Annotated in this window: 101 protein-coding genes and 4 pseudogenes (1 of these 105 running past the window's edge); 34 read left to right on the forward strand and 71 right to left on the reverse strand. The window is 63.8% G+C overall.

The features are described 5' to 3' along the window. The 5 genes from IEW81_RS01665 to dusB all read right to left on the reverse strand — a co-directional run. Positions 1-669, reverse strand: partial view of an ABC transporter permease gene (locus tag IEW81_RS01665; protein ID WP_097060806.1) — the 5' portion only. The gene continues 426 nt to the left of window position 1, outside the view; 669 of the gene's 1,095 nt are visible here — the first part of the coding sequence; it begins with the start codon at positions 667-669; the stop codon falls past the left edge of the window. Between the two features lie 102 nt (positions 670-771). Continuing rightward, positions 772-2,391: an ABC transporter substrate-binding protein gene (locus tag IEW81_RS01670; protein WP_097060805.1), complete on the reverse strand. Its 1,620-nt coding sequence runs from the start codon at positions 2,389-2,391 to the stop codon at positions 772-774. A 194-nt stretch (positions 2,392-2,585) separates the two neighbouring features. Continuing rightward, positions 2,586-4,475 (reverse strand): DNA primase, encoded by a 1,890-nt coding sequence (gene dnaG, locus IEW81_RS01675; RefSeq protein ID WP_097060804.1) that lies wholly within the window; start codon positions 4,473-4,475, stop codon positions 2,586-2,588. 45 nt (positions 4,476-4,520) lie between these two features. Beyond that, positions 4,521-5,759: a deoxyguanosinetriphosphate triphosphohydrolase gene (locus IEW81_RS01680; RefSeq protein WP_097060803.1), complete on the reverse strand. Its 1,239-nt coding sequence runs from the start codon at positions 5,757-5,759 to the stop codon at positions 4,521-4,523. Next, positions 5,752-6,930 carry a tRNA dihydrouridine synthase DusB gene (gene dusB / locus IEW81_RS01685; protein WP_097060802.1) on the reverse strand — a complete coding sequence of 393 codons (1,179 nt, stop codon included), beginning with the start codon at positions 6,928-6,930 and terminating at the stop codon, positions 5,752-5,754. The genes IEW81_RS01680 and dusB overlap by 8 nt, the downstream gene beginning before the upstream one ends. A gap of 63 nt (positions 6,931-6,993) precedes the next feature. Here dusB and IEW81_RS01690 point away from each other — a divergent pair. The 3 genes and pseudogenes from IEW81_RS01690 to IEW81_RS01700 form a co-directional block, all read left to right on the forward strand. After that, positions 6,994-7,428 (forward strand): annotated as a pseudogene (locus IEW81_RS01690) (aminoacyl-tRNA deacylase); the annotation flags it as partial. A 110-nt stretch (positions 7,429-7,538) separates the two neighbouring features. Then, complete coding sequence (locus tag IEW81_RS01695) at positions 7,539-7,976, forward strand: hypothetical protein (RefSeq protein ID WP_097060801.1); 438 nt, start codon at positions 7,539-7,541, stop codon at positions 7,974-7,976. Positions 7,977-8,410: 434 nt separating this feature from the next. Next, positions 8,411-9,256 carry a glycosyl hydrolase gene (locus tag IEW81_RS01700; protein WP_097060800.1) on the forward strand — a complete coding sequence of 282 codons (846 nt, stop codon included), beginning with the start codon at positions 8,411-8,413 and terminating at the stop codon, positions 9,254-9,256. On the opposite strand, the gene IEW81_RS01705 is transcribed toward IEW81_RS01700, so the two are convergent. From IEW81_RS01705 to recO, 13 genes are all read right to left on the reverse strand, one after another. Then, positions 9,253-9,402, reverse strand: coding sequence for a hypothetical protein (locus tag IEW81_RS01705; protein ID WP_179691840.1), 150 nt, complete (start codon positions 9,400-9,402; stop codon positions 9,253-9,255). The two genes, IEW81_RS01700 and IEW81_RS01705, sit on opposite strands and share 4 nt — an antisense overlap. Further along, positions 9,402-10,061, reverse strand: a complete 660-nt coding sequence (locus IEW81_RS01710) for a DsbA family oxidoreductase (protein ID WP_097060799.1) — start codon at positions 10,059-10,061, stop codon at positions 9,402-9,404. Before IEW81_RS01710 ends, IEW81_RS01705 begins: the two co-directional genes overlap by 1 nt. A gap of 60 nt (positions 10,062-10,121) precedes the next feature. Beyond that, positions 10,122-11,069, reverse strand: a complete 948-nt coding sequence (locus IEW81_RS01715) for a putative endonuclease domain-containing protein (protein WP_143544666.1) — start codon at positions 11,067-11,069, stop codon at positions 10,122-10,124. Positions 11,070-11,295: 226 nt separating this feature from the next. Further along, complete coding sequence (locus IEW81_RS01720) at positions 11,296-12,681, reverse strand: glycine--tRNA ligase (RefSeq protein ID WP_097060797.1); 1,386 nt, start codon at positions 12,679-12,681, stop codon at positions 11,296-11,298. 102 nt (positions 12,682-12,783) lie between these two features. Continuing rightward, the gene (locus tag IEW81_RS01725; RefSeq protein ID WP_097060796.1) at positions 12,784-13,827 is read right to left on the reverse strand and encodes an aminotransferase class V-fold PLP-dependent enzyme; all 1,044 of its coding nucleotides are present in this window, start codon (positions 13,825-13,827) and stop codon (positions 12,784-12,786) included. 63 nt (positions 13,828-13,890) lie between these two features. Then, positions 13,891-14,949, reverse strand: a complete 1,059-nt coding sequence (locus IEW81_RS01730; RefSeq protein WP_097060795.1) for a Gfo/Idh/MocA family protein — start codon at positions 14,947-14,949, stop codon at positions 13,891-13,893. A gap of 9 nt (positions 14,950-14,958) precedes the next feature. Further along, a complete protein-coding gene (locus IEW81_RS01735; protein WP_097060794.1) occupies positions 14,959-16,107 on the reverse strand; it encodes a cysteine desulfurase family protein in 1,149 nt (382 codons plus the stop codon). After that, complete coding sequence (nadC, locus tag IEW81_RS01740; RefSeq protein ID WP_097060793.1) at positions 16,104-16,952, reverse strand: carboxylating nicotinate-nucleotide diphosphorylase; 849 nt, start codon at positions 16,950-16,952, stop codon at positions 16,104-16,106. Before nadC ends, IEW81_RS01735 begins: the two co-directional genes overlap by 4 nt. Further along, on the reverse strand, positions 16,949-18,487 hold the full coding sequence (nadB, locus tag IEW81_RS01745; protein WP_097060792.1) for an L-aspartate oxidase: 1,539 nt from the start codon (positions 18,485-18,487) through the stop codon (positions 16,949-16,951). Before nadB ends, nadC begins: the two co-directional genes overlap by 4 nt. Further along, entirely contained in the window at positions 18,487-19,767 is a 1,281-nt protein-coding gene (gene nadA / locus IEW81_RS01750; protein ID WP_373285377.1) for a quinolinate synthase NadA, read from the reverse strand. The genes nadB and nadA overlap by 1 nt, the downstream gene beginning before the upstream one ends. Continuing rightward, the gene (locus IEW81_RS01755; RefSeq protein WP_097060790.1) at positions 19,751-20,464 is read right to left on the reverse strand and encodes an NUDIX hydrolase; all 714 of its coding nucleotides are present in this window, start codon (positions 20,462-20,464) and stop codon (positions 19,751-19,753) included. The genes nadA and IEW81_RS01755 overlap by 17 nt, the downstream gene beginning before the upstream one ends. 257 nt (positions 20,465-20,721) lie before the next feature. Next, the gene (locus IEW81_RS01760) at positions 20,722-21,525 is read right to left on the reverse strand and encodes an isoprenyl transferase (RefSeq protein ID WP_097060789.1); all 804 of its coding nucleotides are present in this window, start codon (positions 21,523-21,525) and stop codon (positions 20,722-20,724) included. Then, complete coding sequence (gene recO, locus IEW81_RS01765) at positions 21,522-22,283, reverse strand: DNA repair protein RecO (RefSeq protein WP_097060788.1); 762 nt, start codon at positions 22,281-22,283, stop codon at positions 21,522-21,524. The genes IEW81_RS01760 and recO overlap by 4 nt, the downstream gene beginning before the upstream one ends. Before the next feature lie 132 nt (positions 22,284-22,415). Between recO and IEW81_RS01770 the strand changes: the two genes are divergently transcribed. Next, positions 22,416-23,072 (forward strand): trimeric intracellular cation channel family protein, encoded by a 657-nt coding sequence (locus tag IEW81_RS01770; RefSeq protein ID WP_097060787.1) that lies wholly within the window; start codon positions 22,416-22,418, stop codon positions 23,070-23,072. 139 nt (positions 23,073-23,211) lie between these two features. Here IEW81_RS01770 and leuA read toward each other — a convergent pair whose 3' ends face one another. From leuA to IEW81_RS01785, 3 genes are all read right to left on the reverse strand, one after another. Next, positions 23,212-24,972, reverse strand: a complete 1,761-nt coding sequence (leuA, locus tag IEW81_RS01775; protein ID WP_097060786.1) for a 2-isopropylmalate synthase — start codon at positions 24,970-24,972, stop codon at positions 23,212-23,214. 143 nt (positions 24,973-25,115) lie between these two features. Then, on the reverse strand, positions 25,116-27,569 hold the full coding sequence (locus tag IEW81_RS01780) for a bifunctional lysylphosphatidylglycerol flippase/synthetase MprF (protein WP_143544665.1): 2,454 nt from the start codon (positions 27,567-27,569) through the stop codon (positions 25,116-25,118). Next, complete coding sequence (locus IEW81_RS01785; RefSeq protein ID WP_097060784.1) at positions 27,566-28,909, reverse strand: alpha/beta hydrolase; 1,344 nt, start codon at positions 28,907-28,909, stop codon at positions 27,566-27,568. The genes IEW81_RS01780 and IEW81_RS01785 overlap by 4 nt, the downstream gene beginning before the upstream one ends. A 545-nt stretch (positions 28,910-29,454) precedes the next feature. On the opposite strand from IEW81_RS01785, the gene IEW81_RS01790 reads away from it, so the two are divergent. Next, positions 29,455-30,057: a hypothetical protein gene (locus IEW81_RS01790; protein ID WP_097060783.1), complete on the forward strand. Its 603-nt coding sequence runs from the start codon at positions 29,455-29,457 to the stop codon at positions 30,055-30,057. A gap of 6 nt (positions 30,058-30,063) precedes the next feature. Here IEW81_RS01790 and era read toward each other — a convergent pair whose 3' ends face one another. The 8 genes from era to hrcA all read right to left on the reverse strand — a co-directional run bounded on the left by era (position 30,064) and on the right by hrcA (position 37,041). Continuing rightward, a complete protein-coding gene (gene era, locus IEW81_RS01795) occupies positions 30,064-30,969 on the reverse strand; it encodes a GTPase Era (protein WP_097060782.1) in 906 nt (301 codons plus the stop codon). 2 nt (positions 30,970-30,971) lie between these two features. Next, positions 30,972-32,270 carry a hemolysin family protein gene (locus IEW81_RS01800; protein WP_229671191.1) on the reverse strand — a complete coding sequence of 433 codons (1,299 nt, stop codon included), beginning with the start codon at positions 32,268-32,270 and terminating at the stop codon, positions 30,972-30,974. A 4-nt stretch (positions 32,271-32,274) separates the two neighbouring features. Then, positions 32,275-32,736, reverse strand: a complete 462-nt coding sequence (gene ybeY, locus IEW81_RS01805; protein ID WP_097060780.1) for an rRNA maturation RNase YbeY — start codon at positions 32,734-32,736, stop codon at positions 32,275-32,277. Further along, entirely contained in the window at positions 32,733-33,695 is a 963-nt protein-coding gene (locus IEW81_RS01810) for a PhoH family protein (protein WP_229671270.1), read from the reverse strand. The genes ybeY and IEW81_RS01810 overlap by 4 nt, the downstream gene beginning before the upstream one ends. Before the next feature lie 79 nt (positions 33,696-33,774). Further along, positions 33,775-34,125, reverse strand: a complete 351-nt coding sequence (locus tag IEW81_RS01815; protein ID WP_097060778.1) for a histidine triad nucleotide-binding protein — start codon at positions 34,123-34,125, stop codon at positions 33,775-33,777. A 35-nt stretch (positions 34,126-34,160) separates the two neighbouring features. Then, positions 34,161-34,889, reverse strand: a complete 729-nt coding sequence (locus IEW81_RS01820; RefSeq protein ID WP_097060777.1) for a 16S rRNA (uracil(1498)-N(3))-methyltransferase — start codon at positions 34,887-34,889, stop codon at positions 34,161-34,163. Positions 34,890-34,891: 2 nt separating this feature from the next. Next, entirely contained in the window at positions 34,892-36,001 is a 1,110-nt protein-coding gene (gene dnaJ / locus IEW81_RS01825; RefSeq protein WP_097060776.1) for a molecular chaperone DnaJ, read from the reverse strand. Between the two features lie 17 nt (positions 36,002-36,018). After that, entirely contained in the window at positions 36,019-37,041 is a 1,023-nt protein-coding gene (hrcA, locus tag IEW81_RS01830; RefSeq protein ID WP_097060775.1) for a heat-inducible transcriptional repressor HrcA, read from the reverse strand. A gap of 211 nt (positions 37,042-37,252) precedes the next feature. Here hrcA and IEW81_RS01835 point away from each other — a divergent pair, with 211 nt between their 5' ends. Further along, the gene (locus IEW81_RS01835; protein ID WP_097060774.1) at positions 37,253-37,639 is read left to right on the forward strand and encodes a DUF4870 domain-containing protein; all 387 of its coding nucleotides are present in this window, start codon (positions 37,253-37,255) and stop codon (positions 37,637-37,639) included. A gap of 91 nt (positions 37,640-37,730) precedes the next feature. Continuing rightward, on the forward strand, positions 37,731-38,102 hold the full coding sequence (locus IEW81_RS01840; RefSeq protein ID WP_097060773.1) for a DUF4870 domain-containing protein: 372 nt from the start codon (positions 37,731-37,733) through the stop codon (positions 38,100-38,102). A gap of 117 nt (positions 38,103-38,219) precedes the next feature. On the opposite strand, the gene hemW is transcribed toward IEW81_RS01840, so the two are convergent. The 4 genes from hemW to lepA form a co-directional block, all read right to left on the reverse strand. After that, positions 38,220-39,446 (reverse strand): radical SAM family heme chaperone HemW, encoded by a 1,227-nt coding sequence (gene hemW / locus IEW81_RS01845; RefSeq protein ID WP_097060772.1) that lies wholly within the window; start codon positions 39,444-39,446, stop codon positions 38,220-38,222. 89 nt (positions 39,447-39,535) lie between these two features. Then, entirely contained in the window at positions 39,536-40,063 is a 528-nt protein-coding gene (locus IEW81_RS01850; RefSeq protein ID WP_097060771.1) for a DUF1990 domain-containing protein, read from the reverse strand. Next, positions 40,060-40,941, reverse strand: coding sequence for an acyl-CoA dehydrogenase family protein (locus IEW81_RS01855; RefSeq protein WP_097060770.1), 882 nt, complete (start codon positions 40,939-40,941; stop codon positions 40,060-40,062). The genes IEW81_RS01850 and IEW81_RS01855 overlap by 4 nt, the downstream gene beginning before the upstream one ends. Before the next feature lie 76 nt (positions 40,942-41,017). Beyond that, a complete protein-coding gene (gene lepA, locus IEW81_RS01860; protein ID WP_097060769.1) occupies positions 41,018-42,871 on the reverse strand; it encodes a translation elongation factor 4 in 1,854 nt (617 codons plus the stop codon). A 258-nt stretch (positions 42,872-43,129) separates the two neighbouring features. Between lepA and IEW81_RS01865 the strand changes: the two genes are divergently transcribed. Next, positions 43,130-44,185, forward strand: a complete 1,056-nt coding sequence (locus tag IEW81_RS01865) for an LPXTG cell wall anchor domain-containing protein (RefSeq protein ID WP_097060768.1) — start codon at positions 43,130-43,132, stop codon at positions 44,183-44,185. A 296-nt stretch (positions 44,186-44,481) separates the two neighbouring features. On the opposite strand, the gene IEW81_RS01870 is transcribed toward IEW81_RS01865, so the two are convergent. Then, positions 44,482-44,781 carry a hypothetical protein gene (locus IEW81_RS01870; RefSeq protein ID WP_097060767.1) on the reverse strand — a complete coding sequence of 100 codons (300 nt, stop codon included), beginning with the start codon at positions 44,779-44,781 and terminating at the stop codon, positions 44,482-44,484. Between the two features lie 40 nt (positions 44,782-44,821). Further along, entirely contained in the window at positions 44,822-45,973 is a 1,152-nt protein-coding gene (locus tag IEW81_RS01875) for a pyridoxal phosphate-dependent aminotransferase (protein WP_097060949.1), read from the reverse strand. Positions 45,974-46,294: 321 nt separating this feature from the next. On the opposite strand from IEW81_RS01875, the gene rpsT reads away from it, so the two are divergent. After that, positions 46,295-46,555, forward strand: a complete 261-nt coding sequence (rpsT, locus tag IEW81_RS01880) for a 30S ribosomal protein S20 (protein WP_097060766.1) — start codon at positions 46,295-46,297, stop codon at positions 46,553-46,555. 321 nt (positions 46,556-46,876) lie between these two features. On the opposite strand, the gene holA is transcribed toward rpsT, so the two are convergent. The 4 genes from holA to IEW81_RS01900 are packed head-to-tail and all read right to left on the reverse strand — an operon-like array spanning position 46,877 to position 51,090. Beyond that, on the reverse strand, positions 46,877-47,875 hold the full coding sequence (gene holA, locus IEW81_RS01885; RefSeq protein WP_097060765.1) for a DNA polymerase III subunit delta: 999 nt from the start codon (positions 47,873-47,875) through the stop codon (positions 46,877-46,879). Positions 47,876-47,915: 40 nt separating this feature from the next. Beyond that, the gene (locus IEW81_RS01890; RefSeq protein ID WP_097060764.1) at positions 47,916-50,171 is read right to left on the reverse strand and encodes a ComEC/Rec2 family competence protein; all 2,256 of its coding nucleotides are present in this window, start codon (positions 50,169-50,171) and stop codon (positions 47,916-47,918) included. Continuing rightward, positions 50,168-50,845, reverse strand: coding sequence for a helix-hairpin-helix domain-containing protein (locus IEW81_RS01895; protein ID WP_179691839.1), 678 nt, complete (start codon positions 50,843-50,845; stop codon positions 50,168-50,170). Before IEW81_RS01895 ends, IEW81_RS01890 begins: the two co-directional genes overlap by 4 nt. Before the next feature lie 56 nt (positions 50,846-50,901). Next, a complete protein-coding gene (locus tag IEW81_RS01900; protein ID WP_097060763.1) occupies positions 50,902-51,090 on the reverse strand; it encodes a hypothetical protein in 189 nt (62 codons plus the stop codon). A 57-nt stretch (positions 51,091-51,147) separates the two neighbouring features. Here IEW81_RS01900 and IEW81_RS01905 point away from each other — a divergent pair. Together IEW81_RS01905 and IEW81_RS01910 are read left to right on the forward strand one after the other, a co-directional pair. Next, positions 51,148-52,405 (forward strand): annotated as a pseudogene (locus tag IEW81_RS01905) (IS256 family transposase). Positions 52,406-52,929: 524 nt separating this feature from the next. Then, complete coding sequence (locus IEW81_RS01910) at positions 52,930-53,631, forward strand: hypothetical protein (protein WP_143544664.1); 702 nt, start codon at positions 52,930-52,932, stop codon at positions 53,629-53,631. Positions 53,632-53,823: 192 nt separating this feature from the next. Here the strand turns inward: IEW81_RS01910 and IEW81_RS01915 are convergent. From IEW81_RS01915 to IEW81_RS01930, 4 genes and pseudogenes are all read right to left on the reverse strand, one after another. Continuing rightward, positions 53,824-55,013 (reverse strand): annotated as a pseudogene (locus IEW81_RS01915) (IS3 family transposase). Between the two features lie 239 nt (positions 55,014-55,252). Beyond that, positions 55,253-55,774, reverse strand: coding sequence for a hypothetical protein (locus tag IEW81_RS01920; protein WP_097060761.1), 522 nt, complete (start codon positions 55,772-55,774; stop codon positions 55,253-55,255). Between the two features lie 56 nt (positions 55,775-55,830). Continuing rightward, positions 55,831-58,422 carry a leucine--tRNA ligase gene (gene leuS / locus IEW81_RS01925; RefSeq protein ID WP_097060760.1) on the reverse strand — a complete coding sequence of 864 codons (2,592 nt, stop codon included), beginning with the start codon at positions 58,420-58,422 and terminating at the stop codon, positions 55,831-55,833. Positions 58,423-58,537: 115 nt separating this feature from the next. After that, entirely contained in the window at positions 58,538-59,851 is a 1,314-nt protein-coding gene (locus IEW81_RS01930; protein WP_097060759.1) for an anthranilate synthase component I family protein, read from the reverse strand. Positions 59,852-59,862: 11 nt separating this feature from the next. Between IEW81_RS01930 and IEW81_RS01935 the strand changes: the two genes are divergently transcribed. Together IEW81_RS01935 and IEW81_RS01940 are read left to right on the forward strand one after the other, a co-directional pair. Next, positions 59,863-60,615, forward strand: a complete 753-nt coding sequence (locus IEW81_RS01935; protein ID WP_097060758.1) for an aminotransferase class IV — start codon at positions 59,863-59,865, stop codon at positions 60,613-60,615. A gap of 3 nt (positions 60,616-60,618) precedes the next feature. Continuing rightward, a complete protein-coding gene (locus tag IEW81_RS01940) occupies positions 60,619-61,350 on the forward strand; it encodes a DedA family protein (protein WP_097060757.1) in 732 nt (243 codons plus the stop codon). 67 nt (positions 61,351-61,417) lie between these two features. Here the strand turns inward: IEW81_RS01940 and IEW81_RS01945 are convergent, their stop codons facing one another. From IEW81_RS01945 to IEW81_RS01965, 5 genes are all read right to left on the reverse strand, one after another. Beyond that, a complete protein-coding gene (locus tag IEW81_RS01945) occupies positions 61,418-62,332 on the reverse strand; it encodes an ABC transporter substrate-binding protein (RefSeq protein ID WP_097060756.1) in 915 nt (304 codons plus the stop codon). A 3-nt stretch (positions 62,333-62,335) separates the two neighbouring features. Then, on the reverse strand, positions 62,336-63,082 hold the full coding sequence (locus IEW81_RS01950) for an ABC transporter permease (RefSeq protein ID WP_097060755.1): 747 nt from the start codon (positions 63,080-63,082) through the stop codon (positions 62,336-62,338). After that, on the reverse strand, positions 63,079-63,771 hold the full coding sequence (locus IEW81_RS01955) for an ABC transporter permease (RefSeq protein ID WP_097060754.1): 693 nt from the start codon (positions 63,769-63,771) through the stop codon (positions 63,079-63,081). The genes IEW81_RS01950 and IEW81_RS01955 overlap by 4 nt, the downstream gene beginning before the upstream one ends. Next, on the reverse strand, positions 63,768-64,592 hold the full coding sequence (locus IEW81_RS01960) for an ABC transporter ATP-binding protein (RefSeq protein WP_097060948.1): 825 nt from the start codon (positions 64,590-64,592) through the stop codon (positions 63,768-63,770). The genes IEW81_RS01955 and IEW81_RS01960 overlap by 4 nt, the downstream gene beginning before the upstream one ends. Before the next feature lie 129 nt (positions 64,593-64,721). Next, positions 64,722-65,381 (reverse strand): TetR/AcrR family transcriptional regulator, encoded by a 660-nt coding sequence (locus IEW81_RS01965; protein ID WP_218840010.1) that lies wholly within the window; start codon positions 65,379-65,381, stop codon positions 64,722-64,724. A gap of 124 nt (positions 65,382-65,505) precedes the next feature. Here IEW81_RS01965 and IEW81_RS01970 point away from each other — a divergent pair, with 124 nt between their 5' ends. Both IEW81_RS01970 and IEW81_RS01975 read left to right on the forward strand, forming a co-directional pair. Then, a complete protein-coding gene (locus IEW81_RS01970; protein WP_097060752.1) occupies positions 65,506-66,237 on the forward strand; it encodes an SOS response-associated peptidase in 732 nt (243 codons plus the stop codon). Positions 66,238-66,273: 36 nt separating this feature from the next. Beyond that, positions 66,274-67,338 carry an App1 family protein phosphatidate phosphatase gene (locus tag IEW81_RS01975; RefSeq protein WP_097060751.1) on the forward strand — a complete coding sequence of 355 codons (1,065 nt, stop codon included), beginning with the start codon at positions 66,274-66,276 and terminating at the stop codon, positions 67,336-67,338. Here IEW81_RS01975 and IEW81_RS01980 read toward each other — a convergent pair. Further along, the gene (locus IEW81_RS01980; protein WP_097060750.1) at positions 67,335-68,084 is read right to left on the reverse strand and encodes a dienelactone hydrolase family protein; all 750 of its coding nucleotides are present in this window, start codon (positions 68,082-68,084) and stop codon (positions 67,335-67,337) included. The two genes, IEW81_RS01975 and IEW81_RS01980, sit on opposite strands and share 4 nt — an antisense overlap. Positions 68,085-68,177: 93 nt before the next feature. Here IEW81_RS01980 and IEW81_RS01985 point away from each other — a divergent pair, with 93 nt between their 5' ends. From IEW81_RS01985 to IEW81_RS01995, 3 genes are all read left to right on the forward strand, one after another. Next, entirely contained in the window at positions 68,178-70,022 is a 1,845-nt protein-coding gene (locus IEW81_RS01985) for a glycoside hydrolase family 15 protein (RefSeq protein WP_097060749.1), read from the forward strand. Between the two features lie 101 nt (positions 70,023-70,123). Next, on the forward strand, positions 70,124-70,351 hold the full coding sequence (locus tag IEW81_RS01990; protein ID WP_097060748.1) for a hypothetical protein: 228 nt from the start codon (positions 70,124-70,126) through the stop codon (positions 70,349-70,351). 63 nt (positions 70,352-70,414) lie between these two features. Continuing rightward, a complete protein-coding gene (locus IEW81_RS01995; RefSeq protein ID WP_097060747.1) occupies positions 70,415-71,371 on the forward strand; it encodes an alpha/beta fold hydrolase in 957 nt (318 codons plus the stop codon). Between the two features lie 17 nt (positions 71,372-71,388). Here IEW81_RS01995 and IEW81_RS02000 read toward each other — a convergent pair whose 3' ends face one another. Together IEW81_RS02000 and IEW81_RS02005 are read right to left on the reverse strand one after the other, a co-directional pair. Next, the gene (locus IEW81_RS02000; RefSeq protein ID WP_097060746.1) at positions 71,389-72,582 is read right to left on the reverse strand and encodes a glycoside hydrolase family 3 N-terminal domain-containing protein; all 1,194 of its coding nucleotides are present in this window, start codon (positions 72,580-72,582) and stop codon (positions 71,389-71,391) included. A 5-nt stretch (positions 72,583-72,587) separates the two neighbouring features. Then, positions 72,588-73,085 (reverse strand): hypothetical protein, encoded by a 498-nt coding sequence (locus IEW81_RS02005; RefSeq protein ID WP_097060745.1) that lies wholly within the window; start codon positions 73,083-73,085, stop codon positions 72,588-72,590. A gap of 60 nt (positions 73,086-73,145) precedes the next feature. Here IEW81_RS02005 and IEW81_RS02010 point away from each other — a divergent pair, with 60 nt between their 5' ends. Further along, the gene (locus IEW81_RS02010) at positions 73,146-73,976 is read left to right on the forward strand and encodes a UbiA family prenyltransferase (protein WP_097060947.1); all 831 of its coding nucleotides are present in this window, start codon (positions 73,146-73,148) and stop codon (positions 73,974-73,976) included. On the opposite strand, the gene IEW81_RS02015 is transcribed toward IEW81_RS02010, so the two are convergent. Continuing rightward, positions 73,973-75,343: an MFS transporter gene (locus tag IEW81_RS02015; protein ID WP_097060744.1), complete on the reverse strand. Its 1,371-nt coding sequence runs from the start codon at positions 75,341-75,343 to the stop codon at positions 73,973-73,975. The two genes, IEW81_RS02010 and IEW81_RS02015, sit on opposite strands and share 4 nt — an antisense overlap. A 149-nt stretch (positions 75,344-75,492) precedes the next feature. On the opposite strand from IEW81_RS02015, the gene IEW81_RS02020 reads away from it, so the two are divergent. Continuing rightward, entirely contained in the window at positions 75,493-76,725 is a 1,233-nt protein-coding gene (locus tag IEW81_RS02020) for an FAD-binding protein (protein ID WP_097060743.1), read from the forward strand. Positions 76,726-76,752: 27 nt separating this feature from the next. Here the strand turns inward: IEW81_RS02020 and IEW81_RS02025 are convergent, their stop codons facing one another. The 3 genes from IEW81_RS02025 to IEW81_RS02035 form a co-directional block, all read right to left on the reverse strand. Beyond that, positions 76,753-79,296 (reverse strand): DEAD/DEAH box helicase, encoded by a 2,544-nt coding sequence (locus tag IEW81_RS02025; RefSeq protein ID WP_097060742.1) that lies wholly within the window; start codon positions 79,294-79,296, stop codon positions 76,753-76,755. 230 nt (positions 79,297-79,526) lie between these two features. After that, positions 79,527-80,459, reverse strand: a complete 933-nt coding sequence (locus tag IEW81_RS02030) for a nucleoside hydrolase (RefSeq protein WP_097060741.1) — start codon at positions 80,457-80,459, stop codon at positions 79,527-79,529. 9 nt (positions 80,460-80,468) lie between these two features. Continuing rightward, a complete protein-coding gene (locus IEW81_RS02035) occupies positions 80,469-81,224 on the reverse strand; it encodes a ParA family protein (RefSeq protein ID WP_097060740.1) in 756 nt (251 codons plus the stop codon). A 58-nt stretch (positions 81,225-81,282) separates the two neighbouring features. Here IEW81_RS02035 and IEW81_RS02040 point away from each other — a divergent pair, with 58 nt between their 5' ends. Both IEW81_RS02040 and IEW81_RS02045 read left to right on the forward strand, forming a co-directional pair. Beyond that, complete coding sequence (locus IEW81_RS02040; protein WP_097060739.1) at positions 81,283-82,749, forward strand: SDR family NAD(P)-dependent oxidoreductase; 1,467 nt, start codon at positions 81,283-81,285, stop codon at positions 82,747-82,749. Continuing rightward, on the forward strand, positions 82,743-82,943 hold the full coding sequence (locus tag IEW81_RS02045) for a putative acetyltransferase (protein WP_097060738.1): 201 nt from the start codon (positions 82,743-82,745) through the stop codon (positions 82,941-82,943). The genes IEW81_RS02040 and IEW81_RS02045 overlap by 7 nt, the downstream gene beginning before the upstream one ends. A gap of 55 nt (positions 82,944-82,998) precedes the next feature. Here the strand turns inward: IEW81_RS02045 and IEW81_RS02050 are convergent, their stop codons facing one another. Next, positions 82,999-83,775, reverse strand: coding sequence for a DUF1353 domain-containing protein (locus tag IEW81_RS02050; RefSeq protein WP_179691838.1), 777 nt, complete (start codon positions 83,773-83,775; stop codon positions 82,999-83,001). Between the two features lie 132 nt (positions 83,776-83,907). On the opposite strand from IEW81_RS02050, the gene IEW81_RS02055 reads away from it, so the two are divergent. After that, positions 83,908-84,477: a TetR/AcrR family transcriptional regulator gene (locus tag IEW81_RS02055; protein ID WP_097060736.1), complete on the forward strand. Its 570-nt coding sequence runs from the start codon at positions 83,908-83,910 to the stop codon at positions 84,475-84,477. 41 nt (positions 84,478-84,518) lie between these two features. Here the strand turns inward: IEW81_RS02055 and IEW81_RS02060 are convergent, their stop codons facing one another. From IEW81_RS02060 to IEW81_RS02070, 3 genes are read right to left on the reverse strand one after another with little or no spacing between them, the layout of a single operon-like run. After that, entirely contained in the window at positions 84,519-86,207 is a 1,689-nt protein-coding gene (locus IEW81_RS02060) for an FAD-binding oxidoreductase (protein ID WP_097060735.1), read from the reverse strand. Then, positions 86,204-86,887 carry a lysophospholipid acyltransferase family protein gene (locus IEW81_RS02065; protein WP_229671192.1) on the reverse strand — a complete coding sequence of 228 codons (684 nt, stop codon included), beginning with the start codon at positions 86,885-86,887 and terminating at the stop codon, positions 86,204-86,206. Before IEW81_RS02065 ends, IEW81_RS02060 begins: the two co-directional genes overlap by 4 nt. Positions 86,888-86,895: 8 nt before the next feature. Then, the gene (locus IEW81_RS02070) at positions 86,896-87,717 is read right to left on the reverse strand and encodes an SDR family NAD(P)-dependent oxidoreductase (protein ID WP_097060733.1); all 822 of its coding nucleotides are present in this window, start codon (positions 87,715-87,717) and stop codon (positions 86,896-86,898) included. 128 nt (positions 87,718-87,845) lie between these two features. Between IEW81_RS02070 and IEW81_RS02075 the strand changes: the two genes are divergently transcribed. The 4 genes from IEW81_RS02075 to IEW81_RS02090 all read left to right on the forward strand — a co-directional run bounded on the left by IEW81_RS02075 (position 87,846) and on the right by IEW81_RS02090 (position 92,545). Further along, positions 87,846-88,619, forward strand: coding sequence for a hypothetical protein (locus IEW81_RS02075; protein ID WP_229671193.1), 774 nt, complete (start codon positions 87,846-87,848; stop codon positions 88,617-88,619). Positions 88,620-88,720: 101 nt separating this feature from the next. Beyond that, entirely contained in the window at positions 88,721-91,048 is a 2,328-nt protein-coding gene (locus IEW81_RS02080) for an SDR family oxidoreductase (protein ID WP_097060731.1), read from the forward strand. A gap of 18 nt (positions 91,049-91,066) precedes the next feature. Continuing rightward, complete coding sequence (locus IEW81_RS02085) at positions 91,067-91,867, forward strand: ferritin-like domain-containing protein (RefSeq protein ID WP_097060730.1); 801 nt, start codon at positions 91,067-91,069, stop codon at positions 91,865-91,867. Between the two features lie 114 nt (positions 91,868-91,981). Further along, positions 91,982-92,545 carry a sigma-70 family RNA polymerase sigma factor gene (locus tag IEW81_RS02090; protein ID WP_097060729.1) on the forward strand — a complete coding sequence of 188 codons (564 nt, stop codon included), beginning with the start codon at positions 91,982-91,984 and terminating at the stop codon, positions 92,543-92,545. An 11-nt stretch (positions 92,546-92,556) separates the two neighbouring features. Here the strand turns inward: IEW81_RS02090 and IEW81_RS02095 are convergent, their stop codons facing one another. Next, positions 92,557-93,960 (reverse strand): DUF2130 domain-containing protein, encoded by a 1,404-nt coding sequence (locus IEW81_RS02095; RefSeq protein WP_097060728.1) that lies wholly within the window; start codon positions 93,958-93,960, stop codon positions 92,557-92,559. 1,154 nt (positions 93,961-95,114) lie between these two features. On the opposite strand from IEW81_RS02095, the gene IEW81_RS02100 reads away from it, so the two are divergent. Then, the gene (locus IEW81_RS02100; protein WP_097060725.1) at positions 95,115-95,363 is read left to right on the forward strand and encodes a recombinase family protein; all 249 of its coding nucleotides are present in this window, start codon (positions 95,115-95,117) and stop codon (positions 95,361-95,363) included. A gap of 21 nt (positions 95,364-95,384) precedes the next feature. Here IEW81_RS02100 and IEW81_RS14735 read toward each other — a convergent pair whose 3' ends face one another. Continuing rightward, complete coding sequence (locus IEW81_RS14735) at positions 95,385-95,681, reverse strand: DUF6518 family protein (protein WP_373285378.1); 297 nt, start codon at positions 95,679-95,681, stop codon at positions 95,385-95,387. Between the two features lie 422 nt (positions 95,682-96,103). Between IEW81_RS14735 and IEW81_RS02105 the strand changes: the two genes are divergently transcribed. Beyond that, entirely contained in the window at positions 96,104-96,292 is a 189-nt protein-coding gene (locus IEW81_RS02105) for a hypothetical protein (RefSeq protein WP_188732657.1), read from the forward strand. A gap of 516 nt (positions 96,293-96,808) precedes the next feature. Here IEW81_RS02105 and IEW81_RS02110 read toward each other — a convergent pair. From IEW81_RS02110 to IEW81_RS02125, 4 genes and pseudogenes are all read right to left on the reverse strand, one after another. Continuing rightward, positions 96,809-97,909, reverse strand: coding sequence for an NAD(P)-dependent alcohol dehydrogenase (locus tag IEW81_RS02110; RefSeq protein WP_097060722.1), 1,101 nt, complete (start codon positions 97,907-97,909; stop codon positions 96,809-96,811). Between the two features lie 152 nt (positions 97,910-98,061). Then, positions 98,062-99,332 (reverse strand): annotated as a pseudogene (locus IEW81_RS02115) (IS256 family transposase). Between the two features lie 251 nt (positions 99,333-99,583). Continuing rightward, the gene (locus IEW81_RS02120; RefSeq protein WP_097060721.1) at positions 99,584-100,402 is read right to left on the reverse strand and encodes an SDR family oxidoreductase; all 819 of its coding nucleotides are present in this window, start codon (positions 100,400-100,402) and stop codon (positions 99,584-99,586) included. A gap of 98 nt (positions 100,403-100,500) precedes the next feature. Beyond that, entirely contained in the window at positions 100,501-101,166 is a 666-nt protein-coding gene (locus IEW81_RS02125; protein WP_097060720.1) for an SDR family NAD(P)-dependent oxidoreductase, read from the reverse strand. A 721-nt stretch (positions 101,167-101,887) separates the two neighbouring features. Here IEW81_RS02125 and IEW81_RS02130 point away from each other — a divergent pair. Further along, positions 101,888-102,277, forward strand: a complete 390-nt coding sequence (locus IEW81_RS02130; RefSeq protein ID WP_097060719.1) for a hypothetical protein — start codon at positions 101,888-101,890, stop codon at positions 102,275-102,277. 615 nt (positions 102,278-102,892) lie between these two features. Here IEW81_RS02130 and IEW81_RS14810 read toward each other — a convergent pair. Beyond that, positions 102,893-103,441: a helicase associated domain-containing protein gene (locus tag IEW81_RS14810; protein WP_097060718.1), complete on the reverse strand. Its 549-nt coding sequence runs from the start codon at positions 103,439-103,441 to the stop codon at positions 102,893-102,895. 175 nt (positions 103,442-103,616) lie between these two features. On the opposite strand from IEW81_RS14810, the gene IEW81_RS14740 reads away from it, so the two are divergent. Beyond that, a complete protein-coding gene (locus IEW81_RS14740; protein ID WP_097060717.1) occupies positions 103,617-103,931 on the forward strand; it encodes a helix-turn-helix domain-containing protein in 315 nt (104 codons plus the stop codon). Beyond that, on the forward strand, positions 103,931-105,184 hold the full coding sequence (locus IEW81_RS02140; RefSeq protein ID WP_097060716.1) for a type II toxin-antitoxin system HipA family toxin: 1,254 nt from the start codon (positions 103,931-103,933) through the stop codon (positions 105,182-105,184). Before IEW81_RS14740 ends, IEW81_RS02140 begins: the two co-directional genes overlap by 1 nt. Before the next feature lie 193 nt (positions 105,185-105,377). Here IEW81_RS02140 and IEW81_RS02145 read toward each other — a convergent pair whose 3' ends face one another. Next, entirely contained in the window at positions 105,378-105,683 is a 306-nt protein-coding gene (locus IEW81_RS02145) for a ribosomal protein bL12 (RefSeq protein ID WP_097060715.1), read from the reverse strand. Continuing rightward, entirely contained in the window at positions 105,680-109,054 is a 3,375-nt protein-coding gene (locus IEW81_RS02150) for a DEAD/DEAH box helicase family protein (protein WP_097060714.1), read from the reverse strand. The genes IEW81_RS02145 and IEW81_RS02150 overlap by 4 nt, the downstream gene beginning before the upstream one ends. A 170-nt stretch (positions 109,055-109,224) precedes the next feature. Here IEW81_RS02150 and IEW81_RS02155 point away from each other — a divergent pair, with 170 nt between their 5' ends. Both IEW81_RS02155 and IEW81_RS02160 read left to right on the forward strand, forming a co-directional pair. After that, positions 109,225-110,076 carry a hypothetical protein gene (locus tag IEW81_RS02155; protein ID WP_097060713.1) on the forward strand — a complete coding sequence of 284 codons (852 nt, stop codon included), beginning with the start codon at positions 109,225-109,227 and terminating at the stop codon, positions 110,074-110,076. A 137-nt stretch (positions 110,077-110,213) separates the two neighbouring features. Further along, positions 110,214-111,533, forward strand: coding sequence for a hypothetical protein (locus IEW81_RS02160; protein ID WP_229671195.1), 1,320 nt, complete (start codon positions 110,214-110,216; stop codon positions 111,531-111,533). Positions 111,534-111,548: 15 nt separating this feature from the next. Here IEW81_RS02160 and IEW81_RS02165 read toward each other — a convergent pair whose 3' ends face one another. Genes IEW81_RS02165 through IEW81_RS02175 form a run of 3 tightly spaced genes read right to left on the reverse strand, consistent with a single transcriptional unit; the run spans position 111,549 to position 115,143 of the window. Continuing rightward, on the reverse strand, positions 111,549-112,478 hold the full coding sequence (locus IEW81_RS02165; RefSeq protein ID WP_097060711.1) for a restriction endonuclease: 930 nt from the start codon (positions 112,476-112,478) through the stop codon (positions 111,549-111,551). After that, positions 112,475-113,650, reverse strand: coding sequence for a restriction endonuclease subunit S (locus tag IEW81_RS02170; RefSeq protein ID WP_097060710.1), 1,176 nt, complete (start codon positions 113,648-113,650; stop codon positions 112,475-112,477). Before IEW81_RS02170 ends, IEW81_RS02165 begins: the two co-directional genes overlap by 4 nt. After that, positions 113,647-115,143 carry a type I restriction-modification system subunit M gene (locus IEW81_RS02175; protein WP_308421869.1) on the reverse strand — a complete coding sequence of 499 codons (1,497 nt, stop codon included), beginning with the start codon at positions 115,141-115,143 and terminating at the stop codon, positions 113,647-113,649. The genes IEW81_RS02170 and IEW81_RS02175 overlap by 4 nt, the downstream gene beginning before the upstream one ends. Positions 115,144-115,343: the final 200 nt, after the last annotated feature.

The raw sequence follows: 115,343 nt of genomic DNA on the forward strand, positions 1-115,343 counted from the left end.
GGCCGCGCTTCCGAGCTGGATCGCATCGATCAGGTAAATCCCCGTGCGATTGTCGAGCCTGCCCATCTGCAGCTCCGTACGTGTGCTGGCGCGACCGGCGACCGGGAGAACATTCAGCCAGACGGAGAACACGAGCTTCAGCAGCAGCCCGGCAAAAAACACGGGGGTCGCGTAGAACAGGATGGCGACGATGCGCAGCACGGCATCCGGCCAGCGATCACGCAGGTACGCGGCGACCATACCGAGCGGGATTCCCACGATGAAGGCCACGAGAAGCGCGTAGAACGCGAGCTCGAGAGTAGCTCCCCCGTAGGTGAGGAGGAGTTCGGACACCGGGCGTCCGTCGCTGATCGCCGTGCCGAAATTGCCCGTCGCGACCTGGCCGATGTATTCGAAGTACTGAACGATCAGCGGCCGGTTGTAGCCGGCAGCGTCGATGCGCTCAGCGAGCTGCTGTGCGTTCAGCCGCCCGCCCAGCGCAGCGGTGATCGGATCGCCGATGGTGCGCATGAGCAGGAAGACCATGGTGACGAGGATGAAGATCGTCGGGAAGATCAGCAGGAAGCGGACGATGATGAACCGCAGCAAAGGGCTGCCTGCGCCCAACGATCGTCGTGGGGCCTGCGGTGGTCCCACCGGTGCCAGTGGGGCCAGGACGGTCGTGGTCATATCTGCCAATCATGCTGGGAACGAAAGAGGGCGACCCGCTCGACGCGGGTCGCCCCCTTCATTGCGCTAGAGAAACTCTAGCCGTCGCGCACTTGCGGTTCGTCAGCCCTTGACGAGGCTGCCGTAGCGGAACTTGAATGAACCGTCCAGCACCGCGCCCGTGACAGCGGAGCCGGTCACAGCGATCTGCGAACCCTGAAGCAGCGGCAGCGTCGACAGGTCGGCGGCGACCTTGGCCTGGATCTCCTCGATCAGCGCCTGGCGGCTGGCAACATCCGTCTCGACCGCCTGATCCTTAATCAACTGGTCGACCTCAGGGTTGTCGTAGTGGTTCCCGAGGAAGTTCTCCGCGGCGAAGAACGGCGTCAGGTAGTTGTCAGCGTCGGAGTAGTCAGGGAACCATCCGAGCTGGTACGCCGGGTACAGGTCCTCGGTGCGGTCCTTCGAGTACGTAACCCACTCGGTCGACTGCAGGTTGACCGCGAACAGGCCGGTCGCTTCGAGCTGGCTCTTCACCAATGCGTACTCGTCACCCGACGATTCACCGTAGTGATCCGGGTTGTACTGCAGGTTCAACGCCACAGGAGTGGCGACTCCGGCGTCGGCGAGCACCTTGGCAGCGGCGTCGGCATCCGGGCCGCCATCCTTCCCGTACAGGTCTTTCAGCACCTCGGTCGCACCGGTCAGACCGGCGGGAACGTAAGAGTACAGCGGCAGGTAAGTGCCCTTGTAGACCTGTTCTGCGAGCTCCTCACGGTCAACGAGACCGGCAGCAGCCTGACGGACCGCGAGTGCCTTGGCCGCGTCGGCCTCAGGAGTCGTCGCACCGAACGGCTGGGTGTCGAAGTTGAAGACGATGTAACGAGTCTCGCCACCAGGACCGACGACGACATTGACGCTGTCGTTGCCTTCGAGGTCGGCAACGTCGGTTGCCGAGAGGCTGCGGTAGGCGACATCGATGTTGCCCTCCTGCACGTCGAGCTTCAGGTTCGAAGCATCCGTGTAGTACTTGAGGTCGATGTTGGTCGTCGCAGCTGCGCCGAGCACTCCCTGGTAGTCGGAGTTGGCTTCGAACGAGATCAGGTTGTTGAAGTCGTAGCTCGAGATAACGTACTGGCCGGCGAAAGCATTTCCGGCAACGATGTCGGCGTCAGGGGTAACGGAGTCAGCCGAGAACACTTCTTCATCGACGATCGGTGCGGCCGGGCTCGACAGGATCTGCGCGAACGTCTGGTCGTTTCCGTTGTTCAGCGTGAAAACGACGGTCGTGTCATCCGGTGCGTCGATGCTGGCGATATTGCCGAGCAGCACTGACGGGCCGTTTTCGTCGGCGATCGCCTGCTGGCGGTCGAAAGAGAACTTCACGTCGGACGAGGTGAGGTCGTGTCCGTTAGCGAACTTCAGGCCCTCCTTGAGGACGACCGTGTACTCGGTGTCGGTCGTGTACTCGGCAGAAACAGCGATGTCAGGCTCGACATCTGACGTGCCCTGCGGGGAGTTCAGGAGGAACGGGTACACCTGGGTCATGATCGCGAACGACCCGTTGTCGTACGAGCCTGCCGGGTCGATAAACGTGACCTTGTCGGTGGTTCCGACGATGAGTGATTCGCTCGAACCGCTGCCCGAATCCCCGCCTGCGGCGCAACCGGCGAGGACCAGTGCGAACACGGCCGAGCCTGCGACCGCTGCGAGAGCGCGCTTGTTATTGGATGCGGATGTCATATCCGTCTACCTCTTCCTGGTGTGAATGCCTGACTCGGCACTGCATGGCAAAAAACGCCTCGAGACGCGAGAGGCCCCGGCGTTGCTGTACCCCAGTAGTAACACAGTCGCCCAACGGCACGGTCTCGATGACGATGAAAATGAAGGATCTTTACGCAATAGAAATGCAGGCGCATTCGCCCCGCAACACCGCGCTACTCGTTGCGCAGGATGCGTCGTTCCGTCTCGATGCGAACCAATTCGCGCTGAACCTCGGCGTAGCGTGCGGGATCTGCCGCGGCATCCAGTCGCTGCATCGAGCCCATGACCGACCGTTTCTCGCGCAGGAGATCCCTGTCGATAAAGTCGGACACGATGCTCGTGCAATAGCCGGGCAGCTTGTCTTCACGCGCCGGAATCGGAGCGACAGCGAGCTGGTTGACGAGCGTCGCATACCGTTGCGGCACCTCTGCTGCGACTCGTGCGATCCAGTCGGCGCTGTCAGCGTGGGCGATGCCTACGGCCACGGCATCCCTGACGATCTCCAGCGACGCATCAGTGAAACCGATGGCGGCGGCCTTGGACATCAGGGACTGGCCGACCAGTTCAGGATGCTGGAGGATCGCCATCAGCACGTCGCGCTCGGTGCGGGTCGTGGTGTCGGTCGCCAGCCGCGTGATGGAGGGCTCATCGATCGCTGGAGCCGATGCCGCCTGCTGGCCATCATCCCTCGACGACGTGGATCGGGAATCGGGCTGGGTGTGGTTGCCCGGTGCCGAACGAGCCGACGAAACGGCCCGCTGCACTTCGGCAGGGTCGAGTCCGAGCCATCCCGCTAGGTTCCTCACGTAACCCACGCTCATCGACTGGTCACGGATCCCGGCGACGACCGGTGCCGCAGCCCTGAGGGCAGACACCCGGCCCTCCACTGTTTCGAGATCGAAGCCGCCCAACACCCTTCGGACCATGAACTCGAACATCGGCTTACGCGTCTTGATCAGGCGCCGCACAGCGTCATCGCCCTTATTGAGTCGGAGGTCGCAGGGGTCGAGCCCCTCCGGTGCGACGGCGACGAACGTCTGGGCCGCGAATCGCTGCTCCTCAGCGAACGCCCGACTGGCCGCCTTCTGGCCGGCCTCGTCAGGATCGAAGGTGAAGATCACCTCGCCTGTGCCCGTCGTGTCCGGGTTGTCTGTGTCACCGATGATCCTGCGCACGATCTTGATGTGGTCGACCCCGAACGAGGTGCCGCAGGTCGCGACGGCGGTCGTGACCCCAGCGAGGTGACAGGCCATGACGTCGGTGTAGCCCTCGACGACGACCACCTGTTTTCCGCGGGCGATGTCGCGCTTGGCCAAATCCAGGCCGTAGAGCACCTGGCTCTTGTGATAAACCGGCGTCTCCGGAGTGTTCAGGTACTTGGGTCCGTTGTCGTCGTCCAGCAGTCTTCGCGCGCCGAAACCGAGGGTAGCGCCCGTCACATCCCGGATCGGCCACACCAGCCGACCACGGAACCTGTCGTAGACGTCCCCGCGTTCCCCTCGACCCAGCAGGCCAGCAGTGACCAGCTCGTCTTCGCTGAACCCTTTGGACGTGAGGTGTTTACCGAGGGCCTGGCCACGCGGAGCGAATCCGATTCCGAATCGCTCGGCGGCCGACGCATCGAACCCGCGCTCCCCCAGGAAGGTGCGCCCGGGCTGGGCTTCTGGCGTCGTCAGCTGCTCGACATAAAAGTTGGCGGCTGCCTGGTTGGCGGCGAGGATGCGCGCGCGGTTGCCGTGATCCGTCGCGGCCCCACCGTCCTCGTAACGCAGCTCGTACCCGATGCGCCCCGCCATCCGTTCGACGGCCTCCGAGAAGCTGACATGGTCCATCTTCTGCAGGAAGGTGAAGACATCGCCGCCCTCACCGCAACCGAAGCAGTGGTAGAAGCCGACAATCGGCCGCACGTGGAAGCTGGGGCTGCGTTCCTCATGGAACGGACAGAGCCCCTTCATCGATCCGACGCCGGCGTTCTTGAGTGTGACGTAATCACCGACGATGTCACCGAGGTTGGTGCGCGACCTCACCTCGTCGATATCGGTTCGTCGGATCAGTCCAGCCACGATCCAATTCTACGGTCGCCCGGCAGTGGCGTGCTGCGGGAGTGCTCAGCCCACGAGCCGCGTGTGCCAGGCCATCGCGGACTGGTCGGTGAGAGACGCGACCTGGTCGACCACGGCACGCTTGCGCCCGGCATCGGTGTCGGCATCCGTGAAGTCGGCTGCGAAGCCGGCATCCAGGTTCCTGGGCGCCGTCCACAACAGCACATCGGCCAGTTCCGACAGCATGTCGCGTTGTTGGGCATAGATCGGCCGGCGCGCATTCGTCGACATCACGAATGCCGCGACGATACCCTTCAGCACGGCTATCTCCGCCTGGATCTCGCGGGGAACCACGAGGTCGGCCCCGAAGCGCGCAAGATTCCCCGAGTGCGACTCCCTGGTCGCCTGCACGGCAGCGCCAGCAAAGCGGCCGATCAGTTGGCTCGTCAGGTTCTTGAGCCGGCCGTGGGCCTGCCTGCTCCCGTCCCAGCGGTCGATCCACACGTCGAGGTTGTCGAGCCTGTCGAACGCTGCGATGAGCTCGTCGTGATCGACCTCTCCCCCGATCCAGGCGAACATCGAGTTGACGAGTTCGTCGTGATCGACGCGGGCGCCCAGGGCCGTGACATCCACGTACCCGTTGACGATCGCGTCTTCGAAGTCATGCACCGAATAGCCGATGTCGTCGGAAAGATCCATGACCTGGGCCTCTATGCACCGCTGTCGATCGGGAGCACCCTCCCGCAGCCACTCGAACGCGGTGGTGTCGTCGTCGTAGAAACCGTACTTGCTGCGACCGCTCGGGTCCGCCACGCCCTGCGCGCTCGGCCACGGGTACTTGCAGCTCGCGTCGAGAGAGGCTCGCGTGAGGTTGAGCCCATAGGTCGCGCCATCGGCCCCGAACACCTTTGGTTCGATTCGCGTCAGCAATCGCAGGGTCTGCGCATTACCCTCGAAGCCGCCGATGTCTGCCGCCCACTCGTTGAGGGCACGTTCGCCGTTGTGACCGAAGGGTGGATGCCCCAGATCGTGCGCGAGGCAGGCCGTGTCGACGACATCCGGGTCGAGCCCGAGGCTGGCTGCAAGCTCCCTGCCGACCTGCGCCACCTCCAATGAATGGGTCAACCTGTTGCGGGCGAAATCGAGAGCCGTCGTCGGGCTGAGCACCTGAGTCTTCGCGGCAAGCCTGCGGAGCGCGCTCGAATGCAACACCCGTGCCCTGTCCCTCGCGAAGTCGCTGCGGCGACTTCCATGTTCTTCGGGCAGCCAGCGCTCGGCGTCGAACGCCGTGTACCCGTCAACCACCGCTGGTGTTCAATTCGGCTTCGGTGAGTTGCACGCGATGAGTCTCCTGCAGCTCCCTGCTGTCGAGCCAGCCCTGTGGCAGGCTCGGGCTCTTGGGGGTGCCAGCGCGGCCTCGCTGGCCCTCGGCATCCGCGCCCGGGTATGGCTGCTCGCCGTCAAGCTGGGCGAGCAGTTCGTCGAGCTGCGCGAGGTCTTTGACCGTCGCCATGGCCGCCCGCAGTTCGCCGCCGACCGCGTAGCCCTTGAAGTACCAGGCGACGTGCTTGCGGATGTCGCGGCACGCGCGATCCTCTTCCTCAAAGAATTCGGTGAGCAGTTCGGCATGGCGCTTGAATGCCCGGGCGACGTCGCCGAGGCTCGGCTCCGCTTTGAGCTCCTCACCGCGGAAGGCCGCAGCCAGGTCCCCGAACAGCCAGGGGCGTCCGAGGCATCCGCGACCGACGACGACACCGTCGCACCCCGTCTCGTCGACCATGCGCAGGGCATCCTTGGCGCTCCAGATGTCGCCGTTGCCGAGGATGGGAGTGCCGGTGATGGTGTTCTTGAGCTTCTCGATCGCGGACCAGTCCGCCGTGCCCGAATAGAACTCGGCGGCGGTGCGAGCGTGGAGCGCGATGCTCGCGACGCCGGCCCCCTCTGCGGCCTTCGCGGCCTCAAGGTAGGTGAGGTGATCAGAGTCGATGCCCTTGCGCATCTTGACAGTCAGGGGCACGGCACCGGCAGCCTTCACTGCGCCCTCCACGATGTCGCGGAAGAGGTCACGCTTCCACGGCAGCGCTGCACCGCCGCCTTTGCGCGTGACCTTCGGCACGGGGCATCCGAAGTTCAAGTCGATGTGGTCTGCTCGATCTTCGGCGACCAGCATCGTGACAGCCTCAGCGACAATTTTGGGATCGACGCCGTAAAGCTGGATGCTCCGGGTCGTCTCAGACTCGTGGTGCCTGATCAGCCGCATGCTTTCGGGCGTGCGCTCGACCAACGCCCGGCTGGTGATCATCTCACTGACGTACAGCCCTGCGCCGTATTCGCGGCACAACCTCCGAAACGCCGTGTTCGTGATGCCGGCCATCGGCGCGAGCACCACGGGCACGTCGAGCTCGATCGGCCCGATCTTCAGCGCCGGTTTCGACGCTGGCGCCGCGGCGGTGCGCGGGTCGGCAACAATGGTCATGTGGCAATTCTCCCAGAGATTTCAGAAGAGGGCGCCAGCACAGGTGCCGGCACCCAGCGGGTGATGCAGGATGCCGCCAGCCGGGGCATCCCGATCGAGCTCGTGTCGCGCCCCGGGGCCCGTTCGCTCACTGAAGCCGCGCAGCTTCTCGGTGTCACTCCCGGCGAGCTCGTGAAGTCTCTCGTGGTGAAGCGCCATGACGGCAGCTTCCTGTTCGCGCTGGTGGGCGGTGACCGCCAGATCTCGTGGGCCAAACTCCGCGCCGTCGTGGGAGTCAACAGGTTGACTCTTCCCACCGCCGAGCTCGCGCTGGAGGTGACGGGCTTCGAGCGCGGTGCGATCACGCCCCTCGGCAGCACGACAGCCTGGCCGGTGTTCGTGGATGAGCGGATCACCGGTCGGCGGATCGCCATGGGTGCCGGCGCCCGCGGTTTGAGCGCGTGGGTCGCCGCCGACGACCTGGTCGCGGGCCTCGACGCAACGGTGGCCGACATCTCGGTGGAAGCCATGGACTCCCCGGAAGCCGGGGTCTCCGCGGAAGGCACGATCTCCCACGAAGCCAGAGACCTCCCAGAAGGTACGATCTCCCACGAAGCCAGAGGCGACTGATGGCACTGGACGATCATCCGAATGTCTTCAGATTCGAAGGCCACACCTGGGCGAGCCTTGCGCCACGGGAATTGGCGCTCTCGCAGCTACGCGCCCAGCGGGACTGGGACATGACGAATGCGAAGCTGCAGCGCTGGTGGGTTGCCATCACGATCGGCGCGATCGCAGGAGTCGCCGCCACCCTGGCCTTCGGCACCGCGGCCGCGCTCGCTCCGGCGCTATACCTGCTGCTGCTGCCCATCGGGTTCGGGATCGGCGCCGTGCTCGGCGCGCTCGTCAACAAGAGGTTCAACCCGACCGGGCAGCATGCATCCCTTCCAGGGCGACCGACGACGGTGCCTCTCATCAGGGTTCCCCCGCGGGTCGCGAGGGCCGCGACTGCGGAGGCGACGGCTGCCCAGATCATCGAATGGTCGAACAGGGGCTTCGTCGAATAGGCCGAAATTGCGCAACTCGTCAGCCATTTTTATTCGATCAACTGTCGATGATCCTGCATTAGCCGTTACACAATCCCCGATCGTAAAGTGCGGTGGATAGCGCTACCTCCTCCCGTTCGGCCGCTTTGCCCGCGCACGCGGCCTCCCGCCCTTCCCGCTTTTCTCCCCTTTCCGGGCGCCGCGACATCACCAGTCGCTAACCCCGCGCCTACCCATGCCGCCGCTGTGACATTCCCGTCGCACTTGTCGCCCCCAAGCCTCACCAGTACGCCGATCGCGACGATGCGACGACGCGTGATGCAGGCACCGGGACGACCGTCTACGGCGACTTGAAAGCATGCGAAACGACCGACCTCACGTAGTCAGCGCCCACGGTCGAGCCGGTGGGATCCCTCGACCTGCGAGGACTCTCACGAAAGACAAGGTCCGGTAGGATGGACCCTGCCAGTTGCACGACCGGCACGGAGCGCTGCTTCGTGTACGACCCGGAAGCCAAGGGCATCGTCGGACTGGCCGCATCGTTCGGGTCAGACCAGTTCAACGACCACCTTTTCCACTACGGGTACTTCCTGTATGCCGCGGGCGTGCTCGCCGCGGATGATCCCGCCCTCGCCGACCAGTGGGCGCCCGTTATGAACCTCCTGGCGGCAGACATCGCAACGCAGGGAGACAGCACGTACTTCCCTGAACGGCGGACCTCCGATGCTGATGTCGGCCACTCGTGGGCCAGCGGCACCTCCCCGTTCACCGACGGCAACAACCAGGAGTCCAGCTCGGAAGCAGTCAATGCGTGGAACGGACTCGCCCTATGGGCATCGGCTAGCACGCAGCCGGAACTCGCCACGGAAGCCCAGTGGATGCTCGCGGCCGAGGCCAAACCTGCATTTGCCTACTGGACTAACTTCGACACGACGGAGTCCGTCTACGACGGCTTCGACCACGACGTCGCCTCCATCAACTGGGGAGGAAAGCGCGACTACGCCACCTGGTTCAGCCCGGAACCGAGCGCCATGCTGGGGATCCTCGTGCTGCCGATGAGCCCGGTCGCCAGCTACCTCGGCGTCGACCCTGAACGCGTGCGAACCAATATCGCAGAGGCCGCGCCCAACGGATCAGACGTGCTGTTCGGTGACTATCTGCTGATGTATTCAGCGCTGGGTGGGAAGGAGGATGCCACGGCTGCTCTCAAAGAGACCACGAACCTCAACGAGGATCGCATCGATGACGGCAACAGCCGAAGTTATCTGCTCGCGTGGATCATGAGCAGGCTCGAAAACTAGACCGCGTTCTCGTCGAGCCTGCGGTTCACGATGGCCTGAACATGATGCTCGGGAATTGCACAGAAGTCGCCAGCACAGGCTGCTGCATCCGGATCGCCCAGCTGCTGCAGACTGACGATGGGCTGGGGGTTTGTCGTAGCATCCACTATTCGCTCTTCTCGGTTGACCGCTCTGCCTGAACCTGTGTGAGGGCGTTAGCGAAGGTCGTCGCATCCTGCGCGCCGGATACCCCGTACCTGCCGTCGATCACGAAGAACGGCACACCCTGGATGCCATACTCCTGGGCGAGAGCGACGTCGGCTTTGACATCGGCAAGGAACCGATGGCTCTCGAGCGCCTCGGTGACCTCGGCGCCGTCGAATCCGAGTTCCTCGGCGATGGCCACGAGGTCGGGAATTCGGCCGACATGCTCTCCACGCACGAAGTACGCGTCGAGCAGCCGCTCCTTCATCTCGATCTGGCGACCCTTGCTCTTCGCGAAGTGGATGAGCTCATGGCTGATCACCGTGTTCGTCTGGTGAACGTGGTCGTAGTCGTACTCGAGGCCAACGCTTCTGGCAATGTCGGTCACGTTCGCGAGCATCTGGGTGACCTGCTCGGCCGGAATACCTTTGCGCTGGCTGAGGAAGTCGGTGGGCGTTCCATCGAAGTCGACCGGGGTATCGGGCGCAAGCTCGAAAGAGTGGTATTCCACCTCGACGTCACCGCCGAACTGGGCTGCTCCGGCCTCAAACTTACGCTTACCGATGTAGCACCAGGGGCACTGCACGTCTGACCAGATGTCTACCTTGATGGGATTGCTCACCCCGACGACAACACCGTCTCGGCGCAGGTATTCCCGCGCCCCTTCCCTTCCTTCGGAAATTCAGGAACTGCCGCGAAAGCGACCGTACCTGCCGCGCTGTTGCGGGGCGCCTGACGCCCTGATCGCTGGAGTTCCTGAATTTCCGAAAGACGGGGGTGCGTGTGACGCCACCGCGAGTTCAACCGCGTGCAAAAAGTGACCCCAGTTGGTGAAGACCATATTGGCGCTCACCGCCATCGCGTGAAAGCCGGCGATCGTGATATCTATCGCCTTGAGGTGGTCTTTCTCGAAAGTCGCGGCGTGAAATTCCCTGCCGTCGATCTCGAGCCCGACAGTCCCGTCTATCACCATGTCGATCCGCTGGGAGCCCAAAGGAACCTGGATGGTGACCGTGTAGCCCGCAAGACGGAGCCGAGTACGTGTCAGGCTCTCGGGAAGGCTCTCGCATGCCCCGTCCACCCAGCCACGCACCCACGACTTGCTTTTCGGAAGACCAAGAAAGACCCGCTCTAGGTCGATTTCGTCCAGCAATCCGGAGTGCACGGCCCAATCGAGCGCGGCGACGGCAGTCTCGAGCTCTTCGTCCAGCACCACGCGGATGAGAGCGTCAACGGCAGATACGCTCCACGCCGCTCCCCGCTCGCTCAGCTCTGGGGCGTCCCAGTGCACGTGAACTCCGCGCGCAGCGGCAAGCGGGCGCCTCCGGTTCCACTGGTTGCGCAACCTTGCCGAATTGCGCGGGACCGACACCTGCAAGCGGGGGTTTGCGAGAACCCAGCCGCCCCAGTCCTGTATCGCGGAGATTCCCGTCAGCCTGCCGCCCACTCTCGCTGCGCGCACGCGAGGCTCTGCCTCGTCGACTGTCGTGTACCAGCCCTGACGAGCGCGCACCGCGGTTCCATCACGGACCGCCCGCGTGAGGTCGAGGTCGCGCGCGCCTCTCGATACGAGTTGCTGCTTTTGGGCAAGGCCGCCGAGGAGATGGATCAGTTGTGCGATGTCAACCATCGCCACAGCATCACGGTGGCATTCGCGACTGCGGAGATGCCAGACAAAGCCGTGGAAATCTTCCAGATCCCCCCGCAGTGGAGGAGCCGCGACTTTCGGAAATTCAGGAATAAGCACCGTTGCGCCCGCAGCAGCCCGCAGCAGACGGCGGATCACCAGCGCGGCCGCCGCCGACTTCCTGAATTTCCGAAAGGCGGATGGGGAGTGGAGTTCGGGGCGAGGGCTTTTAGGCCCCGATGAGCTGCGCAGCGAGGTAGGCGCGCAGGCCCTCGAGCGGGATGCGTTCCTGGGCCATGGTGTCGCGCTCGCGCACGGTCACAGCGTTGTCATCGAGCGAGTCGAAGTCGACCGTGACGCAGAACGGCGTTCCGATCTCGTCCTGTCGGCGATAACGGCGACCGATGGCCCCAGCATCGTCGAAGTCAACGTTCCACAGCTTGCGAAGGTCAGCGGCAACGTTACGGGCCAGCGGCGAGAGCTGCTCATTGCGCGACAGCGGGAGGACGGCGACTTTCACTGGGGCAAGCCTTCGGTCGAGGCGCAGCACCGTGCGCTTGTCGATACCGCCCTTGGCGTTGGGGGCCTCGTCTTCGGCGTAGGCGTCGATGAGGAACGCCATGAGCGCCCGGGTGAGGCCGAACGCAGGCTCGATGACATAGGGAATCCAGCGCTCATCTTTCGCCTGGTCGAAGTAGGAGAGGTCAGCGCCGGAGCCTTCCGAGTGGGTGCGCAGGTCGTAGTCTGTGCGGTTGGCGACGCCCATGAGTTCGCCCCACTCGCTGCCCGCGAAACGGAACCGGTATTCGATGTCGACGGTGCGCTTCGAGTAGTGCGACAGCTTCTCCTGCGGGTGCTCGAATAACCGCAGGTTCTCCGGGTTGATCCCCAGGTCGGTGTACCAGCGCATGGATTCATCGATCCAGTACTGGTGCCACTCTTCGTCCGTACCCGGCTCGACAAAGAACTCCATCTCCATCTGCTCGAATTCGCGGGTTCGGAAGATGAAGTTTCCGGGGGTGATCTCGTTGCGGAACGACTTTCCGACCTGCCCGATGCCGAACGGCGGCTTCATCCGCGAAGCACCCATCACGTTGGCGAAGTTCGTGAATATTCCCTGCGCGGTCTCGGGACGCAGGTAGTGCATCCCTTCCTCGTTGTCGACGGGGCCGAGGTAGGTTTTGAGCATTCCCGAGAAGTTCTGCGGTTCGGTCCATGATCCGGGCTGGCCGGTGTCAGGGTCGCGAATATCGGCAAAACCGTTGGCCGGCGGATGACCGTGCTTCTCCTCATACGCTTCGAGGAGGTGGTCGGCGCGGTATCGCTTGTGCGTGTGCAGCGACTCGACCAGCGGGTCGGAGAACACCTCGACGTGGCCAGAGACCTCCCACACCCGACGAGGAAGGATCACGGCAGAGTCGATTCCGACAACATCGTCGCGACCCTGCACGACGGTCTGCCACCACTGCTTTTTGATGTTCTCTTTGAGGGCCGTGCCCAGGGGTCCGTAGTCCCAGGCGGACCGCGAGCCACCGTAGATCTCTCCGGACTGGAAGACGAATCCTCGTCGCTTAGCGAGGTTGATAACGGCGTCGATCTTGCTGGGCGTTGCCACGGTGTAACTCTCCTTCGGCCTGCCCGCACAGGCGCGGCATGCTATCAGTCAGCCGAGCTGGATGCCCGGTTGGCGAAGCGTCCAGCCTACCGGTGCGGCCAGCTACCGCAGCGCGTGGAGCACAGCATCGACGTCGCCCTCGGTATTCCAGAGATGGAAGGATGCCCTAAGCCGGCCCGCCCGCCCCGATGCCCTGATTCCTGCGCCGAGCAGTTTCTGCAGGTCTGCACCCGAGGCATCCGGCCAGCTGACTATCGCCTGGTGCTGCTGCGGAATTCCGAGGCCGTCACACAGCGCGTCGCCAAGCCCGCTCGCGCGCGCCCAGACCTCGTTTATATCGAGCCCGTCGAAGAGCGCGATCGACTGTTCAGCGCCGATCCATGCCTGCCAGGCCGGCGACACGTCGAATCGCCTCGCGGTCGACGCCAGTGACATCGATGGACCGTAGCAGCTCTTCCAGACATCGTCGCCGGCATACCAGCCGGCGTGAAGCGGCGTCAGCAGCGCGTCGAACCTGGTGGACAGGGTCAGGAATGCGACCCCCCGCGGCGCGCATAACCACTTGTACGTGTGGCATACCGTGGCGTCGAAGAGCGACGCATCCACCGGCAGCACACCGGCTCCCTGCGTGGTGTCGCACATCGTGTAGGTGCCATGCCGTGCGGCCGCGGCGTTGATCGACGCGATGTCGGCAACGACTCCCCTGGATGACTGCACGAGGGAGAACACGACCAGCCAGGTTTCATCCGTTATGGCATCGGCCAGGGCTTCGAGCGCTACAGGGCGCACTGTGATGTCTGGCCGTTGGAGGAAGGGGAACACGATCGACGAGAAATCGCCGTCGACGCACAGCACCTCGGCACCGGGGGGTACCGCGGCCGCGATGAGCGACGTCAGCACCGAGGTCTGGGAACCCTGCGCGACGCGATCCGGATGCACGCCCACAAGGGACGCGTACGATGCCCGAGTGCGTTCGATCACCGCGTCGTAACCCTGCGGATCCCGGTCGGCGAGACTCCACGCCTCGAGATCAGCTGTCAGGGCATCGACCGCCTGGCGGGGAGGCAGTCCTATGGATGCCACGGCCAGGTAGCCGCGCGGGTCACCGAAGCTCTCGATCGCCGACTGGAGGGATGCTGAGGTCATGCCCCAGCATCCCGCGTGCGGCCAGCGGCGGGCAAGTGCCGCCCTCGCGACTCTGGACTGGCGCTAGACCGACGCCGCTGCGGAGAGGGCATGAGCCCGCTCGATGATGCGTACGACCTCGAGGGCCTCCTTCGGGTCGACGGGTGACGGCGCACCCTCGAGGATGCTGGCGGCAACTCCCGCGTAGAAGTCTGGATAGGCGCCGCGCTCGGTAGGGGTGGGCTCCAGGTCGTCGGCCACGCCGATGAGGCCCCACTCCGCTTCCGGAGTGACACCGTAGCCGTCGGACCCCGGCCAGCGCTGCTCTTTGAGGAACGGCTCCTGGTTGTCGAGGCCGTTCACCGAGTACGACGATTCAGAGCCGAGCACCCTGAAGCGCGGGCCGGTTTGACCGGCGGCGCGACTCATCGTCAGGTGCGAGCGCACGCCACTGTCGTGCAGCAGCGAGATGAACGCGTCGTCGTCGCTCACTCCCCCGTCACGCACGACCGTGAGCTCGGCAGCATCGACGGTCGCCGGGCCGAACAGTTGCAGTGCCTGGTCGATCAGGTGGCTGCCCAGGTCATAGGTGATGCCGGCACCCTGCTCGGGGGTGGTGGAATCCTGCCAGCGGTCGCGCAACGCGCCTCCCCAGCGCTCGAACGTCGACTCGAAGCGATGGATGTCACCGAGCGCACCCTCGACGAGCAGTCGCCTGATCGTCAGGAAGTCTCCATCCCACCGGCGGTTCTGGAACACGGCGAGCAGCTTCCCGGCATCCTCGGCGGCGGCGATGAGCTGCTTCGCGTCGGTGACCGTGGGCACGAAGGGCTTGTCGATGACGACGTTCGCGCCCGCTTCGAATGCGGCAAGAGCCTGCTCGAGATGTACATGTGCCGGTGAGGCGAGAATCACCAGGTCGAGGTCGGCAGCGCGCGCCAGCAGCTCGTCGGGGCTCCCGACGATCTCGGCGCCGGGGTGCTGGGCTGTGGCCTGTGCCGCCCGGTCAGGGCTGCCGGTCGAGATCAGGTCGAGCCGGAACGCCGGGTTCGTCGCGATGAACGGAGCGTGGAACACCCGGCCCGACAGGCCGAAGCCGATGATGCCGGTGCGGATGGGGTTGGGATTGTGCGTGGTAGGCATTCAGCAAGCCTAGCCAAAGAGGGATGAGGCGAGCGTACCGACGGTCGCAGACGCCCCAGCCAGGTGCCTCGCGGCCTCCCGCAGCTGTTCGGCGGTGATGGTCGAATCCATGCTGAATCTCACGGCCGTCTGCGCGACCTCCCGGTCGATTCCCATGGCCAGCAGCACATGCGAGGGCTCGTCGCTGCCGACGGCACATGCCGAGCCCGCCGAGCAGACCACACCGCGCCGGCCGAGTTCGAGCAGGATCGACTCGCCGCTCGTGCCCGGGAAGCAGAAGGAAGCGTTGGATGCCAGACGCCCCTGCCGCGGACCGGTGAGCTGCGACCCCGCCACCGTGTCGAGCACCTCGGTGATGAAGTCGTCGCGCAGGGCGGTGACCCGATCCGCATCGGCTACGCGAGTGCTCTCGCTGAGTCGGATTGCCGCTGCGAGCCCGACGATCCCGGCAACATTCTCGGTGCCGGACCGGCGATCGCGCTCCTGGCCACCACCGTGCAGGAGTGGCTCCAGGGCGACCCTGCGGCGCAGATACAGTGCGCCGATTCCCTTGGGTGCACCGAGTTTATGACCGGAGATGCTGATGGCGTCCGCGCCGAGACTGCGCAGGTCGATCCATGCAGCGCCCTGCACGGCGTCGGTGTGCATGACCGCTCCAACGCTGTGAGTGAGCGAAGCGATCTCGCGGACGGGTTGGACAGCGCCCACCTCGTTGTTTGCGAGCATGATGCTGACGAGGGTGGTGTCGGGCCTGAGCAGTGCGGCCACCTCATCCGCGTCGACAATTCCTAACCCGTCGACTCCGACCACAGTGGTCTCGAACCGATGGAACCGTTCAAGATACGCGCACGACTCCCGCACCGCCTCGTGCTCCACCGCCGAGATGATGAGATGCCTGCCCCGGGGGTTGGCGAGCGCCATGCCCTTGATCGCGAGATTATCGGATTCGGTTCCGCCTGACGTGAAGACGATCTCGGACGGCCTTCCGCCGAACAGGTCGGCGACGGTGGCCCTGGCATCCTTCACCGCAACCGCGGCCGACTCGCCCAGTTCGTGATGACTGGACGGGTTGCCGAAATCACCGCTGAAGTAGGGCCACATCGCCTCGAGCACTTCTCGACGCACCGCGGTCGTGGCCGAAGCATCGAGGTAGATCACGTGATGGCCATGTCAAGCCCGAGGTCGAGGGCCCGAACGCTGTGGGTCAGTGCACCCACGGAGATCACGTCGACGCCGCACCTCGCGATCTCGCCAACGGTGTCGAGATCGACCCCTCCGCTGGCCTCCACGAGCGCTCGACCAGCCACGATGGCGACACCCTCGCGTAGCTGGGCCGGGCTGAAGTTGTCGAGCATGATGGTGTCGACCCCGGCTGCCACGACGGGCTCGATCTGTTCGATACGGTCGACCTCGACCTCGAGGTGGGTCGTGTGCCCCAACCGCTGCCTGGCTGCGCGGATGGCATCCCCGATCGGGATGCCCGCCTGCTGCAGGATCGCGAGGTGGTTGTCTTTGGCGAGCGCGGCATCTGAGAGCGAGTAGCGGTGGTTGTGACCACCACCGTCACGTACGGCCTTCCGTTCGAGCATCCTGAGCCCCGGAGTCGTTTTGCGGGTGTCGACGATGCGCGCCGGAGTGCCAGCCACGGCCTGCACGTAGCGGGTCGTCAGCGTCGCGATCCCGGTCATGCGCTGGCAGAGGTTGAGCGCAATCCGCTCGGCCCGCAACACTCCGCGAGCGGTGCCGTCGACACGTGCGAGCACGTCACCAATTTCGAACGAGACACCATCATCGGCGAGCAACTCGATGACGGCACCGGCGTCGACCAGCTCGAACACTCTCGCAAACACCTCGATGCCGCTCAGCACACCCGGCTCCCGCGCCACGAGGCTCGCCTGTGCGCGTGCGGATTCCGGCAGGAATGCCTCGGAGGTGATGTCGCCCCAGGGCGCATCTTCCTCCAGCGCGCGGCGGATGATGTCGTCGACCACATCTGGATTCACTGGATAGCCTCTGCTTTCACTCGTGCACTCATGGAGCCAACACAGTCGAAGGAGCTGGCATATTGACCTGAAGCATCCGGGAAGTCTCTGCGCCAATGTGCTCCGCGGGACTCTTCACGGCGCAGGGCAGCCCGCACGACGAACCACGCGAGATCCAGCAGGTTACGGGTCTCCAGATCATGGATCGACTCGCCCGGCACGGTCCACCGCGTGAGCTGGCTCGCCGCTGCCTCGAGGCCTTCCGCGGATCGCTCGATGCCCACGAGATCCCACATGAGTCGCTGCAACTCCGCGCGTTCGACGGGCTGCGTGCCAGTGGTGGGGTCGATCACCGTCACGTCCCGCCGATCGGGCGCGGGCCACGGCTCACCCAGCACCTCGGTGGCACGCCAAGCGAACACGAGAGATTCGAGCAGCGAATTAGATGCGAGCCTGTTCGCGCCATGAACACCCGTGCACGCGACCTCGCCGACCGCGAACAGCCCTTCCAGCGACGTACGCCCGTAGGCGTCCGTGCGAATTCCCCCCATCCAGTAGTGCGCCGCGGGCGTCACGGGGATCGGAGTTGTCGCCCAGTCGAAACCGTTAGCCGTGCACGACCGGTCAATACCGGGGAAGCGCTGCTCAAGGAACTCGCGGCCGAGGGATGTGGCATCCAGCAGCACGGGGCGACCGCCCTGTGCCGCCATCGCCGACGCGATTCCCCGGGCCACGACGTCACGCGGGGCAAGCTCGCCGTCGGGGTGCACGTCGAACATGAAGCGGCGTCCGGCCTCATCCAGCAATGCTGCACCCTCGCCACGCACAGCCTCAGAGACCAGCGGGGTGCCAGCAACGGCGAGCGCCGTCGGATGGAACTGGTAAAACTCGAGATCGGCGAGCTCGACGCCAGCACGGAGCGCCGCAGCCGTGCCATCACCGGTCGCGACCAGCGGATTCGTCGTGTGAGTGTAAAGCTGCCCGGCACCACCACTGGCGAGAATCACGATGTCTGCAGCGATCACGCGACGGTCACCGTCGGGATCGACGACCTCGATGCCGCTGACCCGGCGCTCGGGACCGCTGTCGTCGATCACGAGGTCCCGCATGAAGGTGTTTTCGTGCACTTCGAGGGCGAGGTGTCGCACCGCAGCAACCAGCGCTGTCTCGATCACCAGCCCCGTGGCATCCCCACCGGCATGGATGACGCGTCGCGCGGAATGCGCCGCCTCATGCCCGCGCTCGAGTTCCCCATTGATGCGGTCGAACTCCACGCCCAGCGCGATCAGGTCGCGAACCCGACCCGGACCCTCCGCGCACAGGATGTCCACCGTTGTGGCATCGCACAGTCCGTCGCCTGCCCGCACGGTATCTGCGGCATGCGCCTCGGGGCTGTCATCGGGGAAAAGCGCCGCCGCGATGCCACCCTGGGCGTATTTCGTGTTGCTCTCGCCGAGATCCGCTTTGGTCACCAGCACCACGTCATGCTCGGCGCTCGCACGATAGGCGGCGATCAGTCCGGCAATTCCGGTGCCGACGATGACGATCCTGGCCATCAGGCCACGACCGGGGTGGCGGCAGGCCGTACAGCGAGCATGCGCTCAAGGGCCACACGGGCGCCGGTGGCGACATCTGCCGGCACTGAGATCTGGTTGATGACCTCGCCTCGCACGAGCCCCTCGAGCACCCAGGCGAGGTAGCCGGGATGGATGCGGTACATCGTCGAGCACGGGCAGATCACGGGATCGAGGCAGAAGATCCGGTGTTGCGGATACTCCGCCGCCAGCCGGTTGACCATGTTGATCTCGGTGCCGATGGCGAAAGTCGTCGGTTCGGTTGCCGCGGCGACAGCTTTCCGGATGTAGTCGGTCGATCCCGCCTCATCTGCTGCATCGACGACGGCCATCGGACATTCCGGATGCACGATCACCCTGACCCCGACGTGCGCCGCTCGCGCCGCCTCGATCTGCGCGACCGTGAAACGCTTGTGCACGCTGCAGAATCCGTGCCAGAGGATGACCTTCGCGTCGAGGACATCGCTCCCGGCATTACCGCCGAGTGGCTTATGCGGGTTCCACATCGGCATGAGTTCGACGGGGATTCCCATCGCCTTCGCGGTGTTGCGCCCCAGGTGCTGGTCGGGGAAGAACAGCACGCGCTGCCCGCGTTCGAACGCCCACTCCAGCACGGTTGCCGCATTCGAACTCGTGCAGACGATTCCGCCATTGCGGCCGCAAAAATCTTTCAGCGCCGCCGACGAATTCATATAGGTGACGGGGATGATCGGAACCCTGCCTGCGGCATCCGGCGCTGTGCCGTAGACCTCGGCCAACTGCTCCCAGCAATCCTCCACCGAATCGATGTCGGCCATATCGGCCATCGAACAGCCCGCTGCAAGGTTCGGGAGGATGACGGCCTGGCCCGGCTTCGCGAGGATATCCGCCGTTTCAGCCATGAAGTGCACACCGCAGAAGATGATCGCCTCGGCGTCGGGCACAGTCTGGGCGGCGTTGGCGAGTTGGAAGGAATCCCCCAGGAAGTCGGCGTGCTGCACGACCTCGTCACGCTGGTAGAAGTGTCCGAGCACAACCGCGCGGCTTCCGAGAAGCTGTTTGGCCGCACGGATGCGTTCGTTCAGTTGATCATTCGATGCGTGCTGGTATTCCAGCGGTAACTGGCCCTGGCGAGGTGACCCTGTCGGGATCACGTCGCCCATCGACGAACCGGGTCCGTAGCCGGGCGTTCCGAGGTCCAGGGTCCACGGACCCTCGGCAAGTTCGGGGGCACAGCTCTCCCCCGGGGCGCTCCGGATGATGGCGTCAACTGATGGCACGATTACTCCCTGTCTTCTCTCGGCTGATGGGGCCGTTGTCGACCACCTCGATGGTCTGGTTGTAGCGATAGAGCTTCGGCGGGCGATGACGCCCGCCAGAGACCACCGCTCCCGTCGGAACAAGCGTCGATGCGACCTGGCGTCGGAAATTCGCGGGATCCAGCGGACGACGCAGCACGGCCTCGTGCACCTCACGCAGGTCGGTGAGGGTGAAAGTCTCGCCGAGGAATGCCTGGGCTATACGGCTGTACTCGAGCTTGGTTCGCAGTCGCCACAGCGCGTAGTCGATGATCACGTTGTGATCGAAGGCGAGCTCGGGCAGGTCATCGGCCGGGAACCACCGCACGTTCTCGCCCTCAGTCGCCCGCTCGGCCTGGTCTGCGCGCACGAGCGCCCAGTAGACGATGGAGACGACGCGACCGGAGGGCGAGCGGTCCACATTACCGAAGGCATACAGCTGTTCGAGGTACGTCGGCTCGAGGGCTGTGGTCTCGAGCAGGTTGCGGGATGCGGCATCCGCCAGCCCCTCCTCGGCGCGCACCCACCCACCGGGCAGTGCCCAGCGTCCGCCGAACGGCTCGGTGATGCGGCGCACGAGCGGGATCCAGAGCGCGCCGAGCCCTGACTCGGCGTCGGAGCGCAGCGCGAAAATGACCGTAGACACGGCCAGCGGAATCCCGTCTCGCGGTGAGGCTGCCATCGTGTATCCCCTCAGTAAAGGTCTTTATGACCTGAAGAGAGTGTAACACTTCGGGTCAGCCTGACCAAAAGACTGAGGGCGGCTTCACAGCCACGCCCGCACTTCCCACCGCCCCGCCCCCCTTTCGGAAATTCAGGAACTGCGCAGCCGCGCGGCGACGCGCGCCGCCAGGCTCCGGCTTTCGGATTCGGCGAGACCGCGACACTTCCTGAATTTCCAACGTCAGGGGGTCGCGGACAGGTCGAGCGGCTCCCGCCTCAGGCAGTCGGGGTGTCGATCGCGCCACCGAATCGGCGGTTGCGATTCGCGTACGTCATGATTCCCTGCCAGAGATCTTCACGCGTGAAATCAGGCCAGAGCGTGTCGAGAAACACCATCTCGGCGTATGCGCTCTGCCACAGCATGAAGTTGCTCGTGCGCTGCTCCCCCGAGCTGCGCAGGAACAGGTCGACATCGGGCAGGTCGGGCACGTACAGATGCTTCTGGATGGTTTTCTCCGAGATCCCGGACGGCTTAAGCCGCCCCGCCGCAACCTCATCCGCAAGCGCCCGAACGGCGTCCGTGATCTCGTTGCGCCCGCCGTAGTTGATGCACATCGTGAGCGTCAGGGTCGAGTTCTGCGCCGTGAGTCGTTCGGCGAACTGCAGTTCATTGATGACCGAGCCCCACAGCCGCGGGCGGCGCCCGGCCCAGCGGATTCGCACCCCCCACTCGTTGAGCTGGTCGCGCCGGCGGTGCAGCACGTCACGGTTGTAGCCCATCAGGAATCGAACCTCGTCGGGCGAGCGCTTCCAGTTCTCGGTGGAGAACGCATAAACACTCAGGTGCTTGACCCCGACCTGAATCGCTCCGGCCACCACCTCCAGCAGGCTTGCCTCGCCAGCCTTGTGGCCCTCGATGCGTGTGAGGCCTCGAGCGTTGGCCCAGCGACCGTTGCCATCCATGACGATCGCGATATGTTCGGGCACAGCTTTGCGTGGGAACGCCGGCGGTTGGATACCCGTCCAGTCGATGGGGCGAAACTCGACCGCATCCTTGTGGGTCTTCCCGACGGGACTCATGCCGTGCGGCCGATCCGGGCGGGCCCGGCGTCGGTGGAACGATCGACGTGCTGCAGCGAACGCAGCGATCGCTCGAGATGGAACTGCGCATACGCCGCGACAACACCGCTCGCCTGGTTGCGTGCGCGATCGTCCGCCGCCTCGGCGGCCTCCCACCGGCCCTCGATAAGTGCACCGAGAAGGTCCAGGGTGTCGAGGTCGAGCCGCGGAGCGCCGGGAGGGGCGACCTCGTCTGCGACGACCCCACCCAGCTGTGCGACGAAGACCGTGTGAGGTCCGGGCGCGCCGGTGACGGCGCAGTCTTCGAAACTGGGCGCCCATCCCGCGATCGACAGCGACCGCAACAGGTACGAGTCGAGGGTAAGGCTCGGGTGGTGCTCCCGCCGTGCGAGCGAACGCAGGGCCCCCACCAGCAGGAGGTATTGCTGCAGGCTGCCATCATCATCCGTGATCTTGTCGGCCGTCTCGATCATGGCGCTTGCCGCGGTGTAGCTCGCATAGTCGTCAGCTATCTCCGCGCCGTACGACCCGAGGGACTCTGCCTGCTGGATGATGTCGAGGCTCCGACCGACGTAACACTGCACGTCGGCGACCATCATCGGCTCCAGTCGTGCGCCGAACTTCGACGCCGTGCGACGAACTCCCTTGGCTACGGCGCGGATCTTGCCGTGCTGCCGAGAGAGCATCGTCACGATGCGATCGGCTTCACCCAGTTTGTGGGTGCGCAGCACAACGGCTTCGTCACGGTAGGTCGGCACACCACGATTATCCTCTCCTCCACCGTCAGTTTCTGGATGCCCGGCCGACAGGCTCGACGGATCCGCTCGACAGCAACGGCGAACCGGTGGTGCCGCAGCAGGCGGTCACGCTCGCCATGGTACGAATAGAGCGTGACTCCCACGTTCGTGATCCCCCTGTGGGCCGACCTGCTCGCCATCGGCATCGGAGCGGCGCAGGGTGCGCTGTTCGCTGCCCAGTTCCGGGACCGCAGGCTCGACCTGCTCGGCGTCGCCATCATCGGCGTCGCAACCGGCTTCGGCGGAGGAATCCTGCGCGATGTGCTGCTGGCACAGGTGCCTGCAGCCCTGACCAGCAACTGGTACCTGATCGTGGCGACCGGCGCCGCCCTCATGGGCATGCTGCTCGAGCGTCTCATCTCCCGGCTGGGTCCGCTCGTCACCGTGCTCGACGCGCTCACCATCGGGCTCTTCGGCGCGATCGGTACGACGAAGGCACTGGCGATCGGTCTTCCGGAGGTACCGGCGATCTTCGTCGGCGTGCTGTCGGCCGTGGGCGGCTCGATCCTGCGCGACCTGCTCCTGAACCGGCCGATCGCGCTGATGCACGTCGGTTCGCTCTACGCCCTGGCTGCCGTGGCGGGCACCGGCACACTCACGCTGCTGCTGCGGCTCGACGTCGACGTGTTTCTCGCCGCATCGTCGTGCGTCGCCCTGACCTTCGGCGTCCGAATTCTCGCGGTGCTGTTCAACTGGACGCTGCCGGAACAGCGCGCCATCGAAAAGATGCCGCGCATCCGCCGTCGTTGACCCCCCGACCGCGATCCCTTTCGGAAATTCAGGAACTCAGCGCGATCTCGTCCCGGGGAACCGCGTAGTACGCCGTCCGATGTCGGACTTCCTGAATTTCCGAAAGGTGGGCACGCACGCGCGCCAACCTCGCTCGGATCTAGGCGCTCACGAGGTCGCGGTCGCCTGCGTCCATGCGCACAGCGCGATTGACCGCAGAGACGACGGCCTTGAGGGATGCCGTCGAGATGTCGGCATCGATGCCCACGCCCCAGAGGCGCTTGCCGTTGACGTTCAGCTCGACATAAGCGGCCGCGAGAGCGTCACCTCCGGCAGACAGCGCGTGCTCCACGTAGTCGTAGAGCTTCACGTCGACGCCGTGCTCAGCCATGATGCCGAGGAAAGCCGCGATCGGACCGTTGCCCGTACCGGCAGCGGGAGCGGAGGTGTCTCCGACGCGCAACGTGACATCGAGCCTTGTCGAGCCCGCGAGGTCGCTCGCGGTCGCGGTGGAGTGCAGTTCGAAGCGCCCCCACTTGTTGTCCGCGTGGTGCGCTGGCAGGTACTCGTCGTGGAAGATCTCCCAGATCTGATCGCTGGTAACCTCGCCACCCTCTGCGTCCGTCTTCGCCTGAACGACACCGCTGAACTCGATCTGGAGCTTGCGCGGGAGGTCGAGCGCGTGGTCCGCCTTCAGCAGGTAGGCCACCCCTCCCTTGCCGCTCTGCGAGTTAACGCGCACGACGGCCTCGTAGCCGCGGCCGAGGTCTTTCGGGTCGATCGGCAGGTACGGCACCGCCCAGAGCAGCTCATCGACGGAGACGCCCTGCGCCGCAGCATCCGCCTGCATCGCTTCAAAGCCCTTCTTGATGGCGTCCTGGTGCGATCCGCTGAAAGCGGTGTAGACGAGGTCACCCGCCCAGGGGCTTCGCTCGTGCACCGGTAACTGGTTGCAGTACTCGGCTGTTCGCTTGACCTCGTCGAGGTCGCTGAAGTCGATCTGCGGGTCGATGCCCTGCGTGAACAGGTTGATTCCGAGCGCGACGAGGTCGACGTTTCCCGTGCGCTCACCATTGCCGAACAGGCAGCCTTCGATGCGGTCAGCGCCAGCCAGGTAGCCGAGCTCAGCGGCGGCGACTGCCGTACCCCGGTCGTTGTGCGGGTGCAGGGAGATAATCACATTCGCGCGGTGGTTCAGGTGCCGCGACATCCACTCGATGGAGTCGGCGTAGACATTCGGCGACGCCATCTCGACCGTCGCCGGCAGATTGATGATGACCTTGCGATCCGGGGTCGGCTCCAGCACCTCGAGCACCTCGTTGCAGACCTCGAGCGCGAAATCCAGCTCGGTTCCGGTGAAGCTCTCGGGAGAGTACTCGTAGAAGATCTCGGTGCCGTCAGCGATGGATTCCGCGGCCCTGCAGAGTCGCGCACCGTTCAGGGCAAGGTCGATGATGCCCTGCTTATCCGTGCGGAACACCACGTCGCGCTGCAGCACGCTCGTGGAGTTGTACAGGTGCACGATCGCCTGCTTCGCACCGATGAGCGATTCGTAGGTGCGGTTGATTAGCTCGCCACGGGCCTGCGTGAGAACCTGGATGCGCACGTCGTCCGGGATGAGGTTCTCGTCGATCAGGGTGCGCACGAAATCGAAATCAGTCTGGCTCGCGGAGGGGAAACCGACCTCGATATCTTTGTAACCCATCCTCACAAGCAGGTCGAACATGATGCGTTTGCGCTCCGGGCTCATCGGATCTATGAGTGCCTGGTTGCCGTCGCGCAGATCAACGGCGCACCAGCGGGGCGCGACCGTCGTCGTCTTCGACGGCCAGCTTCGGTCGGGCAGGTCGATGCCCAGGGTGTCGCGGTACGGCCGGTACTTGTGGATCGGCATTGCGGACGGAGTTTGTGTGTTCTTCATGGTCCCTTAGCTCTTTCGTCTGATTGAGGAGTCAGCCCACGGCGCTTTGTGACAGCGCGGTCTCCGCGACGAGTGAGGCCTGAAGCTAGGACTCGTCGCGGCAGCTAAGAAGGAGCAGACCGAACACAACAAGAGAATACCACTCAACGAAGGCCGCGGACGAGTGCCGTCGACTCCCGGAGCGTGAGTTCAGGCAGATAGCAACGTGCGATTGCCACCGCCATCGCCGGGAGCGACATGGCGTCAGGGTAGGCAAGGTACAGCGGGACCAGCCGCGGCTGAAACTTCTGCTTGAAATTGAGGAGCGACCGAAAGCCGTAAACGGGTTCGAGTGACGTGCCGAGCATCCCGAGGACACGGTCGAGCGGCGACGACTTCTCGTCGGTGGGTGCCACCGCGAGCGGTGCACCCGAGAGACTGAGGAAGTCGAGACCGTCGAGCTGTGCTCGGACGGCAGCTTCGGCAATCACAAACTCCATGACTCCATTCATGCCGTCGGCGCGCCTGCGCATGAAGTCGAGAGTCCTGCCTGTAATTACGCCATCGGTCCAGGTTGGCAGCCAGCTCGTCACCGCCTGCACAGTGCCAGCCCCGTCGGCCGCGATCCCGAGCAACACGTCCGGATCGCGCAATTCCTCGAGGCCGCCGAGCGTGAAGCCAAGCTCTGGTAATTTCTTCTCCACTACCCACAGTTCCGAAATCTCGGCGACCTGGTTTGCGGTGTGCGTCGACAGTTCACGCCAGGTGCTCCAGCTCACCTTCACTCCCTCACGCGCTGCGCGGTTGACAGACGAGCGCACGTCCTGCCATTTCTTTCCCGTCATCTTCCACGTGGCTGGATCGATGACCGTCTCCTCCGCGACAACCGTGGTTGACCAGCCAAGTTCGGTGAGCAGGCGCGCCCATCGCTCGTGGACTCCGTAGAACGCGGGAGTCCACGCGTTCGAGTCACAGAAGGTGATGAAGGCCCCGATCGCCTCTCTGGGATCCAGCGGCTCGCCTACCGGCGCGCTCGTGGTCACCGCGCAACCGTTTACGACGCGATAGGCGATGGCCATGCTGCGCTCCGAGTTGAACCAGTAGCTGTTGCCAGCCCACGTGCCCGGGAACGACATCGATCCGCCTGCGGAGCGTTCGAGTGCGAGAAACTCGGCCCTCTCACTTGCCGAGGAGCCAGCGGACCTGCTTTCGCGCAGCAACACGACGACAGCCACCAGCAATGCCGTCCAGAGCAGGGGACCCACGCCGTGGTAGAGCAGGCGAGAGGCGAGACCTGTCGGTACAAAGTCCCGCAATTCGGCGTCCAGAAATGACACGGGGATGAAGCGTTCGGGCAAATCTGCGAGGAGATCACCGAATCCGACGGTCGGGTTGAATTGACCGGCGAGCAGCGATCCGCCAAGCAAATAGCCACCGGACGCCACTGCGACCGCGATAACAACGATGCTCAGGAATCGGCGCGCAGCCTTCGCCCGCGGCTGACGCGGGAAGTGCCGACGCTGGGACAGAACGATCAGGGCGAAGAGCACCGGCAACACTGCATTGGCCGCGATCCACACTCCGAACTCTGGTGACTGCCCCGCCCGTAGCGCAGCATGAGAGGCTGAACCGATCACAGGCACAATGCCGAAATAGAAGCCGGCGAGGACCCCATTGGCCGCGGCAATCGCTGACACGACATAGATCGCGGCCCGGCGACCATGCAGAAGTCCGTACGCACCTATCAGCATTATCGCGAGGGGCAGCAACGCCAGCACCACGACCGAGGCGCCCTGGCCAGAGTGGGATTCCCACTGTTCGTAGCAGGCGCGTGCGGGGCCGGAGACTGCGCACGGCTCCCCCCCGCTGCGCGACGGCGGCATGACTGCGGTGGTGAAAGCGCCGAGTGGCGACAGAAATCCGAACCGAGCGTGCGAAACGAGTGTGATGACAGGGCCCAACGCGAACACGACTGCGGCGGCCGCCAACAACACCCTGGTCTCGTGATGCGAGCTCGTCCAGCGCTCCACACGCAGACGCCGCCTGGTCAGGAGGGAACCGAGCAGCAGCCCGACCAGCGCGGCGAGCAACCGATACAGATCCGACGGCTGCCCCGAATAGAGCAGGAACACGACAGTAGACCCCACGACCATGAAACGGAGTCGACGACGCCAGAGCACCGAGGCGAATGCGCTCGCGACGGCCACAGTACCCACGATGGGGCTCAGTGGGTCGAGCGTGACCACACCGCGCACCGCATCCGCCCAGTACTCCCCAGCGAACACGCCGAGCGACTCGATGCCAAGTCCCAGGGTGGATGCAGCAACTCCCGTCACCGCGAAAGCGAGAACCGTGCGGGCTGTGCCCATCAAACGCTCGGCCGCTCCGACCCCGACGGCGGCAGCCCCGAGGACGATCAGGAGTTGAGCCAGGTTGTCGACAAAAAAATCGGTCGTGATGAACGACCACCACTCATGGCGACCGAGAGCCGCGAGATCCGCACCGACGAGTCGCCTCACTGCGGAAGACGGCCCATTCACCGGACCGGTCACGACTGCAACCGTGAGCAGCACAGCGAGGAGCGCAGCGGTGAAGGGGGTACGCCGTAGTCTTCTCACGATGCGGGCCTCGATAACCCCATCTGGGCGTAGATAGCGGGCATTCCGTGCTCAAACGCATATCGAACCGTGGACCAGTCATGCGCGGTTCCGGGCGAGGTCAGCACTGTACTCTGCATCCCCGCCAGCTGTGCTGCGGCCGCGATAGTCGCGATCCGGGGCATGTACCTCGAATCGAGGGAGCCGGCCGCAAAGATCGCCACCGTGTCGCGGTACGGGGACTCGCGGGAAAGGATCGCGAGTGGCTTAGCCCGGTCGTAGGCCGCGGAATTACCGCCGAACCCGCGGGCGATCGTCTGCTCGGGGCTGCCCGCCTTCGGTTCGAGTTCACCGGAAATATCCATGATCGAGCCGAAGATCTCCGGATGCCCAGCTCCGAGTTGGATCGCGCACGTACCGCCCTGTGAGAACCCGCCGACACCCCACCCGGTGGCGGCCGACTGCACGTCGAGGTTCGCCCGGATCCACGTCGGAACATCGTTTGTCAGGTAGGTGGCGGAGTTGCCAGCGGCGGAGTCGACGCACATCGGGTTGATAGTTGGCGCGCTGAGTTGGTCAGGTACGACCACGATCGGCGCGAGCCCATCGTGCTCGGCCGCAATGGCATCCATGATCTTGTCGAGGTGGCCCGCCAGGAAGACGTCCTCCGGGCTGCCCGGCTGCCCCGACATCATCACGAGCACGGGCAGTGCCGGCGGGTGCGGGACGAGCGCGGCCGGCGGCAGATAGACGAGGGCATCGCGGGCAGCGAAGTGCGACACGCTTGCCGGAATGGTCACGGCGCCGACGATGCCGCGCGCGGCAATGCCCGCCGGCGCCGCCCAGGTCTTCCATAACTCGTGCTCGCTGGCGGAATCCGTGCCTGCCCCTGCACGCTGAAGCGCGAGGTCAACTGCCGGCAGTGGCGCGAACGAGCTGGTACCCAGCATGCTCCCGACGGTCGTGTACTGGCCGAAGTCTGCATTGACGCCGAGCCCGCCGAGAAGCGCGAACAACACAATGGATGCAACCGCTCCGGCCCGTCGCCGAATCCGCACCGCGCGCAGATTGGCTATCGCGAGCGCCATCCCCGCACAGGCGATCGCAACCCACGCCCGTGAAGTGGGACTCAGTTGCACGTCGAAAGCGTTCATAAGGTCGCCGACAACCCAGCAGGCGAGCAGGCCCAGGCCGGCCCCTGCCAGGAGAGCGATGAGGACGGTGACCGCCCAGCGGCTTCGCGGCCTTCCGCGTGGCGCCCTGCGGATAATCAGTCCAGCGGCGGCGAGCACCGCTAGCACGACGACAACGATGGGAATCGGCCCGCCAATTACTCGGATGTCCGAGAGGAACGCATCCACTTATTCTCCTCAGGCCGGCGCGGACACCAGTATCCACTCGGGATGCGAGCTGATCGTTCATTCACATTCCATGTACCGTCAACACACGGCCAACACACGGCTCCCGCGCAGAGTGGGCCCATAGTCGGCGCCGCTTCCCTGAGACTGGCGAGGCCAGCCGTCACAATGCTGGCGATTCGCCAGACGAACCATTCGATGTGCCCCTATTTCGACGCCAGACGTGCAAAGATTCCTCCTCGGCCCTCGAGCTCCCCGGCGGTTTCCTGGACCCGGACAACGGCGCCTCGCACTGGTTCGCGATCACGCATGAAGGCGCAGCCCTCGACCAGATCCACGACGCCGCCTACTGCGTCACGCCTACTGGGTCACGCCTACTGGGTCACGCCCGTTGTCGATCAACGACGCTTCGACACGCGGTTTCCCCCCACGCGCCCCCCGCGCCCCGGATGGACAGGTGACAATCTTCGATGGAGGCGATCCCGACGCTCGAAGTCCCCCAAACGTTGGGTAGTACATGGGGAGTCGCACTGAGGATACTGGGACGCATGAAGCCACGCAGCACCATCCTGTTACCGGTCGTCCTCGCGGCGACTCTCGCGCTCACCGCCTGCGCCGGTGGAGCGACACCGGGAGACCAACCCCCGTCTCCGGTCGACGTTGTCGGCCAGGGCACCGTCATCCAGGTCGGCGAGGCCGCCCCCGAGTTCTGCCTCGGCGCCATAGCCGCGTCGTACCCGCCTCAGTGCTCGGGCCCGGAACTCATCGGGTGGGAATGGACTGCGAACGAAGGCTCCGAGACCGCGAACGATGTGACCTGGGGCGCGTACGCGGTCTTCGGCAATTGGGACGGTACCGCTCTCACCGTAGACAGCGCCGTCATGCTCGCCCTTTACGACACCATGCCCGCCGTCGACCTGCTTGTCGACGAGGCGAACGCGGGATCGTCGAGCGAACAACAGCTTGCAGACATCCAGGCCGAGATCTTCGACACTGCTCCGGTCGAGGTGCTCTCGAGCTTCGCGAAGAACGGATACCTGTTCGTGCAGGTCGTCCATGATGATGGCTCTGTCCAGGCATGGGCCGATCAGACCTATGGTGCAGGTGTCGTCGCGGTGCGCTCGGCCCTGCAGGCTCTGACCGAGGGTTAGTGACGTCTAGAACCCGAGCCGACCCAGCTGCTTCGCGTCTCGCTGCCACTCCTTGGCGACCTTGACGCGCATCGACAGGAACACCTGGCGCCCCAGGAGCTTTTCAATCTGCACGCGAGCCCTGGCACCGACCTCCTGCAGCCGCTGCCCCTGGTGCCCGATGATGATGCCCTTTTGGCTGTCGCGCTCCACGAACAGGTTTGCGTAGATCTCGAGCAGGTCTTTCGACTCGCTCTCGATCATGTCGTCGATCGTGACCGCTATCGAGTGCGGCAGCTCGTCGGTGACGCCCTCGAGCGCGGCCTCGCGGATGAGTTCGCTGATGCGCGACTCCGTCGTCTCGTCGGTGACTGCGCCCTCCGGATACAGCGCCTGCGACGCGGGCATGAGCCTGACCAGTTCCGTCGCAAGAATGTCGAGCTGCGTCTTGTCGAATGACGAGATCGGGATGATCGCATCCCAGTCGCGCAGTTCGCTGACGGCCTGCAGCTGCTGGGCCACACCCGGCCGCGACGACGCATCGATCTTGGTGACGATGGCCACCTTTTTCGCCCTCGGGAACGAATCGAGCTGCTCGTTGATGTAGCGGTCGCCAGGACCGATCTTCTCGTTGGCAGGCAGGCACAGCCCGATCACGTCGACCTCGCCGAGTGTCTCCTGCACGATGCTGTTCAGCCGCTCGCCCAGCAGCGTACGTGGCCTGTGCATCCCGGGGGTATCGACGATGATCAGTTGCCCATCGCTGCGATGAACGATGCCCCGGATGGCACGGCGGGTGGTCTGCGGCTTCGACGAGGTGATCGCCACCTTCTCCCCCACCAGGGCGTTGGTCAGCGTGGACTTCCCCACGTTGGGTCGCCCCACGAAGGAGACGAACCCCGCACGGAATGCTGCGTCATCGGTCTTGGCCACGGTTAGTCCGCCTTTTCGTTGGTAAACGCCTCGAGGGCGTCGATGAGGGCCTGGTCGCGCTCGACGAGCACGGTGCTGAGTCGCTTGCGGCGACCTTCCGTGCGGTCGGCGGTGAGCACAAGACCGGAGAATTCCGCACTGGAGCCCGCAGTAGGCAGCTTTCCAAGCGCTTTTGTGATGAGTCCACCGACCGAGTCGACCTCGTCGTCTTCGAGTTCCAGACCGAACAGATCGCCGAGTTCGTCGATGGCGAGCCTCGCGCTGACGCGGTACCGCCCGTTGCCAAGGTCTTCCACCTCGGCAACGTCGTTGTCGTATTCGTCTGAGATGTCGCCGACGAGTTCTTCGATGAGATCTTCGAGCGTGACGAGTCCCGCTATCCCGCCGTACTCGTCGACCACCATCGCCAGGTGATTCGATTCGAGTTGCATCTGGCGCAGCAGGCTGTCGGCCTTCTGTGATTCCGGAACGAACAGGGCCGGTCGCGCCAACTCCGCAGCCGTGAGAGTCTCCGCATCCAGCGTCTGCTCGTACACCACGCGCGAGACGTCGCGCAGATAGATGATGCCGAGCACCTCGTCGATGTTGCCGCCGAGCACGGGCATCCGCGATACGCCTTTGCTCAGGAACAGCCCCATGGCCGCGCCCATCGTCTCGTCGTCATCGATCGTGATCATGTCGGTTCTCGGCAGCATCACCTCGCGCACGACGGTGTCGTTGAATTCGAAGATCGAGTGGATGAGCTCACGGTCATCCTCCTCGAGCACCTCGAGCTCTGTCGCCTCATCCACCATGCTGAGCAGTTGCTCTTCGCTCGAGAAGGTGGCACTCGGAGGCCGACCGGGAGTGACCCTGTTGCCGAGGGCGACGAGGGCGGCAGCGATGGGGCCGAGCACGACACGGACGGCATGCACGATGGGGGCGGCGAACCGCATGATCGGCCTGGCATTGGCCCGACCGACGCTGCGGGGGCTTGAGCCGACCAGCACGAAGGATGCCCCGGTCATGATCAGGGCCGACACCAGCAGGCTGATCCACCATTGCGAGATCGAGTAGGCGAAGGCGAGGGTGACCAACACCGCAGCGGTTGTCTCCGAGACGATCCTCATGAAGTTGAGGGCGTTGATATGGGCGCCGGGATCGCGGGCGATTGCCAGGAGGGATGACCGCGAGCGACTCTGCAACGCCAGATCCGAGAGATCCGTCCGGCTCAGCACACTGAGCGCTGCGTCCGCCGCCGCGAGCAGCCCACCAAAAACGACCAGCACGACCGCGGCGCTGATGAAGATGCCGATCAGCACGGGACTACTTTTGCTGTTCGGCGAGGGCGAATCCGACAAGGATGTCGCGCTGCAGCCCGAACATCTCCTTTTCCTCGTCGGGTTCTGCATGATCGAACCCAAGCAAGTGCAGGATACCGTGGGTCGTCAGCAGCAGCATCTCCTCGATCGGGCTGTGCCCGGCCGTTTCGGCCTGCGCGATCGCGACCTGGGGGCACACCACGATGTCGCCGAGGAGGCCGGCCGGGGTCAGTGCCTCATCACTACCTGGTCGCAACTCGTCCATGGGGAAGCTCAGTACATCGGTGGGGCCAGGCTCGTCCATCCACTGCACATGGAGCTGTTCCATGGCAGCTTCATCGACGAAGAGAATCGCGAGCTCGGCATCCGGATGCACGCGCATCTGATCCAGGGCGAACACCGACAGTCGCTGGATCGCCGGCTCATCGACCTCGACGCCCGATTCGTTGTTGATCTCGATGCTCACGGGGTGGTCTTCCTCATGCGCCTGTCGTCCCGCTCGAACTTCTCCAGCTGCTTCCGTGCGTCATATTCGGTGTAGGCGTCGACGATCTGGCCGACGAGGCTGTGCCGCACCACGTCGGCGCTCGTCAGTCGCGCAAAGTGGATCTCGTCGATCTCGTCGAGGATCGAGGTGACCAGTTGGAGTCCGGATGCCCCGGCCGGTAGGTCGACTTGCGTGACGTCGCCCGTGATCACCATCTTCGAACCGAAACCGAGCCTGGTGAGGAACATCTTCATCTGCTCGGGAGTGGTGTTCTGCGCCTCATCGAGCACCACGAACGCATTGTTGAGCGTCCGGCCGCGCATGTACGCGAGCGGCGCCACTTCGACGGTTCCCGCGGCGAGCAGCTTGGGCACGAGCTCAGGATCCATCATCTCGTTGAGCGCGTCGTAGAGAGGCCGAAGGTAGGGATCGATCTTGTCGGTGAGCGAACCGGGCAGGAATCCGAGTCTCTCGCCGGCCTCGATGGCCGGGCGGCTCAGAACGATGCGCTCGACTTCTTTGCGCTGCAGGGCCTGAACGGCTTTCGCCATCGCGAGGTACGTCTTGCCTGTGCCTGCAGGGCCGATGCCGAAGACGATTGTGTTGGTGTCGATCGCATCGACATATTCTTTCTGCCCGAGGGTCTTCGGCCGGATGCTCCTGCCGCGCGACGTAAGGATCGACTGGCTGAGCAGCTCGGCCGGGCTCCCTGACTTCGACTCGATGATGCGAGCGGAGGAGGTCACCTCGACGGGTCCGAGATCGACTCCCTCCCTGACCATGTGCACCAGTTCGTCGACGAGGACGCGGGCCGAATGCACCTGGTCGGCGTCACCACTGAGCGTGATCCTGTTGCCCCTGACGGCAACCTCGACAAGCGGATACTGCTTCTCGATAGTGAGCAGCAGTCGATCCTGCGGACCGAGCAGTCGCACCATGGCGACACCGTCTACCTCCAGGTCGACCCGGTTCTCGAGCTGACTGTCGTCGTCGCGGCCGCGTGCTGTGGATGTGTCGCTAGAGCCCAAGGGAGCCTTCCGTGAGGGTTCCGCCCAACACGTGTGCGTGCACGTGGAAGACAGTTTGTCCGGCATTCTCACCGGTATTGAAGATCAGGCGATACTGGCCGCCACAGTGCTCGTCGGCGATCTGCTGGGCGGCGGCGACGAGTTCGGCAAGCAGACCCGGGTTTCCCGCAGCGAGCTGCGCCACGGTGCTGAATTCCTCGGTCTTCGGGACCACGAGAATGTGCACCGGCGCTTTCGGGGCGATATCGCGAATCGCGATCAGGGTGTCGCTCTCGAACACGACGTCGGCAGGGATCTCGCGCGCGATGATGCGGGAGAAGATGCTCGGCGAATTCGACATGAATACAGCTTAAGGCGCGGCAGCTGACAGCGCGCCTACCAGCGCCCCAGCTTGGCGTTGAGCATGGCGAGAGCGGCCGGCCCCGCAGTGGACGTGCGAAGCACCTCACTACCGAGCCGGACGACAGAAGCTCCGACCGTGGTGAGGGCGTCGAGTTCGTGCGGCGCGATACCGCCCTCCGGGCCGACGACGAGGATCAGGTCGCGGTCGTCGAGCTCCAGCGCGCTCAGCGTCAGCTCAGCGGTCGGCTCGAGTACGAGCATCCTGGCGCCCTCAGCAAGCTTCACGAGCTGACGGGTGCTGACCAGGTCGAGCACATCCGGAATCCAGGATCGAAGGGACTGCTTGGAGGCCTCGCGCACCACGGCCGTCCAGCGATCGCGACCCTTGGCGACCTTTGCGCCCTCCCAGCGGGAGATGCTGCGCGCGGCAGTCCACGGGATGACCCCGTCGACGCCGAGCTCGGTGGCCGCCTGGACGGCGAGTTCGTCCCGATCGCCTTTCGCGAGAGCCTGGGCCAGGAAGACGGCAGGGGTGCGTCGGTCATCGTTCTTCACCGCCGCGACCTCGATGGCCAGTTCCGTGTGTTCGGCGGTGACGATGGCGCCCGAGACGACGAGCCCTGCACCGTTACCGATGGCGATGGATTCCCCCACCGCGAGCCGCGACACCGTGACCGCATGCCTCGCTTCGGATCCCACAATCGATACCCTGTCGCCGACGGCGGCCGAGTCCAGGGTTTCGTCGATGTAGAAGTGGGCCACGGCTACAGGTTCAGAAACCGATCGCGCAGCTTCGTGAACAATCCCTGCTGGAAATGCGCGAAGTGCGGGGGCGTTGCCTTGCGGGCACCGGCCAGCTGCTTGATGAGCTCCTGCTCCTTGTGGTTCAGTTTCGTCGGCGTCATGACCTGCACGCCGATCTTCAGGTCGCCTCGGCCGGCACCTCGAAGATGCGTGATTCCACGATCGCGAATAGTGATGACCTCGGCGCTCTGGATGCCCGGCTTGATTTCGATCGAAATATCGCCATCCAGCCCCTTTACGGTCGTGCGCGTACCGAGGATAGCGTCCGTCATGGCGACCTCGACGGTCGCGAGCAGGTCGTCGCCGCTGCGGCTGAAGGTCTCGTGGTGGCGCACCTTGATTTCGAGGAACAGGTCACCGTTCGGCCCGCCAGCGGGCCCGACCTCACCCTGCTCCGGCATCTGCAAACGAAGTCCGGTCTCGACCCCGGCAGGGATGTCGACGGGAATGGTGCGTGATGCGCGCACTCGACCCTGCCCGGCGCAGGTCGCGCAGGGGTTCAGGATGATCGTGCCGTAGCCACGGCAGGTTCCGCACGGGTTCGACGTCATGACGTTGCCGAGCAGGCTGCGCACCGTGCGCTGGATCTGGCCGGATCCGCGGCAGATGTCGCACGTGACCGGAGAGGTTCCGGGAGCCGTACACGAACCGTGGCAGGTTTCGCACAGTACGGCGGTGTTGACCTCGAGATCACGCTTGGTGCCGAAGATGACCTCGTCAAGGTCCACCTCGACTCGAACCAGCGCATCCTGCCCGCGTTCGCTGCGGGATCGCGGGCCCGTCGAGCGACCGCCGCCCCCACCACCGAAGAAGGTCTCGAAAATGTCGCCGAATCCGAAATTGGCGCCCCCGCCCCCGAACCCGGCTTGCGGGCCGAGATCGTATTGCTGGCGCTGCTGCGCGTCGCTGAGCACGTCGTACGCGTGCGTGACCGACTTGAAACGCTCCGACGCGTCCTCGCTCGGATTCACATCAGGGTGCAGTTCGCGCGCAAGGCGCCGGTAAGCCTTTTTGATTTCTTCTGGTGTGGCACTGCGTTCTACGCCAAGTACCTCATAGTGGTCTGCCAAGAGTCGATATTCCTCAGTTATTCCGTGCCGAGAAGCCGCGAAAGATAGCGAGCTACTGCTCGCACCGCGGCCATGTTGTTCGAGTAATCCATGCGTGTAGGGCCCAACACCCCGAGTCGCGCCATACTTCCTCCGGACGACGAATATCCGCTGGTGACCACGGATGTTTCACCGAGGCCATATCCCGCGTTCTCCCGACCGATCCGAGCGAGAACGCCACCGGGCTGGATCTCCATCTCACCGAAAAGCCTGAGCAGGATCACCTGCTCCTCGATGGCTTCGAGCACCGGGAAGATACTGCCGCTGAAATCATCTTCAGTGCGGGCAAGGTTCGCCGTGCCCGCCATGATGAGCCGGTCCTGCTTATTGGCCAGCACCTGCTCAGACAGGCTCGCCACGATCTGCTGCACCACGGGGTGTCGCTCCGGTGCGAAACCTTCGACGAATGTGGCCAGTTTGGCTGCGGCATCCTGCAGCCCGAGCCCACCGATCGAGGCATTCAGTTTCGCGCGGAGCTCGCCGATGAGTACGTCATCCATGGGTGACGCTACGTCGAGCACGCGCTGCTCGACCCGACCCGAATCGGTGATGAACACCGTCATCAGGCGGGTTTCTGCCAGAGGCACCAGCTCGACATGCCGAACCCGAGCCGTCGTCAGCGACGGATACTGCACGAGCGCGACCTGGTGAGTGAGCTGCGACAGGAGCCGCACCGTTCGCGCGAGCACGTCATCGAGGTCGACGGACTGGCCGAGGAAGGCCTCGATCGCACCACGCTGGGCCGCGGTCAGCGGCCGGAGATCGACGAGCTGGTCAACGAAGACGCGGTAGCCCTTATCGGTCGGAATCCGACCGGAAGAGGTGTGGGGTGCTGTGATCAGTTCCTCGTCTTCGAGGAGTGCCATATCGTTGCGGATGGTGGCAGCAGAGACGCCGAACGAGTGGCGCTCGACGATCGATTTGGAGCCGACCGGCTCCCTGGACGCGACGTAGTCCTGCACGATAACGCGCAGGACTTCGAGCCCACGATCTGAAACCATGCCCCATCCGCCTCTCGCCGCTGGCACTCCACCATGTTGACTGCCAATTCTATCGTGACGCACCGTGCAACGGTCGTTGCACGCGCTGCGCGGGAGGTACTACCGTGTTCCCTGTGCTCAGACAGAGCGGGGATTCCTAGCTCAGCCGCAACGTCAGCCCAGCACCGACCCAGGTAATCCGCCGGAGTCACCCCTCGAAAGGCAGATCTTCATGACCGATCCCAACCCGCATGCAGTCCCGTCAGTTCCACTCACCGAGACCGAAGATCGCCAATGGGCGTCTTTTGCGCACCTCGGTGGCATCATCGGATTCCTCCCGTCCCTCATCATCTGGCTGGTGTTCAAAGATCGCGGGTCGTTTACGAACGCTGAGGCCAAGGAGGCGCTGAACTTCCAGATCACCGTCACCATCGCTCAGGTGGCAATCCAGATCCTTGCTGGCATGCTGGCCGTCGTCACCTTCGGAATCGGCTTCCTTTTCGGCGGCCTCGCCTGGGTCATCATCATCGTCTCGATCATCTTCTCGATCATGGGCTTTCTCAAGGCGAAGGACGGCATCGCGTACCGGTACCCGTTCGCACTGCGCCTCATTAAGTAACGCAGACCGAAACCAGGCCCGTGAGCAGTTGCTCGCGGGCCTGATTTCGTTGATCGGCCGCCATCTCCATCCCGACTGCTTTAATGGTTATATGTCAGCATCCACACCTCCAACGAGCCCGTACGCGACGGTTCAGCCGCTGAGCCCGGGCGACGAGAAACTCTGGGCGACACTGATTCATGTCGGGGGGATCATCCTCTCCTTCCTTCCGTCGCTGATCGGCTACATCGTGCTGAAGGATCGCGGTCCCTTTATCCGCGCCCACTCGGCCACAGCCCTGAACTTCCAGATCACGCTGATGATCGCCTACGTCGCCGGAACCGTCACGTCACTGATCGGGATCGGCCTGCTGATCATCCTGGCCGCCTGGGTGCTGTCGATCGTCTTCGGCATCATGGCCGCGATCGCTGCGAACAATGGGCAGATCTACCAGTACCCGCTCGCTATCAAGTTCGTCAGCTAAGAGGTTCAGTCGTCGAGGTTCAGTCGTCGAGGTTCAGTCGTCGAGGTTCAGTCGTCGAGGTTCAGTCGTCGAGGTTCAGTCGTCGAGGTTCAGTCGTCGAGGTTCAGTCGTCGAGGTTCAGTCGTCAAGCAGGCGACGCACGACGGCGTCGGCCAACAGCCTGCCGCGCATAGTCAGCTCGACCCGGCCCGCGAGGGCCGCGCGCGCATCCACCAGTTCATCGGCGATGAGCCCTGCGACCGCCGTGCGACCGGCTGGATCAAGCCTCGCGACCGGCAGGCCAGCCCGAACCCGGGTCTGGAGCAGCACCGCCTCGACCCGCCGCGTCTCGTCGTCGAGTGTCTCCCGGCCCGCCGCAGGTGACAGTCCGGCCGCCATGCGATCGGCGTAGGCTGCAGGGTGCTTGACGTTCCACCAGCGCACCCCGCCGACATGGCTATGGGCTCCGGGGCCGACTCCCCACCAGTCGTGTCCCACCCAGTAACCGAGGTTGTGGGCTGAGCGAAAGGCCCCATCCCGCGCCCAGTTCGACACCTCGTACCACTGGTAACCGGCGGCCGAAAAACGTGAATCGGCGAGCTCGTACATATCGGCCTGCACGTCGTCATCGGGCATCGCGACAAGCCCGCGCCGGATCTGGCCGGCCAGTTTCGTACCGTCCTCGATGATGAGCGCATAGGCCGAGATGTGGTCGGGATGCTGCGCCAGGGCCTGGGAGACGGATATCTCCCAATCGGCGAGAGTCTCCCCCGGTGTGCCGTAGATCAGGTCGAGGCTGACCTGCAGCCCGGCTTCCCGCGCCCACTGGACGACGAGCGGAATCCGCTCGGGATCGTGGGTGCGCTCCAGGGTGGCGAGCACGTAGGGCACGGCGGACTGCATCCCGAACGAGACACGGGTGAACCCGGCAGCGCGAAGCGCGAAGAGATAGTCACGATCGACGGAATCCGGATTCGCCTCCGTCGTCACCTCGGCACCCTCGGCGAGCCCCCACGTCTCCACCACCGCGTGAAGCATGCCGGCGAGGTCGCTGACGGGGAGGATGGTCGGGGTTCCTCCTCCGAAGAACACGGTGGACGCCTTGCGCTCGGGGACCGAGGAATCGCGCAGCACCGACTGCGCAAGCGCGATTTCGGCGATCGCCTGGCTCGCGAAGTTGCCGCGCTTCGCGCCACGGAGTTCGTCGCTCGTGTAGGTATTGAAGTCGCAGTAGCCGCAGCGCACCCGACAGAACGGCACATGCAGGTACACGCCGAAGTTCCGCGAGGATGCGCCAGTGACCACGCTGGCCGGCAGGAGCCCGTCCAGCGGCGCCGGATCAGCGATCGGCAGGGCGCTAGGCATGCCGACGGTTCCGATTCATCCCCCAATTCTCGCAGGTGCCCGCAAGCCCAGCCGCCATCCCGCTGCTCGGTAATGCACCGCGAGCCGGATCAACCCTGCGGGCCCGCCAGTGCGCGAAGGTAGCGGCGGGTGTAGAACTCCTGGGTCAGGCGCAGCACGGGAGACACGAGTGACCACAGCCGGTTCGCCGGTCGCGAGAACGCGCGGATGTCGATCCAGACGGAGTCATCGTCACGGTGCTCGACGAGGAATGCCTCTTCGCCATTCTCCGGATGCCCCGGCAGAGTGCCATACGCGAAACCAACACGTCGCGGCTCGCGCAGAACGTACACGACCCGAGCCGCCGCAGGCACCCTGAACGGACCGAACGGAATGAGCAGTGTGACGGTGCTGCCCTCGATCACGGACTGCGAACCCCGGATGCCGAAGCCGCTGTTGCGCTGCACACCCCACGCGAGCACCGCATCGGCCGCGGCGGCGAAGTGGGCCGATCCCGCACCGATCCGGGCAGTCTTCTCGATGCCGCGGTAACCCTCGGGCGGTGAGGATGCCGCGAACGGGTCAGCGGTGGCACCCACCGCATCGTAGGTCAGCTCGAGCTCTTCGGGTGCGGTCACCGCGCACGCTCGTTATCACTGGGTGCGAACAGGGCCCGGGCGAGCGCGGCGCTGCCCGTTCCGGTGGCGGCGATCGCGAGCTCCTGCATGCCGACCGAGAGCCGCGTGATATCCATCCTGTGAAATCTGATGCGCATGCCCTCATTCTCCTCGCCGATAAGGTCGCCCGTCACATTGTCTTGGGCCATCATGCAGGTGGGCGAGCCACGGAAGGCCAGCCTGTGTTCGACAGACAGCGCCGACACCGCGTTGCGCTGTCCCACGGATTCGGCGTCGGTCGCGAGCGCCCTCGTCGCGACCGCCCGCCTCGTGAGCGCATCGACGTCGGATCCGGCCTGGGGTCCCATGAGGTTCATGGTGCCGGTCCACTCCCCGGTGATCATCTTCGGCAGGGAGCGCGTCTTCTGTTTGTCGCTCCCGTAGTGCAGCAGGGCGTCGATCGCGCCCTGCGTGAGCAGCGAGCCGAGCGAGAACGTCATTAAGACCGACGGCATCATCTCCTGGGTCGCGAGCCCCACCGTATGCGGAAAGCCGCCGCCGGACTGCTCCGGGAACGGGATGAAACCCCAGCCGTGGTCCACGTACCTGCGATACGCATCGACGAACCCCGGTGGCGGGGCCACGGAACCGTCGGCGTTGCGCTGAGCGCGCGTGTTGTCGCCCGCAGCCCCCACGGTGTCGCTGGCTCGATTGGTGGAGGCGATGACCTTTGCCATGAACACACCGCTTCCCGTTAGCGCACCGCACTCATCCAGCAGGCCCGTCACTGTCTCAAGGCCTGCACGTTCCGAGCCGGGAAGGGCCGCAACAGATGAGTAGTCGACGACATGCTCGAGAACGAGGAGAAGATCGGATACTGGGGGTCGGTAGTCGCTCACCTTCGCCAGCGTATCCGTGCAAGCTGGCTTGGGGTGAGGATCCGCGCAACCGGCCGAGGGTTGTTGCGAGGCTGGGTTACTTCTTGTCCTTCTTCTCGACGTCGCCCGTCAGCGCTGCAACGAACGCCTCCTGTGGCACCTCGACGCGACCCACCATCTTCATGCGCTTTTTGCCCTCTTTCTGCTTCTCGAGGAGCTTGCGCTTGCGCGTGATGTCACCCCCGTAGCACTTGGCGAGCACGTCTTTGCGGATCGCACTGATCGACTCGCGCGCGATGATGCGCGCACCGATTGCCGCCTGGATCGGCACCTCGAACTGCTGGCGAGGGATCAGTTTCTTCAGTCGCTCCGTCATCAGCACGCCGTAGGCATACGCCTTATCACGATGCACAATGGCGCTGAAGGCGTCGACGGCCTCGCCCTGAAGCAGGATGTCCACCTTAACCAGGTCAGCCTCGGCCTCACCGGATGGCTCGTAGTCGAGGCTCGCGTAGCCTGCGGTCTTGCTCTTCAGCTGGTCGAAAAAGTCGAACACGATCTCGCCGAGCGGGATCGTGTATTTGATCTCGACCCGGTCCTCACCAAGGTAATCCATGCCGATGAGGGTGCCACGGCGGGACTGGCACAGCTCCATGATGGTGCCGACGTAATCCTTGGGAGCGAGGATGGCGGCCCGCACCATCGGTTCGCTGACGTGCGCGATCTTCGTGCCAGACGGGAACTCACTCGGGTTGGTGACGGTGTACTGCTTCTTGTCCTCGGTCATCACCTCGTACGGCACGCTCGGAGCGGTCGAGATCAGGTCGAGCCCGAACTCGCGCTCCAGGCGTTCCGTCACGATCTCGAGATGGAGCAGGCCGAGAAAGCCGCAGCGGAACCCGAAACCGAGTGCTACGGAGGTTTCCGGCTCGTAATTCAACGAAGCGTCAGAGAGCTTCAGCTTGTCGAGCGCCTCGCGCAGCACCGGATAGTCGCTGCCGTCGATCGGGTAGAGACCGGAGAACACCATGGGCTTCGGGTCGGTGTAGCCCGCGAGCGCCGTCGTCGATGGTCGCTGGGCGTTCGTGACGGTATCGCCCACCTTCGACTGGCGCACGTCCTTCACACCGGTGATCAGATAGCCGACCTCACCGACGCCCAGCCCCTTGGTCGAGGTCGGTTCGGGGCTGGAGACGCCGATCTCGAGCAGTTCATGCACCGCACGCGTCGACATCATCTGGATGCGTTCGCGAGGGCTCAGGTGCCCGTCGATCATGCGCACGTAGGTGATCACGCCGCGGTATGAGTCGTAGACGGAGTCGAAGATCATCGCGCGGCTGGGAGCGTTCGGGTCGCCCTGCGGTGCTGGAATCAACTCCACCACCCGGTCTAGCAGTTGTTCGACGCCCATGCCGGTCTTGCCACTCACCCGCAGAACGTCCTCCGGCCTGCCGCCGATGAGGCTCGCCAGTTCTTTCGCGTACTTGTCCGGGTCGGCCGCAGGCAGGTCGATCTTGTTGAGCACCGGGATGATCGTGAGATCGTTATCGAGGGCCAGGTACAGGTTGGCGAGAGTCTGCGCCTCGATGCCCTGGGCAGCATCAACCAGAAGGATTGCGCCCTCGCAGGCGGCGAGACTGCGCGAGACCTCGTAGGTGAAGTCGACGTGACCGGGGGTGTCGATCATGTTGAGCGCAAAAGACTGGCCATCGAGCGCCCAGGGCATCCGGACCGCCTGGCTCTTGATCGTGATGCCGCGCTCGCGCTCGATGTCCATGCGGTCGAGATACTGGGCTCGCATGTCACGATCCGAGACCACACCGGTGATTCCGAGCATCCGGTCGGCAAGTGTCGACTTGCCGTGGTCGATGTGAGCGATGATGCAGAAGTTGCGAATGAACGCGGGGTCGGTGGAAGCCGGCTGTAACACCGTGGTGGCTCTGGGACTCAACGCGTGCCTCTCGTAGCGGCCCTGACTGCTGGGCCGTCCTAAGTTTACGAGAAAGTGCGGGCACGCTGCGCGCGGCCCCACCATCCCGCGTGCACCGGGACCACCGTGCTGCTCGGACGGCGCACGTGCGGGCCGAACGTCTTCCCTGAAGTGGCCGGATCATTCCTCAACATAAGCTTCACATTTCCTGAGTATCTGTTACGTTTTTACACAGGCGACCTCCGCCGACACGCACCGCACAGAAAACGGATTCGTCATATGAAGCTCAGATCATTCGGCGCCGGAGTCACCGGAGTGGCACTCGTTGCCGGTTCCCTCCTCCTTGGCGCCCTGCCCGCCAGCGCTGCCACGATTCAGGTCACCGTCCCGAATCCGGTTCCTGCGGAAACCTCCCCGTACTCGGCGGGTTGGTTCGCAGGCACCATCACCGATGGAGACGGATCGGCCACCCAGTCCGCAGCGGGCCTCGAGATCGTGGGCGGCACCAACGGTTACCAACTGCTCAACGGAGATCCCGCTGATGCGGGTGACGTGACCCTCGCGGCAGCGGCTGGCCTCGGTGTGAGCACCGTCAGCGGAGACGCTTTCTATCAGATCTCCGTGTTCGGTGAACCGGGCGGTGCCGAAGATAAGCAGTTCACCACACTGCGTCCGGTTGACCCCAACAATCTGGACGGCGACTGGATCAACAGTCGCGCCTTCAGTGAGACCGCGGCAGGCACCGCGGCGCCGCTCGCCACCCACGTGCAACTTCTCGACCAGGGTGAGCTCGCACAAGTGCTTGCCTTCGGCGTGTTCGTCAACGCCGGCGACACCGTTATCGTGCGCGCCATTGGCTGGGACACTGACAACTACCTATTCGCGACCGCGCCGACTGCGACCGCGAACCCCACGAGCGTGGTTGCATCCGACACGACAACCGAGGTCACCATCACTGCCTCGGGCTTCGCTCCCGATGAAACTGTCGTCGTTGGTTTTTCCGGTCCGTCCTCGGATGGAACTGAAGACTTCGTGGCGGACGGCGATGGCAACGTCCTAGTCAGTTTTCTTGGCGCGCCAGGAGAAGTAGGCGACTACATCTTCACCTTCTCGGACGGACGAAGTGGCCTGTTCTTCGCGACGACGACATTCTCGGTCACCGAGGCCGCTGTTGTGGCACCGCCGGCCCCCGCCACGCCCACCACCCCCGCCGCAACGCTTGCCAACACGGGCGTGGACCCGATGAGCGCGACCATAGCGGCCGGCGTACTGCTCGCAACCGGCGTCGGATTCGTCCTGCTCTCGATGCGCCGCAAGGCCATCGCACCCAGATAATCACAACCAGCTAAAGAGGTGTGGAGCCAGCTGGCTCCACACCTCTTTAGCATTTCGAAGCACCCACATGCTCACGTGGCGTCCCTGATGCGACCGGGCCTCCTCGAGCAAACGCGGGCCGATCGAGGCCGTACGCCCATGTGGAAGTCTGAGACGACTCCGGTGATTGCGACCATCCCGTCAGCCCGCGTCAACCTGTCGTCAGTGACACCAGCCAGAGTGCAAAAATTGGGCCGGTGAGCACGCCTCTCGCCTCGGCGGTACGGCACACGGCACGGCACTGCAGCACGGGCGTGCTAGCTCCAGAGGGCGGCAAGCGCGATGAACGGGAAGACGGCGAGGGCGACCATCGCAGCGATCAGGCTGCCAGCGAGCGTCACACCGCTCGTGATGATGCCGGTGATCGCGAGGCCCCTCGCGGTCGGTTCACGCCGAAGTGAGAGGATTCCGAGAACCAGTCCGGCGACGGCGAAGACGAACTGGAAACCCAGGGCGATCGACGCGATGCCGAAGACGAGCGCGAAGATTCCGAGAACGCGATCTGCAGAGGTGGTGGCGGGGGTGTGGATCGGGGTGGTGGGGGCTGTCGTTGTCATAGCTCAACGCTACGAATCGGCGCCGGCACGAGGTATCCGGCTAACCCCCGGTTTTCGGGGAGGGCAACCGCCCGAGGCCCTCCAGCAGCGACGTGCGCTCTGCGGCCAGGCTGACACGTATCCAGCCCTCGCCAGAGCGACCGAACGCGCTGCCTGGTGCGACGGAGACCCGGTCCTGCAGCAGGAAGGTCTCCGCCCAGCCCGCGACATCCCCATCCGAGGCATGACACATGTCGATCCATAGATAGAACGTGCCACCCGGCTGGAGATAGCCGATACCGCGTGAGTCGAGCAGTCGAGTCGCGGCCGCGAGGTTATCCCGGTAGTGCGCGCGCGCGTCGGAGACCGGATGCTGCGAACCGGTGATCGCCGCGAGAGCCGCGAACTGACCAGGCTCGCTCGCGCAGCTGATCGTGGCCTCCTGCACGGTGCGCATGGTGTGGGCGAGCCCGGGCGGGGTTACGAGATACCCGATCCTGACCCCTGTCATCGCATAGGTCTTCGACAGGGAGAAGACCGAGAAGACCCTGTCGTCGGAGTCGAGGCTCGCGATGCTGACATGGGGCTGGCTCCATGTGAACGCTTCGTAGACCTCATCGCTGATGACCCAGAGATCGTGTCGCTTCGCGAAGTCGAGCAACTGCTGCAGTAACTCCGGCGGGAAGACGGTGCCGAGCGGGTTGGATGGCGAGTTGACGATGATGGCGCGGGACTTCGCCGTGACGAGGGTTTCGAGATCCGCTATGTCGGGCATGAAGCCGGCATCGGCCCGTAACGGATACGGCACGGGCGTCGCAGCGAGCATGTGAGCGTTCATGGTGAAGGTGGTGTATCCGGGATCAGGCAGCAGAACCTCGTCTCCCGGGGCCAGAGTGATCGCCATAGCCTGGTGCAGCCCCTGGGTCGCGCCGACAGTGACCCACACCTGTTCGGTGTCGACATGCACGTCGTTATCTCGCGCGAGCTTCTGCACGATCGCCTGTCGGAGGGGTGCGATCCCGCCGTTGGCCGTGTAGTTGGTGGCGTCGCGATGCCACGCCTCGGCTGCGGCCGCCCCGATGTGCGGGGAGACTGCCACATCAGGCTCCCCCACGGCGAGCGAGATGACGTCATCCATCGTCAACGCGATCTCGTGGATGCGACGGATGCCGCTACCGGGGACTGCGGTGATGTGGGCGGCGATCGAAGGCATGATCACAGGCTATTACGCCCTGACCGGCCCGCACTCTTCGCCAAATGAAGGACATTTCGCTGGGTCGGGTCCCATTCGCCCGTGAGAGACTCACGAAACCAGAAATCTCCTTCATTTGGATGATCGATGAGCGTCGCAAACTCCCTCTGCGCTGGGGTCGCGCAATTGCCATAGCTCCACCACGCTGGTATCGTTGCTCCTTGGCTTGCGCGGGGTCTTTGATCACGCGAATGCAGCCGGGATCGAGCAGGATTGGTCGTCTCACGACGACGATCCCCTCGGCTGCCCATCATCACTCAACGAACGAGAAGGTACAACAACGTGGCAAATATCAAGTCGCAGATCAAGCGGATCCTGACCAACAAGAAGTCGCAGGACCGCAACCGCGCCGTCAAGAGCGAGGTCAAGACTGCCGTCCGCGCCGCTCGCACCGCGATCGCCACCGGCGACAAGGCTGCCGCTGCTGCTTCGCTCGTCGTCGCAGGCAAGAAGCTCGACAAGGCTGCCGCCAAGGGCGTCATCCACAAGAACCAGGCTGCAAACCGCAAGTCGGCCATCGCCAAGCAGGTTGCATCGCTGTAATCACGGTCTTCAACGAAATGCCCTCGCCGTCAGGCGGGGGCATTTTTGCGTTTCCGGGCCATGTGACTCCCGAGCCGCAAGCAACGGCTAGCGGTCCTGCGGTACGGCGGAACTGCGTGCCGGCACTGGATGCTTCCGGGACAGATGCCGCCGGGACTGATGCTTCCGAGGCTCCCGCTTCCGGACCTCCCCCTCACTGCCATCGACGTCGCCCTGACGTACGACCAGCCGCTCGCGAAGTCGATCCGCATGCAACTGCGGCCGACCGAGGGTCCAATCACGAATGGTCGAGCGACGGCATGACTCCTGCGGAGCGAACCCTCAGTACCCGCGAGCCGCGATCACGGTGACCATGCGCTCGAGCGCGAAGACCGAATCGCGGCCGAGACCCTTGATCTGGGCATCCGTCGCAGCGATTGCTTCGATGCAGTTGCCGAGCCCCTCGTCGTTCCAGCCCTGCAGGTCACGTCGGCCACGGTCGATCTGCCACGGCGCGAGACCCAGCTTCGACGCAAGCTGGCCCGACGGCGCGTTCGTACCCGAGATCTTCGCCATAGTTCGGATCTTGGATGCGAAAGCCGCCACGATCGGTACGGGGTCGGCGCCGGACGACAGGGCGTGGCGAAGCAACACCAGCGCCTCGCCGGTGCGCCCGGCAATGGCGGCGTCGGCCACCTTGAACGCATTCGTCTCCACTCGGCCGGAATAGTAGCGCTCGACCGTCACCTCGGTGATCTCGTCGCTGTCATCGGCGAGCAACTGCTGGCAGGCCGACGCGAGCTCGGCCAGATCGCCAGAGAACGCCGAGACGAGGGATCGAAGTGCACCACCCGTTACTCTCCGGCCCGCTGTCGCGAACTCGGATGCCGCGAAATCGGTCTTCTCGGAATCTTTCTTCAGCTCGAGACACGTGATCTCGATGCCGCCGCCAGCCCCGCCTCGAATGGCATCGAGGAGTTTCTTTCCGCGCACTCCTCCGGCATGACGCAGGATGACATACGTGTCATCCGCGGGATGGGCGAGATAGGCGATCGTCTCGGTGATGAAGGCATCCGTGCACTTCTCCACGTTCACGACTCTGATCAGCCGCGGTTCGTTGAACAGCGAGGGGCTGGCGAGAGTGATCAGTTCCCCGGGGGAATACTGGTCGGCTTCGAGATCGTGGATCTCGAGACTCGGATCCTCGGCCTTCAACAGCTCGCGAAGCGCCCGGATGGCGCGATCGGCCAGAAAGCCCTCGGGGCCGGTGACGAGCACGACGGGTGCGGGACGCACCTTGTTGAAGGCCAGCTGGGGTATCGCGATTTTGGAGGCTGCCACCGGCCAAGCCTATTGCGCGGGCCCGACACTGGAGCGCCCACTAGTGCTCGGTCCACACGGAGATAGCACCGGGCTCCTCCCCGGGTGACAACAGGATGAGCCCGTGCTGGTCTGTGCGGAGCGCGGCAGTGCCTGTGCTGTCGAGAATGTCGAGAAGGCTCACTGTCGGATGCCCATAGCCGTTGTCTATGCCGACACCCATCATGCCCACCACCGCGTCGAGCCGCTCGTACAACCGAGCGCTCTGGTCGGCGGAGCCGTGATGAGCCACCTTCACCACGTCGACTTCGCCCAGCGGATTCGTGGCGAGTAACCGATCCTGGGATTCCTCACCCAGGTCGCCCAGAAAAATCGAACTGAAACATCCATGGCGGCATTCGCCCACCGGGTCGAACTCGACAGTCACGCTGGCCGGGTTGCCCGGTTCGATCCCCGATAGCCGCGCAGGCGGCCAGAGCACGTGCCAGCGCAACTCACCGAGAAGGCCGCTCGGCCCCCTCGATACCTGCTGCACCTCGGCTCCTCCCGCTCTCAGGGATGCGGCGATATCGTCATCTTTCGGCTCGCCTGCGGGGCCGATGATCGCATAGTCAACGTGACCGATCACAGCCTCGACACCGCCGATGTGATCTTTGTCGTAGTGGGTGAGCACGAGCAGGTCGATGCGGTCGATACCGAGATCTTCGAGGCAGGCGGCCAGCGGTGCTGGATCGGGGCCGGTGTCGAGGAGGGCGACCATTCCCGCGCTGCGGACGATGAATGCGTCACCCTGGCCGACGTCGCATCCGGCCATCTGCCAGTCGGCGGGCCTGCCCCATTGCTCGCCGACCCGCAGCCCCGCGACCACCCCGATGTACACCACCGACGCCACGATGATCGCCGCCCCGGACCACCGCCGCCATCGACCCCGGCCGAGAACCGCCAGAACCGCGCAGGCGCTCGTGCCAACGAGCAGCGCCAGCCCCGCAACCCCCTCGGGCCAGGGCAGCTGTGCGCCGGGAGCCGCGGCGAAGAAGGTCGCTACCGAGGCGATCCACGCCGACGGCAGCCATGCCAGCTGGCACAGAAGCGGCCCCAGCGGCGGCACGACCACCAGCGCGATGCACGCCGCGAGCCCGACGACCGTGGCGATGGGTGCCGCGGGTGCGGCCAGGATATTCGCGATCACGCCGTATGTCGGCAGCGACGCGTTGAGCAGCACGATCACCGGCTGGCACGCGAGCTGGGCGGCGAGCGGAACCGCGATGACCAGTGCCAGCCAGCGGGGCAGCCAGCGCCCGAGACCGCCGGCGAGCGGCCCCGCGAGCAGCAGGAGGCCAGCGGTGGCGAGCACTGAGAGCACGAAGCCGAAGTTTCTGGCCAGCCAGGGATCCATGGCCAATAGCGACATCGTGGCGAGGGACAGGATCGGCAGGCCCCTGGCCGGTCGTCCACCCAGCAGCGCCACCAGCACGAGCGTGGCCATCACAGCCGCACGCAGCACGCTCGGCTCCGGGGTGACCAGCACGACGAAGGCGAGCAGCATCAGGATGGATGCCCCGATCCTGAGCCATCTCGGCAGCCCCAGCGCCCCGCCCGCAAGCATCACCAGCCCGACGACGATCGCGCAGTTCGCACCCGACACCGCGGTCAGGTGGCTCAACGAACTCGACTTCATGGCGCTGTCCAGCTCTGTGGACACCGCAGCGGTGTCACCGATGGCGAGGCCGGGAAGCAGATCGCCGCCGTTGCCGGGCAGTTGCTGCGTCGCACGCAGGAATTCGCCGCGCAGGCCGTTTGCCCAGTCGAGGTACCACGGCGGCGATTCGACGACAACAGGCGGTTCGTCGGGGAAGAACAGGAACGCGCGATCGTCCCCGGCTTCGGCGCGCACCACGGTTCCGTCGAGCGCGATTCTCGTTCCGATTCCCAGGCGCTGCGCCGGACCCTCTCCGAAGACGAGTGCAGGGACGGACACCGGCACGCCGTCAACGAATCCCAGGTAGACCTCGAACGAGCCGCGACCCGGCAACACAGTCTGCGTGGCCGTCGCTACGGCGTCGACCCTGACGTGGTGCGCCGCGGCATCAACCAGAACAGCGGGCGACCGCGCCGGCGCCTGGAGCGCAACAGACGTGCAGCACAACGCGACTGCCGCAGCGGCGAGTGCCACGCGCGGCCGCACGAGGGCGAGGCAACCCGCGGCCATCCACGCCAGCACGAGTGCTGGAACCGCTGCCTCGGGCCACCCGATGATCACACCGGCCGCGATCCATCCCCCGACGGCCGGGATTGCCAGCCGGAGATCGATTCTCACACGGTGACCAGGTCGCGGAGGCCCTCGAAGGTCTTATCGCCGACCCCCGTCACGTTCATCAGGTCTTCGATCGTGATGAATCTGCCGTTGGCCTCCCGATACGCGATGATGCGGGTCGCCATAGCCGGGCCGACCCTCGGCAGCGTGTCGAGACCGGCTTCGTCAGCGGTGTTGATGTTCACCTTGCCACCGACAGCCGTGCCGGCAACGCCGGCAGCTACATCAGGGATCTCGCCGATCGCGGGCACAGCGATCTGCTCGCCATCGACGACGAACCGGGCCAGGTTCACTTGGCGCTGGTCTGCCGTGTCGAGAAATCCACCAGCTGCCGCGACGGCATCGATCGCGCGGTCACCTTCGGCGAGCGAATACAGCCCGGGTCGCTCGACAGCGCCGAGGATGTGCACAAAGATCCGGCCGCCCGAGCTCGAGGCAGCACCAGCAGCTCCAGCGCCAGGAGCTCCAGCGCCAGCGCCAGCGCCAGCGCCAGGAGTTCCAGCGCCAGGAGCTCCCGTCGTCTCGCTCGAAGCCGTCCGGGTGACGTTTGCCGCGGTCCCCTGGTCGCGCAGGGCCGCAACCAGTACCGCGCAGCCGAGTGCAACCAGCAGGAGCACGATAACCGCGCCGACCTTGACGCGAAGTCGTGCCCGCCGCGGGTCTGGAAGGTCGTCCACGTTCGAACGCTACGAGAACGCCTCCCCGTTCTCGGCCCAGGGCAGACCCCGGTGGATTACGCGGGCTTTGTCGCGATGTTCACGAGTCGAGGGGCTCGCACGATCACGTTGACGATCTCCCGACCGACCGTGGCCCGAGCGACGGCGACGGCGACGGCGACGGATGATGAGAAAATGTGGTGACGTCCCCGTGAGTGGTGTGGTTTCGGGTTCTTGAGCGTTGCTTCGTCGACGTTGAGAGCCACCGTGTGATGGTCAGTGAGTACCGATCAAAGTCACTCACAGAAAGACACATACACACGATGGCTCTAGACCAGAGCCCGGCTTGACCTTCTTGGCGAGCTCAAACTCACCGATGTCACCGACCGGATCCGGGTCGCGACCGAGACGTTGCACCAGGAGCTGATCGACGCGGAAGCGTCCGCGTTCATCGGTGCTGCTCCGTTCGAACGCACCGAGGATCGCACCGCTCACCACAACGGGACCCGTTCGCGGACCCTGACCACTACAGCTGGGGAACTCGACCTGCGGATCCCGAAGCTTCGGGCCGGAACGTTCTTCCCCGCCCTGCTCGAGAGGCGGAGATGGATCGACCAGGCCTTATTCGCCGTTGTAATGGAAGCCTATTTGCATGGCGTCTCGACCCGGAAAGTCGACGACCTCGTCAAAGCGTTGGGTGCTGATACCGGGATCTCGAAATCGGAGGTTTCCCGGATCTGTGCCGGCCTGGATACGGAGGTGGCGCAGTTCCGGGACCGAACCCTGTCGACTCTTGACTATCCGTACGTGTTCCTCAACGCGACCTACTGCAAAGCACGGGCCACCACCGGATCGTGTCGCAGGCAATCGTCGTCGCCGTCGGGGTAGCCGCCGACGGACGCCGGGAAGTGCTCGGTTTCGACGTCGGAGACACCGAGAATGAAGGGTTCTGGACCAGCTTTCTCCGCTCGCTGAAAGTGCGTGACGTCGACGGGGTCAAGCTGGTCATGTCCGACGCCCACTCCGGGTTGAAGAAAGCGATCGGGACCGTGTTCCAAGGCGCGTCATGGCAGCGATGCCGGATCCATTTCATGCGCAACGTTCTCTCGATCGTGCCGAAAGGGTCGCAGGATATGGTCGCCTCGATCATCCGCACTGTCTTCGCCCAACCCGACCGTGAGCACATCGCGAAACAGTTTGTTGAGGTCACCACGATGCTGCGCCGGTCGCATCCGAAGGTCGCGGCGATGCTCGACGACGCCAGGCCTGACCTGCTCGCGTTCGCTGGTTTCCCGCAACGGCATTGGCGTCAGATCTGGTCCACGCACCCGCTGGAACGAGTGAACAAGGAGATCAAACGCCGCACCGACGTCGTCGGCGTCTTCCCGAACCCGGCCGCCCTGCTCCGGCTTGCCGACGCCGTCCTGGTCGAACAGCACGACGAGTGCGAAGCCGGCGAACGACGCTAATTCTCCGAATCCTCGATGCACGATGCTCGGATTGAAGACCATGAACGAGCCGGCCGACACCCTCGAAGAGGTGAACATCCCCCCGAACTCGTCTCCGCCTAAGCTCGAATGACTGACCCCACCCGGGGAAGCGAAAGCACACCACCCAAAGGGACGTCACCTGACGGTACTGATGGTCCGTGCACCACGCGATGTTCTAAACGCGAATATCAACAAGCTGACGAGTGATCACACACCACCCACACAGACCAGAGGTACCAGTAGGCCTCGATCCACTGGTCAGCGTGGCTGAACCGTCCCGGATTTCATGCCGCCGTGTTATTGGCGGCTCCGTCTTGTGACGCGCCGTTTGTTTCAGCGTGGTAGTTGCGTTCGTATTCCTCCGGCTTCATAGCTTCCGATCCGGGCCGCTTCCCGACCCTGGGGCGTGACGTTCACCTTGTCACCTGAGTGCGCTCTAAGCCTCAATACCGTTCAGTTGAGGGTCAATTCACGCACCACGGATCGAAGAAGGTCACCTGGCCACCCGCCATGGGCCCGTGACATTTGGTCCCAATCGATTTGAGCAAGGGCTCCGAAGATTGAGTAGCAGGAGGGATCCTTCCTGCCGGATCGCTTACCTAGGAGCAACCCACAATGAAGAAGTCAATGACGACCCTCGGCGCAACAGTCTTAGTGCTGTTCGCAGCGACAACGGTCGGAGCAAGTGCTGCATCAGCCGATAACTCTGGTGCATCGCACGGAAAAGGCGCAGACAAGGCCGTGACGCTTACCGCCACGCTGAGCGAGTTGAATGGCTCAGGAGCGTCCGGAACCGCGACTGCGATCGTGCGCAACCAGAAAATCCAGCACATCGAGGTGCATGCGACGGGTCTAACCCCGGACGCTCCGCACGCGCAGCACATTCACTACGGCAATCAGGCATTGAATGAATGCCCGACCTTGGCCCAGGACGATAACAAGGACGGTCGAATCAACACTGTCGAGGGCCTGCCCGCGTACGGTCCTGTCGTTGTCTCGCTCACAACGACGGGAGACACGACCCCAGCGAGCTTGCTTGCTGTGGATCGCTACCCTGTCGCGAAAGACGGCATCTTCAACTACAGCCGCGACAATATCGAGTTCACTGACGTCGCAGGAACTGGCTATGCAGCCGGTGGCGGAACGGCCAAGCAGATCGCCGACTCGATCCGCGAAGGAGAGGGTGTGGTCGTGATCCACGGGATCGACTACAACGACGACGCCATTTACAGCTTCAGCGAAGAGGGCGCGAGCGAACTCAACCCAGCGTTCCCTGCAGAGGCAACGGACCCGGCAGTCTGCGGCGTGCTGCGCTGAGCCAACGCTTCACCCAGGGCCGGGCCTATTGAAACTTAGGCCCGGCCCTACCCGCGGTGCGCCGGTTCGCTCAGACGGCTGCATTCAAGATGTAATAGCCACCAGAAACTGCTTCGGGATAAACATGAAGAGCCTGCGGCATGTGTGCGCGGCAGGTGTGGGTTTGCTGCGCGGTTAGGTGACAGTTTTTAGTCACGCAGCCAGTGCGGCTGGCGTGTTCATGATGGTCTCGAAGTCGATCGGGGTCAAACGGCCGAGCGCTGCTTGTCGACGCCGTCGGTGGTAAGTGCGCTCGATCCAGGTCACGATCGCGATTCGCAGCTGTTCGCGGGTGGTCCAGGATTAGCGGTCGAGGACATTTTCTGCAGCAGCGCGAAGAACGATTCCATGGCCGCGTTATCGCCGCACGAGGCCACTCGGCGCATCGATCCGGCGAGTCGATGGCGGGTTAGGGTTCGAAGGAATTTCCGGCTTCGACATTGCGGTCCTCTGTCGCTGCGGACGACGCGGCCGACGATAACGCCACGCATCGCGACGGCGTTCTCCAGTGCCCGGACGGCGAGGCTCGACTTCATTCTGGAGTCGATTGAGTACCCGACGACCTTGTTGCCGAACACGTCCTTGATCGCGCAGCGGTAAAGCTTGCCCTCACCGGTTTTGTGCTCGGTGATATCGGTCAACCACAGCTGGTTCGGGCCGGTCGCGGTGAACTCGTGGCGGATCCGCCCGTTTTCGTCGGTCACGGTGCACAGGTCGTCGTGGATCGCAGGAGCGGGCTTCTTGCCGTTGCGGCCTCGCTTCTTCCCGAACGCGGACCACCATCCGTTGCTCGACGCGATCCGCCACGCGGTCTGATCGGCCATCGCCTCGCCGGCGTCACGAGCCTCGTCGGCGAGGAGCCGGTGCCCAAACTCGGGTCATCGCGATGCGCGTCGAACAACGCGTTCGCACGAAGGGCCTCCACCACCTCGCTGGGCGTGATCGGGTTCGCAAGCCACCGGTAGTAGGGCTGGCGAGAGAGCTTCAGACCCGGCACATCACCGTCACGGGGATCCCCGTGACGGCGAGCTCTGTCACGAGCGGGTAGAACCTTTTCCAGGCAGGTTTGCCTGCGACAAATACGCCGCCGCTTTCCGCAGGATCTCGTTCTCCTGCTCCAGCAGCCGGATCCGCTTCCGCGCTTCATGGAGCTCCACGCCCTCCACCCGGGACTGGCCGGGCTTCGAGCCGTCATCGCCAGCCGCGCGCTGCGTGCACTTCTGCAACGTCATTGGATGAACGCCGAAGTCTTTCGCGATCTGCTCGATCGTCACTCCGGACTCACGGTTCCTCGCGACGCGCACAACGTCATCACGGAACTCGGTGGGATAGGGCTTAGGCACGATGCCATCCTTCCAGGCCGCCCTCCCGGGCAAGCCAGATCAGATGTCACCCATCCATGCAGCAGTCCCCTCCGACATATCGGCTTGGTGCCCGGACATGTGTCCTCCATCGTTTGGGTAGCCTCAAATGCTCTGACGAGTCGAAGACGGTCTTCGACAGTCTTGAGTTACCAAATCATTCGGCCGGTCACGTCCTGTTTGAAGCTATTCAGGATCGCGTGACCCATCACGCAACCTAACTATGTCCCCCGACACGCCCAGTCGAGGTACCACGGCGGCGATTCGACGACAACAGGCGGTTCGTCGGGGAAGAACAGGAACGCGCGATCGTCCCCGGCTTCGGCGCGCACCACGGTTCCGTCGAGCGCGATTCTCGTTCCGATTCCCAGGCGCTGCGCCGGACCCTCTCCGAAGACGAGTGCAGGGACGGACACCGGCACGCCGTCAACGAATCCCAGGTAGACCTCGAACGAGCCGCGACCCGGCAACACAGTCTGCGTGGCCGTCGCTACGGCGTCGACCCTGACGTGGTGCGCCGCGGCATCAACCAGAACAGCGGGCGACCGCGCCGGCGCCTGGAGCGCAGCGCCAGGAGCTCCCGTCGTCTCGCTCAAAGCCGTCCGGGTGACGTTTGCCGCGGTCCCGTGGTCGCGCAGGGCCGCAACGAGTACCGCGCAGCCGAGTGCAACCAGCAGGAGCACGATAACCGCGCCGACCTTGACGCGAAGTCGTGCCCGCCGCGGGTCTGGAAGGTCGTCCACGTTCGAACGCTACGTGAACGCCTCCCCGTTCTCGGCCCAGGGCAGACCCCGGTGGATTACGCGGGCTTTGTCGCGATGTTCACGAGTCGAGGGGCTCGCACGATCACGTTGACGATCTCCCGACCGACCGTGGCCCGAGCGACGGCGACGGATGCCCGTGCCAGCGCTTCGAGCGCATCGGTCGAGATCTTCGGCGCCACCTCGATACGGTCCCGCACCTTGCCGTCGACCTGCACGATGGCTGTCACCGACTCCTCGACCAGCAGTGTCGGATCGGCCTTTCGCCACCCGGCGAGCGCCACTGTCGGCTGGTAACCCAACCGCTCCCACATCTCTTCGGCCGTGAACGGCGCGAACATGCTCAGCGCGATCGTGATGACCTCGACCGCCTCGCGCACTGCCGCGTCGCCGCCGCCTGCGCCGACGTCGATGACCTTACGCGTCGCGTTGGTGAGCTCCATGATGCGGGCGACGAGCACGTTGAACTTGAGGGTCTCCGCGAGCGCCGGACCATCGGCGAGGAAGCGATGGGTTTGGCGGCGAAGCGCCGCATCCCCCGTCTTCCACTCGATCTCGGGAGCGCTCGTGACGTCGATGGCGAGCCGGAACGCGCGGGCGAGGAATTTCGCAGACGCAGCCGGTGAGACATCCTCCCAGTTGATGTTGTCTTCGGGCGGCCCCGCGAACGCGAGGGTCAGCCGCAGGGCATCTGCGCCGTACTTATCGACCTCGGCCGTGAACGTCGTGCCCTTCGGGCTGCGCTTTGACATCTTCTTGCCCTCAGACAGCACCATGCCCTGGTTGAGCAAGGCACTGAAGGGTTCGGTGAAGCTGACGTACCCGAGGTCGAAGAGCACCTTCGTGATGAAACGCGCGTACAGCAGGTGCAGGATGGCGTGCTCGACGCCTCCGACGTACTGGTCGACCGGAGCCCACTTCTCGGCCTCCGCAACGTCGAATGCCTTGTCAGGATCGTTCGGCGACAGGAATCGAAGGAAGTACCACGAACTGTCGACGAAGGTGTCCATCGTGTCGGCGTCGCGGCGGGCCGGGCGGCCGTCGCGCGGGTCTGGCACGGTGATCCAGTTCTCCGCGGCAGCCAGCGGTGACTGCCCCTTCGGCTTCAGGTCGAGACCGTCGGTCGGGGGAAGCACGACGGGAAGCTGCTCGAACGGCACCGCCATGAGCTCGCCATCGTCACCGTGGATGATCGGGATCGGTGTGCCCCAGAACCGCTGGCGTGAAATCAGCCAGTCACGAAGCCGGTAGGTCTTGGCTGCGCGGCCGGTGCCGGCGGCTTCCAGCTGCTCGATGACCTTCTTGATCGCGTTGTTCTTGCTGAGTCCGTCGAGCGGTCCCGAGTTGAGCATGCGACCGTCACCGATGAGCGCCTTGCCTGTCGCCCTCGGGTCGAGCGGTGGAAGGTCATCCGGCAGGATCGCCATGCCGTTCTCGTCGAGTTCGAGCACGGGGATCGAGCCGGTCATGGGCGCGTTGACGTCGAGCACCACGCGCACGGGCAGGTCGAATTTGATGGCAAAGTCGAGGTCACGCTGGTCGTGGGCTGGCACCGACATCACGGCGCCGTGGCCGTAGTCGGCGAGAACATAATCCGAGGTCCAGATGGGGATGCGCTCGCCCGTCACCGGGTTTATCGCGAAGCGCTCCAGCGGGATGCCCGTTTTCTCCCTCGTGGCGTCCTGGCGTTCGATCTCGGTATTCTTCTGGGCTGAGGCGAGGTATCCCGCGAAGGCCTCCTGGACCGCTGGCGTGGAACCGGCGACGAGTTCGGCCGCCAGGTCTGAGTCAGGGGCGACGACCATAAAGGTCACGCCGTAGAGCGTGTCGGGGCGGGTCGTGAAGACCGTGAGTTTGCCGTCTCTGCCTTCGATCTCGAAGTCGACGTCCGCGCCGATGGACCGGCCGATCCAGTTGCGTTGCATCGACAGCACTTTGGTCGGCCACGAACCCTCGAGCTGGTTCAGGTCGTCGAGCAGGCGATCCGCGTAATCGGTGATCCTGAAGTACCACTGGGTGAGCTTCTTCTTGACGACCATCGCACCGGAGCGCTCAGACGTGCCATCGGGCAGCACCTGCTCATTAGCCAGGACTGTCTGGTCTTTCGGATCCCAGTTGACCCAGCTCTCTTTACGGTAGGCGAGTCCCTTCTCGTAGAGCTTCAGGAACAGCCACTGGGTCCATTTGTAGTACTCAGGGTCGCTGGTGTGCAGCACCCGGCTCCAGTCGAACGAGACGCCGTAGCGGCGCATGCTCGCCTTCTGCTGCGCGATGTTGTCATAGGTCCAGCCGACGGGGTCGATGCCGCGCTCGATCGCCGCATTCTCCGCGGGAAGGCCGAAGGAGTCCCAGCCGATGGGGTGCAGCACGTTGAATCCACGCTGGCGCCAATACCGGGCGGCGATATCGCCAAAGGCATAAGCCTCGGCATGACCCATGTGGAGGTCTCCCGAGGGATAAGGAAACATGTCGAGGATGTATTTGCGCGGCCGTTTGTCGGCTGGGTTGTCCGTCGCGAACGGCTTCAGCTCGTCCCAGATCGGCTGCCACTTAGCCTGGATCGCCGCGATGTCGTAGCCGTGGCTGTCGTCACGCTCGTCGCGGTGGTCTGGATCGCGGGGCTCGGTCACTTGTTTCTCACTTCAGGTTGGGGCTGGTGACGATCGCCGTTGATCGGGGGCCGTCGCGGCAGGGCGAACGACCCCGCCAAGGTTACCGGTTACGCCTGCGGTCTTCTTGTTCGCCTCAGGAGGCGGGCCCTCCCAGCGCCGCGAGCAGCGCTGCCACCTTGAGTTTCGTCTCAGCCAGCTCCTCCTCAGGCACAGACAGAGCGGTGATTCCGCCGCCGGTACCGATCGTGGCGCCATCCTGATCGATGATGATCGACCGGATGACCATGGCGAGATCGATCGCACCATCGAAGCCGACGTACCCGAAGGCTCCGGAGTAAATTCCCCGCGGTCTCCGCTCAAGCCGATCGAGGATCGTGGTCGCCGACAGCTTGGGTGCTCCGGTCATGGAACCGGCCGGGAAGCAGGCGCCGATCGCGTCGACGCCGGTCAGGCCGTCCGCCAGTTCGCCGCGAACCGTGCTGACGAGCTGGTGCACCTGGGCGTAGCTCTCGACGGCGAGGAGGCCAATCACCCCGACCGTGCCCGGCTTCGACACCCTTCCGATGTCGTTGCGCATCAGGTCGACGATCATGACGTTCTCCGCGCGCTCCTTCACGCTGTCCTCGAGTTCGTGTCGGAGCAGCCAGTCCCCCGCTTCGGTGCTGCCCCTGGGCCGGGTGCCCTTCATGGGACTGGTTGTCACGATCCCGGCAGTGCTCACAGTGAGAAACTGCTCGGGGCTCGCGCTCAGCAGTGACACACCTCCTGCACGCACCAGCGCACCGTGATGCGTGGGGCTCGATTCGCGCAGCGCGAGGTAGGTCGAGACAGGGTCGGGGCTGCCCCCCACGCGAACCTCTGTCGTCAGGCACAGCAGGTAGGCGTCACCCTCGACGATCGCTTGCTGGCACTGTGCAATCATCTCCAGGTATTCGTCGTCCCGGTGCGCCCAGGTCACGTCTCCCATGGCTCCCTGCGCAACGGGAGGCGGGGCGTCGCGTGAGAGGGCGTCCAGCACTTCGGTGCGCCACGCTTCGGCGTCGTCGAGCGCCATCACTGTGACAAGCCCGGTCGAGTGGTCGAAGGCGAGCGCGCGCTCGATCCTCAGCCATGCGGCATCCGGATACCGCGACGGTCGTTCGACGGGCATCGCCATGGTCTCGCCGCGCAGTTCATACCCGAGCCAGCCGACCCAGCCGAGGGTGAACCCGGGTGGGGCATCCGAGGTATCCACCTGCTCCGCCGCGAGAGAGTCGCGCAGCCAATCCAGCACCGGCCCGTCGAATTCCGTCCTGACCTCGGAGGCGAGCCCGATGTAGCTCGTGCCGGTCGTGGCGCCCTGCCCGCTGTCAAGCCAGAACGCGGAATCCGAATCGCCGCAGATGGCCCTGTAGGCGACGGCGGGATCGACCCAGCGACCAAGGGAAGCACTCAGCACACGGGGCATAACCTAAGACTATGAGTGTCGCGTCGATCTCCCGGTGGCATGACGATGCCCTCGTGCCGCTCGAATACTGCGAGATGAGCGATTCGTCGATGGTCGCCGCGGATTCCTGGTTCGTCAATGACGGTCGGGTGCTGGCGATCGGGCTCCACCGGGAGCGATTTCTCAACAATGCCCCGGGCGCAGAATCGTTCTGGGATGCCGTGATCGACGCCATCCCGAAGCATGGCGACTGGTTTCCCCGGGTCGAGCAGCATTCCAACGGTCGGCTCGTATTCAGGCTGCGCACCGCCCCTGAACGCCAGCGAACCGCGGTGCTCGCCACGTGGAATGGGCGGGAACCGCGCACCCAACCGGGCGTGAAGGGGCCGGACCTCGGGGCCATGCTGCGCATCCGCTCAGCCGTGCAACCGCTGGGCGCCTCCGAGGCCGTGATCCTCTCGGAGGATGGGCTGGTGGTGGAGGGGGCCTATTCCGGCCTGCTCTGGTGGCGCGGAGACATCCTGTGCGGTCCCCCGACCGACCTGCCCCGCGTCAACAGCGTGACGACCAGGAGCGCGCTCACACTCGCGACGGCGCTCGGTCTCGACACCCACGAAGAAGCTGTCACGCCCGGGGAGCTCGACGGAACGGAGCTGTGGGTGCTGAGCGCCCTGCATGGCATCCGCATCGCAACGGCCTGGGTCGACGGGCCGGAACTCGCTGAGCAACCGGGTCGGCTCGCAGCGTGGCAGGCACGCCTCGACACGCTGCGCAGGGCGATCTGACCGATGCTCGAACTCGCTGCGCAGGTCACCAATCCCGTCGAATGGCTGGGTGAGTTGCTCAGCGGCGGGCTCGCGTGGATCCTGGCGATCGTCCAGTCGATCGATCCGACGCTGCGCACAATCCTTGCCGGTGTGGGGATCCTGCTCGAGACCTCGATCTTCATCGGCCTGGTCATTCCAGGAGACACGATCGTGGTCGTCGCCGCCACGGCGGTCAACGGTCCGCTCGAATATTTCGCCCTGGCCATCGCCGTCATCATCGGTGCACTAGGTGGGGAGAGCATCGGGTTCATGCTCGGCCGATTCTTCGGACCGAGAATACGCGCGTCGAGGCTTGGCCGCCGACTGGGCGAGAAGAACTGGATCCGCGCCGAGAACTACATCGACCGACGGGGCGGAATCGCCGTGTTCATCTCGCGATTCCTTCCCGTGCTCCACGCGCTCGTTCCGGTGACGGTCGGCATGAGCACGATGAGCTACCGCAGGTTCATGGCCTGGACGCTGCCGGCATCCGTGATCTGGAGCTTCGCCTACGTCTCGGTCGGCAGTCTCGCCGCCGACAGCTTCACCGCCATGATCGACCGCCTGCACTACGCCGGCTACCTCTTCGTCGGCATCATCCTGGTCTTCTCGATTGTCGTCGTGGTCGTCAGGAAAATCATCGAGCGCAGGGAGTCGCGACACATGAACCACCGTGGCGACGGGGATGCGAACACCGCAGATCCGGTCGACTGAAACGCAAAGGGCGCGGATGCCGCAGCATCCGCCCCCTCCTTCGACACGGTTCTACACCGACCGGATCCTACGACAGCAGGTCATTGTCCTTCAGCCACTTGGTGGCAATGTCGGCTGACGACTGCTGGTCGACCGTGGACTCGACGTTCATGGCGACGAGGGCCTCGGGAGTCAGCTTCGCCTGCACGGCGTTGATGACATCCGCGATGGAGTCGGCGATGTCGGCGTTCACGAGCGGAACGACGTTCGAGGCGAGGAACAGCCCCTCCGGGTCGTCCAGCGTCACGAGCTTCTCGGTCTGGATGCGTGGATCTGCGCTGTAGACGTTCGCGATGTTGACGGTACCTGCGATGAGGTCCTGGACCGTGGTGTCACCGGTGGCCGAGAAACCTACGGTCGCGCCATAGGTGGCGAGTAACCCGGCGGGGCCATACGGACGCTCTTCGAGCTCGGCGTTGCCACCGAGGGTGAGGGGCGTGGTCACGTTCGCCAGGTCGGCGAGGCTCTTCAGGTTGTTGTCGGCGGCGAACTTGGCCGTGACGTTGTACGAGTCCTGGTCGGTGGCCGAGGCCTGGTCGAGCACGGTCAGGCTGTCGGGGAGGGCACCGGCGAGAGCGGCGTACACGTCATCCGGGGTGGTCGCGGTGGTCTTGGCGTCATAGAACTGCAACAGGTTCCCGGTGTATTCGGGGAAGAGGTCGACATCACCATTCTCGAGCGACGGCAGGTACGCGTCGCGCTGGCCGATGTTGAACTGGCGCTCGACCGTGAATCCGGCGTCCTCAAGCGCCTGGGAGTAGATCTCCGCGATGATCTCGTTGGAGTAGTAGGCCTGCGAGCCGACAGTGATCGTGGTGCTGTCACCCGGGGCATTCGATCCGGTGTCCAGTGGATCACCCGACGCGCACCCTGACAGGGCCAATGCCGCCCCGACCACGACTGCGCCAATGGCGAGCCGGCCCTTGTTCTTCGCTGTGAACATTTCTTATCCTTTTCTTTCTTGGAGGGAAGTTCCCACCACCGCGCGGCGTCGGGGTGACGTCGCGCGGATGTCCTGAGTGCGTCCCGCCGCAACACCGCGCGGAACGACGACCTGCTGCAGCAGCGCAAAGAGCCCGTCGAGAACCAGCGCAAGGGCGACGATGACGATCGCGGAGCCGAGGATCATGTCGTACCGGCTCAGCGGGATGCCCTGGATGATGTACGTGCCGAGACCACCGAGCGTGACATACGCGGCAAGCACCACCGTCGCCACGATCTGGAGCGCACCGGCGCGAATCCCCCCGATCAGCAGCGGCAGGCCCAGCGGAATCTCGACCCTGACCAGGATCTGCCACTCCGTCATTCCCACGGCCCGGGCCGCATCGATGACCCGGCGATCGACAGCCTCAAGCCCGGCGTAGGCGCCCGCGAGAATCGAGGGAATCCCCAACAGGACGAAAGCGATCGTGGCGGCCAGCGGCTTCTGGGTCACACCCATGACGAGCACAAGCAGCAGGATGAGACCGAAGGATGGCACTGCTCTCGCCGCACCCGAGATGGCGATCGCGGCGTTCCGGCCCTTGCCGGTATGGCCGATGTAATACCCGAGCGGGACGGCGATGACGGCGGACAGCGCTACGGCGATGAAGGTGTAGAGGAGGTGCAGCGCTATCGCGGCGGGCAGTGGAGACGACCCTGACAGCCTGTCAGGCGAGAAGATCCAGTCGAAGGCCTCTGCGAGCAGGTTCATGTTCCACGACCTGTCATGGGAACCAGTGGCAGCCGTTCGAGTTTCGGTCGCACGGCCCGGGTCGGCGACCAGGGCATAAGCGCCCGGCCGGCGCGCGCGAGCAGCAGATCCACCAGCAGCGCGATCACGACGACCATCACCAGGCCCGCGAGGATCTCTGGCACGATCCCGCGCTGCAGCCCGTTGGTGAACAGGTAACCGAGGCTCTGGACGCCGATCAGGATCCCGACCGTCGCGAGGCTAATCGTGCTGACCGCGGTGACCCTGAGACCGGCGAGGATCACGGGGCCGGCGAGGGGAAACTCCACAGTCCAGAAGCGACGCCACGACCCATACCCCATGGCAGTGGCCGCCTGGCGGATCGCCGGGTCGACCGATTGCAGGGCATCCGCGATCGATCTCGCCATGATCGCGACGGCATAGATAGTCAGCGCGATGGTGAGGTTCAGGGGACTCAGGAAGCTAGTCCCGAAGATCGTCGGCAGGATCGGCAGCAGCGCCAGCGAGGGAATCGTGTAGAGCAACCCCGCCAGCGTCAGGAGCAGGCCACGAGTGAGTTTGAAGCGATATGCCAGGTAGCCGAGTGGGAGCGCGATGATGAACCCGATGAGAATGGGCGGGATGCTGAGCCTGAGGTGTTCGAGGGTCAGCTGGGCGATGAGGTCGAGGTTGCCCGCGACCCAGTTCACTCCCCTGGACCTGCTGCCAGAACGCCCTGCGGCCTGCCCTCGCTGTCGATGAGGATCGAGCCGTGGTCGGTGTGCTGGATCGTGAGCGAGCGCTTGCCCTTTTCGGCACCGATGAAGCTGGCGACGAAGTCATTCGCCGGGTTTGCAAGGATCTCGCGTGGGCTGCCGATCTGGGCGATCTTCGCACCCTTTTCGAGGATCACGACCTGGTCACCGAGAAGAAATGCCTCGTCGATATCGTGGGTGACAAAGACGACAGTCTTGTCGAGATCCCGCTGGAGCCGGATGGTCTCCTGCTGCAACTCGGCACGCACGATGGGGTCGACCGCACCGAACGGTTCGTCCATCAGCAGGATGTTGGGGTTCGCGGCAAGGCCACGCGCCACACCCACCCGCTGCTGCTGCCCACCGGAGAGTTGGCTCGGATAGCGATTGGCCACCGACCTCTCGAGACCCACAGTGTCGAGAAGCTCCAAACCATCCTGTCGCGCCTTCCTGCGGGGAACCCCATTGAGCACCGGAACCGTCGCGACGTTGTCGATGACTTTCAGGTGCGGGAGAAGCCCGGAGTTTTGCATCACGTAGCCGATGCTGCGCCTCAGAGCCACGGGATTGCGGTCGAGAATACTCTCGCCATCGATCTCGATGGAACCAGCCGACACATCGACCATGCGGTTGATCATCCGCAGCAAAGTCGTCTTGCCACTGCCGGACGATCCGACGAGCACCGTCGTCTTGCGGGAGGGTATGACGAGATTGAAATCCTCCACAGCGACCGTGCCGTCGGGAAATCGCTTGGACACACCACGGAACTCGATCATCAGCGGGGGCTCATTCCTCGTGCGCACACGGATCGACACTTGCCAGTACGTCAACATAACCCCATTGGGAGCCGCAGACATATTCCGTTGCCGAAGTGGTACTAACCCTTGACAATGCGCCGCACTGCGCTAGGTTGTGGGCTGCGCAGTCCCGAAATGCCGAGCCAGCATGCCGAACACGAGGTCACGACCGGCGTCCAGGAATGCCTGGTCGCCATGAAGGCCACGGGCGAAGGCCCGGGTTGCCAGGGCATCCGATACCTCGACCGCCGTCTCAAAAGTGAAACGGACCTCCGGGCCGTCAGCGAAGCCGAATCGCAAGAGCATGTTGTCGAGCAACCGGTTGGACACTATCGAGTTGAAAGTCTGCTCCTGGGCGGCGGGGCGCATGTCGAGAACGTCGCCGAAACGGAGGCCGCGGAATGACGGCTCTGACCGGTACGCCTCCGCGAAGACGCCGAATGCCGCACTGAAGGAATCGGCCCAGTTGCTGTGGCGCTCATCAAGGATTTCATCGCTCACCCTCGTCAGCACGCGACTGAGGTTGCGGGTGGACAGCGCCTGCAGTACCGCGATGCGGTCGGGAAAGTACCGATAGACGGTGCCGATCGATGCGCCGGCGCGATCGGCGACCATCGCGGTGGTCATCCGTTCGAATCCGATCTCATCCACGACGGCTGCGGCGGCGTCGAGCAGCGCGGTCAGCCGGGCGGTGCTTCGAGCCTGGACCGGCTCGTTGCGCAGTGCAGCGACCGGATCACTCGGGGTGGGGGTCTCTTGAAGAGCCACAGTGAGCCTCATTTCTTCTGTCCAAACATTACTGGGCGCCCCAGCCCGCTTCTTGGTTATACAGCAAGTTCCAGTCAACAGCGCAATCTCCACACGGGACATCGCCCGCTGGCACAATGGACGCATGTGCGGAAGATTCGTCGTTGCCGGTGGAACAGCCGACCTCGTGGAGATGTTCGACATCGACCTGGTCGCACCTGGGCTGCCCGGTCCATCATTCAATGTGGCCCCAACAGACCGAGTGAGCATCATTCTAGACACGATTGGCAAGAATGCCGCGGTCGATGATGAGCCCGTTCGGCGGCTCGAAGCCGCGCGTTGGGGTCTCGTGCCGGTCTGGTCGAAAGACCCGAAATCGGGGGCGAGTGCGATCAACGCCCGTATCGAGACTGCCGCAGAGAAGTCGACGTTCGCGACAGCGGTGAAGAAGCGCCGCGCCATCATCCCCGCTACCGGCTACTTCGAGTGGGCTGTCTCCGACGACGTCAAGCGCCCGCACTTCATCCACATGCCCGATGGCCAGCCGATGGTCTTCGCCGCACTGTACGAGTGGTGGCGCAACCCCGCCGAAGCAGACGACTCAGCTGACAAATGGATGTTGTCGACCTCGATTCTCACGCGGGAAGCGACCAGCCGGCTTGCGAGCATCCACGACAGGATGCCCGTCTTCCTCTCTCCCGAGCTGCTCGACGAGTGGCTCGACCCGCACACCGAGGGCTCTGCCGAGCTACTGGACGAAATCTCAGCTGCCGGCGCGGAGGTGGCTGAGTATGCCGAGTTCCACGAGGTCGACAGCGCCGTGGGCAATGTGCGCAGCTCGGGACCATCGTTGATCGAGCCCATCCCCAGCGCCTGAGAGTCGATCCGCCGACTCGGCACATAGGCTTGGGTCATGCCATCCCCAGCGACGACACCCGCTTCGGGGCAAACACCACAACTTTTCCACCGGGCGGCGCGCATCGAAGACAGCTTCCACCGCTGGCGCGAAGGCCGGGGCCGCAAGCGCGGGCTCGTCACCACGATCGTGCCGTACGCCGGATACGGCACAACGACCTGGGTCAGGGTGCTCTGTCGCGTCGTGCTGGCCCAGCCGACCGAAGCGCCCAGCCAACGCGCCGAGAAAGTTCGCGGTTGGCGCAGCTTCTTCAGCGTCCCGGTCGAGGATGTGGATGTCACGGTCGTGATCGGAGGCGTCGAACACCGGGTGCGACCCACCCGCGGCGGCATCGTCGACGTAAGACTGGATGCCCAGCTCGAACTCGGATGGCAGGAGGTGAGTCTCGGAGCCGCCGACACGGAATCTGTCACAGCACCGGTCTTCGTGCTCGACCCCGAGGCCGGCTTCGGAATCATCTCCGACATCGATGACACCGTGATGGTCACGGCTCTGCCGCGACCATTCCTCGCCGCGTGGAACACCTTCGTGCTCGACGAGCATGCACGGACTCCTGTCGCCGGGATGGCCGTGCTCTACGAACGCCTCACCCGAGTCGAACCGACTCCACCGGTGATCTATTTATCCACGGGTGCCTGGAACGTGGCTCCCACTCTCACCAGGTTCCTCGGCAGGAATCTCTACCCAGCCGGTCCACTGCTGCTTACAGACTGGGGTCCGACGCACGACCGTTGGTTCCGCAGCGGCCAAGAGCATAAGCGCTCCAGTCTCTCCCGGCTGGCCGACGAGTTCCCCGATATGAAGTGGCTGCTCATCGGCGACGACGGGCAGCACGACGAAGAACTTTACGGTGAGTTCGCCGCAGCGCACCCCGAGAATGTCGCGGGGATTGCCATCCGGCAGCTCTCGAACGGTGAGGCGGTGCTTGCCGGTGGCCGGAGCACCGCGGCTGAGCGCGAACGTACCTCGAATGTGCGCTGGTTCTACGGGCAGAACGGCGCCGAACTCGCGTCCGAGTTATCCGCTGCCGGCCTGTTGGCGGACCAGCTGGCGCAGCCTTAGGGCTTCGGTGGCTGGAGGTGCTCGCGGAAGAACGCGTCGACCCGCTGCCAGGCGTCGGCCGCGGCATCCGGATTGGGCCCCATCTTCATTACGCGGGCGAGCGGCCTGAACCACACGGGACCTGCCGGGCCTTCATTCATGAAGGCGTGACCGGTGTTCGGGTATTCCTTGATGTCGTGCACGATGTTCTGGCGGGTGAGCGTCTTCTCGAGGGTTGCTGCAGCGCCCTTCAGGCTCGAGTCGGTCGCGCCGTAGCTCCCAATCACCGGACAAGCCCGGTCGAGGGCGTCATCCGGATCCTGCGGGAGTATCCCGTAGTTGCTGGCGGCGGCATCGAAGCCTGAGGATGCCGTCATCAGGGCGAATCCACCGCCCATGCAGAAGCCGATCACGCCCACTGCTCCGTTGGCTTCGGGCCGTGCACGTACCCACTGGCGCGCTGCCTCGATGTCGAGGTAGGCCCGCCCGGTTCCGCTGCGCATCGCCTTCATCGTCGCGACGAGGCACCGACGCGCCCCGCCGTCGCTGTAGAGGTCTGGCATGACGGCCAGGTAGCCGAGCGATGCCAGGTGCGCGACCTGCCTGCGCATCTGCTCCTCGATGCCGAACACCTCGTGAACGACCACCACCGTTGGCCATGGACCGCTGCCAGAAGGGACGCCAAGAACTCCACGCAGAACGGTGCTCGCCCCCGCCGGCTTCTGGTCGATGATGATATCGGTGAGCGTCGCGGAGGGGTTGGCCATACCAGAGTCAAACACAGCCCCGAGATGAACACAGCGCCGAATCAAACACAGCCCTCCCGGCTGCGGTAAAGGCAGAAATGTGATGATGGCCGGATGCTGCTGAATATTGAGGAATATGCCGTCATCGGTGATACCTACAGTGCAGCGCTCGTCGGCCGCGACGGCAGTATCGACTGGCTGTGCCTGCCCCGGTTCGATTCAGCATCGGTGTTCGGTGCGCTACTGGGCGATGAGAACCACGGTCGCTGGCTTCTCGCGCCCGAGGCATCGGTGCACGGCCATCACGGCGTCACCTCCACGCGACGGTACATCCCGGACACCTTCACCCTCGTCACGCGATGGGTGACCCCGACGGGCGAAGTCGAGGTCACCGACATCATGCCGGTCGGAGACAGACGCGCCGACATCATCCGGCGCGTTCGCGGCGTCAGCGGATCAGTCGTCATGCATGTCGATCTCAGGATCAGGTTCGACTACGCCAATGCCGTTCCCTGGATGCGCCAGGTACCCGAGAAGGGTCACCACGAGCTCGTCGCTGTGGCCGGCCCTGACGCCCTCGTGATACGCGGACCCGGACTTCATGCCGAAGACCACAACCACACGACGGCATTCACCGTCGAAGCCGGAGAGACCGTCGACCAGACGATGACCTGGTACCCGTCGCACCGCGAGCCTCCCGTGCCCATCAACGTCACGAAACGTATTGCGGAGACCACGACGTGGTGGCAACGCTGGGCATCGGCGGGGTCGCCATCCGCCGAATTCCCCGACGCTGTGCGCAGGTCGCTCCTCGTGCTGCGGGCGCTTACCCACGGAGACACTGGCGGTATCGTGGCGGCCGCGACGACCAGCCTGCCCGAGTCCTTCGGCGGATCCCGCAACTGGGACTACCGGTACGTCTGGCTGCGCGACGCCTCGCTGACCCTGCACGTTCTGCTCGATCACGGCTTCGCCAGCGAAGCAGACTCGTGGCGCAACTGGCTGTTGCGAGCCATCGCGGGCGACCCGGCTGACGTGCAGATCATGTACGGACTCGCGGGTGAGCGCAGGCTCGATGAGTGGGAGGTGCCGAGCCTCCCCGGCTACCAGGGCGCCAGTCCCGTGCGGGTGGGGAACGCCGCGTTCACGCAATACCAGGGTGACGTGTTCGGTGAGGTGATGATCGCGTTGCACGCCGCCCGGCGGCTCGGCAACGCTGAGCCCGACTTCTCCTGGCCGGTGCAGCGGGCGTTGATGAGCTTTGTCGAGGAGAACTGGCAGCGTGCGGACCGGGGAATCTGGGAGATCCGCGGGCCAGAGCGCCATTTCACCCACTCGAGGGTAATGCTGTGGGCGGCTGTTGACTGCGCGATCTCTGCCGTTCATGATTTCGGCCTCAAGGGGCCCGTCAAACGCTGGGAGAAGCTCCGCGAGCAGCTCCGCGAAGAGATCGAAGCCAGAGGTTTCGACCAGAAGCGCAACACCTACACGCAGTACTACGGCAGCGAGGGGGTGGATGCGTCGCTGCTGCAGCTCTCGCTCGTCGGCTATATCCCCGCCGACGATCCCCGCATGCTCGGGACTGTGGCGGCGATCGAGGCGGAGCTGCTCGACGGAGGACTGCTGTTGAGGTACCGCAGCGAATCCGGAGTCGACGGTCTTCCCTCCGGTGAGAATCCGTTCCTGGCCTGCTCGTTCTGGCTGGTCGAGCAGTACGCGATGTCGAATCGACTGCAAGACGCCAGGGAACTCATGAACAGGCTCGTAGGTTTCGCCAACGATCTCGGCCTGATGAGCGAGGAATATGACGTCGGAAACGCCCGCCAGGCCGGAAATACGCCGCAGGCACTGACCCATCTGACGCTCGTACGGGCGGCCGATGCGATTTCAGCAGCATCCGCAGCATTAGGGTCGACGCCGTCGCAGGGTGCCGGACTTGACGCTGGCGGAGTGCGCTGATACTTTTTGAGCGCTGGCCGATGTCCTCCAAACAGGGGACGCCGGAGACTTGGTTCCGTGCCCGACGGAACTGGTTCCTACCCCCGAAAGGAACACAGCATATGTCCACCCCGAACTCCGTTGTGCCTGCGGTCGACGCCCGACCGCGCCGCCTCATGTTCGGACTCGGTACGGTGACAGCGCTCGTGATCATCGTCGGCGCGATAGCACTTGGTGGGTCGCTTACCCGCTCGCCAGCTGCTGCCGCCGACGAGGATCAAGCGCCTCGTGGCGTTGGTCACGCTCCGATCGAACTCAGGCTGAGCGGCCTCCAGCTTCCGACGATCTGATCCTGTCGCTGGGAAGAACGTCATCGAACCCATCACCCGGGGCCGCGGTCACGAATAACCGGCATGCTCCACGACAAATCCGCCGGCGTTCGCGGCACGACGCTCACGTACGCGCCGTATCCGCTGACGGAGGATGGTGCCGGTCTCAGTCTCGTCAGCACGACCGTCACCGGCACCATGGGCTCGACGGTGGCGCACCACCTGTCCGAGCGCCGCTCGGACAGGGCAACGCTGTTTCTCCACGGCGCAGCAGGTTCCTGGAGCACCTGGACTCCCCTGTTGCGGGCCGCAGAGGATTCAGGATCCGGGATCGCCGATCCTGTGCTTCTTGATCTGCCCGGCTGGGGTGCCGCGACTCTCGACCCGTCACCGGGGCCGCCGACCATCGACACGGTGTGCGAACTCGTACGGGCCGCAGTTCTCGAACTCGGCTATACCCGGTGGGATGTGGTGGGCCACTCGATGGGTGGATTCATCGCCATGCACCTGGCCGCTCGCTGGCCCGATGAGGTGCAGTCGGTGGTGATGGTCTCAGGCACGACATGGTCGCTCGTCGACAGCGTCGCCCACCCCGCGCGCAAGGTATGGCTACTGCCCCATTTCAGCGCGCTCTGGCGCATCATGGTGCTGCTGTCCGCACTCGGTGCCACGGGCCATGCGCTCGTACGCGGGATGCAGGCTGCAGGGATGCTGCGACCCGTGGTCGTTCCGCTGTTCCGGCACCCGTTCCGAGTCAGTGCCAACGTCGTCGATGCTCTCGCACGCGAAATCCGTCCGCCGTCATTCCTGGCTGCCGTGGACATCACCCGCGGCTACAGCCCGAGCATCGCGTGGGCGGGGATCACCTGCCCCGTCACAGCACTGAAGGGAGACCGGGATGCGCTCGTGCGCGACTCCGACCTCGAAGAGCTCACGCGCCTTATTCCGGCATCCCGCACCGTTGTGGTCCCCGATTGCGGTCACTTCGCGAACATCGAACGACCGGATGCCGTGCTGGAGGCAATCGCCGCTCATCGATGATCACAAGGCAATCGCCTTTAGTCGATGATCGCGAGGCAATCGTCAAAACAGTGCACGAACCTGCCGGTCTCACCTGACAGCGTTCGGCGGGCCACGAGCAGTTTGCGGGCGGCCTCATCGATTGTGGTCGTCGGGATGGAGCCGTCATCGACGGCGGCGTGCACGGCGGCAACCACAGCCGGAACGTCGACATGCTGCACGTACAGCAGCATCGTGTTTCCCGCGGCGACGGCGAGTACCGCGTTCTGGCCCTGAGACAGATATTCGGGCCTGCCCGAGTTCTCGAGCATGTTCATGTCGTCCGTGATGGTGATGCCGTCGAACCCGAGGTCGTCGCTCAGGATCTCGTGCCAGCGCGCTGAAAGCGTCGCCGGAACTACGTCGACAGCATCGAACTGGAGGTGCCCGAACATGACGACCTCTGCGCCAGCATCGACGCCCGCCTCGAACGGGGGCGCGTGCTCCGCTCGCCACTGCGGCAGGGTCAGATTGGTTCGCGGCACATCCGAGTGGGAGTCGCCGGGAGCCGCACCATGGCCCGGGAAATGCTTGAGCGTCGACAGCACCTCGTCACGCTCACCGGTGACGGCCGCCGCTACCCTGGCCGCGACATCCTGTGCCGTCGATCCCGGTGACCGGTCGTACAGGAACGACGAAGGATCTGACACGACGTCGGCAATGATTCCGAAATTCATGGTGATTCCCGAAGCCGCGAGCAGCCTCCCCCGCTGAGCGAAGGCAGTTTCGCCGTCGGGCGCCGGGAGGTTCCGCAATTCGAAAGCCGACGGCAGGTCATCAGACTGGATGCGACGGACGACCCCGCCCTCCTGGTCTGTCGCCACCAGCACGGGCAGCCCCGCCTCACCGGCCATCGTCGCGGTCATGGCCCCCAGGTCGTTCACGCTGCCCGGGATGTTGTCGCCCATCAGGATCAGCCCACCGAGGCCCTGCCCCGAGGCGTACTGGCCCAGGCCCATAGCGTCGAGACCAGGCTGGTGGGCCATGATCATCGACCGGATCTTGTCGTCGAGCGTCATGACGCTGAGCCTGTCATCCGCGTACTGCTGCACGGGGTCAACAGGCGGCGGCCGCGATGCGATCGGGGAGGTCGCCGCGGGAGTCGGCGGCGGCGTGCACCCGGCGAGCGCCGAGACGCCTACCAGCAGCGCCAGCGACACGCGTGCCGCGCGCCATCGCGGGGCTGGAATCATGTCGCTCAGACGGTGACGCCGGAGTCGAGCCAGGTGAGTGAGGCGAACTGCTCCGGGCTGAGCCCGTAATCATCAGTGGAGTGTGCGATGACGGCGCGAAGCTCGGGAACCGACGATCCTTCGCGCACGATGATGTCGACACCGGCCGGGGCGCCCAGGGTCTTGGTGAAATGGACCGCGGCGATCGAACCATCGTCACTGATGCCGGCGATGTGCCATCGGCTGGTGAACATCTTCATCATCCCGGTACCGCGCCACATGAAACCGTCGTCGATATAGGTGTCTTTTCCATGGATGTGTTTGTGGGCTCCCGCACGCTTTCCCTGGCCGGCGACATAGGTCACGTCATCGGAAAGCACCAGCGGGTCGCGCGAGATCAGGCCGTATTCGAAGCGCGGGTTGAGCCGCTCCCCCGACAGCCACACCGGGAAGTTCGTCGCCGCAACGATCCACGTCCCCGGAAGCAGGTCGGCCATGGCCTGGTCATCGAGTGGCTCGCGCATCCGTCCAAACTACCGTCGATAGTGCCGCCCGACCTGCGTGTCGGCACATACGATGTCAGGATGCTTCGCACAGCGAGCGCGCTGGCGCGGTCGACCCACCCCGGCCCGACGGTCGCGGTCACCGCGATCACCGTCATCCTGGGCGTGAGTGTCGGGTTAGCGCCCTGGCAGCTGATAGCACTGGGGGTCGCGTTCCTGCTGGGCCAGGCGTCGGTAGGCCTGTCAAATGACTGGATCGACGCTGAGCGGGATCGTGCCGTCGGTCGCACCGACAAGCCGATCGCTGCAGGCCAGCTCAGCGACACGGCCGCCCGAAACGCCGCTGTGGTCAGCGCGACCGCGGCGATTGCTCTCACCCTGCCTCTCGGCTGGGCGGCGACCGTCGCCCACACGGTGTTCATCGGATCGGCGTGGGCCTATAACCTCGGGATGAAGTCCACGTCGCTGTCGGTCGTTCCCTACATAGTCAGCTTCGGCCTGCTGCCCCTGATCGTCACCCTGTCACGCAGCGAGCCCGCGCTCGCTTCACCGTGGGCGATTCTTGCGGGTGCGTCACTGGGGGTGTCCGCACACTTCGCCAACGTGCTGCCGGACCTCGATGACGACAGGGCCACCGGCGTGAGAGGGCTGCCACACCGGTTCGGACCGCGGTCGAGCGGGCTCGTGATTGCGGGAGCACTAGCCGCCGCATCCGTCAGTATCGTTGTCATGCCGGGACAGGCGCCCGCCTACCTCTACGTCGGCCTGGCGCTCAGCCTGGCGCTGGCCATCTTCTGCGCCGCACTCATTGTCCGGGCCGAACCGAGCCGCCTGCTTTTCAGGATCATTATCCTTGGGGCGATTCTCAACGTCGTCATGCTGGCGCTGTCTGGCACCAGGCTGCTTGCCTAGACCTCGGGAGCCGTTGGTGCCGACGCGGTCGGATTGCGGATGCCGACGAACGACACGATCCCGCCGAGGAACAGCAGTGCAGCCGTGACCAGCAGCACGCGGTGAAAGCTCTCGACGTCAAGCTGGCCGGCCACGATCACCCCGATGAGGGCGATCGCGATGAGCCCGGCGACCCTGGCTACGGCGTTATTCGTCGCCGAACCGATTCCCGCCTGCTGCGACGGGATCGAGCCGAGGATGGCCGAGGTCAGCGGAGCCACCGTGATCGAGATGCCGACCGCGAACACGAGGATGCCCGGAAGCACGTTCCACCAGTAATTCACGTCATCCCCCATCGTGAGCAGCAGGAGGTAACCGAAGCCGGCGATGATCGGGCCCGCCGTCATGAAGAGCCGTGGACCGTATTTGCCGCTGAGTGAACCGAAGATTCCCGACAGGAAGACGTTGCCGAGGGAGACGGGCAGGAAGGCCAGCGCGGCGATTGTCGCGGGATATCCGGCCACCTGCTGCAGGAAGATCACCACGATGAAGCCACCGATGGAGAGCGCCGCGTAGATGAACATGGTCGCCAGGTTGCCCCACGCGAAGTTGCGATTCCGGAAGATACCGAGCGGCAGCATGGGCGCTTTCACGCGAGATTCCCACCAGATGAATGCCGCGAACGAGAGCAGTCCGAGCACGAACGGCAGGAAGATCCTGGGGTCTGCCCAGCCGAAGTTGGCCTGCTCGATCAGCGCGAAGACGGGGCCACCGAGGCCGACGATTCCAAGAGCCGCGCCGACGAAGTCGAGCCTGACCCCCTCGGCCCTGGTGTCCTTGTGCCTGAGCATGACCAGCAGCACGAGGGTCAGACCGATCGGGATCACGTTGATCGCAAACACGAGCCGCCAGGAAAGGTAATCGACGAAGAGGCCGCCGATCAGCGGGCCGGCCAGGAACGACGCGCTCGTCCACGCGGTCCAGGTGCCGATGGCCTTCGCCTGGGCCGCTCCGCGGAAGGTCGAGATGATCAATGCGAGCGAACTGGGCACGAGAAGGGCTCCGGCAATGCCCTGCACTGCCCGCAGGATGATGACCAGCTCGGCCGTCGGGGCTATGACGATAAGCACTGATGCCACCCCGAACGCGATGAGTCCGGTGCGCAACACGACGATGCGACCGAAGACATCAGAAAGGGAGCCCGCGAGCAGGATGAGGGACCCGAGGGTGATCAGGTAGGCGTCGACCACCCATTGCTGGGTCGTGAGCCCCCCACCGAGTTCTTCGCTGATCTTCGGGAGCGCCACGTTTATCACAGAACCGTCGAGGAAGGCGACGAACGACGCGAGGATGGCGATCACCAGGATGAGTCGCTGTTCGCGGGTCATCCCGGGCTGGATGGGGGTTTCTGACGTCACTGGCTCATTCAACACCCGAGCGCGGTGATCCTCCGGCAACTGCGGCGGCGAGCACAGCATCGGGCGCGCGGGTTCGCTCGAATGCAGAGCTGCGCGCATTGCGGGGGCAGAATGGGCGGGTGAGCATTGGAACCAACTGGGCGAAATACCACGAGTATCGCGCCACCACCCTTCACCAGCCGGGCACGATCGATGAACTGCAGGAGATCGTCTCGACGGCTCCGAAGATCCGGGCGCTCGGCAGCAGGCACTCGTTCAATGATCTTGCTGACTCCGCCGAACTCGTCAGCCTCACGGCGATGGATCCGAATATCGTCATCGACGATGAGACGGATACCGTGTCGTTCTCGGCCGGGCTCACCTATGGGGAACTCGGGGTGGTACTGCAGGATGCCGGCTGGGCCCTTCGCAACCTGGCGTCGTTGCCGCATATCTCCGTGGCCGGCGCGATCGCGACCGGTACGCACGGTTCTGGTGTCAACAACGGCACCCTCGCCCGCGCAGTCTCCGGGCTCGACATCGTCACCGCGAGCGGGGAATTACGTAGCATCGGCCCGGTCGACCCAGAGTTCGACGGCGCCGTCGTCTCGCTGGGTAGCCTGGGGATCGTCTCCAGGATCACCCTCGACATCGAGCCGACCTTCGACGTGAGACAGGATGTGTTCACCGGTCTCACCTGGAGCTCACTGCTCGAGAATTACGACGGCATCGTGTCGCGGGCCTACAGCACCAGCATCTTCACCCGGTGGGTGGGTGACGCGGTGGGCGACGTCTGGCTGAAATCCAGGATCGGCGACCGCAAGCCCCCGCAGGAGCTCTTCGGCGCCGCACTCGCCACGACCGAGTTGCACCCGCTACCGGGCGCGTCATCCAGCAGCACAACGACCCAGGGCGGAATCCCGGGGCCGTGGATCGACAGGCTCCCCCACTTCAGGATGGGGTTCACCCCGAGCAACGGCGACGAACTGCAGACCGAATACCTCGTGCCGAGGCGGCATGCGGTCTCTGCCATCTCCGCGGTCCGTCAGCTTGGCGACCGCATCGCGCCCCACCTGCACGTCTCGGAACTTCGGACGATGGCGGCCGATTCGCTGTGGCTGAGTGGCGCATACGAGACCGATGCGGTGGGCATCCACTTCACCTGGAAGTTCGAGCCGGACGCAGTGTTGGCACTGTTGCCGGTGATTGAGGATGCCCTGGCACCGTTCGACGCGCGCCCGCACTGGGGCAAGCTGTTCCACGCGGTGCGGCGGGAGCTGTATCCGAAACTCGGCGACTTCGTTGCACTCGCCGAGGAACTCGACCCGACGGGCAAGTTTCGCAACGACTACCTGGAACGCAACGTCTTCTAGCGGGAGGGTCGGCCAGCGGAAGTTCGTCTAGCCGACCATGCCCACGGAGGTCACCCGCACGACGGCCAGGCCCTGCTCTGCCGACTCCGCGAGGTCGATCGTGGCACTGATGCCCCAATCGTGATCACCGGCTGGGTCGTCAAATACCTGTCTCACGGTCCACTGCTGCGGCCCCTCCGTGATATCGATCATCGACGGGCCGCGCGCATCACCGCCGGTGCCCAGCGTGTCGTGTTCGTCGAAATACAGGTCCATCGCGTCGGCCCAGGCGTCGGCCGTGAATCCGGATGCCGCATCCAGCTCCCCGAGAGCCTCCCAGTTCTCGAGCGCCGCCAGTTGCACCCGGCGGAAAAGCTCGTTGCGCACCAGCACACGGAAGGCCCGCGGATTCGCGAGCACACTGGGCGGAGCCGGAGGAACGACGGGAGCCGTGGGGTCGGCCGACGGGTTGACCATCGCCTCCCACTCGTCGAGCAGGCTCGAGTCGACCTGGCGCACGAGCTCGCCTAACCACTCGATCACGTCAAGCAGCTCCTCGGTCTTCGCGTCATCCGGGATCGTCTGGCGCGCGGCGCGATAGGCGTCGGAAAGGTAGCGCAGCACGAGTCCCTCGCGCGGCGCGAGCTGGTAGAAGCCGGTGAAGTCGGCAAAGGTCATGGCTCGCTCATACATGTCACGCACGACCGATTTGGGGCTCAGCGCGAAGTCGCCGATCCACGGCTGGGTCGCCGAATACTGCTCGAACGCTGCATCGAGCAACTCTTCCAGTGGCTTGGGCCAGGTCACCTGCTCGAGAAGTTCCATGCGCTGGTCGTACTCGATGCCCTCGGCCTTCATCGCGGCGACCGCCTCGCCACGGGCCATGAACTGCTGCTGCTGGAGCACGGGCCGGGGATCGTCGAGGGTCGACTCGAGGATCGAGATCATGTCGAGCGGGTAGGTGGGCGATTCAGGATCGAGCAGTTCGAACACCGCCAGCGCGAAGGGCGAGAGCGGCTGGTTGAGCGCGAAATTCGGCTGCAGGTCGACGGTCAACCGGATCTCGATGGACTCTTCGAATGTCTCGACCAGCTCCCCATCGTAGAGCGCCATCACGGGGACGGTGATCTGTTCGACCACTCCCGCGGCGCGCAATGTCCGGTAGATCGCGAGCGCCTGACGCGCCAGCGCGAGCTTGCCGTTCCAGCTCTCGTGGCTGTCGAAGATCAGGTCCCGCATCGTCCCGAACGCGTCGCCGCCGCGGGCGATCACGTTGAGAATCATCGAATGGCTGACCTTCATGTGACTCGTCAGCAATTCCGGCTCCGCGGCGATCATCCGCTCGAAGCTCGGCTGCCCCCACGACACGAAACCCTCCGGTGCCTTTTTGCGCACGATCTTGCGCACCTTCTTGGGGTCGTCGCCCGCCTTCGCCACGAGCCTCGCGTTCTCCGCCTCGTGGTCTGGTGCCTCCGCGACGACGGTTCCGGCGGTGTCGTAGCCGGCGCGACCCGCCCTGCCCGCGATCTGGTGGAATTCGCGAGCGCTCAGCTGGCGCATCCTGATGCCGTCATATTTGGTGAGAGCCGTCAGCAGCACGGTGCGGATGGGCACGTTGATGCCCACGCCCAGGGTGTCCGTGCCGCAGATCACCCGCAGCAGCCCGCGCTGGGCGAGCTGCTCGACGAGTCGGCGGTACTTGGGCAGCATGCCGGCATGATGCACCCCGATACCGGATCGGATCAGGCGGCTGAGGGTCTGCCCGAACCTGGTAGTGAAGCGGAATCCGCCGATCGCCTCGGCTATCTCATCGCGCTGCTCACGGCTGATGATCTTCATGCTCGTCATGGCCTGCGCTCGCTCGAGCGCGGCCGCTTGCGAGAAGTGCACGATGTAGATGGGTGATTGCCCGGTAGCGAGCAGCTCCTCGATCGTCTCGTGCACGGGCGTCATCGCGTAGGAATAATGCAGAGGCACCGGCCGGTCGACGCCCGTGATGAGGGCGGTTTCGCGGCCGGTGCGCCGCGTGAGGTCGTCGGCGATGGGTTTCATATCGCCGAGAGTCGCCGACATCAGGATGAACTGCACCCGCGGCAGTGTCAGCAACGGCACCTGCCACGCCCAGCCACGCTCGGGGTCGGCGTAGAAGTGGAACTCATCCATCACCACCTGGTCGACCTCGGCGTCTGCACCCTGCCTGAGGGCGATGTTGGCGAGGATCTCGGCCGTGCAGCAAATGATCGGGGCATCCGGATTCACACTCGAGTCGCCTGTCACCATCCCGACGTTGTCGGCGCCGAAGATATCGACGAGGGCGAAGAACTTCTCGCTGACGAGGGCCTTGATCGGGGCCGTGTAAAACGTGCGCCTGCCCTGCGCCAGCGCGGTGAAGTGGGCGGCGATCGCGACGAGGGATTTTCCGGTTCCCGTCGGGGTGCTCAGGATGATGTTGGCACCTGAGACGATCTCGATGAGAGCTTCGTCCTGGGCAGGATAGAGCGGCAACCCGCGGCCCTCGGCCCATCCCGCGAATACCGTGTATGCGGCATCCGCATCGTATGGACTCGGCGCGAGGTCGAGGAGTGATGCCATGAGACCACCGTAACCGGCTCAGACTCACGCCCGCCCCGCAGGGCACGCCATCCCTCCCGAAATGACGGAGGTTGTCATCCTGCGCCAGTCAATCCCGCGGCTCTTCCCGACGTTGGGCCGCGTTCTCCGTCATTTCGGAAGGATGGTGCAGCGCTGCTGGCCGGTATGGCAGCGCGCCATACGTTTCGCGTCGGTATCGTCCCGGCCCTCCGACCGAGCGACGGACGACCTCAGGCCGTGTGCTCGGCGGCAACCCTGGCGTACACGGTCTCGACATAGGCCCAGAATCCGCTGACATCGAGCTTCGTGGCCACGAGTGCATTGGGTGATGGTGAGTCGAAATCGACCACCGTCATGCCCGTGGTGAACTCGCCCGTCGTCTCGATGTCGACTCGTGCCAGACGGCAATCGAACAAATCGGGTCGCGCCACATACGCCACAGCGCAGACGTCGTGCACGGCCTGCCCGTCCCAGTCCGGAACATTCGGATTGAAGTAGAAGGTCGACAGCGGCACGATCAGCTCGTCGGCGAGCGCGCCCAGCTTTTTCATCCTGTCGATCACTATCGAGTTCGCCTGCGCCTGCAGGGTCAGGTCGAGCCCGATCATCGTCACGCGCCAGTCGGCGTCGAAGACGATCCGCGCTGCCTCGGGGTCGGCCCAGATGTTGAATTCCGCGGCGGCCGTCGCGTTACCCCTGGTCGATGATCCGCCCATGATCGTGAATGAGGCGGCCCAGCGGGCGATGGCTGGCTCTTTCTCCAGGGCGAGAGCGATATTGGTCAGTGGGCCTGTCGCCACGAGGTGGATCGTGCCGGGCGTCGCCGTAATCAACTCGATGATGGCGTCGACTGCGTGGATGCCCGTGACCGCCAGCGTCGCTTCGGGAAGCACGACGTTGCCGAGGCCGCTGGCCCCGTGCACGTGTGCGGCGTCACGAAACGTCCTCGTGAGCGGCCCAGCGGCACCAGCGGAGACGGGAACCTTCGGAAACTTCAGGTACTCCCGCAGCTGAAGTGCGTTCCTGGTCGTGTTCTGGAGGGCAACATTGCCGCCCACCGTCGTGATGCCGACGAGTTCGATGTTCGGATCGCCGTGGGCGAGAAGCAGCGCCAGCGCGTCATCGAGCCCCGGGTCGCAATCGAGAAGCAGCTTGTAAGGCATAGCTCGAGGCTAGTGCTTCGATTTCTTCAGCCCGGCGGCGCGGCGCACCGCGACCCAGAGTGCTGCAAACGATCGCGCGGCTTCGGTGGTCGGCGCGAAGGTGGCGACCGGCGCGAGCTCCGTGCCCATTCGCTCGATGACGACCGTTGCCGGAACGAACACATCGATCACCTCTCGATGGATGGTCGACAGCGACTCGAGGGCGACCCGGTGGGCGGTCTTGCGTCGATCCACCATCGACAGGAACGCGAGCACCGGCGTCTTCTTCGCTGTGCTCGCGACGAGGCCGCCGACCTGTTCGAGAGAGCGAAGCGCCAACGGGGACGGCACGAGAGGCAACACGACGACATCGGCGACGTGGATGGCGTTCTCCGCGACGAGGGAGGCCCCGGGCGGGCAGTCAAGGATCACGACGTCGTAGTCACCCCTGACCGAATCCAGCACTCTTGCGATGCGCTGGGTCGACTTCCTGGCGCCGTCGATCACGAGCTCGAGGTCGCGATAGCTGTCGTCGGCGGGAATCACGTCAAGGCGTTCGAAGGCCGTCGAGCGGGCCGCCTTCCCCGCATCGGTCTTACCGCTGATGAGCGCGTCGACCCCACCCTTGAGCTTGGGTTTGACGTCGAACAGGAAGGTCGCCGCACCCTGCGGATCCAGGTCCCAGAGCAGCACCCGTAGGTCCCTCGAGGCTTCCCACGCCAGGTTCACCGCCGCAGTCGTCTTACCGACCCCACCCTTGGTGCTGTACACGGCGACAACCTTCATGCCATCACCATAGGTGACCGCGGGTGGGGCTCGCCCGGGGTTCGCCGTAGAATCTCGTGTGACCTTCGAGAAGAACCAGCCCAGCGGCATCGACCCGGACGACCTCGACGTCGTGCTGAAAGTGCTGTCGCAGCTGGCCGACGTCGACGACGAGCATCCCGACTTCATCACAGTCAGGAGGGCGACCGCGAAGATGTTCAAGGCCGTCAAAAAGGAGCGTCGCCTCGAGAAGCGCGCCGTGATCGCCGACGCCGACCGCAGCGTGATCGCCGCGACGGCTACGGGAGCGCCGGACCGCATCGACGACGAGACCCGCGGCATCCCGATCTCGACGACCACCACCGCGCCTACGGCAGGAACGCTCATCAAAGCGCGCGCCTGCTACATCTGCAAGAAGCCGTATACCCACGTGGATGCCTTCTATCACCAGCTCTGCCCGGACTGTGCGTCGATGAGCCACGCGAAACGCGACGCCCGCACCGACCTTTCCGGAAAGCGCGCACTACTGACGGGTGGTCGCGCGAAGATCGGCATGTACATCGCCCTGCGGCTGCTCCGGGACGGCGCACACACGACCATCACGACCAGGTTTCCCCGCGATGCCGTGCGCAGGTTCACCAGCCTCCCCGATTCACCGGAATGGATCGACCGGCTGAAGGTCGTCGGAATCGACCTGCGCGACCCAGCCCAGGTGATCGGTCTCGCGGATGATGTCGCAGCGGCCGGTCCGCTCGACATCCTGATCAACAACGCCACCCAGACCGTACGACGCTCCGCTGGCGCCTACCAGCCGCTGGTGGATGCCGAACTCGCTCCCCTGCCGGACGGTCCGCTCCCCGAGTTGGTCACCTTCGGTCACACCAACGACCAGCACCCGCAGGCCCTTGCGCGGTCTGTCAGCGCGCACCCGATCCTGGCCGCCGCGGCCGCGAGGGCAGACGAACTGACGGAACAGGCCATGGCGCCAGGCTCGAGCTCGCTCGAGCGGCTCGCCGCGGGCACTGCGATCGATGCTGGCGGGTTACTTCCGGATCTCGACACCGTCAATTCCTGGACACAGCATGTCGACGAGGTCGACCCACTCGAGATGCTCGAGGTGCAACTGGCCAACACCACGGCCCCCTTCATCCTGATCTCAAGGCTGCGACCCTCCATGGCGTCGAGCGAGGCGCACCGGAAATACGTGGTGAACGTCAGCGCGATGGAGGGCGTGTTCGGTCGCGGTTACAAGGGGCCGGGGCATCCTCACACCAATATGGCCAAAGCGGCCGTCAACATGCTCACCCGCACGAGCGCGCGCGAGATGTTCGAAAGCGACCGCATCCTGATGACGAGTGTCGACACCGGATGGATCACCGACGAAAGGCCGCATCCGACGAAGGTGCGGCTCGCCGAGGAGGGCTTTCATGCCCCGCTCGACCTGGTCGACGGAGCCGCCCGCGTCTATGACCCGATCGTGCGCGGTGAGGCTGGCGAAGACCTGTTCGGCATCTTCCTCAAAGATTACGCTCCGGGCTCGTGGTAGCCATCCCGACGCCGGGCATGCGGGTCGTCGTGCGGTACAGGCTGCCGTCGGGCCAGGCGACGGATGCCCTCGGAATGCTCCTCAGTGCCGACGAATCCACGCTCGTGGTCGACGGCAAACGCGGGGTTGAACGTATCGCTGTAAGCACGGTGATCGCGGCCAAGGAAGTGCCCCCGGCACCAACGCCTCGCTAGTTTCCCAGCCGGCACAGACGCCTCGCTAGTTTCCCAGCCGGCGGAGAGCGCCTCGCTAGTTTCCCAGTCGGCGGAGATTGCGAAGGTCCGTCGGCCCCACAACCGGCGAACCCTTGCTTCTGGGCAGGTCGACGAGGGCCCACACGATGTTCTCGATCGCGAGATACGGAAGGTAGGCCGCGACCTGCAGCACGGCGACCGGCAACAGGAATGCTCCCGCATAGCTGGCCCAGACGAGCAGTCTCCAGTGGCGACCGCCGATGGCACTGGTGGCCAGAGGCACCGCGAGAACGGCGGCCGCGGCAGGAATCCCCGAGAACGCCAGGATGGCACCCCCCACCACGAGCGCCAAGCCGAGGATTCCGAGCGCGAGCATCCCGATGAATCGGGCTATCGAGTGTTTCTGGTACCGCTCGAACGACACCAGCGTCCACATCAGCCAGGCCCTGAACGGCGCGACTCCCAGCTCACGAAGCCCGAGCCGGAACGCCCGGTCGATGCGCTCCCGCTCGGCGAGCGCATCCACCACAGGAAGGACAGACTGCCGCACCCTCCAGCACTCACTGTCATGCACCACGGCGGCGGCCGTCTGCCTACCGTACGAGGCGATCAGGCTCCAGAAGACCAGCGGCACAGACGCGAGGTCTGTGCGATTTCCCGGCGAGGGCGCGGTGTCGGGAATGTGCGCCTCGGCCCAGGTGATCTTCTGCGGGGAGGTGCCAGCCTCGACATAGCCGATGCGCTCCCGAAGCTGGAACGTGGGGGCCGTCACCGGAACCTGTCCCAGTTCGATGGATGTCAACTCCCGACCCGCGCTATCGACGAACGGCATCTGCTCCCCTTTCACCGGCGACCGCGACATCGCCCTGTGATCGCACAGTACCGCCAGCGCCAGTCATCCGCCTCCAGTGCGACCCAGGGCGCGGATATCATGGAAACCCGAGACCCTGCGAGGTGATGGCGTATGACCGAAGCCCCACCCGCACGCGTGCCGCGGCATCCTGATGTCGATGGTCGCATATTCGACGCTGCGCTCGACATCCTCCGGAGCCGCGGGCCACTCGCCGTCAGCATCGAATCGGTGTCTGCGGCGTCAGGAGTCGCGAAGACCACCATCTACCGTCGCTTCGAAAACCGCGAGTCGCTGTTGACCGCGGCGATCTCAACTGCGACGACCTCGGTCAGCTTCCCGGAAGGGCTCACCGCGAAGGATTCTTTGAGGTGGGTGCTGCGTCACGCCAGCGACACCATCGAGAACGTGGTCGGCCGTGGCACGGTGGCCGCGATCATCATGAATGAGGATCCGCAGTTCACGCAACTGCTGCTGGGGATGATCCGCGGCTCCACGAAAGCCTTGCGCAACGACCTGCGCGACCGCGCGATCACCGGCGAGATCAACCGCGACGTCGATATCGAACTCGCGATGAGCATCCTTCTCGGCGTGGTCGTGGCGGAACTGATCCGCGGCCGCGCGACCGACGAAGCTTGGGTCGACTCCGTGCTCGCCCTGCTCTGGCCGGCCTTCGCAGTCTGAGCCGCCGTTGGCCCGCCCGGGGGCGGACCAACCATCCGAATTCACTTCGGGAGAATCTTCCCCGGGTTGAAGTTCTGGGCGGGGTCTGCGCTCTCGAACAGCCCGGTCATGATTTTCACGCCCTCTTCCGAGATGTCCTGGGTGAGCCACGGCGAGTGTTCCAGCCCCACCCCGTGGTGGTGGGAGATCGTCGCGTGGTTGTCGACGAAGGCCTGCTGGATGGCGTTCTTGACGAGGTTGTACTCAGCGATCGGGTCGTCGCCGAAGGTGAAGGCGAATGTGAAGTACAGGCAGGCTCCCGAGTGGTAGGAGTGCGACATGTGGCTCATGATCCAGCCGTCGTTGCCGAGCTGCTCGTACGCGCCGCGGGCCGCCGCATAGACGGCCTCGTGCACGCCCACGAGCTTCGACCACGGCGCAGCGGTCTCAGACACGTCGCCCGCCGCACCCATGTCGAGCAGGAAGTCGCGCAGGTAAGGGGTGTCGAACTTCTTCTGGTCGTACAGGATGCCCGGTCCCGAGCCCACGCCCATTCCACCGTGCTTCTTCACGATGTCATCGACCAGCGATTTCTGGTGCTTCGCGTGCGAGACGCTGCCCTCGAACCCGATGAACGAGAGGCAGATATCGTCGAGGTTCCAGCCCTTGGCCTTCATAATGCCCGGAAGAGCAGACTCGGCCATGAACTTCGACACGCCCTTGCGGTTTTTCGACGTGGCCAGCGAGAACGAGGTCTCCCGCGAATCCGAGATTCGGGTAATGGATGGCGTGGCGTCAGATTCGCTGATGGCCTGCATGGCGGCAATTCCCGACTTCCAGTTCGGGAAGAAGTAGGCGTAGACGTCTCGTTTTTCGGGAATGCGATGCACCTGCACTGTGACCTCGGTGATCACTCCGAGCTTTCCCTCACTGCCGAGGATCATTTCGCGCACGCTCGGTCCGCTCGAGGTCGACGGCAGTGGTCGCAGCACGAGCACGCCACCGGGGCGCACCACGCGCATGCCGCGGGCGATGTTTGCGATGTCACCGTATTTGTCCGACTGCATTCCGGATGACCGGGTCGCGACCCATCCGCCCACCGTCGAGTGGGTGAAGCTGTCGGGGAAGTGACCGATGGTCCAGCCCTGTTTGTTCAACTGCTCCTCGAGATCAGGGCCCTGGGATCCGGCCTGGATGCGAGCGAGACCCGAGTCGGTGTCGATGTCGATGACCGCGCGCAACCGACCGAGGTCGAGAGACACGATCGTGCGGGCCTCGCCAGGGATGGGCTCGAGGCTGCCGGCGATGTTGCTTCCGCCGCCGAACGGGATGATGACGGCATTGGCGGCGACCGCGGCATCCACGATCTGCTGGACCTCGGCCTCGTCTGCCGGATAGATCACGACATCGGGGCTGCGAAGGATGGTGTTGCTGCGCACGCGGATCAGGTCGCGGATGCTTTTGCCGTAGGTGTGCACGACCCGAGCCATGTCGTCTGTGGTGACGTTCTCTGCGCCGACGATCGACGCCAGTTCGGCCGTGAATTCCTCGGTGGCATTGCTTAATGGCACGTTCAGGTCATCGAACGACGGCTCCCCTGTGCGAACGGCGGTGCCCAGGTCGAGTCCGACCGCAAATTTCACGAACGGTGCGAATCCCGGCTTGTCTTCATGGTGGAACCCCACGCCGTCAACGCCCCAGCCCCACCACTTCATGTGGTGCACGGCGTTGCGGTCTATTGCGTTGGTCATGTCGTTCCTTTCCGGGCGCGCACCGGCATCGGTTGCACAGTTTCATACAGACGGCGAACCTCGCCTGAAAGTCGTCGGGAGAATTGCTCTGCAGTCTCTCCCTCATCGGGCCTCATCGGCGCTCCGAACACGATGGTGACTGGATGCCGGCCACGGAGGGGCCAGTTGACGCCCCGGGGCATAGCCTCACTCGCACCGACAAGCGCGATGGGCAGACACGGGGTACCCGTGGCGATGGCAAGTGCTGCTGCACCGGGCTTGAACGGGCCCATCTCGCCGTACTTCGACCTGCCGCCTTCAGGAAAGACAAGCAGTGGCACCTTCCGCTCGAGCAGGGCGCGCGATGACCCCGAACGTTTCCCCTCGGAGTTGCGTTCGATGGCGAACGCGTTGAAAAACAGTGTCGTGAGCCACTTGCGCCACTGCACATCGAAAAAGTAGTCGGCAGCGGCTCCCGCCGCAAGGTAGCGCGAGAGTCGTCTCGGCAGTCCGCCGATGACGAGTGGGGCATCCAGATGGCTTGAATGATTCGCGACGGCAATATACGGAACGTCCAGGTTTTTGATCGCGTCCTCACCGCGGATCGTGACCCGCACGAGCCGCCAGACGACGGGTTTCAGGATTCCGCGCTGGGCGAGGAAGCGCACCCCGGCAACCCCAGAAGATGTAAAGCGATCCATCGACGGACTCACTGGTTTTCGGCCTTCATGTCACTATGTTCGGAGCCCTGGGCCGGTCGGGCTGTGTCAGTTCTGCTCGAGGATATTTTCGAGGAAACCCAGTGGATTACGGGTCGCGGCAAGTGTCGGGCAAACCACCCGAGCACACGGTAGCGAAGAGTCGGTATGGAGATGACCCTGCCGCGCTCTGCGTCCCGCAAAGCGATGCGCACGACCGTTTCCGGTTCGGTCCACAGAAAGGCGGGGAGCGAGCTTCGACGTACCCCGGATCGTTCGTGCCACTCGGTGCGAACCCAGCCCGGGAGCACGGCAGTGACGGTGACGCCGGTGCCGCGGAGTTCGACTGACAGCCCCTCGCTGAAGGCCGTCACCCATGCCTTTATGGCGCCATACGAACCGGTGGCCAGGTATGTCTGCAGGCTCGAGATGTTGATGATCCTGCCGCCGCGGCCCTTCATGGTTCGACCGGCGGCACCGCCGAGCACCAGAACAGCCCGACACATCACCTCGAAAGCATGTTCGTGCTGCGAGGTGCCTGTCGAGGTCAGCGGTGCGCCCAGCCCGAAGCCCGCGTTGTTGACCAGCACCTCCAGGGGCCGCGCCGCATCCTCGATCCGAGCCACGACCCTGGCGACGTCCGCTCGGTCAGCCAGGTCGGCGGTGATCGTCTCAACGTGTATGCCTGACGCGGCATACAGTTCTGCCGCCATCGCTTCCAATCGCGCTTCATTGCGGGCGACCAGCACTAAATCGAAGCCTTTGGCGGCGAATTGTCGGGCGAATGCGGCTCCGATGCCGGATGTGCCGCCCGTAATGAGAGCCGTTGCCATGCCCCATACATTACGCTACGGGCCCCGTAGCGACTGGCTAGTACACTTGACGGGATTCGTCCCGCGCTTTGGAGGTAGTTCGCATGCCGGAACATAAAGAGGCCCCCGCGGATAGGGAGGTCGACACCATGCGGTGCCCTGCACCCGACTTCGACGTCCGCGAATACGCACGCGACGCTGCAGCCAGTCACCGCGACGAATTAGAGCTCGGAGCATACAAGACCTCTCCGCTGGGCGCCGACACTCTCCGTCTGCTCAGGTACCTACAGATCATCGAACGCGCCACGATGACCCACCTGCGCGGCGTGCTCGTCACGGCCACTCATAAAGACGCACGGATCACGGCGTTCCTCACCACCTGGGCTTTCGAGAAGTATTGGATCGCTGACGCCTTCGAACAGATCGGTCTTGCACACCAGCCGGAAGGGACGGATGTCGACCGCGCTCCCTTCATCACCCCGGTGGAGCGCACCATCCGCGAAGCCATCTATGCGAACATCGTCGGCCTTCCGATGATCGCGGTGCACATGACGCTCGGTACCATCGACACGTGGCTGAGCCAGGCGGCATATCGGCGGCTCATCGAAATCGAGCCGCATCCGCAACTCACCAGGACGATCGAGAAATTCCTCGCGCTGAAAGACCGACAGCTGGAGTTCTTCGAGCTCCAGTCCCGGTACCGCCTGACGGAGTCGGCGCAGGCTCGAAAGATCACGAAGCGCCGCCTCGTGAAGACTCCATGGCCGATCGGCGCGAAGGCCGAGCCGCCCCACGAGACAGAATTCCTTTTCCAGCGGCTCTTCGGATCAGCTAGAGAGATCATCAGCGAGCTCGACGCCCGCATCGATTCCCTTCCCGGCCAGTCCGGGCTCAACCTCATTCGAAAGGCCGCCAGGCTGTGACTGACGCTTCAAAGACGCCCGTACGCAAGACACCCCTCGCGGCCAAAGTTCCAGCGAAGGCGTCAACGCCACGTAAGCCGCGCGCCACCCCTGCAGCCGCAGTGAAGAACACCATTCTCACCAACGAGCACGTGTTCATCACCGGAGGCACGGGATTCGTGGGGCAGGCGCTGCTCGAACGACTGCTGTCGTCGCATCCTGACACCCGCATGACGTTGCTGGTTCGTGGCAAGGGCAGCCTGACCGGCCAGGCAAGGCTTGCCGGTCTGCTGCGCAAGCCGGTCTTCAAGAACTGGATCGAGGCAATCGGCGAAGAGGAAGCTCATCGCCAGTTCGCCAGCCGTGTGACGGCCCACGAGGGCAGCCTCGGCAATGTCGGAACCCTCCCTGACGACATCGACGTGGTAATCCACAGCGCATCGACCGTGTCATTCGACCCGCCGATCGACGAAGCGTTCGACACCAACGTCGGCGGGGCGCACGGCGTGTACGGTGCCCTGCTGGCGAGCAAGAGCACCCCGCACGTCGTGCACATCTCCACGGCGTACGTCGGTGGAATCCGCAAGGGCATCGCGCCCGAAGCATCCCTCACCCATGAGGTCGACTGGCGCGCAGAGTATGAGGCCGCGAAGTCGGCCAGGATCCGAGTGGAGCTCGAGTCACGCCAGCCCGAAGCCCTTCGCGCCCAGCTCAGCGCGGCGAAGGCCCGCCACGGCAAGACCGGCCCACAGGCCGTTGCAGGATTCGCTGAGACCGCAAGAAACGCCTGGGTGCGCGAACGTCTCGTGGATTACGGCCGCACCCGCGCCGAGAGCCTGGGCTGGACCGACGTCTACACGCTGACCAAGGCTTTCGCCGAGCGGGCCGCGGAAGAGCTGTGGGCCCAGTCAGGTCACCGCCTGTCGATCGTGCGCCCGTCCATCATCGAGAGCTCGCTGCACCACCCCTTCCCGGGCTGGATCGACGGCTACAAGGTCGCAGATCCGCTGATCATCGCCTACGGCCGCGGCCAGCTTCCGGATTTCCCGGGCCTGCCAGACTCGATCCTCGACGTCATCCCCGTCGACTTCGTGGTCAACGCTGCGCTGGCTGTCGCTGCTCGTGATGCCCAGCCGAACGAGCCGAAGTACTACCACGTGAGCTCGGGAGCCAGCAACCCGCTGCCGTTCCACCGCATGTACGAGAACGTGAACAGGTACTTCACCGAAAATCCGCTGCCCGATGGCACGGGCCACATCACCGTGCCACTGTGGCGATTCCCCGGCGGTGTTCGCGTCGAGAACGCTCTCGCACGTCGTGAGAAGCAGGCGGCGACGGCGGAGTGGCTCATCGAGCACCTGCCGACGACTCCTCGCACCCGCGCCTGGCTCGATGTCGTCACGAAAGGCAAGCACGGCCTGCAGAAGCTTCGTGCGTTCACCGAGCTCTATCGGGCCTACGTGCAAACCGAGATCATCTTCGACGATGCGAACACCCGCGCGCTGCTGCTCTCCCTACCCGAGCAAATCCAGGAGACCGAGGGATTCGACGTCACCGAGATCGACTGGGAGGACTACTTCCAGAAGGTGCACTTCCCCGCTGTCACCACTCTCACACGCGCGTTCGGCAAGCGCCCTGCGGCCAAGGAACGCGCCACGCGTGCCCTGCCTCTGCGCTCAGATGTCGTCGCGATATTCGATCTCGAGGGCACCGTTCTCGAGTCGAACCTCGTCAAGCAGTACCTGCAGTTGTGGGCGGGAAGTGTGCCCCGAAAGCGAGTCGCTCACGACCTCGGTAATTTCGCGTTCTCTCTTCCCCGGTACATGCGGGCCGAGCGCCGCGACCGCGGTGAGTTCATCCGCACCTTCATGCGTCGCTATAAGGGCTTCAGGGTCAGCGAGATCGAAGGACTGGTGAGCGGCAGTTTCGGTCGCGCCATGCTCCGGCGTGCCCTGCCGGATGCATTGCGCCGAGTACAGGCGCACCGTGACGCGGGGCACCGCACGGTGCTGGTCACCGGAACGATCGACCTCATGGTCGAACCGTTCCTGCCCTACTTCGACGAGGTCGTTGCCGGAAGCATGCACGAACGCAACGGAGTTCTGACCGGATTCCTCGCCGATCCTCCGCTGGTCGATGAGGCCCGCGCCGCGTGGTTGCGTCACTACGCCGCCAAGAACGGTTTCGACCTCGAGCACTCCTACGGTTACGGCGACAGCCACGCCGACCTCGTCTGGCTCCAGCTGTTGGGAAACCCCAGCGTAGTAAACCCCGACATCAGCCTCTACCGCCACGCCATGGAAAAGCACTGGAACGTGCTCGACTGGAAACGTGGTTCCGCGACATCCAAGCCCATCCTGCCTATGCCTACGAACAACACGGCAGCAGCAACCGACACCGCTGCACCCCAGGCCACACCGAGCACGGAAGGAGTCGGGCAGACCTCATAGGTTGGCCCGCGGCATCCCATGGCATTTGATATCGACAAATACACCTCCACGTCCAAGAAGGTCGTCTGGGGTGACCTCGACTTCGATCAGTTCCGCACCAACCCACTGCCCGAAAGCACGCTTCGAAGCCTCAGGTACATGGCAGACATCGAGTACCACACGGTCTGCTACCTGCGGGACCTGCTGGTCACCCCCTCCCACAAGGAAGCCGACGTCAGTGCCTTCATGACCATGTGGAACCGCGAGGAGTTCTGGCACGGGGAGGCCCTCGCGGCCGTTCTGGGTGCCCACGGCGTCACGCTCGATTTCGACCAACTCAAGGCGACCCGCCTGAAGCTGGGGTGGAAGGATCGCCTCGACCCCATCAAGCAGTCCCTGCTCGGCAACATCGTCGGCAAAGACTTCATCGCCGTGCACATGATCTGGGGCGCCGCCAACGAGTGGTCAGCGGTCGCGGCCTACAACCGCATGGCCGACCTCGAACAGCACCCCGTGCTCGCCGAACTGCTGCGTCGCATCGCCAAGCAGGAGGCACGCCACGTCGCCTTCTACGCTACGCAGGCCAGGGAGCGTCTCGGCAAGAGCAGGAAGGCACAGGTGCTCGCGCGCTTTGCCCTCAAGAATGCCTGGGGTCCCGTCGGCTCGAGCGTCATGGATCCAGCGGAGGTCACCCACGTCATGGGCCACATCTTCGCCGGCCCCGAGGGGCTGCGCGAGATCCGCAAGCTCGACGAACACATCTCCCGCATGCCTGGGCTCGACGGGCTCACCATCGTCGAGAACTCGCTCCGCAACAAGTACGGATACGTCGCGGCCTGATTTTCTTTCGCGATCGGCGTCATAGTCGCACCGATCGGCAGTCTCTCCCTGTGAGCAGCTATCCACTGCTCATGTGTGCTCACCCCGCGCGCACGGTCGAGACGAACGGAAGAAATGTCTGCCAACGCTGTTGTCACAGAGATCGAAGCCAGGCTCCTGGAGGGTGCGGGCACCGGGGACGCCGTCGCATTCAGCGAGCTGTACAACCGGATGAGCCCGCGCATCCTCGGCCTGATCATCCGGGTGCTCCGCGATCGCGCGCAGTCGGAGGAGGTCGCCCAGGACGTCTTCGTCGAGATCTGGCAGCATGCAGCCCGCTTCGATGCGGCGCGCGGCAGCGCAGTCGGGTGGATGCTGCGCATAGCCCACAGCCGTGCCATCGACCGGGTCAGGGCCTCCGAGGCGAGCATGGCGCGCGACTGGCACCAGGGCATCCGGGAACTCAATCACACCCAGGATGCAACGGACGAGGTCGTCTCACTGCGGCTGCAGAGCGTGAAGATCGCTGAGGCGATGAAGTCACTCCCCGAACTCCAGCGCCAGGCCATCGATCTGACTCACCTGCAGGGGCTGACGCAGACCGCTGCGGCTGAACTGCTGTCGGTGCCGGTCGGGACCGTCAAGACTCGCGTCCGCACCGGGCTAGCGAGGCTGCGCAAGCAGCTCGAGGCCGCGTAGGTGTTGCTGCCCTAGTCGCCGGACGGCTCTGCCCCGAGGTCGGCGAACTTCGCCGCCATGGTCGGATTTCCGCGGGTGAGCTTCTTGATCGTGACATCCTGGGCCTTGTCGTTGGCCAGTCGGAGGTTGCGGTTCGTGCCGAGCAGGGCCTCTTTTGTCTTCTGCAGGTGGTCGATGGATTTGTCGATCTCATCCACGGCCGTCTGGAAGCGCCGGGTGGCGAGGTCGAAGTTGCGCGCAAATCCTCCCTTGAACGACTCGAGTTCTTCCTCGAAATGGGTGATGTCGATGCTCTGTGCCCTCACGAGCGCCAACTCCGACTTGTACTGGAGCGCATTCAGCGCGGCGTTCCGCAGGACCGTGATAATCGGGATGAAGAACTGCGGACGCACGACATACATTTTGGGAAAGCGGTGCGACACGTCGACGATTCCGGTGTTGTAGAGCTCACTATCCGGCTCCAGCAGCGAAACGAGCACCGCGTATTCGCAGCCCTTCTCGATGCGATCCTTATCGAGCTCCTTGAGGAAATCCTCGTTCTTGTGCTTGGTCAGCGTCGTGTCGCTCTCGTTTTTCATCTCGAACATGATCGAGACGATCTCCGTACCGGCGTTGTCGGAGTCACGGAAGATGTAATCGCCCTTGCTGCCGGTGCGCGCGTCGTTGTCTTTCTCGAAGTACGCCCTCGGGAACGCGGTGGCACGGATCTGGTTGAACGTCGTCTCGCAGTGCTGCTCCAGGGTCTCGCCGACCATCTTCGTCGACAGCTTCGCCTTCATGTCGCGCAGTCGCTCGATCGCGTCATCCCGGTCCCTGATCTGGGTCTCGTATTTGTCCCTGAGCGACGTCTCGGCCAACTGCTTCTCCAGCTCGACGCGCTCGAGGCCGTTCTTCAGGTCGTCGCGTTCCTTCTCCACCGCGCCGAGCGCTTCGATGATGGCCAGCTTCTGCGAAACTTCGCCGGCATCGAGCTGTGCCTTCAACTCCTGGATCTGCGAGTCCTTCGTCGCTGAGACCTTCTGCAGTTCGTTAGACAGCTTCGCTTCGGCAAGATCGGCGACAGAATCTGTTTTCTGCCTGGCCTGCTGAAGTTCCGTCACCAGGGCGTCGCGTTCCTTCTCCACGACGCTGAGAGCCTCGACCACTGCAAGCTTGCGTGTTACCTCACCGGCGTCGAGCTTCGCCTTGAGATCCTGGATCTCCGCATCTCTCGAGGCGCCGGCTTTTTGCAGCTCGGTCGACATCCGCATCTCGGCGAGCTCCATCGCGCTGCGCTTGTCCTGCTCCGCAAATTCGAGCCGCTCGTGCAGCTGCTGCTCGAATTCACTGTCGCGAACCTGTTTCGCGATGTCGGCGTATCCTGCCTCATCGATCTTGAACGCCTTGCCGCAATGCGGGCACGTAATCTCGTGCATCAATGTGCCCCCTGGTTTCGGTCCACCGGCCGGCGTGGCTTCGTGACGAACCGAACAGCGACCGTGGAGAACTCCTCTGCATGTTATCGCTCGGGCACGGAGCCGACCCGTTTTGCCGCCCCGCTCGGAACCGTGGAAAGTGACGAGCCCACTGGGTGATCGGAGCCGTCCCTCGCATCGAGAGCGCGGTAATCGTCGCTATCCTCGATCGTTAACGACAGTTTGTGCGCTTTCGATGACAGCGGTGCAAGCACAGCGCAGCGGAATGCGCCGGCGGGGAGCACCGGGATTCGAACACGGCCTCCCTGGACCCTTACTGACTGCGTCCCGCAAAACACCGATGACAGCCTGTTATCCGGGATGCCGTACGGCCCCTCTTTTGGTGCTATTTTACCCAGCGATATTCTCAAACGTGACTTCGACATGACCTCGATGACCCACGACCCCGCATAGGAGCACCGCCCGCTGTTTCCAGGTTTTTCCGGCGGGTAATCGATCTCATCCTGGCATTTTCGAACTCCGACATTTTCGAATCCCGACATTTTCAAACTCCGACATTTCGATGACTGACATTTCGATGACTGCGGAGAAGGCCAGAGCAGCACGGGGTGTACGTCATGCCACTGGCACCGACCGCTGTATGAGCCAGCAGGTTGACGCCGCTGTTACTGCGGGCAAGTTCACTGCGACCAAGTTCACCGGGGATGGGATCACGGCTGACCGGTTGCGGCGGATGACTGCAGACCTCGCGCCAGCGCGGAGCGCAGCCGAGCAGGAATTGGAGGTGGCTCGACCTCGCTGCGCGCTCACTGGCCTCATGGGCGAGTGCGGCGTTCGAGTGGCGAGCGGTGGACACCAGCATGACCCGGGTCCGACTGATGTCACGGACCGTGGGCTTCACCCGGGCTGCTCGCCGGATTACGGTTCGGCAATCGGCTGAACTGACCACGCCAGAGAAGGGCCGATGTCATGACACGGGTCTGCGCCCGTCCAGCGAAGAACACGCCGTCAGACACGCCGTCAGACACGCGACGTAGACGAATGGTCGTAGACCTTTTCGTCGATGAGCGCGTCTCGGGCTCGCTCGCGAGCCGTCCGGGCCTCGATGAACTACGGGCCTTCGCGAGCCGTGACAACACGATCGTGGTCCGGGTTTGGATCAGCTCGGGCGTTCAACCCAAGATCTGCTTCATCAGGTGGATACTCTGCGGGAGCGGGAAATCGCTTTTCGGATTCTCGACCTGGGTGTGGATTCCGCTACACCGGCCGGGTATCCGGTGCTCACCGTGATCGCGGCTGTCGCGGAGATGCCCGACCCCGACGGTCCGCAGGGTGCCCCGGTAGACGGGCCAGGCGGTGCTGAATTCCCAGCGCCGTTAGCGAAACCCGTCAGAGAGATGTGAATCGAAGAGTGCGTTCGCAACCTACGGTTCGCACTCCAACAGCATCGCGTCAAAATCTCCACTGTGGGCCCGGGACGCAATGTCATCTTCGTAATCTTCCCCGGGTATGACCCCAACCCCAGCCCCGCATTGCGCGACGAAATAGGAGACGATGAGCCAAACCGAGTAGCAGTTTGTCACCTGAACGAGTTGCTCTTGAAGGTAGGTCTGCCCCAGGGACGTGAGACGGCCCCAGACCGGACCTGATGTTGAGCATCTGGCGCTGGAGCGTTTCCTTGCTGAGGCGCCGGAACTGCGCGTGATGCACGCCGTCGCGATCGACCGCGAGACTACCGTCCGTGCCCATAAATCGCATCTCGCGCGATCAGGTCAATGCCCAAACCAGTCCGAATGCCACTGTGATCAGGACAACACCACAGGCAGCGCTGATGGCGACCCATTGCCGAAGGCGCAGGTTTTCGGTCCGGGGGACGAAGCGAAGGATCCCCCACCATACGCCACTCGAGAAAAGGACAAGGAAGGCCGACTCTACGAGGGTGGATACCGTTTCCCGATCCAGACCAGCTCCGCAGGCCTCCGAAAAGCACAGCCCCCATTGTGCGATGGACCACGGCGGGAGGCTGAAAACGATCGCCACAGGAATGGCCCACACGAGGTGCAAAAAAAGCCAGTCGGTTCTTCGAATCAGGTGTCGGCGGTCCCTGGCGATGAGGTGCGTTCGTCATCAGCCCACGTTCACTGTGCCGTTGACGCTGAAGCATCCGGCCGACACGGTGCCGCCTATCGTCGACGTTCCGTTCATCGTGAGTTTGGCTTCGATTTTCACCGCGATGTTGCTGGACTCGCTGGATGTGGTGCCTGCCGACAAAGTCACACTGTTCGGGGAGGAGCACAGCGTTGCCCCGGGAACGACGATAGTGACCATATGACTTTTGCCGTCTGCCGACCGGACCTGCGGCCGTTGATCAAGTCGAAGCCATCGGTGAAAAGGGTCGGGTCTCCTCGCAAGATTCACCGTCACGCCCCGGAGAGCCACACGGGAACACCCGGGCTGCCGATCATCTACCAGGGTGTTGCGGTCAATGCGCACGGTTCCGTTGACGGTCGAACTCCACGGGGCCATGGTGCAGCCGGGCTTGGATGTGCGGGCCTGTCACGAGGATGGGACGACATTGGGGGCAGCTGTCGCGTTCATCCACTCGGTTCAGGTCTGCGGGGCGAACCGCGGCCAGCCGGACGGATTCCCGTGCTAGCAATGCTCAACATCGTGGACGCCGACTGGCCGCTCATCCGTGACGCCTCATCCGTGACGTCTCATGAATGATGGCGTTCATGTCTTACGGCCGAAAAAGCCAGGTGACTGGTGTAGCCGGAAGTCGCTGCACGAGACGGCTGGCATCCGGCGTACCCTGCCGCGAATGAGCAGGCAGGCACCACACGCAGCTCTAGAAGATAATGACTGGTTTGAGGGTCACGCCGCTGTCGCTATCAGCGAAGGCTTCGTTGATGTCGGCGAAGTCATACTTCTTGACAAGCTTGTCAAACGGGAACAAGCCGGCGTTATAGAGCGAAATCAGCTGGGGAATGAACGTTTGCGGCACGGAGTCGCCCTCGATCACCATGCTGATCTTCAGCCCACTCAGCAGCAGGCTGCCGATATCGATCGGCGCTTCGGTGCCGGGCGCCGCCACGCCGACGAGGGCACCGTGACCAAGGATGCCGAGAGAGTTGGTCATCTGGGTGAAGACAGATTTGTTACCGGTCGTGTCGAGAGCGTAGTTCACCCCACCACCGGTGATCTCGCGAATCCGCGCGACGGCGTCCTCGTTGCGGCTGTTGATGGTGTGGGTGGCGCCGAGTGTTTTGGCGAACTCGAGACGGCTGTCGACGATATCGATCGCGATGATCGTCGTAGCGTTAGCAAGGACGGCGGCGAGAAGGCCGGACAAACCCACAGCACCGGATCCGAAGATAGCGATGCTACTGCCGGCTTCCGGCCGGAGGACGTTGAGCACGGCCCCCGCCCCGGTCTGGATACCGCAACCAAGTGGGCCCAAGAGTTCCAACGGTGCGTCCGGAGCGACCTTGACGACACTGCGCTCATCGACATTGCTGACCGTGGCAAAGGATGACTGGCCGAAGAAATGGGAGGATACGGGCGTGCCGTCGTCGGCAGTGAACGCGGTCGAACCGTCGGGACGGGCCCCGCTGAAGTCGAGGTCGTAGAGGTGGATACAGTACGAAGGGTGTCCTGACACACAGGAGGAGCACACCCCGCAACTCGAGAAGCTGAGCACCACATGGTCGCCAACTTCGACGCTCGTCACGCCCTCGCCAATGGCCTCGACGATCCCGGCGCCTTCGTGGCCGAGCACGGCGGGCAGCGGAGTGGGATACACCTGATCGCGCACGACGGCATCGGTGTGGCAGACACCCACGGCGACCATGCGCACCTGAACCTCGGTGGCTCGTGGAGCGTCGAGCGTCAGCTCCCGGATCACGAGTGGCTCTCCCTTAGCGAGAGCGACAGCAGCAGTTACCTTCATTGCGTCTCCTTAGATCCGCGACGTCGCCGCCGCAATAACCCCTTATCAGTCTGCGCTCGTTTTCCAGATAAGTCCAAGGTTGAGCCTCTTCACCCCGTCCGGACGCAACCCCCGTCGGGAGGTGACGTCCCCTTGAGTGGTGTGCTTTCGCTTCACCGTGTGGGGTCAGTGGTTTTAGCTTGGGCGGCGATCAATTTGTGCAGCAGTGTCACCTCCTCGATGACCACGACGGGTTTGATTATGGGCTTCAGCTCGAGCATCAACGACTCGGAGAAGTAGCGTCGGTCGCCGGCGTCCCATTCGTCGTGCTGTTAAACCAGAGCAGCGCCCGCGAGTCGCAGCAGTGCGGCTGGGTTGGGGAAAACACCAACGACGTCGGTGCGACGTTTGATCTGCTTATTGACCCGTTCCAACGGGTTCGTGGACCAGATCTGTCGCCAGTGTCGCTGCGGGAACGGCGCGAATGAGAGCAAGTCATGCTCGGCATCAGCAAGCATCGCTGCAACTTTCGGGTGAGAGCGGGCCAGCATGGTGGTCACCTCGCCGAACTGTTTGTGAATGTGCTCCACGTCGGGTTGGGCGAAGACTGTGCGGATAATCGACGCGACCATGTCCTGGCTGGCTTTTGGCACGACGGAGAGCACGTTGCGCATGAAGTGGACCCGGCACCGCTGCCAGGACGCGCCCTGAAACACCGTTCCGATCGCTTTCTTCAACCCAGAGTGCGCATCAGACATGACGAGCTTCACCCCGTTCAGGCCGCGGACTTTCAGCGAGCGGAGGAACTCGGTCCAGAACCCTTCGTTCTCGGTGTCTCCGACATCGAAGCCGAGGACCTCCCGGCGCCCGTCTGCGGCAACACCGACCGCGACGACGATCGCTTGGGAGACGATCCGGTGGTTCACCAGGGCTTTGCAGTAGGTCGCGTCGAGGAACACATACGGGTAATCCAACGCTGACAGTGACCGATCGCGGAACTGGGCGACTTCCGCATTCAGGCCAGCGCAGATGCGTGAGACTTCAGACTTTGAGATTCCGGTATCAGCACCCAAAGCCTTGACGAGGTCATCGACCTTTCTCGTCGACACGCCATGCAAATACGCTTCCATTACGACTGCGAACAGAGCTTGATCAATCCGTCGACGCCGTTCGAGCAACGCCGGGAAGAATGTCCCCGCGCGCAGCTTTGGGATCTTCAGATCCAACTCACCCGCCGTGGTCGTCAGCACCCGTGGACGAGTGCCATTTCGATGGGTGGTGCGCTCTGCAGAACGTTCGAACGGGCTGGCGCCGATGAACACGGTCGCTTCCGCAGCGACAGTCCTTGATAGAGCGCCTCAGTCGCGACCCTGATTCGGTCGGTGACGTCGGTGAGTTTGAGTTGGGCAAGAAGGTCGAGCAGGGCAGACTGGTCTAAAGCCATCGTGTGGTGTCCTTTGTGAGAGTTTTAGTCGGTTCTCACTGACCATCCCACGATGGCTCCTCACCTTGCAGAAGCAATGCTCAGGAACCCTGAAACCACACCACTCCCAGGGACGTCACCGCTCGCGCCCCGTGTTGAGGACCAGCTACAAAGAATTACCAGTTCAATAACTGGCCGACTTCACCGCCGGCAATATTTCGCAGCAGGCCATGCCTCATGTTTTTGAACCGACAAAGTCTGTGAGCGGACGCCTAGTGACCGTGCGCCTCGATCGAAACCGGCTGCCATTCATTCCACGTCGCGAGGCGTGATTCGTAGTCCTTCATCGCGATCGCTAGCGGATCCGTGCCAAAAAAGATTCGCAGTGGCGGTTTTTCCGCGTCGACGACCTTGAGGATCGCGCCGCGGGTAGCCGTGGGGTCGCCCGGGTTATTTGCGGAGGGCCGATTAGCCGCGGCCTGTCGAATGTCGCTGTACTCCGGCATTTGCTCGCTGTGCGTGGCGGATGGACCGGACCAATCAGTTGAGAATCCGCCAGGCTCCACTAGTGTCACGTTGATACCGAAGCCAGCAACCTCCAATGAGAGAGACTGCGAGAAACCTTCCAGTGCCCACTTCGACGCGTGGTAGATGCCAACTGACGGGAAGGCGCTGATGCCTCCGATACTCGACACCTGGATGATGTGGCCCGATCCCTGCTGACGCATGATCGGCAACGCCGCTTGTGTAATCCACAGGGCCCCGAACAGGTTCGTCTCAAGTTGCGCTCGAGCCTCGACTTCAGTCAGTTCCTCAACCATCCCGAAATGACCGTATCCCGCATTATTGATGACAACATCGAGGGCACCGAAGTGCTCGGCGGCCGTGTTCACGGCCGCGAAGCCTGCATCCTTGTCCGTGACGTCAAGCTGAAGAGGCAGGAACGTTTCGGGGTACTCGTCACGGAGGGTGTCGAGTGTTTCCAGTTTTCGTGCCGTGCCTGCGACGGAGTCCCCCCGCTCCAGTGCCGCTTCCGCCCACTCGCGGCCGAAGCCCCTGGACGCACCAGTGATAAACCAAGTCTTACTCATGAACTCATACCTTTCAATAACGCATATCCACAGATAGCGTGTGGCGTGGATCGAGCAACTTTTCCTAAACGAATCTTTATCTTCGTGCGAGACGCTTTCTAATCAGCGCTGATCTGATGGCGGAAGCGATCACGACGGCTGTGAAGGTTCCAAAGGTGCTCCGCGAGCACGGATGGGTCCTTCTCGGGGTCGCCAGCGATGATGCGCCCGCCGATGATGAGCTGCGACACCTGGATGCCTTCCTCGCCGAGCGCCTCGTTGAGCAGCTGCGCGTAGGCGGCCTGTCCGGCGAAGGCGATCGAGGTGCCGGTCACGTTGCGCCCGGGGGTGACGGCAGAGCCGCCGTTGACGAAAAGAATGGTCCCGCGGTTCTCCCCGAGAAAGCGCATGCCGGGGATGACCTGGTGCACAGCCGCTACGGGTCCGTAGATCGAGAACTCGACCGGCCCGACGAGGTCGGCCGGGGTGGTCTCCAGCACGGGGCGCATAAAGTCTTTCTGGGGCAGCGGGCTGTATTGCAGCACCTCGATCGGGCCGACTGTCTCGGCCACCCTCTCGAGCGTCGCAGAGATCGACGCGGGGTCGCGCACGTCGGCGGTGAAGCCGACTGCGTGGATGCCCTCGCGGGTGAGATCTGCGGCGAGGGTGTCGACGCGCGCCTGGTTGCGGGCGATGAGGGCGACGGAAAAGCCTTCGGCTCCGAAGCGACGCGCGACGGCGGCCCCGAGTCCTGAACCGGCTCCGATGATTGCGATAGTGGTCATATCTTCTACAAGGGTCGGGCTGCCCTACATATTCCAGCGGTCACGATGTGAGCTACCGTGCGAGACGATCTGTGGATTGACCCGCTGGCGAAAATGCACAGTCCCCTCGATCAACCAATCGAGTAGCCGCATAGACCGCCTTAGTGCGGCCCCGTGTCCATATCCCTTCCCCGCTCTGGCAGCGTAGCGCCAAGCGCCAAGCGCTGGGCGCTGGTGCCAGTGGTCTTGGGGCAGCACGACCGACGGCCCGGATCGTGAGCAGTCGCAGCCGACCGCACGCCTGATCAATGGCGCCCTGCGCGCCTTCCTCCGTTGGATATTCCGACGAATAAGTCGAATTCGTCACGTCAACTCCGAGGGTGTCGTGTAACTATCGATGAGCGCCACGGTTCGAGCATTAGATTTTGCTACGGAGATTCATGTATGGACATACCGCAAATCCAGCGATCTCGAACATGAGAAAGCCCCGTCGCGAGACGTCTCATATCGCTGGGGATACAAGACGCTCGCGATGGATTCGAGGCGCTAGTGGCCTCAGGATTGGGGTGTACGGGCAGAGGCTGCGGCCGCCTAATCTCGAACTAAAAGAGCATGGGGCAAGTATGTTGCGAACGATCTCCACCGATGTTTGCTTCCGGGACCTTCACACGCAGCCTTTTGGCGAAGGAGACAGCGCGTGCGTACTCGGCAAACGGACTGTGGTCTACGGGCGAAACGGACTGTGGTCCACGGGCGAAACGGCGCGAGCAAGACCTCTCTGAGTGAACCGCTGAGGATCGGCGCCGTATCGTCGCGAGCCGAAGGCGCGGCCGTCACCGCGGCTCTTCGAGATGGCGGAGGTAATCGCAAGCAGCTCTTGGCCGACTCGTCTTTCCCCATGGAAGTCATGGTTTATAACCGCTTTTACGTGGCAGAGACCCTGGCGCTCTTTCTAGACGGGAGCGGCATTTCGGAGCCGATCCTCAAACTCGGAAAAGTGAATGTCGAGGCGGCTGCTCAGATTGTCCTTCTACGCGAGGTCGAAGCCCGGTTGGTCAGGTGGAAAGACCACGCGGTTGCCGCCATCAGAAATGCGGCGTGCGCGGTGACCAACGCTGAAAATTCGGTCTAAGCCGAGGTGATTGCGCACCTAAGCCCAAGCGATCCAGGGCAATACGGAACAGCAACTTAGCGCGTTGATCGTGTTCGACGACTGTTTGAGGATCAGCGGGAGGCTGGACAGCTCCAGGATGAAGCCCTGGCTCAGCAGGTATCGCTCGCCTGCGCAACGGCGACGCGATGAGCGCTGCGATGTTCCAACGCAGGCTACGAGGTGCCGTCGCCGAGCCATCGCGCACTCGTACCAACCCGCAGGACTTCGCGTTGTGAAGCAGAATCCGAATCACAACGTGACGGATCAACGTGATCCCAGCCCGTCAGCCAAAGAGGAAAGCCCCGGAACCGTAATGGTTCCGGGGCTGTTCTGTGGATCCAAGGGGATTCGAACCCCTGACCCCCTGCAAGTTCATGCCAAAGGAAATCGACTGCCGTCCGACCTTGAATTGCACCAGAATCCCCGGATTGGTGCCCATGTGGGCCCCAGCTCCGCTCCCGTTGTTCACGACGGGATGGCAACATCATCCGGTGATCCGCGATGTTTATGGACACTAAATGGACCAATTTCCTAGTCGGTCCTGTACCCAGTCCCGATCGCTAGGGTTTGCGGCAAGTCGAGGAGACTCCGTGATCAGATCCTGTGGGAGCGGAGTAGCTCGACGCGCGCGGCAGAGAGCCCACCAGCTCGCGTCAGCTCCGACTGCGTGGCTCGCCACACAGACAAAGACCGCTCAGGCGAATCCCTCGAACGTCGCGAGGGGCGGCGCCCCTCGCGCTCGACGAAGTCGACGTACTCCCAGAGCCGCTGTTCCCACTTCTCGTCCAACGGTGCCCAGGAAAATCCAGGAATGAGTTCGAGCCGATCCGCGCGGTAGTCGCTCAGTGTCTGCTCACTGCGTCGCTGGTACTGCACCCAGTTAGCTAGCCGATCTTCGTCCGTGGAGCGGAACTCAGCCGGTCGCCGTGAATTCGCGTGAGGCCAGCGATTCTCGCGCTCGATGAATGCTTCGAGCTCATGGACCGTCGAAATCCACCTTCCCTGCCGAATCTTAAGGATTTCGGTGGATGGGCGTGATTCAGCTAGGAAGAGTTGGATCGAGTCGTCCCACCTCGACGGTTCGTGATCGTTGATCTGCCTCCACTTTTCGAAAAGCGCAGTGAGTGTTGTCGACGAAGACATGTGGCTCCTTTCGGAGCCCGAGACCTTCGAACTCCGAGAGGGCTGTGCGCGGCACTACACGGGCACGCTCACGATGAGCCAGTCTCTTTGTGGCAATTGGGCGAAACGACGCCCATCTCTGCCATTTAGAAAGTTTATTTGGCTTGAAGTCCTTCAAATAAAGTAAACTTTGCATATGAAGCGATTGCGTCACTATTCACCCGAAACTCGCCGCGCACTCTCAGTGCTCGGCAACTTGATCGCTGCCGAGCGGCGGTCTCAGCGGCGTACGCAAAGTGATCTCGCGGAGCGGGTAGGCATCTCACTTCCCACGTTGTCCAAGATTGAGCGCGGTTCGGCCGGTTCAGAGATCGGATCGGTCTTCGAGCTCGCGACAATTCTCGGGATCCGATTGTTTCCGGATGTTGATGATGTGCGCCTTGATCAGCGTCTCGCACTCTCCCCGTCGTCAGTGAGGACGACCCCTCGTCCCGTGGATGATGAGTTCTGATGTCTGACCACGCATTCGTGTGGGTGTGGTTGCCCGGAGCAACTGATCCTGTGGTGGCTGGGCGCGTGCAACAGCAAGTGCAGGCTGGACGCCCGGCAAGTTACTCGTTCACTTATGGACGCTCCTATTTGCAGAATCCGAGAGCTGTACCTTTGTTGGCCGAGTTGCCGATGGAACAAGGTGTTCAGATGCCTGCGTCGGGGTTGGAGATCGCTGGGGTCTTGCTTGACGCAACACCTGACAGTTGGGGTCGGCGAGTCATCAATGAGCGTGTACTTGGCGCGCGCACGCGTCAGTCAGAGCCTGCGGATCTCGATCTGCTCACCTACATGCTTCGGTCGGGTTCTGATCGCATTGGAGCACTCGACTTTCAGACATCAGCCACCGAATACATCGCACGCAATGCCGAGCATCAAGCGACATTGGACGAGCTGATGGATGCCGCCGCACTGATCGAAAAGGGAGAGGCGCTATCGCCGGCCATTGCGGACGCTCTCTTCCTAGGCAGCTCGGTTGGAGGCGCACGACCGAAGGCCTCCCTGATCGACGGCGGACGAAGTCTCATCGCGAAGTTCCCGAGTACCACCGACCAGTACCCCATCGTCAAATACGAGGGCGTCGCGATGGAACTCGCACGACGCGTGGGAATTACCACCGCCAAGACGGAGGTGCGTCACACAGCCGGGCGTGACGTGCTGATCGTCGAGCGCTTCGACCGACCTGGCGACGGAACTCGAATGATGCAGGTGTCCGCGCTCACCATCCTCGGAGTGAATCCTGAGACCGCCCGCGGCGCCACGAGTTACCCCGCAGTCGCCGACAAGATTCGTTCTTCCTTTACCCAACCCAGAGCAGCGCTAAGCGAATTATTCGCCAGGATCGTTTTCAACGTGATTGTGCGCAACACGGACGATCACGCACGAAACACGGCCGCATTCTGGGACGGCCACGCACTCACGCTCACGCCCGCATACGACATCACACCCTCACACGGCCGACGCGACTCCATCGCATCCCACCCCATGGCCATCGACGTTGATGGAGACAACCAATCACTGCTTGCCGTGTGCATCGACGCGGCAGCGGCTTACCTGCTGTCCAACGAGGAAGCGCAAGAGATCGTCGACCGCCAAGTCGACCTCGTCCGCGAAGAATGGAGGGACGCAGCCGACACCGCTCGACTCACAACACGAGAGCGGGACGCGCTCTGGGAGACGTCAATTCTCAACCCAGCGATCTTCTGGGAGAGGTAGCAGAGGAAGAACTCCAGGACTGTTGTCTCGGAATCGTTGACCATGATCCTAAGCACAGAAAATATGGCCAAGACGCCCCGACGATTTCTTGCGTTTTGCACTCCCCACGAGAAGCTGCGCCACGTGAATTGATCCAATCGCGTGGGAGCTGACGGCCCGGATGCGCAGCGCGTTACTGGAGTGCAGTTCCTTACTAAGGAGCAGGTGACAGGCGCACCTTGGCGCCGGCCTTCTCGGCGGTCTCCTTGTTGGCGCCGTTGAGAACGACACCGGGAGCGTTGCCAACGAGAGCCTTAGCCGCGCCAAGACCGAGGCTCACGAGGGTACGCATCTCCTTAATGACGTGAATCTTTTTCTCACCAACACTCTCAAGAACGACGTCAAAGGAATCCTTCTCCTCGATCTCATCGGCTGGAGCCGTGAGGCTACCAGCGGCTGCGGCGGCCAGGCCGGCACCATTTGGGTCGGGCGAGCTACCGGCAGCAGAAACCCTAGTCACGAAGCCGCGGCCGCGATGGTAATGCGCTCCAAAAGGTCCAAAAGCTCAGCGACCTTGGATGCTCCAAACAACCCTTCGGGCCCCGTCGGCGCGTAGTTCGTGAAGGGCGCCTCGTACAGCAAACCCGGTTCGACGATGCCGCGCTGCGTGAGCTGCTCAACGATCAAGGCCACGAACGACTGCTGATTAGCGGTGAGCGTGGCTCCGGCGGTGAACTCTGAGAGTGCATCCGTAGCTGCGATTCGGTCGAGGCCCACCAGTGAGCGCACAAACAACCCGAGCCCGTGTGCGGCGGCGGCGGCATCCCGCACCTGGGTGGGGTCGAGTCCGTTCTCGATCATGATGTTCTCAAGCTGTTCGAGGTCGCCAGGCGCCAGGGGCAACCCTTTGCGTAGGCGCGAGACCGCGAGGTCGCTTTCATGCTCGCGCAGGAACGCCACAGCCTTCTCCCGAAAGCGCGCCCTGTCGACACCCACCGCGACCTTCTGGATCTCGATGATCGCGGACTCCCCCGCGGTGTCCTTGAAATCGGTGTAGACGATCGCGCGGGTAGACGAGTCGATGAGCTTGACTAGTTCGCGTAGGCGGATGCGGGCAAGTTCGAGTATCGGCACTGTGATATCCACCCACCAGTCCTCGCCGGCGACCGCCTCGATCAGTTGGATGTTGTTATCGATCGCCGGGATGCCGCGCTGCCCGCCGAGGGCATTCGCTATCGCGCGCATCCGTTCCTTCGCGGCCGCGAAACCGGGGTCCGCGGCGAGGACGCCGAGTTGGGCGCGAAGTGCGAGTAGGTCGAACCGTTTGGCGAGTTCGTTGGTGTCTTGCACGTCGGTCGCGGAGGGGAGGTCGGCGAGCGTTCCCGCCTCCGTGAAGTCGTCGCCAGCAATCGTGAGCCAGCTCTCGCCTCGGGCGAACCGCTCAACTGCGCGTCGGGAGCGCCTGACGAGGAAGTTGTCGAGGCTCATCCCCGCGACCCGTTCGTGCATGCGGGCGGCGACGCCTTCACGCAATGCTGTGAGCTCCGCCTCGTCCGGGGCTGCGTCCATTGCGGCGAGCAACTGGAGCCTCGACGTGAACAATCGCGAGCGCAGCGATGGCATCGTGCCGACGCCTGCCGACGGCAGGTCTTGATTGAAGTACTCGATATTCTGACAAACGTCGAAGATCACGAAGTCTTGCTTGGGCTCTCCTGGCCCGTACAGATCCGGTCGCAACCGTGTGCCGCGGCCGACCATCTGCCAGTACTTGGTCTTGGAATGCACGGCCTTGAAAAAGACGAGGTTCACTACTTCAGGCACGTCGATGCCCGTGTCGAGCATGTCGACCGAGATCGCGATGTGCGGTGCCGAATCGGGCTTCGAGAAGTCGTCGATGAGGCTTTGAGAGTACTTCTGCTGATGCGTGATCACACGGCCGAACTCGCCTTTGTACTGCGGGTAGTTCTCGTTGAACCGCTCTGCGATGAACTCCGCGTGTTTGTTGTTCTTTGCGAAAATGATGGTCTTGCCGAGGCGGTCGCCACCCGCGACGGTGCGTCCCTCGGTCATGAGGGTCTCCAGCACAGTGTCAACAGTGTCCTTGTTGAACAGCCAGGTGTTCATGGCGCTGGAGTCGACCTCGTCCGGGATGTCGCCGTCGTCCCAGTCGAGCAGGTCCCACTCTTCCTTTTCGCTCTCGCTGAGTTCGGCGTAGCGGATACCCTCGCGCACGAATTTCGTCGCGACCGAGCGCCCCACGGGCGGCACCAAGTAGCCTTCCGCGATCGCGTCGGTGAGGTCGTAGGAGTCGGTGGGCACGCCATCCTCAAGGTTGAAGAGCCCGTAGGTGTTGTGGTCGATCTCGTTCTTCGGGGTGGCCGTCAGGCCGACCAGCAGGGAATCGAAGTAGTCGAAGATTGCACCATACTTTTGGTACACCGAGCGATGCGCTTCGTCGATGATTACAAGGTCGAAGGAGCCTGGTCCAAAGCGCCGTAGCCCATCTCCCCCGTTGTTTATCAGCCCCATCATCGTCGGGTAGGTCGAGACGTAAACGCGTCCTTCGGAATCCTTGTCGGTCACGAGGTTTACTGGCGCCGAGTCGGGCAATTGCTGTTTGAACGCGTTCGTGGCCTGGTTGACGAGAGCAATGCGATCGGCCAGAAACAGGATTCGCTTGGCCCAGTTCGCGCGAATCAGCACGTCCGCTAGCGCGATCACCGTGCGCGTCTTGCCCGAGCCCGTGGCCATGACTAGCAGTGCCTTGCGCTCCTTGTTCTCGAACGCCTCCGCGACCTTGGCGATCGCGCGCCGCTGGTAATAACGCTCGACGATCAACGGGTTGACCTCGACGCTCGCGAGCGGCTTTCGGGTAGCGCGACGCTGAATGAGCAGCTCAAGTTGATCGCGGGTGAAGAAGCCATCAATCCGACGCGGCGGGTAGCTCGCGTCATCCCAGAGGAAATGCTCGTAGCCGTTGGTATAGAAAATTAGCGGTCGCTGGCCGTACACGGCCTCCAGCCGATCGGCGTAGAGCTTCGCCTGCTGTTGGCCGGCTATCGCATCCTTGCGGGTGCGTTTGGCCTCGACCAGCCCGAGCGGCAAACCGTTGTCGCCCCAGAGCACGTAGTCGACGAAGCCATTGCCGTCCGCGGAGTTGTTGGGCATGCCGAAAACCGGAAACTCAAGATCGCGTGCCTCGTCGAGCTTCCACCCGGCTTCGTGCAGGAGCACGTCGATGAAGAGATCGCGGGTTTCGTCCTCGCGGTAGTCGTGCGTGTCGGGCACAGTGGCGTTGGCTGCCTTCGCGAGCGCCACCTGTTCGCGCAATTGCGCAATTTCAGTTTCGAGCTCGTCATTTTTGTCGCGCGCCGCGGCAAGAGCTGCGTCCGCAGCGGCAAGCTCATCCCCGAGCTTGACGAGCTGGGCCATGGTTTTGACGGCGACACCAGCGGCAGGCTTAGGCAAGGCAGCCGCGTTGAAGGGCATACCCGGGGCGGGTCGTTCTTCGGGTGTGCGCGCGTACCGTGTTGCCACCCACACCATCACCTGGAACAGCTCACGTACGACAGGGAGGCTGTCGGTTGGCCTCAGTGGAGCGCTTCGATGCACGGCGTTGTTGCCCTGTTTGCGGATTAGGTCGAGTTTGGTGTGAATGCCGGGCCCAACCAGCCGCTTGAAACTGGCCTCGTAGGTGAGGGCGGCGAGGTCGTCCTTGTATGGGCGTTGGAGGGTCGCATCCGCGTCGTAAAGCCAATTGACGATCAGCTCGATCGCTCGGCGTGCGTAGAACACCGACGAGCGTGGATCCCCGTTGACGTAGTGCTCGGCTCGGCGGGCCTCTTCGGCGATCTGTGGCCAGCCGGCGCGCAAGAAATCGAAGTTGCTCACAAGATCCCTTCACGCGGCCTGCGCCCACAATATCGCTCGGATACGGCGCTCCGGCCACATTCATGACGGGAAGTCATCAAATGTCGTTGGTCACCGATGGACTGTCCGACTTGCCTTCGGCAGGTTCTGCGGCTCACCCAGCGCAGGCAAACAGCAAGCAAGGAGACATCATGTCTGGAAACACACACCCTGAGCCGCTCGCACCGGCCGAACCGACACCCACTCTGGTCGACATCGCCCCGTCGAAGAGGCCGAGCCGTTTGAGTCTCGTCGCATTGATCGTCGGGATCGTGGCTTTCGTCTGCGCCATTATTCCCGGCCTCAGCTTCTTCGCGTTCTTACCCGCGTTCGCAGCACTCGGCCTGGGCATCGCTGCCCTCGCAATGAAGGCACCGGGCCGCGGCAAGGCCATTGCCGGCCTCGCCCTTGGCCCGGTCGCACTGACGAGCGCGATCATCGTGAGCGTTGCGGCGATTGCCGGGGGCGTCGCACCAACGGTCGACCAGGCCAAACCGCAGCCTCTCGTCGAGACATCGACACCGGCTGCACCCGCCACCCAGACGCCCACGCCGCAGGCGGCCGAGAAGGAGGGCACGCGCTCCAATCCCGCACCCGCCGGTAGCGCGGTCGAAATCAGCGACAACAGTGGCGCGATCTGGCAGGTGCAGATCGGTGCGACCAACCTCAACGCCGGTGACGTTGTTGCGGCGGAGAACCAGTTCAACGACGCAGCCGACGCTGGCTTCCAGTACATCTTGGTGCCGGTGACGTATACCTACGTCGGAACTGAGAGCGGCACGCCCTGGCTCGATGTCACGATCGAGTTCGTGTCGGCGGCCGGCACGACGCACACCAACGCCTACGTGGTGATTCCAAACAACCACAACGACATCAACGAGATGTACACCGGTGCAAGCGCCACCGGCAACGTCGTCATCATGGCTCCAAGCGCGGACATCGAAAAGGGCGCATTCACGATCTCGACGCTCTTCGGCAGCCCGTACTTCGTGAAGGTCGTCTAGTAGAGCTCGTCTAGCAAGTGGGGATGCCGCGGCTCGCGACTGCGTGGCCCGCGGCATCCATATTCGATAAGCGATGTACGCCCGCGCCACGACGAAGACCTATCGTAGGAATTATCAATTTGAGCAGAGGACTCGACGTGACCGAAAACAATGCGCTCGTGCCGGTGTGGACACTCGCCACTGAGGATGTCAGTATGCCGGACGTGTTGGGTGATATGGGCGATGAAGGCATGACCTCGACCCGACTCGCAGAACTGAGAACAGTCCTGGCGACACTCGCGGACTCCCCCATCGCAACCCTCGAAGCACATTCACTATCAGAACGTCGGGATCGGCAAGGCGGCATCGCACTCCACGCGGCCAGCCCGCTTGCCCAGCAACTGTCGCGGCTCGTGGCCGATACAGCGAAATCAGCGCCCCGCTCGCTGAACGTCGCTGATACCGGAGAAACGCTGTATCGAATGGTGGTTCCGGCGAAGGTCGCCGCACAGGTCGGCAAAGGCTTGGTCAAGTCAGTGCAATCGAAGACTGTCCCCGGAGGTGTTTACAGTGCGATGCGCAACTCTAAGGCGTTCGCTGCGAACGCCGCGTTCGTCCCAGTTAGCGGCAAGCTCGCTGCGACGGGCGCCGCAACGGGCTCGGCCGCCACCGCAGGTGTGGCTGTGGCCGGTGCCGGCGTGATGACGGTCGCTGCTCCCCTGGTGCTCATGGCCGTCGCGATCGGGATGAGCGCCTACGCGGATCAACAACGCCAAAAAGCGATCGAACGGATCACAGACCTCTTGGAGCAGTTGCACGACGACAAACTGGAGAAGGAACGTAGTGAGCTCGACGGATGTCGTGACGCGATCGAGAAGGCGACATCGATCCTTCTCGATCAGGGAAAGATCGGGTTCTCTCTGGGACTGGATTCCTCATCGTTCGCGATTAGCACAGCCATCGAGCAAACCAGGCGTCGACTTGCGAAGTGGCAAGCTGCGCTTGAGAAATTACCCGACGGGCCGGTTGATCTGGGTGAACTAAAAAAATCCTTCCTCGGTATTGACGATGACGGTGGAGCGTTCCGTGCACATCTTGAGCTTGCGCGGCTCGCCATTGCTCTTCGGCGCCGGGTACTTGTTCTCCAGGCTGTTGAGCACGCCCAGCTTGAGGGCACAGGGAACCCATTCAAGAAGTTTCTTGGAGCGCTGCGAGACGACGAGCGTCGTATCGACGAGCTGGAATCCGGCATCGGGTCGGTGCTGTTTCAACTGTCGACCCTCGAATTGAAGCGTCCCGGCGGTCTTCGGAGCCCAGTGTTCACTCAGGGCGAGGTCGGCGCGCTGCTCAAAGCCTCGTATCGTATTCGCGCTTTGGGTGACGACCTCAACAGCACGGTCAACCAGGGGGACGTCGCAATTGAGATCGAACGACGCCGCGACGGATCGCTAGTGGTGTTTCCCGCGGTCCAGGCCTAGATCGCTCCAGCCGCGCTACTCGTCGCTGAAGAAATCCTCGTCGATCTTCACGATCTCGACCCGGCGGGCGACCTGCACGCCGACGCGATGTTTGATCATCAGCTCGGTGAGTTTTAGCCCGTCAACGAGCGCGATGTCCTGGGGCACGCGCTCCGCGGCATCCGCCGCTTCGCCGCTGTATTTGCTCGTCGTGAAGAAGACTCCAACGTTCGCACCCCGTGTCGCTAGCGCCCCAACGAAAGCTTGAATCGCTGGGCGTCCCACGACGTTGTCTTCCGCGTATCGCTTGGCCTGGACGTAGATCTGGCTCAGGCCCAGCTCATCGCGGTCGATCTTGCCGTCGAGTCCCCCGTCGCCGGAACCCTTGAGCTGCTTCATCTCGCCCTCGGTGCCGTAGCCCATCTTCACAAGCACGCTACGCACCACTTGCTCGAAGAACAGAGGGTCCGTGCCGCGCAGACGTTCGAGCAGCTTCGACTTGACGTCATCCTCGATCGCTTCAATGCCCGACTCGATCAGGTCTTGCGGGGTCTGGTCGCCCACTGACGCCAACGACGGAATTGCGGTTGGGCTCGATGCCTTGCGAGTTGGGATGTACTCGGTGTACGCCGGTATCATCTCCAGATCGCCCACGGTGATTAACACCGGATGCCGCGCCAAGAGGTCCCGTCCGGTATCGGTAATCACGAACGTGCCCCTACTCGGGGACGACAGCGCTTTGGCTCGTCGGAGCGCAGATGTCGCCCACCCAATCCGGTTGAGCGAGCGGGGCTGACCGGAATCGAGTTGCTCGTTTCGCTCCGGCTCGGTGAGGCCCGCGATGTCCATCGTCGCCTTCTCCATGTCGCGCTTGACATGAACAGCCCCGTCGGAAAGCGACTCAAGGACCGGCCGCATGAAGGTGTGCCACGTGTTGATGGTCGAGACGCCAGTGTCGTTCGTCATAGTTCTCCTCGGAAGGCGCGGTGTTGGAGGGAGGCGAAGAGTTCGTCTAGGCGGGCGAGGTGGCTCGCGTGCACGTCCGCCAAGTCCTCGATCTCCTGAGCCTGGCGAACGTATGCATGTTGAAGGTCGATCGGTGGAACCGGAATCCGCACCGCACGCAGCTTCTCCCCGGTCAGATGAGAGATTGTTGCGGACGAAATGCTGTCCGCGAGTACTCCGGTGGTGACCAACCATTTCATAGTGCGGACGAAAACCTCGGGCAACATGACCGAACGGTTCAGGCGCACGCGATGCAGGGCCTTCTGGAAGTACACGTCCTCCAACTGTCCCCTCCAGACGGCCGAACGCCCGGGTTGGCCGCCCTCACAGACAAGTACGTCGCCGGGAGCCAGAGCAAACTCGACTTGGTCCTTGGGCGAAAAATCCATCTCATTGAGATCTTCAAGCTCGAAACTCAACCATTGGACATTGGCATTTCGCAAGTAGCGCTTGCGTTCAAGCCCAGTTTGTCGACTAGCGTCGAGCATCTTTCCTAGGCGAGTATTGGCGATCTCGTCGATGCGGGCTAGGGGGTGTTCCCCCGAACTTTCCAGAAACCCCTCGAACAGAGCCTCAGCAAGAAGATTCACCCTTGAGAGTGCTGTGCGCCGGCTATCGAGCTCCAAGTCCAGGGCATCGAGGATGGATGCGATTCGGCGCTGCTCGGGGAGGGGTGGGAGGGGGACGTCGAGGTTGTCAAGATCTTCACCACGAAGATTATTGATGTTCGCCCCAGCGGCGAGACTAGAAACACGTGCTCTGTAGGACGGCGTTCGGAGAAAGTGAGCCAAGTAGTTCGGGCTGACCAATTTACCTGGCCGCAGGACTTTGCAGAAAGCGCCGAAGGTTGCGTCCACGTTGTCGCGCACAAGCACCGCTCGACCCACAACCTTCAGGCTTCCGCTGGATGCTGTGACCAACAGATCATGTTTCCGCAGGAACTGTCGATCGAGAATCTTCTCACGAGAAAGATAAAGTACAGACTTTAGATCAAGGCCGTCTTCAGTGACGTTCGAAGCTGTCATCACAGGCACGAGTCCGGGCGCAGTCTCCGGGACAGTGTCATTCTTCGCGAAAGTTACCCCTCGAATCTGAGCGGAAACCTCGCCGAGCTTTACTGTCGGCCAGGTCACGCGAGGGACCTTGCAAGGGTGGCCGTCGCATCCTGGATCTCGCGCTCCAGGACCATCAGCTCGGCGAGAATCACGGCGGGGTCGCGGTGCTCGACCTCCTCGTGCTCAACCACCTTGTAGCGGTTGAGGGAGAGGTCGTAGTTTTGGGCGACGATCTCGGACTTGGGGACCAGGAAGGATTGCGCGGTTCTGGGGCGATCGAACTCGGGCCAGGTTTCGACTCGGCTGCTTTGCGGCCTGCTCAACCAGCGGGCTAGGACATCGGGGAGGTCGTTCTGCTCGGTGGGGGTGCGCTTGTCGTCGAGGGTAAAGCCGTCGGCTTGCACGTCGTAGAACCAGACTTGGTCGGTGCCGCCCGAGCTGGTCTTCGTGAAGAACAGGATCGCGGTCGACACACCCGTGTACGGCTTGAAGGTCCCGCTCGGCAGCTTGACCACGGCATCCAGCTTGTGATCCTCCACCAGCATCTTGCGCAGCGCCTTGTGAGCGGTGGATGACCCGAACAGGACGCCGTCCGGGACGATCACTGCCGCGCGCCCGCCGTTCTTGAGCAGGCGAATCATCAGCGCGAGAAAGAGCAGCTCGGTTTTCTTCGTCTTGACGATCGTGAGCAGATCCTTTGCGGCCGTTTCATAGTCGAGGCTCCCAGCGAACGGTGGATTGGCGAGCACCAGCGTGTAGCTGCCCTCGGCGTCCGTGTGCTCCTCGGCTAATGAGTCTCGTCGCTGGATGGTCGGGTTCTCCACGCCGTGAAGCTGCATGTTCATGCTGCCGATGCGCGACATCGACGCGTCGGAGTCGAAGCCCGTGAACGCGAGCCGGTTGAAGTGGTCGCGGCTTGCGGCATCCGCCCAGATCTCGGGGTGATGGTCGCGCAGGTACTCGGATGCCGCCACCAGGAAGCCGGCTGTACCCGCCGCCGGGTCGATGATGAGGTCCTGCGGGGTCGGCGCCGTCATGTCGACCATTAGCTGGATGATGTGGCGCGACGTGCGGAACTGGCCGTTCTGACCCGAGGTGGCTAGCTTGCCGAGCATGTACTCGTAGATGTCGCCCTTGGTATCGCGATCCTCCATCGGGATGTCTTCGAGGAGGTCGACGACCTTGCTCAGCAGCGCCGGGGTCGGAATCGTAAAACGCGCGTCCTTCATGTTGGCCGCGAAACTCGATCCCACATCGCCCAGATTGCGGATGAACGGGAAGACGTTCTGGTCAATGACCTCGTACATCTCGGGAGCGGCGAAGTTCTTGAAGTGGCTCCAGCGCAGGTCGCTGTAGAGGCGCGGGCGGCGGCCGGTGTCATCCATGCCATCAGGGAAGACCCGGTTCTCGATCAGCTTCCCTGTGGTGTTCGCCTTGTTCTCGGCGAGGGTGTGGAGCTCGTCAAGCCGCTTGATGAAGAGCAGGTAGGTGATCTGCTCGATCACCTCCATGGGATTGGCGATGCCGCCCGACCAAAAGGCGTTCCAAACCTTATCGACCTTGGACTTCAATTCGCCAGTTACCAACGGTGATGCTCCTGATTCGTGATTGATGCTCTGCTCGATTGTGTCAGAGGGCTGGTGCTTCACACTCCAAGCGCCGACGCAATGCGACCGAATCGGTAGCGAATTGAACCGGGGCTTTTGCACCCTTAGAGCGCCTCAAATGAGAGATCACAACTGGCCAGAATCGGCCCGCATAGACCAACTAG

The organism is Salinibacterium xinjiangense (assembly GCF_014645015.1).
Taxonomy (GTDB): domain Bacteria; phylum Actinomycetota; class Actinomycetes; order Actinomycetales; family Microbacteriaceae; genus Rhodoglobus; species Rhodoglobus xinjiangensis.

Bases quoted from the DNA above. Each gene is read 5' to 3' on its own strand.
- IEW81_RS01670 (WP_097060805.1), bottom strand. From the start codon at position 2,391: ATGACATCCGCATCCAATAACAAGCGCGCTCTCGCAGCGGTCGCAGGC.
- dusB (WP_097060802.1), bottom strand. From the start codon at position 6,930: ATGACCATTGTTGCCGACCCGCGCACCGCCGCGGCGCCAGCGTCGAAA.
- IEW81_RS01695 (WP_097060801.1), top strand. From the start codon at position 7,539: ATGGCACTGGACGATCATCCGAATGTCTTCAGATTCGAAGGCCACACC.
- IEW81_RS01700 (WP_097060800.1), top strand. From the start codon at position 8,411: ATGGACCCTGCCAGTTGCACGACCGGCACGGAGCGCTGCTTCGTGTAC.
- IEW81_RS01715 (WP_143544666.1), bottom strand. From the start codon at position 11,069: ATGGTTGACATCGCACAACTGATCCATCTCCTCGGCGGCCTTGCCCAA.
- IEW81_RS01725 (WP_097060796.1), bottom strand. From the start codon at position 13,827: ATGACCTCAGCATCCCTCCAGTCGGCGATCGAGAGCTTCGGTGACCCG.
- IEW81_RS01730 (WP_097060795.1), bottom strand. From the start codon at position 14,949: ATGCCTACCACGCACAATCCCAACCCCATCCGCACCGGCATCATCGGC.
- nadB (WP_097060792.1), bottom strand. From the start codon at position 18,487: ATGGCCAGGATCGTCATCGTCGGCACCGGAATTGCCGGACTGATCGCC.
- IEW81_RS01755 (WP_097060790.1), bottom strand. From the start codon at position 20,464: ATGGCAGCCTCACCGCGAGACGGGATTCCGCTGGCCGTGTCTACGGTC.
- IEW81_RS01760 (WP_097060789.1), bottom strand. From the start codon at position 21,525: ATGAGTCCCGTCGGGAAGACCCACAAGGATGCGGTCGAGTTTCGCCCC.
- leuA (WP_097060786.1), bottom strand. From the start codon at position 24,972: ATGAAGAACACACAAACTCCGTCCGCAATGCCGATCCACAAGTACCGG.
- IEW81_RS01790 (WP_097060783.1), top strand. From the start codon at position 29,455: ATGAAGCCACGCAGCACCATCCTGTTACCGGTCGTCCTCGCGGCGACT.
- IEW81_RS01810 (WP_229671270.1), bottom strand. From the start codon at position 33,695: ATGGTGCGACTGCTCGGTCCGCAGGATCGACTGCTGCTCACTATCGAG.
- IEW81_RS01815 (WP_097060778.1), bottom strand. From the start codon at position 34,125: ATGTCGAATTCGCCGAGCATCTTCTCCCGCATCATCGCGCGCGAGATC.
- hrcA (WP_097060775.1), bottom strand. From the start codon at position 37,041: ATGGTTTCAGATCGTGGGCTCGAAGTCCTGCGCGTTATCGTGCAGGAC.
- IEW81_RS01835 (WP_097060774.1), top strand. From the start codon at position 37,253: ATGACCGATCCCAACCCGCATGCAGTCCCGTCAGTTCCACTCACCGAG.
- IEW81_RS01840 (WP_097060773.1), top strand. From the start codon at position 37,731: ATGTCAGCATCCACACCTCCAACGAGCCCGTACGCGACGGTTCAGCCG.
- hemW (WP_097060772.1), bottom strand. From the start codon at position 39,446: ATGCCTAGCGCCCTGCCGATCGCTGATCCGGCGCCGCTGGACGGGCTC.
- IEW81_RS01865 (WP_097060768.1), top strand. From the start codon at position 43,130: ATGAAGCTCAGATCATTCGGCGCCGGAGTCACCGGAGTGGCACTCGTT.
- IEW81_RS01870 (WP_097060767.1), bottom strand. From the start codon at position 44,781: ATGACAACGACAGCCCCCACCACCCCGATCCACACCCCCGCCACCACC.
- IEW81_RS01875 (WP_097060949.1), bottom strand. From the start codon at position 45,973: ATGCCTTCGATCGCCGCCCACATCACCGCAGTCCCCGGTAGCGGCATC.
- IEW81_RS01910 (WP_143544664.1), top strand. From the start codon at position 52,930: ATGAAGAAGTCAATGACGACCCTCGGCGCAACAGTCTTAGTGCTGTTC.
- IEW81_RS01930 (WP_097060759.1), bottom strand. From the start codon at position 59,851: ATGCCCCGTGTGCTGAGTGCTTCCCTTGGTCGCTGGGTCGATCCCGCC.
- IEW81_RS01935 (WP_097060758.1), top strand. From the start codon at position 59,863: ATGAGTGTCGCGTCGATCTCCCGGTGGCATGACGATGCCCTCGTGCCG.
- IEW81_RS01940 (WP_097060757.1), top strand. From the start codon at position 60,619: ATGCTCGAACTCGCTGCGCAGGTCACCAATCCCGTCGAATGGCTGGGT.
- IEW81_RS01945 (WP_097060756.1), bottom strand. From the start codon at position 62,332: ATGTTCACAGCGAAGAACAAGGGCCGGCTCGCCATTGGCGCAGTCGTG.
- IEW81_RS01950 (WP_097060755.1), bottom strand. From the start codon at position 63,082: ATGAACCTGCTCGCAGAGGCCTTCGACTGGATCTTCTCGCCTGACAGG.
- IEW81_RS01960 (WP_097060948.1), bottom strand. From the start codon at position 64,592: ATGATCGAGTTCCGTGGTGTGTCCAAGCGATTTCCCGACGGCACGGTC.
- IEW81_RS01970 (WP_097060752.1), top strand. From the start codon at position 65,506: ATGTGCGGAAGATTCGTCGTTGCCGGTGGAACAGCCGACCTCGTGGAG.
- IEW81_RS01975 (WP_097060751.1), top strand. From the start codon at position 66,274: ATGCCATCCCCAGCGACGACACCCGCTTCGGGGCAAACACCACAACTT.
- IEW81_RS01980 (WP_097060750.1), bottom strand. From the start codon at position 68,084: ATGGCCAACCCCTCCGCGACGCTCACCGATATCATCATCGACCAGAAG.
- IEW81_RS01985 (WP_097060749.1), top strand. From the start codon at position 68,178: ATGCTGCTGAATATTGAGGAATATGCCGTCATCGGTGATACCTACAGT.
- IEW81_RS01990 (WP_097060748.1), top strand. From the start codon at position 70,124: ATGTCCACCCCGAACTCCGTTGTGCCTGCGGTCGACGCCCGACCGCGC.
- IEW81_RS01995 (WP_097060747.1), top strand. From the start codon at position 70,415: ATGCTCCACGACAAATCCGCCGGCGTTCGCGGCACGACGCTCACGTAC.
- IEW81_RS02000 (WP_097060746.1), bottom strand. From the start codon at position 72,582: ATGATTCCAGCCCCGCGATGGCGCGCGGCACGCGTGTCGCTGGCGCTG.
- IEW81_RS02005 (WP_097060745.1), bottom strand. From the start codon at position 73,085: ATGCGCGAGCCACTCGATGACCAGGCCATGGCCGACCTGCTTCCGGGG.
- IEW81_RS02010 (WP_097060947.1), top strand. From the start codon at position 73,146: ATGCTTCGCACAGCGAGCGCGCTGGCGCGGTCGACCCACCCCGGCCCG.
- IEW81_RS02015 (WP_097060744.1), bottom strand. From the start codon at position 75,343: ATGACCCGCGAACAGCGACTCATCCTGGTGATCGCCATCCTCGCGTCG.
- IEW81_RS02025 (WP_097060742.1), bottom strand. From the start codon at position 79,296: ATGGCATCACTCCTCGACCTCGCGCCGAGTCCATACGATGCGGATGCC.
- IEW81_RS02030 (WP_097060741.1), bottom strand. From the start codon at position 80,459: ATGCCTTACAAGCTGCTTCTCGATTGCGACCCGGGGCTCGATGACGCG.
- IEW81_RS02035 (WP_097060740.1), bottom strand. From the start codon at position 81,224: ATGAAGGTTGTCGCCGTGTACAGCACCAAGGGTGGGGTCGGTAAGACG.
- IEW81_RS02050 (WP_179691838.1), bottom strand. From the start codon at position 83,775: ATGCCGTTCGTCGATAGCGCGGGTCGGGAGTTGACATCCATCGAACTG.
- IEW81_RS02055 (WP_097060736.1), top strand. From the start codon at position 83,908: ATGACCGAAGCCCCACCCGCACGCGTGCCGCGGCATCCTGATGTCGAT.
- IEW81_RS02060 (WP_097060735.1), bottom strand. From the start codon at position 86,207: ATGACCAACGCAATAGACCGCAACGCCGTGCACCACATGAAGTGGTGG.
- IEW81_RS02065 (WP_229671192.1), bottom strand. From the start codon at position 86,887: ATGGATCGCTTTACATCTTCTGGGGTTGCCGGGGTGCGCTTCCTCGCC.
- IEW81_RS02070 (WP_097060733.1), bottom strand. From the start codon at position 87,717: ATGGCAACGGCTCTCATTACGGGCGGCACATCCGGCATCGGAGCCGCA.
- IEW81_RS02075 (WP_229671193.1), top strand. From the start codon at position 87,846: ATGCGGTGCCCTGCACCCGACTTCGACGTCCGCGAATACGCACGCGAC.
- IEW81_RS02085 (WP_097060730.1), top strand. From the start codon at position 91,067: ATGGCATTTGATATCGACAAATACACCTCCACGTCCAAGAAGGTCGTC.
- IEW81_RS02090 (WP_097060729.1), top strand. From the start codon at position 91,982: ATGTCTGCCAACGCTGTTGTCACAGAGATCGAAGCCAGGCTCCTGGAG.
- IEW81_RS02095 (WP_097060728.1), bottom strand. From the start codon at position 93,960: ATGCACGAGATTACGTGCCCGCATTGCGGCAAGGCGTTCAAGATCGAT.
- IEW81_RS02110 (WP_097060722.1), bottom strand. From the start codon at position 97,909: ATGAAGGTAACTGCTGCTGTCGCTCTCGCTAAGGGAGAGCCACTCGTG.
- IEW81_RS02120 (WP_097060721.1), bottom strand. From the start codon at position 100,402: ATGAGTAAGACTTGGTTTATCACTGGTGCGTCCAGGGGCTTCGGCCGC.
- IEW81_RS02125 (WP_097060720.1), bottom strand. From the start codon at position 101,166: ATGACCACTATCGCAATCATCGGAGCCGGTTCAGGACTCGGGGCCGCC.
- IEW81_RS14810 (WP_097060718.1), bottom strand. From the start codon at position 103,441: ATGTCTTCGTCGACAACACTCACTGCGCTTTTCGAAAAGTGGAGGCAG.
- IEW81_RS14740 (WP_097060717.1), top strand. From the start codon at position 103,617: ATGAAGCGATTGCGTCACTATTCACCCGAAACTCGCCGCGCACTCTCA.
- IEW81_RS02140 (WP_097060716.1), top strand. From the start codon at position 103,931: ATGTCTGACCACGCATTCGTGTGGGTGTGGTTGCCCGGAGCAACTGAT.
- IEW81_RS02155 (WP_097060713.1), top strand. From the start codon at position 109,225: ATGTCTGGAAACACACACCCTGAGCCGCTCGCACCGGCCGAACCGACA.
- IEW81_RS02165 (WP_097060711.1), bottom strand. From the start codon at position 112,478: ATGACGAACGACACTGGCGTCTCGACCATCAACACGTGGCACACCTTC.